Here is a 113,405-nt window from a genome sequence, read left to right as displayed (position 1 = left end):
CTTGATGTGGTAGCGCTGGTCGGGTTCGATGCCGACATCTTCCAGACCCAGATTTTCGACATTGGGGACGATGCCGATGGCGACGATGACATGGCTATATTCGACTGTCGTGTCTTTGCCTGCCTTGTCCTTGATGGTCGCGGTCACGCCCTTGTCGCCGGTCGCAATCTTTTCGATCTTCGCGCCGGTCAGCACGGTCATGCCCTGCTTCTTGACCGCCTTTTCAAGGAAGGCGGACACGTCTGCATCCTCGACGGGGACGATGCGGTCCATCATCTCGACCACGGTCACGTCAGCGCCCATATCATTATAGAAGCTGGCAAATTCGATGCCGATCGCGCCGGAGCCGATGACCAGCAGCTTGGTCGGCATTTCGGGTGGCGTCATGGCGTGGCGATAGGTCCACACCCGCTTGCCGTCGGCCTTGAGCTGCGGCAGGTCGCGGGCGCGCGCCCCGGTGGCGATGATGATATGCTTGGCGGTCAGTTCCTCGACCTTGCCATCCCTGGTGACGGTCAGCTTGCCTTTGCCGGTCAGCTTGCCATCGCCCATATGGACGCTGATCTTGTTCTTCTTCATCAGGTGGGTGACGCCCTGATTGAGCTGCTTGGCGACGCCGCGCGAGCGCTTCACCACCGCTTCGATGTCGGCGGTGATATTGTCGGCGGCCAGGCCATAATCCTTGGCGTGCTGCATATAGTGGAAAATCTCGGCCGAGCGCAGCAGCGCCTTGGTCGGGATGCAACCCCAGTTGAGGCATATGCCACCCAGATTTTCGCGCTCGACAATGGCGGTTTTCAGGCCAAGCTGCGCGGCGCGGATCGCGGCGACATAGCCGCCGGGGCCGGAGCCAAGGACGATGAGATCGTAGGTATCAGCCATGGGTCACACTCGCTTCTTATGATTAGGCTTCCGCAATCGGCGGAACGGAACGGGGCTGGCGATCCTCTCCGATCGCCACAAAGGTAAAGGTCGCCTGGGTCACGCGATAGGAACGGTCGTCATGGCGGGCGCGCCGCCAGGCTTCGACCGCGATCTTCATCGACGTGGAGCCGACCGACGCCAGACTGGCGAACACCGACACTTCATCGCCGACGATGACCGGGCGCAGGAAGGTCATCCCCTCGACCGCGATCGTCACCGCCCTGCCTTTTGAATGACGGGCGGCGACTGATCCAGCTGCCGAATCCATCAGGCTCATCAACCAGCCGCCGAAAATATCCCCATGGGGATTGGTATCGGCGGGCATGGCGATGACACGCACCGCCGGACTATATTCCGGCGGCTGCTCGTCGATCAGGGCCATCAGGCCAGCATACCGATCGGGTTTTCGATCAGTTCTTTGAACGCCTTCATCAGGCGTGCACCGTCAGCACCGTCGATGGCGCGATGGTCGAAGCTGCCGGTTGCCGACATGACGGTGGCGATCTGGAGGCTGTCGTCGATCACGTAGGGCCGCTTTTCGCCTGCGCCGATCGCCATGATCATGCCCTGGGGCGGGTTGATGACCGCCTCAAACTGCTTGATGCCGAACATGCCCATGTTGGAGAGCGACGCGGTGCCGCCCTGATATTCGTTGGGCGACAATTTGCCCGCCTTGGCGCGATCGGCCAGATCCTTCATCTCGGTCGAGATCGCGGCGACGCCCTTGGCATCTGCGCCGGTCACGATCGGGGTGATCAGGCCACCGGGGATCGACACGGCGACGCTGATGTCGGCACGCTTGAATTGCAGCATCTGGTCGCCCGCGAACTGGACGTTGCATTCGGGAACCTCGATCAGCGCGACACCCAGCGCCTTGATCAGCAGGTCGTTGACTGACAACTTGACCTTGCGGCTGGCGAGACCCGCATTCAATTCGCCACGCAGCTTGAGCAGCCTGTCGAGCTGAATGTCGACGGTCAGGTAGATGTGCGGCACCTGCTGCTTGGATTCGGTCAGGCGGCGCGCGATGGTCTTGCGCATACCGCTCAATTTGACGACGTCGTGCGGAATGCCGAAATCCTGCGCGCTGCTGGCGGCGGCGGGTGCCGGGGCTGCTGCGGGTGCCTTGGCTGCGGGCGCGGCGACAGGCGCGGGTGCAGCGGCTGGCGCGGAGACGCCTTCCTTTGCGCCGTCCAGGTCGCCCTTGACGATGCGCCCGTTGGGACCGGTGCCGGAAACAGCGGCCAGATCAATGCCCTTGGCCTGCGCCAGACGGCGAGCGAGCGGGCTGGCCTTGACGCGGGCGTCGGTGGAGGCTGGCGCAGCGGGGACCGCATCTGCCTTAGGCGCAGCGGCGGCGGGGGCTGCGGCCTCTGCCTTGGCGGGAACGGCGTCGGCCTTGGGTGCGGGCTTGCCGCCACTGGCAGCGGCGGTCGCGACATCCTCGCCCTCTTCGGCGATAATGGCGATGACGGTGCCGACCTTCACGCCTTCGGAGCCTTCGGACACCAGAATCTTGGCGACGATGCCTTCATCGACCGCTTCAAATTCCATCGTCGCCTTGTCGGTTTCGATTTCCGCCAGCAGATCGCCGGACGATACCGTATCCCCTTCCTTAACCAGCCATTTGGCCAGCGTCCCTTCCTCCATGGTCGGGGACAAAGCGGGCATCTGGATCGTCTTGCTCATGCGTTTGGGGCCTCTTCTTATCTGTACGGCACGCGCCAATGGCTGCTCGTTTTCACCCATTCGCCGGATCGGTCAAGCGAGCGCTTGCGGAAGGGGCAAATATGGCCCACATTTTACCGCACTGGTTCGTTGGGCAGGTAATGACCCCCGGCGGGGCCGTCAAAGTGACGCGGGGGCGATGGAACGTGCGGACATATCTGGTTGTCGTGGACGAATCGCCGGAAGCGGAAACCGCGCTGCGTTTTGCTGCTCGCCGGGCAGCGCAAACCGGCGGTGCTGTGCGCATCCTGGCCTTGATCCCGCCTGCCGAGTTCGTCCAGTGGGGTGGCGTGCAGGCGACGATGGAGGATGAGGCGCTGCAACGGGCCGAAGCGCTGGTGACGAGCGCTGCGGGCACGCTGACCGACGAGTCCGGCATCCGCCCCAGCATCACCGTGCGGCAGGGCGACGCAGTAACCGTCGTGCGCCGGACGCTCGACGAAATGGACGATGTTGCCGCCCTGGTGCTGGGCGCTGCGGCCAGCGGACCGCCCGGCGCGCTGGTGTCCCACTTTGCCGGGGCCGACGCTGGGCGAATGCCCTGCCCGATCATGATCATTCCCGGCGCGCTGGACGCTGAGGCGATCGATCGGCTGAGTTGATTCTACTGATTGATCCTCCCCTGCAAGGGGAGGTGGCGGGCGCAGCCCGACGGAGGGGGGTGGCGTATCAACGCCGTGCGGGTGGATGGCCCCCTCCACCACTTCGTGGTCCCCTCCCCGTGCCGGGGAGGATCGCGGTTACCGCTTATGCTTGCCCCTTTTGCTACCCGTGTGGCGGACATTGATCGGTCGGCCGCGATGACTGCCGGGGCGGGTCCGGTCGCGTTTGATCGGGCCACCGCGTGAGGGTGGCGTGTCAGGGAGTTCGAAGCGCAGCGCGCCGTTGATCGGGTCGGCTTCGGCCAGTCGCAATTCCAGCCGCTGGCCCACGGAGTAGCGATCGCCGCTTTCCACGCCTTCCAGCGCTCGGCCCGCTTCGTCATAGAAAAAGCGTTCGCGGCCCATGGTCGATACCGGGACCAGTCCGTCGCCGCCCAGTTCCTCGACCGTGGCGAAGAAGCCGAAATTCTGGACACCGGTGATCCGCGCCTTCACGATTTCGCCGACATGGGCGGCCAGGAATGCGGCGACGTAGCGGTCGACCGTGTCGCGCTCCGCTTCCATGGCGCGGCGCTCAAACTGGCTGATCATTTCGCCGACGCGGCCCATATTCTCATAATCCTCGACACTGAGCGAAGATTTGGCGGGGATGGTGCCGCCCTTGGGCGCGGGCAATTCCAGGCCATGGGCACCGACCAGCGCGCGATGGACCAGCAGGTCGGCATAGCGGCGGATGGGCGAGGTGAAATGGCCGTAGGAGCCGAGCGCCAGGCCGAAATGGCCCATATTGACCGGGCTGTAATAGGCCTGGGTCTGGCTGCGCAAGATTTGCTCCATGATCAGCGGTTTTTCCTCCGCCTCCCCGACCCGCTTGATCAGATGGTTGAAGGTCGCGGGGCGGATCACCTGTCCCAGCGCGAAGTCGATGTCGAAGGTCGCGAGATACTCCTTGAGCGCGACCAGCTTGTCGCGGCTGGGCGGTTCGTGGACGCGGTACATGACGGGCGCCTTCTTTTGCTCCAGCGCCTTGGCCGCTGCCACGTTGGCGGCGATCATATAATCTTCGATCAGCATATGGGCGTCGAGCCGTTCGCGCACCGCGACGCTGACGATCTTGCCCCATTCGTCCAGCACGACGCGCCGTTCGGGCAGGTCGAGCGCCAGCGGCTCACGCTTTTCCCGCGCCTTGTGGAGCAGCGCCCAGCAGTCCCAGAGTGGCCTCAGCGCAATGTCCAGCATCGGGTGATCGGCCTTGCCGTCGATCGCCGCCTGCGCATCTTCATAGGCCAGCACGGCCGCGACGCGGATGATCGCGCGGGAGAAGCGCCATGACGTCACCTTGCCAGCGGCGTTGATGACGAGGTGGCAGGCCATAGCAGCGCGGTCCTGCCCGGCGCGGAGCGAACACATGTCGGACGAGAGCTGGTGCGGCAGCATCGGCACGACGAGGTCGGGGAAATAGACGCTGTTGCCGCGCTTGCGGGCTTCGCGGTCGAGCGCACTGCCGGGGCGGACATAGTAGCTGACGTCGGCGATGGCGACGATGGCGCGGAAGCCACCGGGGTTGCCCTCATCCTCGTCCGGGGTCGCCCAGACCGCATCGTCATGATCGCGGGCGTCCACCGGGTCGATCGCGACGATCGGCAGATGACGCAGATCCTCGCGCTTTTCCGCGTGGAGCGGGAGGGCGGAGGCGGTGACGGCTTCCTCTTCCACCGCGTCGGGAAAGACGTGGGGGATGCCATGTTTGTGGATGGCGATCATGCTGAAGCTGCGCGGGGCGAAGGGGTCGCCGAGAATGTCGGTGACGCGGGCGGATATGCGCGGCGGGCGGCCGGTCGGTTCGGCCAGTACCAAGTCGCCCTTTTTGGCCGAGCCAAGATCGCTGATCGGCGTGTCCTTGCGGATGCGCTTGTCGACCGGGCGGAGCCATAGCTTGCCGTCGGCCATTTCCTCGACGACGCCCAGCAGCATTTCGGTCGCCTTGGGCAGCTTCTTCATCGGATGGGCGATCCAGCCCTTCCCGGCTTCCTCGGTGCGGGCGAGAATGCGGTCGCCAACGGTCAATGCGCCGCGTTTGCCACGCTCGACGATGCGCAGGCGCGGCGCGGGCTGGCCTTCGGCTTCCCACCGTTCGGGGGTGGCGATCAGAGTAGTGTCGTCCACGTCGATGATGCGCAGCACCGTGACCTTGGGTACGCCGCCCAGCTTGTGGAAAGCGCGGGCGGGGCCAAGGTCGATCAGGCCTTCGTCGGCCATGTCCTTCAGCAAAGCCTTGAGCGCGATCTTTTCCTGGCCCTTGAGGCCGAACGCCCTGGCGATTTCGCGCTTGCCCGCTGGCTGGTCGGACGTGGTGATGAAATCCATGATTTCGTTGCGGGTCGGGAAACCGGCGGGGCGCACCTTATCGCGGGCGGGGCGTTTGGGGGGCGAAACCTTCTTGTCGTTTGATGTCATGGGACAGCTATAGGGGGCGTGCCAGCGCTGCGCCAGAGGGATGGCGGCGCGCGGAACTTCGCAAAGTTCGCCCATGTCGCATATGAGGAATTTGGGTGAAGTTTGCCGGTCGATCGCGTGGTGTGCGGTCGTGGTCGGGTGCGGACGATAGGAAGGAGCCGGGTCGCGGTATAGCAGTTTGGTAGGGTGTAGGACAGAGAATGGCGCGCCGTTCCCCCTCTTCCAACTTCGCCTAAACTCACTGCGTTCGTTAAGGCTTCATATCCTTCTCCCCCGAGGGGAGAAGGGTTAAGGGACAAGCCTGCGGGCGCGGTCGCGCCAGGCTTCGGCCAGGACCGGGGTGTTGGCGAGGGTACGGACGGCGGACGGGTCGCTTTTATGGCCGCCGCCGATCAGCAAATGAAAGACGCGGGCGATGCTCCAGTCAGGGAGCGGGCGGTCGATCAGGGTCATGGCGGTGCCTGCCTGCGCTTCCCCCTGCTGCATCACGCGGAAATAGAGGCCGCTGCGCGCGGTTTTCACGATGGTCGCCATGACGTCGCGGGCGGCGAAGCGGTGGTCGAGTTTCCAACAAGGCTGGCGGCCATGGCTGACCTCCACGATCGCGCTGCCCAAAGTGAAGCGGTCGCCCAGGCAAATCTGGTCCTCGGTCATCCCGCGCGAGGCGATGTTTTCGCCAAAGGCGCCGGGCACGTCGAGCAAGGGCTGACCGGGTTTGCGGTCGCGCCACCAGTCATAATGATCCTGCGGGTAGAGGTGGATCGCCTTGTCCCAGCCGCCATGGTGGATGGGGTCGGCGACCTGATTGCCGACGAAGCCGTCCCATGTGATCTGCACCGGGCCGGTGACAGGCGTTTTGGCGATGGCGCTGTAGTCGCCGTCGCGAAACGGGACAGGCGTGCCGACGAGCAGCGCGTCGATGGTCATGAAGGGCGTGTCCATGCCCCGTCATGCCATGGCTCCGCCGATGATGCGAGAGGCCGGCTGCAAACCAGTGGCGTCAGGCGGTGTGGATTTCCGAACTGAGTTTCAGCACCTGTGCGCCATTATCGGCGTGGATCAGATAGGCGGGATTGGCGGGCGATCCGTTGCGGCGGACAGGCACGCCTTCAATATGGCGCTCCACGGGACGGTCGAACCGTTCCGCTATATGTCCCCGGCCGACGCCCTGCCCCCAATTCCATCTGACTCGCGCACCTTTACGGAATGTCTGCGGCATCGGGGCATCCTCTATCCCTTGGGCGCAACCGCGTCAGCCGGTGTCCCAATCCTAACTAAGGGCATAATTCCCAAGGGCTTACCCGGTTCCCTTGGGTTTTCACATTTCTTGGGCTAAGGGGGCTGCGATGGATGCTAGCGGCCTTCGCATTGCCCTGTTCAGCGGCAATTATAATTATGTGCGCGATGGGGCCAATCAGGCGCTCAATCGCTTTGTCGGCCATTTGCTGCGGCAGGGCGCAGCGGTGCGGGTCTATTCGCCCACCACCGATACGCCAGCCTTCGCGCCCGCAGGCGACCTGATCAGCACGCCGTCCGTACCGGTGCCGGGCCGCAAGGAGTATCGGATTCCCTACGCCATGTCGGCCAGGGTTCGCCGCGATCTCAAGGCGTTCGCACCCAATCTGATCCACCTGTCCAGCCCCGATCCGCTGGGCCATCGTGCGCTCAGCTGGGCGCGGCAGAATGATTTGCCGACGGTCGCATCGGTGCATACGCGGTTCGAGACTTACCCGCGTTACTATGGCCTCGCCTTTCTGGAGCCGGTGATCGAGGGGATATTGCGCCGTTTCTATCGCCGCTGCGACGCGATCGTCGCCCCGTCCGAATCGATGGCGCAGCTGCTGCGCGAACAGCGGATGAGCTATGATGTCGGCATCTGGACGCGCGGCATAGACCGGGAAATTTTCAATCCGGGCCGGCGCGATCTCGATTGGCGGCGGTCTATCGGCATCCATGATGACATGCCCGCCATCGGCTTTATCGGCCGGCTGGTAATGGAAAAGGGGCTGGACGTGTTTTCCGACACGATCGACCAGCTTGCGACGCGCCAGGTGGCGCACAAGGTGCTGGTGGTGGGCGAAGGCCCGGCGCGCGAATGGTTCCAGAACCGCCTGCCCGGCGCGATCTTCACCGGTTTCCAGCAGGGGCATGATCTGGGCCGCGCGGTCGCCAGCATGGACATGTTGTTCAACCCGTCGGTGACCGAAACGTTCGGCAATGTCACGCTGGAGGCGATGGCGTGCGGCGTGCCGACTGTCGCGGCGCGGGCGACAGGCAGCGAAAGCCTGTTGAGCGACCGGGTGACCGGGCGGCTGATCCGGCCCGGCGCGATCGGCGCCTTTGCCGATGCCTTGCAGGATTATTGCCTGGACTGCGATGCGCGCGGACAGGCGGGCGCGGCGGCGCAGACGCGGGCGGAGCGCAACGGGTGGGATCAGGTCAATCAGGCGTTGGTCGACACCTATTTGCGGATTATCCGCCAGCGTGCGCAGGGCATGATGCCGCGATCCAGCCCGGTTCCATAATCCCGACAACAACCTATATATTCCGTTCCGGCTGAGCTTGTCGAAGCCCAGTCCTTTGTCTCAGAGAAGAACGGCCCTTCGACAGGCTCAGGGCGAACGGTGAAAAATGGTCGACCTATTTGCCCAGCAGGATGTGGCGGGAGCCAGTGAAGCAGCACTGGAATCAGCGCCGCTGGCCGACCGCTTGCGTCCGCGCACGCTGGCGGAGGTGGTGGGTCAGGAGCATCTGACCGGGCCGGAGGGGGCGATCGGGCGGATGGTGGCGGCGGGGCGACTGTCCTCCATCATCCTGTGGGGTCCGCCGGGGACCGGCAAGACCACGACCGCGCGCCTTTTGGCCGATGCGGTGGGGATGCGGTTTGAGCCGATATCGGCGGTGTTTTCAGGTGTTGCGGACCTCAAGAAAGTCTTTGCTGCCGCCAAGGAGCATGGGCGGCGGGGCGACAAGACCCTGTTGTTCGTGGACGAAATCCATCGCTTCAACCGGGCGCAGCAGGACGGATTTCTGCCTTTCGTTGAAAATGGCACGGTGACGCTGGTGGGCGCGACCACCGAAAATCCGAGTTTCGAGCTGAATGCGGCGTTGCTGTCGCGGGCGCAGGTGCTGATCCTGCGACGGCTGGATGCGGCGGCGCTGGAGCAGTTGCTGGAGCGGGCCGAAGCCGTGACGGGGCGTCCCCTGCCGCTGGACGCGGACGCGCGCGAGGCGCTGGTGGCGAGTGCGGATGGGGACGGGCGCTTTTTGCTCAATCAGGTCGAGACGCTGTATGCGATCGACATAGCAGAGCCGCTCGATCCGGCTGGCCTGTCCGCCCTGCTCCACCGCCGCGTCGCGGTGTATGACAAGGATCGGGAGGGGCATTATAACCTCATCTCCGCGCTGCATAAGTCGCTGCGCGGGTCGGACCCGCAGGCGGCGCTTTATTATATGGCGCGGATGCTGGTGGCGGGCGAACAGCCGCTTTATGTGCTGCGGCGGCTGGTGCGCTTTGCCGCCGAGGATATCGGCTTGGCGGACCCGCAGGCGCTGGTCCAGTGTCTGGCGGCTAAGGAGGCTTACGACTTTCTGGGCAGTCCCGAAGGCGAAGTGGCGATCGTGCAGGCGTGTCTCTATTGCGCGACCGCGCCCAAATCCAACGCCGCCTATATGGCGATGAAGGCGTCGTTCAAATCGGCGCGCGACACCGGATCGCTGATGCCGCCGCAAAACATTCTGAACGCGCCGACCAAGCTGATGAAGGATGTCGGCTATGGCAAAGGCTATCAATATGATCATGACGCGGCGGACGGCTTTTCCGGCGCGAATTATTGGCCGGACGAGATGACGCCGCAAAGCTTCTATGCGCCGACCGACCGGGGCTATGAGGCCCGGATTGCCGAGCGGATCGCCTATTGGCAGCGGTTGCGGGCGGAGCGCGGCGCAGGGTGACGCCCTGCTTCACGCGCTTTGCCGCGATCGACTGGTCGGGCGCTAAGGGCGCGCGGCATAAGGGGATTGCGGTCGCGCTGTGCGAGGCGGGGCGCGCGGTGCCGCGGCTGGTGGAGGCACCGGACGGGGTGTGGTCGCGGACGGGCGTGGCGGACTGGCTGGTAGGCATAGCGGGCGAGGCCCCTACCCTGTTCGGTTTCGATTTCAGCTTTGCGCCGCCTTTTGTGGCGCGGGGCGGCTATTTGCCGGGTGACGCCGTGCCGGACAATGGGCCGGACTTCTGGACCTATGTCGATGCGATTTGCGAGGATGTGGACCTGGGTGCGGCGAGCCTGCTGGAGGTTGCGCACCGGCGGCATTTCTATTTCGGCAAGGCGGACGGGGTGAAGGCCGGTTATATGCATAATCGTGCGTGCGAGGCGCACTATCTGGCAGGTGGCGGGGGCAAGCCATCCACCGTCTATGACGCGATCGGCGCGGCGCAGGTGGCCAAGGCCAGCTTTGCCGGGATGCGATTGCTGCACCGGGTGCGGGGCGATGTGCCAGTATGGCCGTTCGATCCTTTGCCCGCGCACGGGTCGCTGATCGTGGAAATCTACACCAGCCTCGCCGCGTCTGCGGCCGGGCGGGCGAAGGGGCGAGCCAAGATGCGCGACGCTGTTGCGCTCAATGATGCGCTGGAGAGAATCGGGTCGGAGCGGCATGAGGGCGCGATGCCGGACGATCATGGTGCGGACGCGATTGTGACAGCGGCGTGGATGAGGGCGGTGGCGCGGCAGGATGCGCTGTGGACGCCAGCCCCGCTCGATCGACAAATTGCTGCAACGGAGGGCTGGACGTTCGGCGTCATCTGATAGTAAGGGCGTGTCGCCTGACTGGTGCGCCGGATTAGCACAGTGGTAGTGCAGCGGTTTTGTAAACCGAAGGTCGCGGGTTCAAATCCTGCATCCGGCACCAGTTGGCGCGATTCCCCCACGATGCGTTCAGCGCCAGGCTCCAAACGCAAAATGGGGGCCGACATTGCTGTCGGTCCCCACTGCCGTCGGGTCATGCGATCCGCTTCTCTGGCGAGAGGCGATCATCGGCCCGGCGTTGTCCTGGCGCCGGCCTGAAAGGCTGTTTGCCAAGGACTGCTCCGGATCGGGCCAAGGGCAGCCAATCCGGCTCTGGTCCTCCAATATCCGATGCCCGACGTTCACTTTCGCGCGTACCCGGCAGCGGTCTTTTTGGACCGATCCGTTGGTTGATGTCGTCCTTGCGAACGACGCCTTCCAGCGGACCTTCAGGACAGCATTAAATTCCTGTTTTAGCAGGGATTTGTTGGAAATGGATCGCTCCGTTTTCTGCTGTTCCGATAAAGGGATGCTCTCACCAAAAGCGAGTCGCGCAAAGCGGAATCGGCAGTGGCGCGTATCAGAATTGTCATAAAGCTGTGGATAACTTTCCTGCGGCTGTCAGGGGATGCATTCCAGCCCGGCGGCGCGAGGATGAACATCCCCACTCCGGCTTACACTGCCCGTTCGTCCCTGCCGGGCGTCCGTTCGCCTAAAAATTTAGTGATTTATAACCAACGACTTATCTCGTTGTGAGATGTTCATGCAACCTGGGTCAAAGTGCAGTGGTTCAAGCGTCAAACCAACGCAAATGGAGGAGATACTCATGCGTAAAGCCCTGCTCGCCCTGGCCGCTGTCTCGCTGGCCGTTCCGATGTCTATGGCCGTGCCGACTGACGGCGCACAGGCGCGCAAACATTATCGGTACAAGGAATGGCGCGGTCGCGATGGCCGGACCTATTGCCGCAAGTCCAATGGCACGACCGGCCTGATCGTAGGTGCCGCTGGCGGCGCATTGCTGGGCCGGGCGATCGATACGCGCGGCGAACGCACGACCGGTACGATCCTGGGTGCCGTTGGTGGCGGTCTGCTCGGCAAGGAAGTCGACAGCAAGCGTCGCTGCCGCTAAGCACCGAGCCAACAAAAAAGGCCGCTTCCCGTCGGAAGCGGCCTTTTTATTGGCTCAAAAGGCGTGACGCTCAGTTCGAGGCAGCGCCGCGCGCTTCGTCAACCTTGAACGTGACCTGCTGGCCGCCGGAAACGCCGGAAACCTTGCCGTCTTTGACCGAGAGGTTGAAGGCAACCGCATCGGGGAAACGACGGCCGGAAATGACCTTACCCGACTTGGTATCCTTGACGTTATAGACGTAGGTATAGCCTTCGTGGGTGAAGCGCTGCTTGGCGGCTTCTTCAGCCTGGGCAGGGGCAACGAGGGCGACAAAAGCGCTAAGGGCGCTGGCGGCAACAAACTTGGACAGCATTCGCATGGGTAAACTCCTTGTGAATGCCGATCAAACACCTCTGTAATATTCTTATTCTGTTGAGGCGCTTCTATGTCGCAGCGCAGCAAAGCGACAATCGCAAAAAGCGCCGGAACAGTTGCGCAGAACGCAACCGGAACGATTATGACGCCTTAAGCCTTTGATAGTGCGACGATATGATCAAACTCTGCCTTTGACACCGGTGACACGGACAGGCGTGATTGGCGCAGCATGACCATGCCAGCCAGGGCCGGATCGGCCTTCATCGTCTTGAGCGTGACCGGTTTGGCAAGCTTTTCGCGGGCGTGGACATGGATCGCGATCCATTTGCCGCTCTCGTCGGTGCTGTCGGGAGCCGCTTCCTCGACAATTTCCATGATGCCCACGGCCTCTACCCCGATATTGCTGTGGTAGAAGAGCGCCAGGTCGCCCCGGCGCATCGCCTTCATGTTGATCTGCGCGGTGTGATTGCGCACACCGTCCCATTCCGCCTTCCCCTTGGCGACCAGGTCGTCATAGGAAAAAACATCGGGTTCCGATTTCATCAGCCAATAGTTCATTTTGCCTCCTTGCATCACCGCTTCGCCGCGATCAAGGATGGGAATATCGGTGCGCGTTCCTTATGTTGCACGCCCTGCCCCAGAGTTTTCGGACCCAAATTTCGGAGAAGTATAAAGTGTCGCAATCGGTGCTGGATCAGGTGCCCGTCCTGTCGATGGCGGAGTTGAGCAAGGCGGATTTCGCGAAAGCGTTTGGCGAATCCTTCCAGCGATTCGGCTTCGCGATGGTGCGCGATCATGGCATGGACCCGGCGCTGATCGACGCGGGATGGACGCTGGCGCGCGACTTTTTCGTCCTGCCCGAAGCCGCCAAGCGCGCCTATGATGCCAAATATAATGGCGGCCAGCGCGGCTATACCGCGTTCGGCACCGAAATCGCCAAGGGCGCGAGCGAGAATGACCTGAAGGAATTCTGGCATGTCGGGCGCGATTTGCCGCCGGGCGATCCGCTGGCCGAGACGATGCCGCCCAATGTCTGGCCCGACGAACTGCCCGCATTCCACCCCGTCTTTTCCAAACTCTATGCCGAGTTCGACCGGGTCGGCGCGGAACTGCTGTCGGCGATCGCGCTCTATCTGGGGCTGGAAGAACGCTGGTTCGACGGGCCGATCGACCGGGGCAATTCAATCCTGCGATTGCTCCATTATCCGCCGGTGTCGCCACAAGCGCCGGGCATCCGCGCGGGCGCGCATGAGGACATCAACCTGATCACCCTGTTGCTGGGGGCCGAGGAAGGCGGGCTGGAGCTAAAGGACCGCAACGGCAACTGGCTGCCGGTGGTGCCGCCACCCGGCGCGCTGGCGATCAATGTCGGCGACATGCTCCAGCGGCTGACCAACCATATGCTGCCATCGACCAGCCACCGCGTGATCAATCCGCCGCCGGAGCGGCGCGGCCATTCGCGCTATTCGATGCCCTTCTTCCTGCACCTGCGGCCCGACGTGATGATCGACGCCCTGCCGCAATGTGTGAGTCAAACCAATCCGCGCCGCGACCCGCCGATCAGCGCGCATGATTATCTGACCGAGCGGCTGATCGAGATCGGGCTGATCAAGAAGGGGTGAGCGGCGTACTCCCGCGCAGGCGGGAGTCCAGTTGAAACCCCGGAACTGGACTCCCGCCTTCGCGGGAACACATTGTGTTTTTGGAAACCGTTATTTCCGGCTGCGGCCAAGCGTGATGCCAATCTCCTCGCCACGTTCGGACAAGGCCAGCTTGACGATCTTCACTTCGACATGGGTCACATTGTCGCCCTGAAGGAAGATGGTGTCGACGATATGGTCGGCCACCGCCTCTATCAGGGTGAAATGGACCCCATCGGGCAAGGCGGTCGAGGCCGCATGTTTAAGGTCCATATAATTTTTGGACTGCGTCAACGGCGTCGCAGGATCATAATGATCCGCGATCGTCAGCCGCGCGCGGATGGAGATGCGCAGCGGCTGGGGGAGATGGGTCTCCTCCGAATAAATGCCGGTCAGCACATCGACATGGAGGTTATTGACCTCCAGCGTCAAAAAATCGTCAAATCCAGTTTGCATGGCCCGCCATATCCGGCCCTTTCCTGCTGTCAGGCGGGGCCAGTTTAGTCTTTCATTTTGCGATGCGGGCGGTAAAGCCCGCCGCTCCCGGCGCGGTCCATGCGCCATTGATGGCGGATCGGCAAGACGTGTCTATGATTGTCCCTCTTGAAAGCCAGCGGCCAGACGCGATCGAGCGGCTGCTCGACGATGCGTTCGGCACGGACCGGCATGGACGGACGGCCTATCTGATTCGCGGGACGACCGCTTGGATTCCCGCGCTCTCCTTCGCTGTGGTGGATGATGACGGCGTATTGATCGGATCGCTGCAAAGCTGGCCGGTGGCGTTGACGCAGGATGACGGAACGCAGCGGCCCTATATCATGGTCGGCCCCGTGGCGGTCGATCCGGCGCATCAGGGTGGTGGCCATGGCCGGGCGATGATGGACGCCGTTGTCGCCGCTGCAAAGGCGCACGGGACCGCACCGCTGATGATGATCGGCGACCCGGAATATTATGGCCGTTTCTGGGGCTTTAGTGCCGATGATACTGGCGGATGGCGCGCGCCCGGCCCGGTCGGGCAGCGGCGGTTGCTGGCGCTGTCGGTCGACGGTCGCGCTGTGGGTGGCGCGGGGATGCTAGGTCCCGATATTCGCGTTACCGCCTGATTCCCCCTTTGCCATCGGGGCGCAGCGATCCTATCTGCTAAGCCATGCCGATGGACCCATTGCCCGACCTGGCCGACCTGTCGCTGAGCGACATTGCGCGCCTGCTTGCCGAAAAAAAACTGCCGCCGGTGGAGAAATGGAACCCGGCCCATTGCGGCGACAGCGAGATGCGGATCGCGCGCGACGGCACATGGTTTCATCAAGGATCGCCGATCGGGCGCGAGGCGATGGTGCGGCTGTTTTCCACCATATTGCGGCGCGAGGCGGACGGCAGCTATGTGCTGGTCACCCCGGTCGAGAAGCTGAGTATCGCGGTCGAGGATGCGCCGTTCGTGGCGGTCGAACTCAAGAGCGAGGGTGAAGGGCGCGAACGGGCGCTGGCGTTCCGGCTGAATACCGGCGATTTGATCGCGGCGGGACCGGACAATGCGCTGCTGATCCGTGAGACGGCGGACGGGCCGCATCCCTATCTGCATGTCCGCGCCGGACTGGAGGCGCTGGTCGTGCGCAGCGTCTATTATGAGCTGATGAATCTGGCGCTGGATGAAGGCGCCGAGCGGGTCGGCCTCTGGAGCAATGGTGCTTTTTTCCCGCTGGACGGCGCGGCATGACGCTGGCGGAGCGGCTGCGCGCCGCGCTGGCCGAGGGACATCGCCGGACAGGCGACTTCCTGCTGTCCGATACACGTGACCCGCGTATTGACGGAGACATAGCGCTGGCGCCCGCCGCCGTGCTGGTGGCGATCACCGACCGGGCAGAACCGGGGCTGATCCTGACCCAGCGGTCCGAACGGCTGCGCAAACATGCCGGGCAGATCGCCTTTCCCGGTGGGCGGGTCGATGCGAGCGACGCTGACGAAATTGCCGGGGCACTACGGGAGGCGGAGGAGGAGATCGGCCTGCCGCCGCATCTGGCGCAAGTGATCGGCACGTCCGACCGCTATCATACGTTTACCGGGTTCGACATCGTGCCGGTGCTGGCGGTGATCCCCCCCGACCTGCCGCTGCGACCGCAGGAAAGCGAGGTGGCGGACTGGTTCGAACTGCCGCTCGCCTATGCCCTCGACCCGGCCAACCGGGTCCAACATGCCGTCGAATTTGAAGGAGCGGTGCGCCATTATTACGAGATCATGTGGCAGGACCGGCGGATATGGGGCGTGACCGCCGCGATCCTGGCCAACCTGTCGCGCAGACTGGGGGCGGCATGAGCGTGCTGTTGCCCGATGCGCCATGGCGGCATCGTCCCGGGCTTGATGATTTGCTGGTGGCGCTGGATGCGGCAGGTGGCAAGGCGCGCTTCGTCGGCGGGGCGGTGCGCGATGGGTTGCTGGGCCTGCCGGTCAATGACCTCGACATTGCGACGACGCTGGACCCGCATGATGTTGTCGACAGGCTGAAGGCTGCGGGGATCAAGGCGGTGCCGACGGGCATCGAGCATGGCACGATCACCGCCGTGATTGCAGGCTGGCCGGTCGAGATCACGACGCTGCGCCGTGACGTCAGCACGGACGGGCGGCGCGCGATCATCGCCTATACCGACGATTGGCGCGAGGATGCGGCGCGACGGGACTTTACGATCAACGCTCTCTATGCCGATCCGCTCAGCGGAGAGATTACCGACTTTTTCGGCGGGATTGCTGATCTGGAAGCGCGGCGGTTGCGCTTCATCGGCGATGCTGACGCGCGGATTGCCGAGGATCATCTGCGCATATTGCGCTATTTCCGCTTTCTTGCGCGCTATGGCGACGATGAGCTGGACAATGTTGCCTATGCAGCCTGCGTTGCAGCGGCCAACAGCCTGATGGCGCTGTCGCGTGAGCGGATTGCCGATGAGTTGCTGAAATTGCTGGGCGTGGCGGCACCGATCCATGCTCTGCGCCTGATGGTCGATGGCGGGATATTGACGCCGGTCCTGCCCGAAGTGGATGGCGCGGGGATCGACCGGTTGGAGCGGTTGATAGCGCGGGAGGTGGCAGCGGGAGTCGCGCCGTCGGCGTTGCGGCGGCTGGCGGCCCTGTTACCGCCCGACGCGGCGCGGGCCGATCTGGTGGGGGCGCGGCTCAAATTGTCGAACAAGGCGCGCAAGCGGCTGACGATTGCGCTGGAGGCTGGATTGGGCGATGCGCCGATCCGGGCGCTGGCCTGGCATATCGGGGTTGAGGGGGCGATCGACCGGTTGCTGCTGAACGGTGATGCTGACCTGTCGGGCGTTGCTGCATTGGCTGACTGGACGCCGCCCAAATTGCCGATCAGCGGTGGCGCGCTGATCGCGCGTGGGCTGGCACCTGGCCCGGACGTCGCCAAGGCATTGAATATCGTGCAGGATATTTGGGTGGCCGAGGGTTTCCCTGATGCCGCGCGGGTTGGCGCGATCGCCGATCAGACGGTTTCGAAATTCCAGCGGGCGCGCCAATAGTCGAAGGCATCCTGTTCGGCCATCGGCTTGGCGAAATGATAGCCCTGCCCCTGCCAGCACCCCATTTGCTGGAGCGCATGGGCGAGCTCCTGCGTCTCTATCCCTTCGGCCGTGACCTTGAGATTGAGCGATTCGGCGAGCGAGAGGATGGTGCGAACGATGACCGTCTTGTCGCGATCCCCCAGCATGGACGACACGAAACTGCGGTCGATCTTCAATATGTCGATCGGCAGGCTGTGCAGGCTTGCGAGGTTGGAGAAGCCTGTGCCGAAATCGTCCATCGCGATCGACATATGCAAATCCTTGAGCGCGAACAGCAATTTGCGCGCCTTGTCGGGATCGGCGATGATCGCGCTTTCGGTGACTTCGGCGGTCAGGCGACGGCCCGCTATGCCCGAATAGCGCAGCGCTTCTTCAAACATGGACGCCACATCATCGCGCGCCATCTGGATCGGCGAGAGGTTGACGTTGACCCCGACGGGCATGGGCTGGCCGAATTTGGCGTCCCAGCGCGATAGCGCCTGCGCCGCTTCATAGGCGGCCCAGCGGCCCAGGGGGGTGATGAGGCCGCTTTCTTCAGCCACGGCGATAAACTCTACCGGAGACACATGGCCCAGTTCCTCGTCATCCCAACGGGCGAGCGCCTCGAACCCGGTAATCTCGCCAGTCTGGAGGTGGATGAGTGGTTGATAGGCGAGCGACAGGCCGCCCTGGGCCAGTGCGTCGCGCAGCCGGCTTTCGATCGAGAAGCGACGCTGCGCCTCCTTGAGGACGCCGTTGCGGTAGATTTCCACCTTGCCGCTGCGTTTGGCGATCTTGACCGCAGCCTGCGCCTTGCGAACGATATCGTCGGGATCATCGCTCAGGCTGGTCGACAGGGCGCAGCCGATCGCGCAGTCGACCCGGATTTGCAGATCGCTCAGCCGAATCGGCGAACTGAGCGCTTCCTTGATACGCTGAACGATATGCAGTGCGTCGGACAAGCCATTGTTAAGGCGCGCAAATATCGCAAAATCATTGCCGCCGATGCGGGCCAGCACATCGCCTTGCCGCAGGCTGGATTTCAGCCGCTTGGCAACCGTGATCAGCAATTCATCGCCCGCCATGGGGCCGAGCGATTCATTGACCCGGCTGAACCGGCTAAGGTCGATGGCGATGATGCCGAACTGGGCATTTTCAGGCCAGACCGTGTTGCTGATCCGATCGTCAATCTCTTCACCGAAACCGGTGCGGTTGGGTAGTGCGGTCAGGCCGTCGGACAGCAATTCGCGGCGCAGATTTTTTTCGATCGTGCGTTCGCTGGTGCGGTCGGTCGCGGTGAACAGATAGAGTTCGGGGTGATCCGCATCAGCCGGGAGGCGGCCGATTGTGCACATGAAATATTCCGGCCCCAGCTTGCCATCGCGGCGGATTTCGAAGCTGTCGGCGGTCTGATTCGACTGAATGAACTTCAGGATGCGTTCGCGCCATATCGTCGCAGCCTGCGAGACGGCACCGTCCCTTTCCTGATGCTGGCGAAAGGCTTGCAGAAAACGATCATTGCCTTCGACCAGCGATAACATGCTGTCATGATGCGATAAAATGGCTGCCGCCTGCGACAGGGCGGCCAGCCATTGGGTCGGTGCTACGACATAGGACGGATGCGCGCCCGCTATCCCTGAGACAGGGTCCTTGCTGGTCTTTCCGACTGGCCAGTTGCGCACAGAAATGGATTCCATGCGTTGGCCATATCGGGAAGCGGTAAATTTTCAGGAAACGATCCAGCAACCGTTGTAAAAAATGGTCATCAAAAGCGATTGTCGCGCGGAAAGCCGGTGGGCGGCATCCGTCCGGCTGCCCCGCGTGCCACTTTCCAGGGCGTCATGTCCGATTCGGTGCGGGTCCGTCCGGTTTCACCGCCCATGGTCCAGCTGAGGCCATCGGACAGGCGGAAGGCGATGGCGTCGGACAGGCCGCCGTCGCGATAGCGCTGCATCTGTACCCCCTGCCCGCGCGCCATGCGGGGCATTTCATCGAGTGCAAACACCAGCAGCTTGCGATTTTCGCCGATCACCGCGACGCTGTCCGCCCCCGGTGCCACCGGGCGGATGACGGCAAGCTTCGAGCCGGTCCGGATGTTGACGACCTGACGCCCTTTGCGAGTCTCGGCCATGATTTCCGCCACGGCCGCGATGAAGCCGCGCCCGTCGGAGGAGGCCAGCAAAAGGTCGGTGCCGGTCCGCGCGGGCATGAAGGCGACGATGGCGCCTTCATTGTCCATATCGACCAGTGAACGCACCGGATCGCCAAAGCCGCGTCCGCCCGGCAGCTTGTCCGACCCCAGCGTGTATATGCGACCAGTGGAGGTGGCGAGCAGCAGCTTGTCGGTGGTGTAGGCGTGGAAGGCAAATTGCGGACCATCGCCTTCCTTGAATTTCAACGTGTCGGCGGCGGCAAGATCGCGGTGACCGCTCATCGCCCTGATCCAGCCGCGTTCGGACAGGATGACGGTGATCGGTTCGCGCTCGATCATTGCCTCCAGCGGGATTTCCCGCGCGGGTCCGGCTTCCTCGACCAATGTGCGACGATGGCCAAGGACAGTGTCCGGCCCGTAGCGCTTGCGCAGCGCGGCGATGTCGCGCTTCAGCTTGGCACGCTGGCGCTGCGGGCTTTCGACCAGCTTTTGCAGGTCGTCCCGCTCCGCCACCAGATCGGCATGTTCGCGGCGCAGCTCCATCTCTTCCAGCTTGCGCAGCGAACGCAGCCGCATGTTGAGGATGGCTTCGGCCTGCCGGTCGGTCAGGGCAAATTCGTCCATCATTACCAGCTTCGGCTCATCCTCTGTACGGATGATCTCGATCACCCGGTCCAGGTTGAGATAGGCGATGATATAGCCGTCGAGCAGTTCAAGCCGGTCGGCAATCTTGGCGAGGCGATGCTGCGCGCGGCGGATCAGCACGTCGATCTGATGCTTGAGCCATTCGACCAGCACGGCGCGCAACCCCAGCACGCGCGGCGTATGGGTGGCGTCCAGCACATTGAGATTGAGCGGGAAGCGGTTTTCCAGATCGGTCAGCCGGTAGAGGCTGTCCTTGAGCACCTGCGGATCGACATTGCGCGTCTTAGGCGTGATGACGATGCGGATCGTCTCATCGCTTTCGTCGCGGACATCCTCCAGGATCGGCAGCTTCTTGTCGTTGATGATGGCGGCAATCTGCTCGATCAGCTTGCCCTTCTGCACCTGATAGGGGATTTCGCTGACGACCAACTGCCAGGTGCCGCCGCTCAACCTCTCGATGCCGGTCGGTTCCCAGACGCCCTGATCATCCTTGCCGGTCGAAAAGCGCGCGCGGGTGCGGAATGCGCCGCGCCCGGTGGCATAGGCTTCGGCGATGATCGCCGGGCTATCGACCAGCACGCCGCCGGTGGGGAAGTCCGGCCCCTTCACGACCGCCATCAGCGCGGCATGATCCGTATCGGGATTGTCGATCAGCAAAGCTGCGGCGTCGAGGATTTCGGTGACATTATGCGGCGGGATACTGGTCGCCATGCCGACCGCAATGCCGCTGGCGCCGTTGGCGAGGAGGTTGGGGAAGAGGCCGGGGAAAATCTCCGGCTCTTCATCTTCGCCATTATAGGTCGGGCGGAAATCGACCGTGCCTTCGTCCAGCCCCGCCATCAGATCCGCGGCTGGCTGGGTCAGGCGCGCTTCGGTGTAGCGCATGGCCGCGGCATTATCGCCGTCGATATTGCCGAAATTGCCCTGCCCGTCGACCAAAGGCGTGCGCAGGACGAAATCCTGCGCCAGTCGGACCATAGCATCATAGACGCTGCTGTCGCCATGGGGGTGATATTTGCCGATGACATCGCCCACGACGCGGGCGCATTTCTTGTAACTGGTGCCGTTGCGGGCCGGGTTGGCGACCAGCACGTCAGGCGACGCGCCGGACGGTTCCATCCTGAGCAGTCGCATCGCCCAGAGCAAACGGCGATGCACCGGTTTCAGCCCGTCACGCAGATCCGGCAGCGATCGCGCCGTGATGGTGGACAGCGCATAGACGAGATAGCGTTGCGACAGCGCAGCGTCGAACGGATGGTCCTTGATACTGTCGAGGGGATCGCGAAAATCGGTCATCAAAAACGGCCTAGCAGGCAGATGAGAGGAACGGAACGGGAATTTCGCAGGATCAGAAACCGGTCAAAAGTATGTCGAGTGCGCGCATAATGTCATCCTGACGGTGGTGCAGCATCGCAACGGGTTGTTTCAACAGTCGTGAATGGACGGCCCCGGCCAGATGCGTAGCCATCATTCGCCGCTCACCTTCTATATCGAAGCAGGGGTGCAGCGCCGGTAGGGCAGCGGGCATTTCATCGGGCGGCAAGAGCGGAACGACCAGACGGGTTCCCAGATGATCGACATGATCGCTCTGGCAATCGAGGACAAGGCCCCGATCCGGGAGCCGGTACACGCCAAAGCGCGCCATCAGAACTGCCGATATTTGTCGAGCGGCAGCTCGTTATTCTCGGCCCAGACGTTCCAGGCCGCGATCGCTTCCTTATTCTCCTCCTGCCAGCGTCGTCCGCGTTCGGCGGCGATTTCCTTACGCAGCGCATCCTCGCATGTGCGTGACAAATTGATCCCCAAATCCCGCGCATCCGCAACCAGCCCTGTGTCCAGCGACAGGTTGGTTGCCTTGCGCGTCCCGATCCGTTCATGCCTGGTCACAACCGACTCCTGCATATGATATGCGCATGAACATACGCATCATGCGTCGCGGGGCAAGTAGCGTCCTTCCGGGTCATCGGCGATGGCGGCGGCGAATTCGGCGCTGATCCAGTCGCGAAACGCCTTTACCTTGGCAGTGTTGCGGGCGTGAGGCGGATAGACAATCCAGTAGCTGGCAAATTCGCGGACATAGGAGGGCATGGCTTCGACCAGTAATCCCGCCTCCACCTCCGCCTTCCACAGGAACAGGTTGAGGATGGCGATCCCCTGCCCGCCAATCGCGGCGCGACCTTCCATCACCTGGCTGTCGAGCGCGATGCCGGGTGGCCCGTCGGCGGGGTCAGCCTCCACCCCCATGGCCGCGAACCATTCATGCCACCACATATCGTCGGGCGACAGGCGCGGCAGGGCGTGGAGCGCCTGCGCATCGGCGACAGGACCATTGCGCGCCAGCCATGCCGGGCTACACATCGGCGCGAGGCGATTATGCGTCAGCAACCGTGCCTCCAGCGCCGGCCAATTGCCCTTCCCGCCCCTTATCGCCAAGTCCACGCCAGCATGGGCGAGATCAACGACGGCATCGTCAGCCTGAATCCGCACCGCCAGCCCCGGATGGCGCATCTGGAACGCACCGATTCGAGAGGCGAGCCAGAGATGGGCGAAGCTGTTGGTGCAACTGATGGTGAGGACGGTCGAATGATCCTGAGCCAGCGCGGCGAAACCCTGCCGCATCTGATCGAAAGCGCGGATGATGACCGGCGCGATTTCCCGTCCCTTGTCGGTCAAAAGCACGCGGCGACCGGCGCGCTGGAACAGGCTCAGCCCCAGCCGTTCCTCCAGCAACTTCACCTGATAGCTGACGGCAGCCTGGGTCATGCCCAGTTCCTGCGCGGCGGCGGTGAAATTTTCGAGCCGGGCGGCAGCCTCGAACACGCGAACGGCGGAAAGCGGGGGCAGGACGGACATGGCCTTGCATAAGGCAGGCTTATAATCCCTGTCCATGCTTTTGTTGGTGATCGCTACGGAAACGGCGCATTGGCTGTCTCGCAAAGCTGCACTATTTCAATCGAAAGGATCGCGACCATGCGCGACCAGTATGACGCCCAATTGTGGACTGAGAACCATGTCGAAACCAGCGCCGGGATCGACCGACTGATCGCGCGGATCATGCAGGCATTCCGCGTGCTGCATTGCATAAACTGGTCAGCCCCCTGGTCCAGCGACAGCCGGTGCGGCGCGTAAAATCGAGAACGGGGCTTGTGTATCGCGGGCGAGACGCCACTTTGCGCCCGTGTTCGATCATCCCCTTCCCCCGCCCCCGCCCGCACTGTTGACCGGTGCCGCGCTGTTTCTCGACTTTGACGGGACGCTGACGCCCATTAGCGCGACCCCGGACGGGGTGATCGTGGACGACGGGCTGGTGCAGCTGCTCCTGACCTTGCGGGAGCGGCTGGACGGGCGGCTGGCGATCGTCAGCGGACGGTCGGTTGCGACATTGCGGGAGTTGGGCTTTGGCGATTTCCTGCTGGCGGGGACGCATGGGCTGGAATTTGCGCGGCCCGGCGGCGCGGTCGAGGCGCCACCGCGCCCGGCGGCGATCGATGATGCCGAAGCCGCCTTCCATGCCTTTGCCGCCGACAAGCCCGGCGTGCTGGTCGAACGCAAATCGATCAGCGTCGGGCTGCACTATCGCGGCGCGCCGGTCTGGCAGGATGCCGCCCATGCCTTGGCGCGCCAATGGGCGGATCATGATGGGCTGGCGCTCCAGCAGGGCAAGATGCTCTATGAATTGCGGCCCGATGGCGCGGACAAGGGCAGCGCGGTCCATGCGCTGATGGCGCAGGGGCCGATGGCGGGTGGCATGCCTGTGTTTATCGGCGACGATGTGACTGATGAGGAGGGCTTTGCCGCTGCCGCCGATCTGGGCGGGGCTGGCATATTGGTCGGGCCGAAGCGGGCGACACGCGCGGCATATAGTTTGGAACAGGTTGCGGCCGTCAGGCATTATCTGAATGAAGGGGTCGCGCGGCTCGGCTGATCCGCGTCCCCTCGACCAGCCAGATATGCATGAGGGGCAGACCGATAAACAGCATCCACCACCCGCTATTGGGCGGCGACGCCCGCACGTTGGACCTTTGGCCGATCGGCAATTGCCAGGCGTCGGCCTTGATCGACCGGGCCGGTCGCATGGTGTGGGCCTGCGTTCCGCGCGTCGATGGCGATCCGGTCTTTTCCGCACTGCTGGACGATGCGGAATGGGATGATGAGGCAGCGCGCGGCTTCTGGGCGATCGAACTGGAAAATTGCGTGGCGGTGGAGCAGCATTATCTGCGCAATACGCCGGTGCTGATCACGCGGCAGAGCGATGCGCAAGGCAATGCGATCGAGATTTTCGATTTCTGCCCGCGCCACAAGCATAAGGGCCGTATGTATCGGCCGGTCGCCTTTGCCCGGATCGTGCGCCCGGTGGCCGGTTCGCCGCGCATCAGGGTGCGGCTGCGCCCCACGACCGCGTGGAATGCGGAAAGCGTGCCGATCAGCTATGGCTCCAACCATATCCGCATGGTGCTGTCCTACATGGCAATGCGGGTGTCGACCGATGCACCGATTGGTCTGATCGCGCAGGAAAGCTGGTTCCGGCTGGAACAGGATGCGCATTTCTTCATGGGGCCGGACGAGGGCTTTTCCGATGCGCTGCGCCCGGCGATCGAGCGGATGCTGGACGATACGATCGAAGAGTGGCGGCTGTGGGTGCGGGGTCTTGCGATCCCGGCGGAGTGGCAGGAAGCGGTCATCCGTTCGGCCATCACGCTGAAATTATGCCAGCATGAAGAGACCGGCGCGATCGTCGCGGCGCTGACGACCAGCATCCCCGAACATGCCGATTCGGGGCGGAACTGGGACTATCGCTACTGCTGGGTACGCGACGCTTATTATACGGTGGAGGCGCTCAATCGGCTGGGCGCACTCGATGTGCTGGAGAGCTATCTCGTCTATCTGCGCAATATCGTGGATGGCGCGAAGGGCGGGCATATCCAGCCGCTCTATGATGTGCGCGGCAAGGCGACGCTGACCGAATGGGAGGCTGACAAGCTGCCCGGCTATCGCGGCATGGGTCCGGTCCGGGTGGGCAATGCCGCCTATAGCCAGATCCAGCATGACGCCTACGGCCAGATCGTGCTGTCGTCGGTGCAGGGCTTTATCGACCAGCGGCTGCTGCGCATGGCGGGCCATGCCGATTTCGAGGCGCTGGAGGCGGTGGGCGAGCGGGCCTGGACGGTTTACGACAAGCCGGACGCTGGCCTGTGGGAATTGCGCAACCGCACCCATGTCCACAGCTATAGCGCGGTCATGTGCTGGGCAGCGTGCGACCGGCTGGCCCATGCGGCGCAGGCGCTCGACCTACCGCTGCGCGCCGCGCACTGGCAGAACCGGGCCGATACGATGAAGGCGCGGATCGTCGAGGCGGCGTGGCGGGCGGACAGCAAGGCAATCTCGGCCAATTTCGAGGATGATTCGCGCGACGCTTCGCTGCTGCAACTGCTCGATCTGCGCTTCCTGACGGCGGATGATCCGATGTTCGTTGGCACGCTTGCGGCGCTGGAGGCGGACCTGCGGCGTGGCAATGACATGCTGCGTTACAGCACCCCGGACGATTTCGGCGAGCCGGTGACTGCTTTCAACGTCTGTACCTTCTGGCTGATCGAAGCGCTGCATCGCACCGGTCGCACGGAGGAAGCGCGCAGACTGTTCGAGGAGATGCTGAGCCGCCGCACCGCCGCAGGATTATTGTCCGAGGACATCGATCCGGCGACCGGCGAATTGTGGGGCAATTATCCGCAAACCTATTCGCTCGTCGGCATCATCAACTGCGCCGTCCTGTTGAGCAAACCGTGGAGCGTGATGCGATGAGCCGCCTGATAGTTATCTCCAACCGCGTGTCGCGGCCCAACAAGTCGGGTAATCAGGGTGGCCTGGCGGTCGCGCTGGCGCAGGCCTTGCGCGAAAGCCGGGGGACGTGGATCGGCTGGTCGGGCGAGGTCACCGACAATTTTACCGGCCATATCGGCTTTTCCGAGGATGACGGCGTCAAGACGGCGACGATCGATCTGGAAGAGCAGGATGTCGACGAATATTATAACGGATACGCCAACAAGACGCTGTGGCCGCTGTTCCATTTCCGCATTGATCTGGCCGAATATGCGCGCGATTTCGAGGGCGGCTATAACCGGGTCAACCAGCGCTTTGCCGATACCGCCGCGCCGCTGATCGAGCCGGAAGATGTCATCTGGGTCCATGATTATCACATGATCCCGTTGGGCCAGATGCTGCGCGACCGAGGCCATCGCAACAAGATGGGCTTTTTCCTGCACATCCCCTGGCCGCCCACCCGGTTGCTAGTGTCGCTGCCCCACCATAGCAAGCTGGTCAGCACGCTGTTCGCCTATGACGTCGTGGGTTTCCATACGGAGGAATGGCTCGAATCCTTCCGCCATTATGTCGAGCGCGAAATGGGCGGCAGCGTGAATGGCGATTTCGTCACCGTGGGCGACCGGACGATCCAGGCTGTCGCCTGCCCGATCGGCATCAACGCGAAGGAATTTGCCGACGCCGCCGTCAGTCAGCCCGCACAGGACATGCATGAACAGGTCCGCCGCTCCCTGCAGGACCGGGCGATGATCGTGGGGGTCGACCGGCTAGACTATAGCAAGGGGCTGGAGGAGCGCTTTACCGGCTATGCCCGCTTCCTGAAGGATCATCCCGACTATCATCGCAAGGTGGTGCTGACCCAGATCGCGCCGCCATCGCGTGGCGAGGTGGAAAGTTACCAGCAGATCCGCGCGACGCTGGATGCGTTGGCCGGGCGGATCAACGGGCAATATAGCGATGTCGACTGGAGCCCGATCCGTTACGTCAACCAGGGCTATCCGCGCGACAAGCTCGCGGGCATCTATCGCAGCGCCCGGATCGGGCTGGTGACGCCGCTGCGCGACGGGATGAACCTGGTCGCCAAGGAATATGTCGCGGCGCAGAACCCGGACGATCCGGGCATGCTGATCCTGTCACGCTTTGCCGGGGCCGCGATGCAGTTGAAAGATGCATTGCTCATCAACCCCTACAGCCCGGAAGAAATGTCCGACGCGATCCTGCGCGCGCTCTCCATGCCGCTGGAGGAGCGGCAGCGGCGTTGGCGCGCGATGATGGATAGTGTCGAGCAGCAGGATATCAGCTGGTGGCGGCAATGTTTCACTGGCCGGTTGATGGCAGTGGAGCGCGATACCGCGCGGGTTGAGCCGGAGGGTGCAGACGGCTAACAACAACAGATGATCGAGGAAGATGACGAACCGCGCGGGCTGGCCGCCACCCTGCGCGCCCGGTCGGGCGTCATCATTGGCGCCGTTGGCATGGTCGCCTGGTTGGCGCTGATTTGGGCGATGTTCGGGGACGTGCTGTAGGCGGATTTTGGTTGGCGCATCGTTGAACATTGAGCAAACTTGTCCATGGGCCGCACCGGCCCGGAAAGGCGCTCATGTTCGATCGACGTTCCTTCCTTGGCGGCGCGGCGGCAGCGGGACTGGCCCAGCCGGTCGCCGCGCAGGCGCTGGCTGCTATTCCCCTGCCCGCCGCCGATCTCCACGGCAGGAATGAGGACGCCTATTGGGCGGCGCTGCGCCAGCAATTCCTGATCCCGGCCGATGTCGTGAACCTGAATGTCGGCACCGTCGGTTCCTCCCCCCGCCCCGTGCTGAAGGCCATTTTCGACGGGTTCGAGACGACCGAGCAGATGACGCAGGCGGGATCGGAAGATTATCCGATCTGGGGATACGGGTCGTGGGAGGCCTATCGCAAGCCCTTTGCTGATTTCATGGGCGCGACCGTCGATCAGATGGCGATCCTGCGCAATTGCACCGAGGCCAATAGCTATGTCGCCAACGGGTTCGACATGAAGCCGGGCGACGAAGTGCTGATGTCGGACGAGGAACATGGGTCGGGCGAAATGCCCTGGATGCTGCGCCAGCGCCGCTATGGCGTGGTCGTCAGGAAATTCGCCATGCCCAAACCGCCCAGGGATGCAGCGGACATATTGAACCGCATCAATGATGCGATCACGCCCAAAACCCGGATCATCTTCGTCAGCCATATCAGCACGGCGACCGGCGTAGTCCTGCCCGCCAAGGAGATTGCCGCGCTTGCCCGATCAAAGGGCATCCTGTCCGCCTTTGACGGCGCTCATGCCCCCGGCATGATCAAGGTCGACCTCAATGACATCGGCTGCGACATCTATACCGGGTCGATGCACAAATGGCTGTTCGCGACCAAGGGGACCGGCTTCCTCTATCTGCGTGACGAGGATGTGATGGACCGGGTGTGGAGTACCGTCGTGACCGGCGGCTATGACGATCCGACGCGCAAGGCGGACCGTTATATGCAGATCGGATCATCCTGCATCCCGACGCTGATGGGCCTCAATGCCGCGATTGGCTTGGCCAACGCGATCGGGATGGATCGGATCGAGGCGCGCAACCGGATGCTGGCGGACTATATCCACGATGCGATGGTGAAGCGCGGGGCGCAAAGCTGGACATCGCCAGACCCGGCGCTGCGCGGGGCGATCGCGACGGTCAATGTGCCGCCGGTGCAGCGGATGGAGTTGCAGGACTGGCTGTGGACCAACCACAAGGTCCGCATCCGCGGCGGCGCACCCAGCAAGCTGCGGCTGGCGACGCCCTATTTCCTGAGCAAAGCGGATATCGATCGCTTCCTGGGGCTGTTCGACGAATTTCGCAGGATGAAGGGTCTGGCCTGATCTTCCCCATCCAATTGCACGTCCGCCCGCTTTGCTCTATGGGCGAGGCCCAAGCAGCCCCGGCACCCGCTGATCCTTCTCGATTCGCGATTGTCGGGGCGCAGTATTTTTGACCAGACAGGAACGCGCATGGCCCGTCGCCGCCAGATTTACGAAGGCAAGGCAAAGATCCTTTATGAGGGCCCGGAACCGGGCACGATCATCCAATATTTCAAGGATGACGCAACCGCCTTCAACGCGCAGAAGAAGGGTACGATTTCCGGCAAGGGGGTGCTGAACAACCGGATTTCCGAGCATATTTTCACGCTGCTCGGCCAGATTGGCGTGCCGACCCATTTCATCCGTCGCCTGAACATGCGCGAGCAGCTGGTGCGTCAGGTGGAGATCGTGCCGATCGAAGTCGTGGTGCGTAATGTCGCCGCAGGATCGCTCAGCAAGAAGCTGGGGATCGAGGAAGGCACGCAGTTGCCCCGCACGCTGATCGAATATTGCTACAAGGACGATGCGCTGGGCGACCCGCTGATCTCCGAAGAGCATATCGCTTGCTTCGGCTGGGCGACGCAGGAAGAGATGCACGACATTGCCGACATGGCGATCCGCATCAACGACTTCATGTGCGGCCTGTTCGCCGGGATCGGCATCCGCCTGATCGACTTCAAGCTGGAGTTCGGCCGCCTGTATGACGGCGATTACAGCCGCATCATCCTGGCCGACGAGATCAGCCCCGATGGCTGCCGCCTGTGGGACGCGGTGACCAACGAGAAGCTGGACAAGGACCGGTTCCGCCGCGATCTGGGCGGCGAAGTCGAAGCCTATCAGGAAGTCGCGCGCCGTTTGGGCCTGCTGCCCGAAGGGCTGGACACTACGGTGCTGGACCTCGACACCCATCGCAAGAAGCGCGAGAAGGAATAAGTCCTTCGATCCACCGTCATCCTGACGCAAGTCAGGATCCAGGGTCGGTCCAAAGCCGCCCTGGATGCCGGATCAAGTCCGGCATGACGGTATTGGATCAGGCCATCAGCGCGTCGGCGATCAGCTTGATGCCCAGCAGCACCATCAGCACATAGATGAGCGTGTAGAAGCGCGCGGCGTCGACCCGGCGCACCAGCGCCACGCCCGCCAGCGTCGCGACCACCGCGACCGGCACCAGCATGGCGGTGGCGGTCAGATTGGCGCGGGTGAATTGGCCCAGCGCAGCGTAAGCTGGCACCTTCATCCAGTTCATCGTGGCAAAGGCGACCGCCGTGGTCCCGACCAGCCTGTCGCGTGGCAATCGTTTGGGCAGCACCCACATCTGGAACGGGGGTGAGCCAGCATGGGCGATCTGGCTGGTAAATCCGCTGGCGACGCCGAACAGCATCCCCACCCAGTCGGGCGAGGTGGACGGCAGCACGATCGCCCCGCCCCGCTCGACCCACAGCCGTTGCAGCCCGAACAGCATCGAAATCGCGCCCAGAACGCCCAGCACCGTGGTTTCAGGCACCTGCGCGGCGAACGCATAGCCCAGCGCAACGCCAACCGCCATGCCGGGCAGCATGACGCGCAAGATATGCCCGTCCCAGCTTTTGCGGAACGCCCAGACGCTGACGGCGTCTTGCAGGATCAGGATCGGCAGCAGGATCGCCGCGCCGCGCACCGGATCGACGCCGAGCGCCATGATCGGCATGGCGAGCGCGCCAACACCGGCAAAGCCGCCCTTGGCCAAACCCGAAATGGCGACGGCGATGAAGGCGCAGGCGAGATAAACATAATCAGGCGTCATATCGGTCGCCTAGCGCAAGGGACAGGCGATTGGCATTGAAAAACGCTCAGCGATTGGCGCGATAGCCGATCATCAGGCCGAAACTGAAGGTCGCAAGCAGGGCAAGCTGCACCTTTCCATGCGGGTCGTCATAGCCGACGATCTGCTGTCCCCATGCGAACAGCCCGACAAACATCGCCAGCGCCAGCCCGGACATGCCCCAATGCTTCCCCCGAATTTCTACAGCATGACAGTATCGCAACAGTTGCTAACAAAAGCATAATGGCTTGCCTCCCCGCCGCGTGGGGACTAGGGGAGCCGCAAAGTCGATCCGCCCGATCCACGAGGATCGGTCCTGTCGTTATCAAGGAGTTCGCCCCTCATGAAAGCCCGCATCTTCGTCACCCTCAAGGGCGGTGTCCTCGATCCGCAGGGCCGGGCGATCCACCATGCGCTGGAAGGCCTGGGCTTTGATGGCGTCAATGATGTGCGCGCGGGCAAGCTCATCGAACTGGACCTGGCCGATGGCACCAGTGACGAGGATATCGATGCCATGTGCCGCAAGCTGCTGGCCAACACGGTGATCGAAAATTACCGCATCGAAAAGGTCGCCTAAGCCATGAAGAGCGCCGTCATCGTCTTTCCGGGCAGCAATTGCGACCGCGACCTGGCAGTGGCGTTCGAGGCCGCGACGGGCGCGAAGCCAACCATGGTGTGGCATCGTGATACGGCGCTGCCCGACGACATCGACCTGATCGGCGTGCCGGGCGGCTTTTCCTATGGCGACTATCTGCGTTCCGGCGCGATGGCCGCGCGGTCGCCGGTGATGCAGGCGGTGGCGCAGGCGGCGGATCGCGGCGTGTTCGTTCTGGGCATCTGCAACGGCTTTCAGGTGCTGACCGAAAGCGGCCTGCTGCCCGGCGCGCTGCTGCGCAATGCCGGCGGGCATTTCGTGTGCCGCGACGTCGCGCTGACGGTGGAAAATGCACAGAGCGCCTTTACCAGCCGCTATGCTGCTGGCGAGGCGATTTCCTATCCGGTCGCGCATCATGACGGCAATTATTTCGCCGACGACGCGACGCTCGACCGGCTGGAAGGCGAAGGCCGGATCGCGCTGCGCTATGCCGAAAACGTCAATGGTTCGGCGCGCAATATTGCAGGGATTTTGAACGACAAGGGCAATGTGCTGGGCATGATGCCGCACCCCGAACGGGTCATCGAAGCAGCGCATGGCGCGACCGATGGCAAGCGGCTGTTTGACGGGCTGGTAGAAGGACTCCTGGCGCGGGCTTGAGGGCGATTTGACACAGCCTCCGTTCGTTTCGAGCGAAGTCGAGAAACGTAGTGCGCTGGTTTCTCGACTTCGCTCGAAACGAACGGATGTTGGCGTTATACCTCACCCGCCCCGGTGATAATCATATTCCATTGCCCGGCCCTGCTGCTTGGTCAGGATGGCGCCGATGATGGTGCCGCCCGCGCGGCGCAGGCGGTCCACGGCTGCGCGCAGGCCGCCATGATGATTGCGGCCCCATTCAACCACGAGCAGGCTGGCCTGCACCTTCCCCGCCAGCAATAGCGCGTCGGTGCCGCCCAGGATCGGCGGCGCGTCGATCAGCACCGTGTCATACTCCTCCCGCACCGCCAGCAGCAGCGCTTCAAGCGCCGGAGTCGCCAGCAGTTCGGCCGGATTGGGCGGCACCGCGCCGCAGGGAAGCAGGGCGACGCCAGTCGTGCCGGTGTCCATAATGACCTGATCCGCGCTCGCCTGCCCGGTCAGCAATGCGCTGATGCCGCGACCGGCGGGCAGGCGGAATAGGCTGTGCTGGACCGGGCGGCGCATGTCGCCGTCGATCACCAGCACCCGCTTGCCCAGTCCCGCCAGCGCCAGCGCCAGCGCATGGAGGGTCAGCGACTTGCCCTCCCCCTCCTGCGCGCTGGTGACGAGGATGGAGCGTGGCAGGCCACCCGCCGACGCTAGCAGCAGCGATGAGGCGAGCGGCGAGAAGATGTCGACCGGCTGGGGCGCATCACCGGTCACCGGCACCGCGCCCAGCAGCGGCAGCCCTACCCGCTCCGCCAGCGTATCGGCGGACGTCACCGCATCGTCAAACATATGCCGCGCCGCGACCAGCAGCAGGCCCAGCGCGATCCCGCCAAGCGACGCCAGCAACAGCGTCACGCCGATACGGGGCGAGAAGGGCCGGGTCGGCACGGCGGCACGATCGAGCGGCTGGATCCGGCCTGCCTGAAACCCCGCCTGCGACGCCATGTCGCGATAGCGCTGGAGCAGGCTGTCATGCAGCATCCGGTAAGTATCGACTGAGCGCTCCAGGATGCCGGTCTGCACGTCGCGCCCGCGCTCGGCCTGCGCCTGCCGTTCTAGATCGGCGATTTCCGCGGCAATCTGGGTTTCGCCATGGACCGCGACCTCATATTGTTCGCGCAGCGATGCGCGAATGGTGTTGGCCATCACCTCCGCCTGATCGTCCAGCGCGGCGAGGCGCGCGCGGGCTTCGCGCATGTCGGGATGGGCGTCCTTGCGAAACTGGCGTTCCTCGACAATCGCGGCGCGGGCTTCGGCGCGGCTGGCCATCAGCGTCTGCATCGCGCCATTGCCCAGCACTTCGGGCAGGGTTTCGGCGCTGGCCCGGCGTGCGCCTTCCCAGCGCTTCTGCGCCGCGATCCGGTCCGCCAGCGCCTGCGCATGATAGGCGTTGAGTTGGGCGAGGCGCGCGGTGATGGTGCCTTCCGGTGGGCGCTGCGTGTCGCTCTCGTCGCCCGTCGCCGTGCTGGTGCGCGCCGCATAGACCGCCAGATCACGCTCCGCCCTTGCCAGATCGTTGCGCGCGCCGTCAAGTTCGCCAAGCAGGAAACGGCGGGCCTGCACGCCCGATTCAAAGCCGCGTTTCAGGTCCGCGCGGATCAGGCTGTCGGCATAGCTGTTGGCGACGCGCGCCGACAGAACCGGGTCGGCGCTGACGAAGCTGATGCGCAGCACGCGGGACTTGCCGGGCAGATCGACTTCCAGATTGTCGCGGAGCAGGCGGATGACCATATCCTGTTCGACCTGCCGCTGGGTCAGACTGCCCGCGCCTTCGGTGGGGCGCTGGCGATCCATACCGGCAAAGAAGGTGGGGGTGCCGACCAGCGCCAGATCCCGTGCGACCTCTTCGGCCAGTGCACGGCTGCGCAGCACTTCAAGTTCGGTCTGCATCAGCGATTCGATGTCGCCCGGCGCAACGCGCGGAGTGGCCTGCGCCCCTGCCCCGGCGGCGCCTGCGGGTATGTCCTGCACCTCGACCGAAGCCGTCGCGCGATAATCAGGGGTGGACATGAGGATGAACAGCGCACCCGCCAGCAGGCACAGCGCCATGGTGACGAACAGGATGACGCGGTGGCGGCGCAACACGGCCCAGCCGTGGCGCGTGGCGGCGGCGAAGCGGGCGGCGCGGCCTTCGTCCGATGCGATGGTCTCAGCCGCGCTCATCAATTCTTCCCATCAAGGGCGATGAACCCGGCGGCCAGCGCGGGCGCAGCCAGCAGGGAACCACCGAGAATCGCCTTGGCCCGCGACAGGCCGACAATGATAGTATCACCGGGCAGGATTTCGGGATCGGCCGCCTTGCCACGGCGGATCGCGGCAAGATCGAACATCGCCGCCTGCCGCTGCCCGTCAATCTGCCGCACAACGATGATCTGCGAGAGGCTGGCGAGGCGGGTTGGTCCCTTGGCCAGCGTGACCGCCTGACTGAGGGTCAGCCGCCCGTCGAGCGGGAACAGGCCCGGTTCGCGCACTTCGCCGTCCACGGTGATGCGGCGACCGACGGCTTTCTTGACGAAGATCGTGACTTGCGGCGACACCAGATAGCGCTGGCCGAGCCGCGCGGCGATCAGGTCGGCTGCGTCGCCCGATGACAGGCCAGCAACTGGCACGTCGCCGATCAGCGGCATCCGCACCATGCCCGCCGCGCTGACCTGCGCATCCTCCAGCGACAGGCCGGGTTCATGATAGACCTGGATGCGCAGCACATCGTCGGGGGAAAGGCGATAATCGGCACCGGTGGCGGGTGCTGGCGGGATGAGCGCATAGGCGGCGTCACCGCGCGATGCCTGCTCGACACTGGCGCAGGCCGACAGCAAGGCGCAGCCTGTCATCGCGGCACATATCTGCCTGATGGTCATCTGCACATCTGCCCCCTTATGGCCCACTTGAGGCCGGGGGGTAGCGGTGCGGCACGGCGATGGCAACCACAGGCGCGACGGGTCGCGCCCGATGGCCGATTGTCAGACGGCGATGCGCCCCGGTGCCGGTTCGGCGATGCGGCGCGGCTGGTCGGGCCAGATGCCGCGCGTGTCATAGACGGCCTTGTCGACACGTTCATCGACGGGGACAGATTTGAACATGTCATGATCGACAAGAATGACGAACACGCCACATTGTTCCAGAGCCGTATCGAGATCGATCAGTTCTGCGCCGGTCCCGGCAAATTCCATCGGCAATGCGTGGGCATAGGGTTCGACCAGCTTGATCCGGCGACCATAGCGGCGGGCGAGACGCGCGGCGACCTTGACCGCCGGGCTTTCGCGGAAATCATCAATATTCGCCTTGAAGGCGAGGCCGAGGCAGGCGACATTTTCGTTGGCGAAGGCGTCGATCATGTCGGAAGCCTTGGCCACGACATAGTCGGTCTTGCCGTCATTCACTTCGCGCGCGGTGCGGATGATGCGGGCATTGTCCGGGTCGCCATGGACGATGAACCAGGGGTCGACCGCGATACAATGGCCGCCGACACCGGGACCGGGCGACAGGATGTTGACGCGCGGGTGGCGGTTGGCCAGCCGGATCACTTCCCACACGTCGATATCCATATTCTCCGCGATCACGGAGAGTTCGTTGGCGAAGGCGATGTTGACGTCGCGGAAGCTGTTTTCCACCAGCTTGACCATCTCCGCCGCGCGGGCGGTGGTGGTGATGCAGGCACCGCGCACGAACTGGCGATAGAAGCCCAGCGCCTTGCGCGCGCAACGCGGCGTGATGCCGCCGATGCAGCGGTCATTGTCGATCAGCTCGACCAGGATACGACCGGGCAGAACCCGCTCCGGGCAATAGGCGATGGCAATGTCGCCCTGCACGCCCTTGCCGGGCATTTTGAGGTCGGGACGCATGGTGCCGATAACGTCGCGCATCGCTTCGGTCGTGCCGACCGGGGACGTGGATTCCAGGATCACCGTATCGCCTGCCTTCAGCACCGGCGCGATGGTGCGGGCGGCTTTCAGGACATAGCTGATGTCAGGCGCGCGATCCTCCGATACCGGGGTCGGCACGGCGATGATGAACACGTCGCTGTCCTCGACCGTCAGGCTGGCGCGCAGATTGCCGCGCGCGACGACGCCCTGCACCAGCCCGTCAAGATCGACCTCCTCGATATGCACTCGGCCCGAATTGACGGTTTCCACAACATGGGCGGACACGTCCACGCCCACCACCTGCGCGCCGCCACGGGCGATCAGGGCTGCGGTCGGCAGGCCGATATAGCCAAGGCCGATGACGGAAACCTTCTGCTTGGTGTCGACGGGCATGGAGGGGCAGTCCTTATGAGGCTAAGATTTGCCCCAGTTTCTGCCCGGAAATGCTGAAGATTTCGGTAACGGTGGTATGAAGATCGATCTTCTCCCCGGCACGGGGAGGTGGCAGGGCGTAGCCCTGACGGAGGGGGCGCGAGACGGCACACCCCCTCCACCACTTCGTGGTCCCCCTCCCCGTACCGGGGAGGAAATTTCTATCCCGCGATTACGCCCGCAATCCGCTCCGCCGCATGGCCATCGCCAAAAGGATTATGCGCCCGCGCCATCGCGTCATAGGCGTCCTCATCGTCCAGCAACGCCAGCACTTCACGCACGATCAGCGCGCGGTCGGTGCCGACCAGCTTGGCGGTGCCAGCCTCCACGCCTTCGGGCCGTTCGGTGGTTTCGCGCATCACCAGCACCGGCTTGCCGAGCGAGGGCGCTTCCTCCTGCACGCCGCCGCTGTCGGTCAGGACGATCGTGCAGAGATCGAGCAGACGGACGAAATGGGGGTAATCGAGCGGTTCGATCATGGCGACATTGGGCAGGTCGCCCAGCACGGCGTCCATGATCGGGCGGACATTGGGGTTGGGGTGGACCGGGAAGATCACCGCGACATCGGGACGGGCGGCAATGTCAGCGATAGAGCGGGCGATTGCCTCCATGCCGCCGCCGAAATTTTCGCGCCTATGGCTGGTCACGGCGATGATGCGCTTGCCCGCAAAGCGCGCGGCGAGATCGTCCAGGCCGCTGGCAAGCGTGGGATCGGCCAGCACCCGGTCGCGGGTGGCAAGCAGCGCGTCGATCACCGTATTTCCCGTGATGTGGATGCCCGCCGCATCGCGGCTTTCGCGCAGCAGCGCATCGGCAGCGGCTTGCGTGGGCGCGAAATTCATGTCGGCTATGCAGGCGACGACGCGGCGGTTGACCTCTTCAGGCCAGGGATGGTGGATGTCGCCGCTGCGCAGCCCCGCCTCGACATGGGCGACCGGGATCTTGCGATAATAGGCTGCAAGGCTGGCGACCATGGTGGTCAGCGTGTCGCCATGGACCACGATGCGATCGGGCTTTTCCGCGTCGAACGCCTTGCCCAGCTCGACGATCAGCTTGGCGGTCAGCCCGTCGAGCGTCTGGTTCGGGACCATGACGTCAAGGTCAACGTCCGGCACGATTCCGGCAATCTCCAGTACCTGATCGAGCAGCCCGCGATGCTGGGCCGTCACGATGACGCGGGTTTCCACGCCCGGCCGTGCGCGCAGGGCGTGGATCACGGGGAACATCTTGATCGCTTCGGGGCGGGTGCCGAACACTATGGCGACCTTCATCGGGCAACCTTCATCATCAATCTTTCATGCTGCAAAGCGGTATCGCAGCCCGATGTGGCAGAGAAATGTAACCATCGCCTGAACGCGGGCCGCCCGACGATAGTTTTGCAACTGCTCGATGCTATGCTGGCGCATCCACACTTGCGCGGGTAATGCTCACTTTATGAAATGTACGACGATCAAGGCGGGCTTTGCGTCCACGCGCTTTGGCGGTGTCGGCCATTGATGTGGCCGTGGGACGAAGAGGCGCACGACAGCGCCCTGCCCCGCTGGCGTCATTGGCTGATGGCGGCGGCGATAGTGATCGTCCTCAGCGCCATCATGCCGATCCTCGCCGCCTTTTCCTGAAGCCTACGCCTTGATCTTCCAGCCACGCTTCAACAGCGTGTAGCAAAGCGCGCCCAGCCCGATATTGAGCGCCAGAAGCACGCTGCTGCCCACGATGATATTGGTGTCGGCCGCCGCGACGAAGCCATAGCGGAAGCCCGAAATGATATAGAAGAAGGGATTGGCGTGGCTGATCGCCTGAAAGAAGGGCGGCAGCCGGTCGATCGAGTAGAAGGTGCCGGACAGCAGCGCCAGCGGGCCGATGAGGAAATTGGTGACCGCGGCGTTATGATCGAACTTGTCCGCCCAGATGGAGGTCAGCACGCCCAGAAAGGCGATGAAGCTGGTGCCGATCAGCGCGAACCACAGCACCGCCCACAGGTGCGCGGGTGTGACATGAACACCCGGCCACAGCGCCATCGCCGCCCATAGCGCCGAACCGACGAACAAGGCGCGCGTGACCGAGGAGGCGACCAGTGCGCCCAATAATTCGCCGACCGAAATGGGCGGCATCAGATAATCGACCAGTGTTCCCTGCACCTTACCCACCATCAGCGGGAAGCTGGCATTGGCGAAGCAGGCGTTGATCATGCCCATGATGATGAGGCCGGGGGCGACGAAATCGGCAAAGGGCACCGCCTGCCCGCGCAGCATCACGGTGCGGCCGCTGCCACCCAGGGCGACGATGAAGATGACCAGGAACAGCAGGGTCGTGATCGCCGGTCCCCACACCGTCTGAAGCTGCACCTTCATGAAGCGGCGCACTTCCTTCAGATAGAGCGCCCAGCTGCCCGCCCAGTTGATGTTGCGAATCACCGGCACCCCCGGTTCGGGGAATGGCGGGAGGACCGGGGCGGATGAGGCAATTTTGGGCTGGTCGTTCATGGTTGGATCGACTATCGGCTGAGAGGATTTGCTGCAAGGGGGCTGTTCATGGATTTGAACCTGCGCACCGGCTTCCCATATAGGGACGCAGCCAGATATTTTGAGGAGTGTTTCATTGTCCTGGACCGACGAGCGTATCGACCAGCTCAAAGGGATGTGGGAGCGCGGCCTGACCGCCAGCCAGATTGCCGAGGAACTGGGCGGCGTCAGCCGCAATGCGGTGATCGGCAAGGCCCATCGCCTTGGCCTGCAATCGCGTCCTTCGCCGGTCAAGGCCAATGACGCCCCCAAGAAAGCAGCCGTGCCACCGCGCAAGCCGGCCAGCTCCGCTCCGGCGGCCGAGGTAGAGGCAGCGCCGCGTCCGGCCACGCCCGCGCCAGCGGCTGAAACCCCGGCCCCAGTCCGCGCCTTCACGCCGGCCGCTGCGCCCGCCACGCCTGCGCCCGTCACTGACGAGGCACCGGTCGTCGCGCCCAAGCCGCAGCCGCGCATCGTGTCGGTCGGGCCGGGCGGTTTCCTGCGTCAGGGTCCGGGCGACCAGCAGGCACCGATCCCGCCCGCACCACCCCGCCGTCTGGTCCCCGCAAAGCCGAGCGCCGAGATTGCAGGCAAGACGTCGCTGCTCGATCTGACCGAGCGCATCTGCAAATGGCCGATGGGGCATCCGGGTGAGCCGGACTTCCATTTTTGTGGCGAGCAGGTGAATCCCGGCTTCCCCTATTGCGTCGAACATTGCGGTCGCGCCTATCAGGCGCAACTGCCGCGCGGCACCCGCCGCCCGCCCCCGCCGCTACCCTTTGGTGGGCCACGGGTTCGCTAAGCAGCATTTGGTACAGACGCAAAAAGGGGCCGGTTCCTGTGCAGGAACCGGCCCCTTTTTCAATGTCTGGGTCAGAAGCGGAAGCTGGTCGTGACCATTACGCTCTGCGTGTCGAACTTGTCGCCACGGTTCATGCTCGTGCCGCCCGATGGGGTGATCAAGAACGGGTTGGTTGCAGGCGCGCTACCTGCGCCGACATCGACGCGATAATCACCGACATTGTAGCGGGTCCACAGATAGCGGGCGCCGATCGAGAAATTGTCGGACACTTTCGCTTCGATGCCGCCGCCTGCGGTCCAGCCCCATGCATCTTCCTTGGCATCGACCTGCGTAAAGCTGTTCGCGCCATTGCTGGTGCCAAAGCTGTTCTTGACCTTCGCATAGGCCAGACCGCCGGTGATGTAGGGCATGATGCCGCTGGGCGTGGTGTAGCCCAAGCGCGCGCGCAGATTGCCGTTCCAGTCGATCCGGCGCGTCATGGTGTAGAAAGCCGGAGTGGTCGAATATTCGGTCACGCTGTCGCTGATATAGGCCTTGCCCGCTTCGGCGACGACACCGGCGACAATGCCGCCAAACTGCATGTCATAACCGACATGGCCCATCCAGCCGATCGCATCCTTGTCATCATCGCAACCCTGAACCGGGGTAGCGCCACGCGCTGCGCCGCCGCAGGTGCCGGGGGAAAAAGCATTAGCTCCGGTCGTTGTGGTCACAACATCATCATAGTCGCCATCGGCATCGGTGTCGAAGCGCAGATGTTCGCCCTGATCGCTCTTCTGCCAATTATAGCCAAACGACCCGCCGACATAGGGACCGGTCCAGTCGACCGTGCCGCTATCCTGCGCGAGGGCGGGCGTTGCCGCCAGAACGAGCGCCAGGGTGGCGCCAAGCGGCGCGATACGGTTGAAATGCATTGAAAAATCTCCTCGCCTGATCGGGTATAAAAACCCAACTGCGATCCGCTAACGGGTTGAACGGCGCTTTTGTTTCACATCGCAATGCAACATTTTGTTGCTGTTGCCATTTCAGCACAGCGCTTGCGCGGATCGTCCGCCTGCCTATAGCTTGCAATCATGTCCGATGACCTGTTCGCCGCCCAGCCCACATCCTCCCCCGGCTATGACGCCTCCGCCATTGAAGTGCTCGAAGGACTGGAACCGGTCCGTCGTCGTCCCGGCATGTATATTGGCGGCACGGACGAACGCGCGCTGCACCATCTGGCATCCGAAGTGCTGGACAACAGCATGGACGAGGCGGTCGCGGGCCATGCCACCCGGATCGAGGTGACGCTGGAGCCGGGCAACCGCCTGACCATCACGGATAATGGTCGCGGTATCCCCGTCGATCCGCACCCCAAATTCCCCGGCAAGTCCGCGCTGGAGGTCATCATGACCACGCTCCATTCGGGCGGCAAGTTCACCGACAAGGCCTATGCCACGTCGGGCGGTCTGCATGGCGTGGGGATCAGCGTGGTCAACGCGCTGTCGACCACCACCATGGTCGAGGTCGCCCGCAACAAGGAGCTGTTCCGTCAGAGCTTTTCGCAGGGTCACCCGACCAGCACGCTGGAAAAGGTCGGTGCGGCCCCCAACCGGCGCGGTACATCGGTCAGCTTCGTTCCCGATACGGAGATTTTCGGCGAGCAGAAATTCAAGCCCGCCCGCCTCCATCGTCTCGCCCGGTCCAAGGCCTATCTGTTCGCAGGCGTCGAGATCCGATGGAAATGCGCGCCGGAGCTGATCAGCGATGATACGCCGGCCGAGGCGGTGTTCCAGTTTCCCGGTGGCCTTGCCGATCATCTGAAGGAACAGGTCGGCGACCGCGAATGTGCGACCAGCGTCTTTTTTGCGGGCAATCAGGATTTTCCCGGCACCGCCGGGCGGGTCGAATGGGCGGTCGCCTGGCCGCTCTGGTCGGATGGGAGCTATAGCTGGTATTGCAACACCATCCCGACGCCAGATGGCGGCACGCATGAAGCGGGTCTGCGCACCGCCCTGGTCAAGGGCATCCGCGCCTTCGGCGACCTGATCGGCCAGAAAAAGGCCAAGGACATCACCGCCGACGACATCATGACGTCATCGGAAATCATGCTGTCCGTGTTCATCCGCGATCCGCAATTTCAGAGCCAGACCAAGGATCGCCTGACCAGCCCGGACGCGGCGCGGCTGGTCGAAAATGCGGTGCGCGATCATTTCGACCATTATCTGACCGACCATATGGATCGCGGCAAGGCGCTGCTTGCCTATGTCATCGACCGGATGGACGAACGGCTCAAGCGCAAGCAGGAAAAGGACGTCAAGCGCAAGACCGCTACCAGCGCGCGCAAGCTGCGCCTGCCCGGCAAGCTGACCGACTGTTCGACCGACAATCCCGAAGGCACCGAGATTTTCCTGGTCGAAGGCGATTCGGCGGGCGGCTCCGCCAAGCAGGCGCGCGATCGCAAGACCCAGGCGATCCTGCCCCTGCGCGGCAAGATTTTGAACGTCGCGTCGGCCAATAATGCCAAGATATTGGCCAATCAGGAAATTGCCGACATGATCCTGGCGCTGGGCTGCGGCACGCGCAAGGACTGCAACCCCGACAATCTGCGCTATGACCGCATCGTCATCATGACCGACGCCGACGTGGACGGCGCGCATATCGCGACCTTACTGATGACCTTCTTCTTTCAGGAAATGCCGGAACTGGTGCGGCGCGGGCATCTCTATCTGGCGCAGCCGCCGCTCTATCGGATCGTGGCTGGCGGCAAGAGTCTCTATGCCAAGGATGATGCGCATCGCGACGAGCTGATGCGCAAGGAGTTCAAGGGCAAGAAGGTCGAGGTCAGCCGCTTTAAGGGGCTGGGCGAGATGAACCCGATGCAACTGCGCGAAACCACGATGGACCCCAAGACCCGCAGCCTGATCCGCATCACGCTGCCCGCCGATGTCGAGGAACGCGCCAGCGTGCGCGATCTGGTCGATCGGCTGATGGGCACCAACCCGGCGCACCGCTTCGCCTTCATTCAGGAAAATGCGGCAGCGGTGGACGAAGAAGCGATCGACGCATGAGGGGCCGTTTGCCCCCGATACCCGTTCGCTTCGAGCGCAGTCGAGAAGCCGCTTGGTCCGCTTTTGCGTTTCTCGACTGCGCTCGAAACGAACGGATCTAGCGTGTGCGGCTCTGGTCGATCTTCTTCGCTCTGCTTTTGATTTTCCGGCCGATCGTCAGCCTTGCCCAACCTACTACCGCCTATCAGGCGCGGGCTGACCAGTTGTTGACGATCCTGTCGGCGCCCGGTGGCGAGGATGCCTATTTCTCCACCCTGTTTCTGGACGCCGTGCCGGTCGCGCAATGGCGCGCACTGACGGCCGATCTGCGCAGGCAGCATGGCAAGCCGGTGGCGCGTGGGGCGGTGCAGGCCGAAAGTCCGACGACGGGTGTGGTGGAAATTCGCTATGAGCGGGCAACGGTCGGCTTCACCCTCGTCGTAGCGCCGCAAGCGCCTCACCGCGTCATCGGCCTGCAACTGGTGGGCATACGGCAAAGCGGTGACAGTATGGACCGGGTATTGGCCGATATCGCAGCCCTGCCCGGTAGGGCGGCCCTTTCCATCGCCCGGCTGGACGAGGCTGGGCCGGTCTGGCTGCATGGCCATCGCGACGACGCGCTGATGGCCACCGGGTCATCGTTCAAACTCTATATAGTGGCGGAACTCGCCCGCGCCGTGGCAGCCGGGGAGCGGCGCTGGAGCGATGTGATCCCGCTGGCGCACAAAAGCTTTTCCGGGCGACTGCTGACAAGCCCGGATGGTGCGCCGATGACACTGCACAGTCTGGCGCTGGCGATGATCGCGGAGAGCGACAATAGCGCGGCAGACACGCTGTTGCTGGCTCTGGGACGTGCGCGGGTCGATGCGATGGTCGGGGCAAGCGGCCATGCCCGCCCGGACGCGACGCTGCCGCTGCTGACCACCGCGGAGGCCTTCGCGCTTAAAATGCCCGCCAATGCCGACCTTGCGCGCCGCTATGCCGCAGCAACGCGGGATGCGCGCCGCGCGCTGATCGCCGCCGATGCCGCGCGATTGACGGCGGGCGCGGTGGATATCGGAACGGTTGCAGAAGTGCCGACCGCGATCGACAGCATCGAATGGTTCGCCACGCCGCGCGATATGGTTCGCCTGCTCGACTGGCTGCGGCGTAATGGCGGCGACGCGCTGCCTATCATGGCGGTCAATCCCGGCATCGCGCCGGCCGACGCGAAACGCTGGCGCTATCTGGGCTATAAGGGCGGATCGGAGCCGGGCGTCATCGCCATGAATTTTCTGTCGCAGGCGCGCGATGGCCGCTGGTTCGCGATCGCGGCCAGCTGGAACGACAGCGCCGCCCGCGTCGATGAAGCCCGCTTCGTAGCGCTGCTGACCCGCGCGCTGAACCTGATCGCGCAATGAGACAGGGTTCAGCGCAAAGGATCAGTCATCATCATTCAATATGCGCAGGGCGGACCCGTCAGGATCGTCAAATTGCCCAGCGGTCAAGGCCCAGAAGAAGGCACCAAGGCCGACCAGTCCGAGCAGCAGGGCAATGGGAATGAGGAGGGCAAGGCCGATCATCGCGCAGCCCGCCGCAACCGCAGGGCATTGGCAATGACAATCAACGACGAACTGGACATGGCCAGAGCCGCGACCAGCGGCGTGACCAGCCCGGCGATCGCCAGCGGCACCGCCAGGACATTATAGCCCACGGCCAGCAGGAAATTCTGACGCACGATCGCCAGCGTCCGCCGGGCCGCACGCACGGCAACCGCGACGGAGGCCAGGCTGTCGCCCAGAAACACGACATCGGCGGCCAATTGACTGACGTCGCTGGCGGAGGATGGCGCCATGCTGACATGCCCCGCCGCGAGCGCCGGACCGTCATTCAGGCCATCCCCCACCATCAGCACGCGATGCCCCTGCGCCTTGAGCCGCTCGATCATCGCCAGCTTGGCCTGCGGGCTCATATGGCCGGTCGCCAACATGCCCGTCGCGGCGGCGACATCGTGCAGCGCCTGCGGCCGGTCGCCGCTTGCGATGATCGGATCAAGGCCAAGAGCGCGCAGATCGGATGCCGTCGCGGCGGCATCGGGACGCAGCATGTCGGCAAAGGTCAGGAGGCTATGTCGCTCACTGTCCCGATACTCCGTGGACAGGCTGGTCCAGTTGCCCGCCTGTTCCGGTCGGGCAAGCGACACGGTTCTCCCCTGCCAAAGCCCGCTCACGCCAACGCCAGCCTCCTCGCGCAGGTCGGACAGAGTTGCCGCAACGACGCCCTGTCGTTGCAGCGCCTCGGCCAGTGCCGCGCTGAGCGGATGGCGGCTGGCGCGGGCCAGAGCCAGCACGACGGGCCGGGCATCGGACGGCAGCGCATCCAGGTTCACCGGCATTGGCCGACCAAGCGTCAACGTGCCGGTCTTGTCAAAAATCGCGCGGTCGGCCTCTGCCAGCCGCTCCAGCGCGGAGCCATCCTTGACCAATATGCCGCGCCGCATCAGCGCGCCGCACGCCACCACCTGCGCGGCAGGCACAGCCAAACCAAGGGCGCAGGGACATGTGATGAGCAGCACGGCGGTGGCGATCAGCAGCGCCTGATGCAGGCCAGCGCCCGCGATCATCCAGCCCGCAAACGACAGGGCAGCCAGCAGATGCACGGCAGGCGCGTATAGCCGCGCCGCCCGGTCGGCAATGCGGACATAGCGGGACTTGCCCTGCCCGGCGGCGTCCATCATCCGCGCTATGTCGGCGATCAGCGTATCCGCACCCGCCGCCCGCACGACGACGCTGAGCGGCCCGTCCATGTTGAGCGCACCGGCATGAACGCCGTCACCGACCCCAACGGCCATCGGCTGGCTCTCGCCAGTCAGGAAGGCAAGATCGACACTGCTTTTGCCTTCGCGAATTTCGCCATCGGCGGCAAAGCGCTCGCCCGCAGCCACCTGCATCATCATGCCCGGCACCAGCGCCCGCGCGGCGACCCAGCGACGCTGACCCGCTTCGATCACATAGGCGCCCGGCGCGGTCTGGCGCAGCAGCGCGGCAACACCGTCGCGCGCCCGGCCCCGCATCATGGCGTCCAGGCATCGTCCGGCCAACAGGAAGGTCAGCAGCATCACCGCGCCGTCGAACCAGGCATGGGCGCCGCCGGTAATCGTCTCATACAGGCTCATGCCCGTGGCCAGCAGCACCCCGATGCTGATCGGCACGTCCATATTGGTCCGCCCGGCACGCAGCGCGGCGAAGGCGGAACGGAAGAAGGGCTGCCCGGCATAGGCGACGGTCGGCAGCGCGATCAGGGCGGACAGCCAGTGGAACAGTTCACGGGTCGCGCCCATCGCCCCGGACCAGATCGATACCGACAGCAGCATGATGTTCATCGATGCAAAGCCTGCGACGGCCAGCGCGCGCAACAGTCGCTTGTCCTGCGCGCTCTCCACCTCGATCGTCGGATCGGCCAGCGGCTCGGCAGCAAAGCCGATGCCTGCAATGGCTGCGCGCAGGTCCGGCACGGTCAGCGCCGGATCATGGGTGATGGCGACGCGCCGGGCCGAATAGTTGACACGCGCGGCATGGATGCCCGGCAGCATGGTCAGCCCGCGCTCGACCTTGGCGATGCAGCCGGCGCAATGCATGTCCGGCACCGCGAATATGCTATGGGCCGTCTCCAGCACGACCAGATCGGGCGACAAGGTGACAGGATCGCTCTGCATCATCCGTTCCTTTCCACAAAGCGCATGGCATGGCCGTCGGCCTGGACGGTCCAATGGATGATCCATCGCCCCGCGGGCAGCGGGGTTGCCGCGCGCCACTGGCCGTCCGCCCGCGCCTCAAAGCGCAAAGGAATGTCGGCTGCGCGCCCCAGCGGATGCTCGGCCGTCGCGGCAACCGACGTCGGGGTTGCGCTTGGCCCTTCCAAAGTCAGGACCAAATGGCGTCCGGCGTCCAACCGCGTTTCCTGCCGCCAGCCACGCGCATCCTGCCGCCGCGCCATGGCGAGCCATTCATTGAAGCGTTGGCTCGCGACATAGCTATTGTCGACCACCGTCCCGCCAAAGCCCCCGATGGCATAGCTCGCCATCAGCACATTCACCGCGATGACCACGGCAAAGAAGCCGACGAAAATCCCCGCGACATGGCGACCGTTAAGGCGAAAGCCGGACATTATTGCAGCCTTTCAAAATGAGCAGGTTCATGGTCAGCGCCACCTTCGCGATCAGTGGCGCGGACAGTGAAGGCGAAGTCCTGACGCTGCGGGCCGTGGGCTGGCGCGGCGAGGAAGAGGCGCAGTTTCGCCACGCTGTCGGGCGGGACGACCGTGTCGATCGCCGTGCGCGCATCGGCCCGGCCATCGCGGTCGGTCCACAGGCTGACCCCGGCCAGCCCCTCCACCGTGACCCGCATGGGCCGGGGTCGCGATTCCATGTTGCGCAGCTTGACGGTGAAGGCGTTGCGGATCGTGCCGTCGGACAGGCGCATGGCGACAGGGTTGCGATCCTGCTGCGCGCTGATGTCCATGCGCGTGCGGGTGCCGAGCGCAAACAGCATCGCCGCGCCGACCGCGCTCCACAGCGTCAGATAGACGAGCGTACGAACGTGGAGCAGCGACCGGATGACGGGGCGTGGGGCGCGCCCTGCCTTTTCGGCATTGGCGTCATCCTCTGTGCAATAGTCGATCAGGCCACGTGGCCGCCCGACCTGTCGCATCACCTTGTCGCAGGCATCGATGCACAGCGCGCAGGTGATGCAGCCGATCTGCGGCCCTTGCCGAATGTCGATGCCGGTCGGGCAGACTGCGACGCACTGGTCGCAATCGATGCAATCGCCGAACTCCGTCGGGGCCGCCTGCGCTTTCTTGAGGCTGCCACGCCGTTCGCCGCGCCAATGCTTGTAGGTGACGACCAGCGATTTTTCGTCGAGCATCGCGGTCTGGATGCGCGGCCAGGGGCACATATAGATGCACACCTGTTCGCGCATGAAGCCGCCCAGAATGAAGGTCGTCGCGGTCAGCACGGCGACGGTGGCATAGGCGACACTCGCCGCCGTCCCGCTCCAGAACTGGTGCTGGAGCGTCGGCGCATCGGCAAAATAGAATATCCACGCGCCGCCGGTGCCAAAGGCGATGACCAGCCAGACGCTCCATTTGGCAACCCGCCGGGCGATCTTGCCTGCGGTCCAGGGCGCCTTGTCGAGCCGGATCTGCGCGTTGCGGTCGCCATCTATGAGCCGTTCGACATGCTGGTAGAGGTCGGTCCAGACAGTCTGCGGACAGGCATAACCGCACCAGGCCCGCCCGACCGCGGATGTCACCAGGAACAGGCCGACCCCGGCCATGACCAGCAGCCCTGCGACATAGTAAAATTCATGCGGCCATATCTCGATCGCGAACATGTAGAAGCGACGATGGGCGAGATCGATCAGCACAGCCTGATCCGGCGCATAGGGACCGCGATCCCAGCGTAGCCAGGGCGTGATCCAGTAGATGGCGAGCGTGACCGCCATCACCGCCCATTTCAGGCGACGGTAGAAACCATCGACCGCCTTGGGATAAACGCCCTTGCGCTTTTCGTAGAGGGACAGGGAGGCGGTGGTCATGGGAGGCCAGCCTGACGCCCGCCATCCCAAACCGGAGAGGGGTTAAGGACGCGCATCGCTCGCCTCGCCCGCAACATTGTCCACCGCCATCACGGGCGCAGCCTCGCCCCCGCCCAGACTGTGAACATAGGCCGCCAGCATCCGCACCGTCGCTGCGTCCAGCCTGTCGCCCCAGCGCGGCATCACGCCTTGGCGGCTGTTCCAGACGGTCTGGTGGAGGGAGTCCCCATCGCCACCATAGAGCCAGATGCCATCGGTCAGATTGGGCGCACCCAACTGGCGATTGCCCTTGCCCGCCGGGCCATGGCAGACCGCGCAATTGTCCGCGAAAAGCTGCGCGCCGCGTTGTGAAGCGGCGTCGCCCTTTTGCTGGCCGCTGATCGTGCGGACATGGGCAACCACATCATTGACCTGCGCGGCCTGCAACAGCTGGTCGCGGCCAAAGGCCGGCATGATCGACAGACGGGTTTCGGCATGATCGGGATTGCGGATGCCATCGACGATCGTCTTTTCGATGGTGGCCAGATCGCCGCCCCACAGCCAGTCGTCGTCGTTCAGGTTGGGATAGCCCTTCGATCCCGCAGCACCCGACCCATGACACTGCACGCAATGAACCTTGAACGCGGCGCGACCACCATCGACCGCGGCCTGCATCAAGGCGGGTTTGGCCGGAAGCTGATCGATAGGGGTCGCCGCGATCGCCCGGTGGATCGGTGCCACCTTCGCCGCCTGCGTCGCCATCGCCTTGGCCAGATCGCCCCGGCTCGACCAGCCAAGCGCACCCTTGGTATAGCCCTCGATCAGCGGCCAGGCCGGATAGGCAATGACATAGCCCAGCGAAAACAGGATGCAGGCGTAGAAGGTCCACAGCCACCAGCGCGGCAACGGTGTATCCAGTTCCTCGATCCCGTCCCATTCATGCCCCATGGTAGGGGTGCCGGTCGGTTGGTCGATCTTGCTCTTGGTCGGGTCAGCCATGGTCGCCCCCCTTGGTGTCGCTGTCGGTGAAGATCATCGTGGCAGCATCGCCGCTGCGGCGGCGCGCGCCGGGACGGAAATGCCAGCCGATAAGGATCAGGTAGGAGAGGCCCATGAAAACCAGGCCCCAGCTGTCGGCGAAATGGCGCATCGCGTCATAGCTCATCGCACCGTCTCCTGCGCGGCGGCGGCCTTGGTATCGACCAGCGTGCCGATCATCTGGAGATAGGCGACCAGCGCATCCATTTCGGTCAACTTGTTCGGGTCGCCGTCAAAATCGCGCACCTGCGCCTTGGGATAGCGTTTCACCAGCGCGCTGCTGTCGGCAGTTGGATCGGCCTGCGCCTTCAAATCCTCATTGGCGGCAGCGATCGCGGCCTTGTCATATGGGACGCCGACACGCGACAGGGCGGTCAGGTCGCCGCTCATGTCGCCTGCCTTCAATTCCCGCTCCGCGAGGAAAGGATAGGTCGGCATGATCGATTCCGGCACGACCGCGCGGGGATCGACCAGATGCTGGACATGCCATTCATCCGAATAGCGCCCGCCCACACGGGCCAGGTCCGGCCCGGTGCGCTTGGACCCCCATTGGAAGGGATGATCATATATGCTTTCGGCGGCCAGGCTGTAATGGCCATAGCGCTCCACCTCATCGCGGAACGGGCGGATCATCTGGCTATGGCAGTTGTAGCAGCCTTCGCGGATGTAGATGTTGCGCCCGGCCAGTTCGAGGGGGGTGTAGGGACGCATCCCCTCCACCTTCTCGATCGTGCTATCGATCCAGAAGAGCGGCGCGATCTCCACGATGCCGCCAATGGCGACGACGATCAGCGACGCGATCCCCAGCAGGGAGACATTGCGTTCCAGTCTGCCATGATCGAAGAATTTGCGTTTTGTCTTGGTTTCCATGTCGGTTTCTCCGTCACGCGGCGTGCGGCTGGAGGGGACGATCCGCAGCAGGATCGAAGGCGGCGTCGCGCATCGGCTTTTCGTCCCGCTGGCGTCCGGCGATGGTCAGGCCGATATTGACCGCCATGATGATCGCGCCAGCCAGATAGAGCAGGCCGCCCGCCGCGCGGATGACATACATGGGGAACATGGCCTTCACGACTTCGGAGAAGGCATAGACAAGGTAGCCGTCGCTGCCATATTCGCGCCACATCAGCCCCTGCATGATGCCCGCCGTCCACATCGCCGCGGCGTAGAGAACGATGCCCACGGTCGCGAGCCAGAAGTGCCAGTTGATCATGCGCAGCGAATAAAGGCGTTCCCGGCCCCACAGACGCGGCGTCATATAATAGAGACAGGCAAAGGTGATCATGCCGTTCCAGCCCAAAGCGCCGCTATGGACATGGCCGATCGTCCAGTCGGTATAGTGGGACAGGCTGTTGACCGCCTTGATCGACATCATCGGGCCTTCAAAGGTCGACATGCCGTAGAAAGCGAGCGCCATCACCATCATGCGGATGATCGGATCGGTGCGGATCTTGTCCCATGCGCCGTTCAGCGTCATCAGGCCGTTGATCATCCCGCCCCAGCTCGGCATCCACAGCATGATCGAAAATACCATGCCCAGCGTCTGCGCCCAGTCAGGCAGCGCGGTGTAATGCAGATGGTGCGGACCCGCCCAGATGTAGAGGAAGATCAGCGACCAGAAGTGGATGATCGACAGGCGATAGCTATAGACCGGTCGCTCGGCCTGCTTGGGGACGAAATAATACATCATCGCCAGGAAACCGGCGGTCAGGAAGAAGCCGACCGCGTTATGGCCGTACCACCATTGGGTCAGCGCATCCTGCACCCCCGCAAAGGCGCTGTAGCTTTTGGACCCCAGCAGGCTGACCGGCATCGACAGATTATTGACGATGTGCAGCATGGCCACGGTGATGATGAAGGCGAGGTAAAACCAGTTGGCCACATAGATATGCGGTTCGGACCGCTTCAGGATCGTGCCGCCGAACACCAGCAGGTAACAGACCCACACGACCGTCAGCCACAGGTCGACATACCATTCCGGCTCGGCATATTCCTTGCCCTCGGTAATGCCCAGCAGATAGCCGGTGGCCGCCAGCACGATGAACATCTGGTATCCCCAGAACACGAACCGGGCCATCGTCGGGAAGGCGAGCCGCGCGCGGCAGGTGCGCTGCACGACATAGAAGCTGGTCGCGATCAGCGCATTGCCGCCAAAGGCAAAGATCACCGCCGACGTATGCAGCGGCCGCAACCGCCCGAAGCTGGTATATTCGATCCCCAGGTTCAGCCCCGGAAAGGCCAGCTGGAGCGCGATGTAGAGCCCGGCGAGAAATCCGGCCAATCCCCAGAAAACGGTAGCGATCACGCCCAAGCGGATCATGTCGTCATCATAGCGCCCCGGATCGGGCATTTTGAGCGCGCCCCGCGCGATCGCGCCATAATCGGCGCGATTGAGGGTGAGCGCCGCGAGCAGCAATCCCGTCGCTGCGACGATCGTCATATGGACGGCAAAGCCGGTGTCCGCCGCCATGACGGCAGCAGCAGCTGCAAGCAGGGCCAGCGCGAACCATCCGCCCGCCTTGATGACCAATTGTTCCATGCTTATCCCCCAGGAGATATGTTCGTCGAAATCGCCTGCACGGGCGGACATCGACTGTCCTTGTCCTCTGTCAAAAGGGGGGATCGGGGTCTGTAGGGGAATGTCCCTAGCCGGGCCGAAACAGGCGGATCAGGCCGCTTCGGCGCAGCAGGCCAACTGATCGCGATCCAGAATATCAACCGTGCGCCGATTGGGCAGCGCGATGATCCCGGCGCGCTTCATGTCGGTCATCTGGCGGCTCACCGTCTCGATCGTCAGGCCCAGCACATCAGCGACCTGCTGACGCGACAGGGGCAGGGCGAAGCTGTCGAGCGGCCCTGCGCCCTCCCCTGCCAGCCGGCGCGACATATCGAGCAGGAAGGTCGCAATCTTTTCCCGCGCATTTTTGCGGCCCAGCAGCAGCATCCAGGCCCGTGCCCGATCGAGATCGTCCAGCGTGCGTTGCAGCAGGCGATGACCCAATTCGGGATGGGTCCGGGCAAAGCCATCGAAAGCGCCCCGCGTGAACAGGCAAAGCCGGGCGTCGGTCAGCGCGGTGACGCTGTGCGGCGTGCTGCGGCCAAAGGGGCGGCCGATGAAATCGGATGGATAGACCACGCCGACAATCTGTTCGCGTCCGTCGCCGGTGGAGGCCGACAATTTGAGCGTGCCTTCGATGACATTGGCGACGATGGTGGCGTCGTCACCCTCCCACATCACTGTCTGTCCGGCCTGAACCATGACCCGCCGACCAAGGCGATTGAGCGCTGTGCGCTCGTCATCCTCCAGCGTGCCGCAAATGGCGCGCGCGCGCACGTCGCATTGCTGGCAGTAACTCGCATCCTGGCAAGGAACCGGGGCGGCGGCGGGCGCGGTTTGCGCCAGATCAAAATGCATCATCATGATCGCTGCCTGACGCAGCGACAGGCATGGGCCTATCCGTAATGTCCCTGATGGGGCGTCATTCCAGCCCGGCCTGAAACGCGATGCGCAGCGCTTCGGACAGGCTGCGCACGTCCAGTTTCTGCATCAGGTTGGCGCGGTGAATTTCCACCGTGCGCGGCGAAATGCCCAGGTCATAGGCGATCGACTTGTTGGGCAGCCCTTCGACCAGCCCCGCCAGCACCTCACGCTCACGATCGGTCAGGATATTGAGGCGCGCCTGCGCATCCTCGCGCCGTGCGCCGGCATCGCGGTGGGCGGCGACCTGCGCATTGGCGGCGGCGATGGCGTCCAGCAGCGCCGCTTTCTCGAACGGCTTTTCGATAAAATCGGTCGCGCCCGCCTTCATCGCGGCGACCGCCATGCCGACATCGCCATGACCGGTCATGATGACGACGGGCAACAGGATGCCCCGCGCGCGCAGTTCGCGCTGCACCTCCAGCCCGTCCATATCCGGCATCCGCACGTCCAGCAGCACGCAGCCCTGCTCCAGCCCGGCGGCATCCTTCAGGAAGGGGATGCCGCCCGAAAAACTCTGCACCGCAAAGCCGCTGGTCTTGAGCATGAAGCTGAGCGATCGGCGGATCGCCTCATCATCATCGACGACATAGATGAGGGGTTGGGTCATGGCGTCAATCCGCAGGATCAAGGGTGAAGTGAAAGGCGACACCGCCCCAGCGCGACCGGGTCGCCCAGATGCGACCGCCATGCCCTTCGACGATGGTGCGGCTGATCGACAGGCCAACTCCCATTCCCGTGGGCTTGGTCGTGCTGAACGGGGTGAAGAGCGATCGTTCCGCGGCGGGATCAAGGCCGGGACCGCTGTCGGCGATGATGATTTCCACCCGGCCTTCCTCATCCGGCGCAGCGGAGAGATGAAGGACGCGCATGGGCCGTCCCTCCATCGCTTCCACCGCATTGCGGACCAGGTTGATAATCACCTGCTGCACCTGCACCCTGTTGGCCATGATCCGCCCGACGCGCGGATCGACCGCAATGTCCATGTCGATGCCCCGGCTGTCGATGCCGATAAAGGCCAGCGCCACCCCTTCCGACAACAAAGTGGAGACTGTTTCGGGCTGGCGATCGGCCTCCCCCCGGCGGATGAATTCGCGCAGCGACCGGATGATCTCCCCCGCGCGCAGCGCCTGGGTCGCGGCCTCGTCCATCGCTTCGCCCAGCAACGCACGGTCGATCGCGCCGTCCTGCGCCAGCAGGTCGCGCCCCGCCTCCATATAGTTGGCGATCGCGGTCAAGGGCTGGTTGAGTTCATGCGCCAGCGCGGCGGCCAGCGTCCCCATGGCGGTCACGCGCGACGCATGGCTCAGTTCCGCCTGCAAATCCTGTACCCGCCGCTCGGTCCGCTGCCGCTCGGTCAGGTCGCGGATGAAGCCCGTAAACAACGGCTCCCCCTGATCATGCACCTCACCCACCGCCAGTTCGATCGGAAAGGTTGACCCGTCCCGCCGCCGGGCCGTGGTCAGGCGACCAATGCCGATGATCTTCTTTTCCCCAGTGTCGCGATAATGGGCCAGATAGCCGTCATGACGCTCCCGATCGGGTGATGGCATCAGCATCGCCACATTCTCGCCCAGCACATCGGCTTCGCTATAATGGAACATCCGCTGCGCCGCCGGGCTGAACGATATGATGCGCCCGCGCGCGTCGATGACGATCAAGGCGTCAGGCACCGTCGCCAGGATCGATCCAAGCAATGCCTGTTCCAGGCTGTGCGCATCATCGCGCGGATCGACATCGTTGATCGCCATCGCCCATCACTGACCGGAAATCAGTGCGCCAGCAAGAGCGGAACGCGCGCTTCGCCCAGCAGATAACGGGTGACGCCGCCAAAGATGGTTTCGCGCAGGCGGCTATGGCCAAAGGCACCCATGGCAATCCAGTCCGCGCGCAGTTCGTCCGCTGCGGCGGCCAGCGCCTCCTCGACCGTGCGGCCCTTGCGCGGCCATTCGTGGATTTCCGACGCAATACCATGGCGGGAGAGATATTCGCTGGCGTCGATCGGGGGGAAATCGCGCTTGGACTTTTCCTCGACCGTGACGACATGCACCTCGCTGGCCAGCGCCAGCAGCGGCCGGGCGGCACACAGCGCGACGGCGGCCTCATGCGATCCGTCCCACGCCACCATCGCCCGCCCCTGACAGGCAAAGCGCTGGCACCCCTGCGGCACCGCCAGGATCGGTGCGCGGCTGCTGACCGCAAGGTCGGGGACGATCGGCAGCGGATCGCCAATCGCCCGGCGGCCCTGCGCCGGCAGGGTCACGACGATCGCATCGGCCAGTCGCGACGCGGACAGCAGGCATTGCACGACATCGCCGTCACTGTGCCGCCAGTCCCATGTCACGCCCTCGCGCTGCATCCGCGCTTCGACCTTTTCCTTTTCTTGCGCCTCGGCGACGCGAATATTGTCGATGTCGCTGGGCAGCACATAGCTGCCGCCATACATATCCGCCGAAACATAATCGATCACCGGGGTGACCTGAAGACAGCGGATATGCGCGCCGGTCGCGCGGGCAATGTCCAGTGCGACCTCCATCCTGCTCGCCTGGGCGCTATCCTCATGAATGTGCAGCAGGATGGTTTTCATGGGGTGAACTCCGGGCATAAGGGCATCAGGCGATTGCATCCCTGAATATGCCGGACCTGCCGCACCCTCCATCCGCAAATATCCCTATGCGCGCCCGGCCTTGCCCTGATCCAGTCCGTCAGATCAGATAGCCGACCTCATACAGCCCCCAGCGCCGCCCGCCAAAGACCAGCGGCACGAACACGCTGCGCAGCGCGCGATAGCGGCCCTCGCCCAGATCCTGGCGATAGGTGAACAGGAAAAAATCCCCCTCCCCGTCCAGCGCTCGGCGGGTCTGGCTGTCCATGAACATCTGGCGATTGCGCGCATGTTCCATGTTCCAGCGCGGGTCGCCCGGCCGCTGGGGCTGGCTGCGCGTGCTGATATGGGTGGGCAGATAGCCGTTCATGTCGATCAGGCAGCAGCCCACGATCGCGCTGTCCTCGCTGGTACGCCGGTCCAGCGTCGGGCGCAGCAGCGCGTCGGCAAAGGCGGTGAAACGGGTCTGATATTGCGTAGGGTTGGAACCCTCGATCGCGCGATAGTCCGTGTCGAACAGATCGGCCAGGCTCAGCTGATTGTCGGCAATCCCCTGCTGGATAAGCGCCATGACTTCATCCGCGCCCTCTTCCGCCAGTGCGATATAGCGGCTGTTGCGGGTGCGCTGCGGGCCGTGCGCGGCGGTGTCGAGCATGGCATTGGCCATCCCCTCCAGCCCTTCCAGCTGCCCGCGCGCCACCTCCACGCGCGTCGCGCTTTCACTCGCCGACTGGCTGAACAGCGCCAGCCCCTGCCGCAGCGCCGCGACATCGCCATCCGCTTCATCGGTGCAGGTCACGATCGCGTCGGACCGCTCGGCAAATTGCGTTACCAGCGACGCGATCTCCGCCATGCTCATCCGCAGCCGGTCGATATGCGTGCCAACGTCGCGCCCCCGCACGATATTGGCCTCCACCCCGCCGATCAGCCGCCGCGCATCGCGATCCAGCTGGCCGAGCTTGTCGCCGACAGACGCCGCCGATTCGCCCGCCTGGCCCGCCAGCCGCCGGATTTCGTCCGCCACCACGGCAAAGCCCTGCGTCGCCGCCCCGCCACGCGCCGCCTCGATCGCGGCATTGATGCCCAGCAGCCGCGTCTGCCGCGCGATCGCACCCAGCTCGTCGGAAATGTCGCCCACCGCTTCGATCACCGACAGGAACTGGCGCAAATGTCCCTCCAGTCCCGTGACATGCTCCACCAGCCCCGCCACTTCGCCCAGCGACAGGGTGATGACCTCATGCCCGTCGGCGATGATCCGCCCGGCCCGGCGCGCGGTCAGGCTCAATTCCTGCGCGGCGGCGACGCTTTCATTCTGGCTGGTGGCCAGCGTATTCATATTCGCCTGCAAATCGGACAGGCGCGCCGAATCCTGCTGGATGCGCCGGTTCAGCTCGCTCAGAAAGCCCGCCGTTTCGCTGCATTGCAGCGCGATGTCACCTGACCGTTCACCAAGGTCAGCCAGCAAGTCCCTGTTTTCCAAGCGTGCGCCCCAAATTTCTGGAAGAACGAATAGTGACGCATTAACCATGCACTGCAACACTTAATATTCCGACAAGCCATCAATCCGGCCGCTTGCATCGCGCGCCGCGCTGCCCGACAAGGGCAGCCATGCTGCTCAATTTTCTCGATGCGCTCCGGGCCGCTGGCATCCCCGCCAGCATCAAGGAGCATCTGCTGCTGCTGGAAGCGCTGGACCGCGACGTCATCGAACGGCGGCCGGAGGATTTCTATTATCTAGCCCGCGCCACCTATGTGAAGGATGAAGGCCTGCTCGACCGCTTCGATCAGGTGTTCGGACAGGTGTTCAAGGGCGTTCTGGGCAGTTCAGGCGTAGAGGCGGAGATACCGGAGGAATGGCTGCGGCTGGTCGCCGAAAAATATCTCAGCCCCGAAGAGATGGAGAAGATCAAGTCGCTGGGCGACTGGGACGAAATTATGGAGACGCTCAAGAAGCGGCTGGAGGAGCAGCAGGGGCGGCATCAGGGCGGCAATAAATGGATCGGCACCGGCGGCACATCCCCTTTCGGCCATGGCGGCTATAATCCCGAAGGCGTCCGCATCGGTGGAACGAGCAAACATAAGCGCGCGATCAAGGTGTGGGAGAAGCGCGACTTCGCCAATCTCGACAACACGAAGGAACTGGGCACCCGCAATATCAAGGTCGCGCTGCGCCGCCTGCGCCGTTTCGCGCGCGAAGGATCGGCGGAAGAACTGGACCTGGACGAAACCATCCGTGGCACCGCGCGGCAGGGCTGGCTGGACATCCGAATGCGCCCGGAACGGCATAATGCGGTCAAGCTGCTGCTGTTTCTGGATGTTGGCGGATCGATGGACCCGTTCGTCAAGCTGTGCGAGGAACTCTTCTCCGCTGCCACCAGCGAATTCAAGAATATGGAATTTTTCTACTTCCATAACTGCCTCTATGATGGCGTGTGGAAGGATAATCGCCGCCGCTTTGCCGAACGTACCCCGACCTGGGACATCCTCCACAAATATGGCCATGATTACAAAGTGATCTTCGTCGGCGACGCGGCGATGAGCCCCTATGAGATCAGCCATCCGGGCGGGTCGGTCGAACATATGAACGAGGAAGCGGGCGGGGTGTGGCTGCAGCGGGTCGCCCATACCTATCCCGCAACCGTGTGGCTCAACCCGACGCCGGAAGCGCATTGGGGCTATAGCCAGTCGACCCGCCTGATCCGCGAGGCTATGAATGACCGCATGTATCCGCTGACGATCGAGGGCATCGACGCGGCCATGCGGGAGCTGACCCGCAAGCGCTGATGGCAGGTGTGGCGGCAGAGGCGCTGGCGCTGCTCCAGCGCGGTGACAGCGCGTCGGCGCGTGGGCTGGTTGATGCCGGTTGCGCACGGGGCGATGGCGACGCGCTGGCGCTGCGGGCGCTCTGGCGCGTCGAGGGGCGGCTGGTGCCGCGCGATCTGCCCGCCGCCCGCGCTGATCTGGCCGCTGCCAACACCATCGGCGCAGCACGGATTCTCGCCGGCTTTCTCGCATCCGGCGTCGGCGGCGCGCGCGACTGGGCCGGGGCGCTGGCGATGCTCGACGACTGGGCGGACCGCGATCCGATTGCCGCGCAACAGCGCGCCCTGATCGCGGCGATGGCGATCGACGCCACAGGTGATCCGCTTGACCTGCCTGCGCCTCAGCCATTGTCCGACAACCCAATGATTGTCGCGTTGCCCGGCCTGCTCACCGCGCCGGAATGTGAACTGCTCGCCACACTGTCCGACCGGCGGCTGCGCCCCGCCTTGATCTTTCACGAAGGGCAAAAGCGCTTCGTCGCCGATCCGGTCCGCGATTCCGATGCGGCGGGGTTTCCCATCGTGTCCGAATGGCCCGCCATCCACGCCATCAACCGCCGCCTCGCCGCCGTCAGCGGCACGGCGGTCGAACAGGGCGAAACCCTGCAAGTGTTGCGCTACCGCCCCGGCCAGCAATATCGCCCCCATCTGGATGCCGTACCGGGCCTCACCAACCAGCGCAGCCTGACCCTGCTGGTCTATCTCAACGATGATTATCAGGGCGGCGAAACCCATTTCACCCGCCTTCCCCTTACCCATCGCGGCCGCAAGGGTGACGGCCTGCTCTTTGCCAACACCCTACCCGACGGCCGCCCCGATCCGATGAGCGAACATGCCGGGCTACCGGTGCAATCGGGCATCAAGCTGATCGCCAGCCGCTGGATCAGGCAGCGACCGCCCGAAGGCCCAGATGGCTTTGGCCAGCATGAGGCGGCCTCCGCCTGACCCCCGCTGTCCTACAGCAAAGCCGGCTGCTATGATGCGCCACGCCGTTTGCGATAGGATCACAACCACGCAATAAAATGTCGCATTTACCAGGAAATATGCGAAGTTAAGCCCGAAACAGCACCCCGCCGGTCATTGGCTCCGGCGTGCCCGTCGTCCCCGGAAAGCTGATCGGCAGCCCCTCCAGATGGCGCACCGCCATATAGGCAAAGCCCTGCGCCTCCAGCGCGTCGCCATCCCAGCCCAGCGCATCGACTGGTCGGACATCGACCCCACACCGCTCGGCCAGCATCGCCATCAGCGTTTCATTATGCCGTCCGCCACCCGCGACATGCAGGCATAAAGGTCGCTCGGCCAGATGGGCAATCCCCCGTGCTACCGCCGCCGCTGAAAAGGCAGTCAGCGTCGCCGCGCCATCTTCAAGGCTCAGCCCCTGCACCGCCTGAATCGTGAACGCTTCCCGGTCGATGCTCTTGGGCGGTGGCACTGCGAACCAGGGATCAGCCAGCATTGCCGCCAGCCGCGCCTCATCCACCCGCCCTAGCGCCGCACAAGCCCCACCCGCATCATAGGCCGCATCCCCATGCGCCTGCATCCAATTGTCGATCAGGCCGCTCGCCATGCCGGTATCGAAAGCTGTCAGAGCCCCGTCCGATCCGATCGCGGTGATATTGGCGACCCCGCCCAGATTGAGGACCGCCACCGGCTTTTCCAGCCCGGCGGCCAGCGCGCGATGATAGACCGGCAATAGCGGCGCACCCTGCCCGCCCGCCGCGACATCCGCGCTGCGCAGGTCGCCGACCACCGCTATACCGAACGCCCCGGCCAGCGCCGCGCCATCGCCAATCTGCCAGGTCCAGCGCCGGTCGGGCCGGTGCGCTACGGTATGGCCATGAAAGCCGATGATGCCGATTTCCTCCGCCACATGCCCGCTGCGCCCCAGCAGGTCGGCCACTGCCTCGATATGCAATTCAGTGAGTTCCACCTCGACGGATGCGATCAGCGGCTCGAACCCCGGCGCGTCCATCGCCATCGCGCGGCCGCATGCTTCGGCCAGCCGCACCCGGAAGCCGTCATGATAGGCCTGCGCATGAAAAGCGACCGGCTTGACCAGCCCCTCGCCATCCGTCTCGATCAGCGCCGCATCAATCCCGTCGCGCGATGTTCCCGACATCAGGCCGATTGCCAGCATTTACGACTCTCCGCCTCTTTTACAGCCGCCCTCCCAATGCTACAGGCGCGCGCCATGAGCAACTATCAGTCCGACCTCCTGCGCCTGCTCGACACGCGCGGCTATATCCATGACGTCACCAATGCGGCGGGTCTCGACGCGCTGGCGCAGAAGGAGATCGTGCCCGGCTATATCGGTTTCGATCCGACCGCGCCCTCGCTCCATGTCGGCAGCCTGGTGCAGATCATGATGCTGCGCCGGATGCAGCAGGCGGGGCACAAGCCGATCGTCCTGATGGGCGGCGGCACCGGCAAGATCGGCGACCCCAGCTTCAAGGACGAAGCCCGCAAGCTGCTGACCGATGATCTGATCACGTCCAACGTCGCCAGCATCAAGCGGGTGTTCGAAAAGTTCCTGACCTTTGGCGATGGCCCGACCGATGCGATCATGGTCGACAATGCCGACTGGCTCGACAAACTGGAATATATCCCGTTCCTGCGCGACATCGGCCAGCATTTCTCGGTCAACCGGATGCTGAGCTTCGACAGCGTCAAGATGCGGCTGGAGCGCGAACAGTCGCTCAGCTTCCTCGAATTCAATTACATGATCCTGCAAGCCTATGACTTTCTGGAACTGTCGCGCCGGTCGGCCTGCCGGTTGCAGATGGGCGGATCGGACCAGTGGGGCAATATCGTCAACGGCATCGAACTGTCGCGCCGGGTCGATGGGACGCAGGTCTATGGCCTCACCAGCCCGCTGATCACCACGGCGGACGGCGGCAAGATGGGCAAGACCATGAATGGCGCGGTTTGGTTGAACGCCGACGCGCTGCCGCCCTATGATTATTGGCAATTCTGGCGCAACACGCAGGATGCCGATGTCGGTCGCTTCATGCGGCTGTTCACCGACCTGCCGCTGGACGAGATCGCCCGGTTGGAAGCCCTAGAGGGAGCGGAGATCAACGAGGCCAAGAAGATACTGGCCGATGCCGCCACCGCCATGGCGCATGGCGCGGAAGCGGCGGCTGCGTCTGCTGAAACAGCGCGCAAGACGTTCGAGGAGGGCGCGTCCGACGCCAACCTGCCAACGGTCAGCATCGGTGCGGACGGGCTGACAGTGGTGCAGGCCAATGTCGCGCTCGGCTTTGCCACGTCGAACAAGGAAGCGCGGCGAAAATTGTCGGAAAATGCGATCCGCGTGAACGGCAATGTGGTGAATGATCCCGCCCTGACGCTGAAACCGGGCGACAAGGTGAGTTTCGGCGCGAAAAAGCATGGGATCGTGGTCGCCTGACGCGGAAAGAATGTTAGGGGGAAATTAAGGTTTTCCCCTAGCAAAGCGTCCATCTTCACCGCCCTAGGCTGCGGCCATGTCGTCGCTGTTCGCCAACCTCAATCATGTCATGCGCTCCCGCGATCCGGCGGTGGATCAGCGCCGGGCCACCCGTGATCTGGTCGATATGGTCAGCCATGTCACCGCGCGCGGCCGAACTCATGGCGTACGGATCATCAACATCTCAGCGCTCGGTGCGATGTGCCGCACCGAAGGCGAATTGCTGATGGGCGAGCGGCTGACCATCTGGCTGCCGATCCTGAAGGACCATCCCGCCGAAGTGCGCTGGGTCGAGGACGGGCGGCTGGGCATCGAATTTCTGAAACCCATCGCCCCGCGCACCTATGACGCGCTGATGGCGCTCATCCCGCCGCGACGGACGGCTTGGTAAAGATAGCGTCCGGTTCGATCCGCTGACGGGTTCGAACCAGTGCTTCGGGCATGTCTGTCCGCAGGAAGGAGAGCATCGCTTCCCGCACCTCGCAGCGCAGGTCGAATGCAACACCTGCATTGCGTGCGCTAAGCAATCCACGCAGTTCCAGCGCATCAGCGCGATGATCGGTGACCTGCAAGATCGCGACGCGCTTGTCCCACCGGGCGTTGGCACCGGTCAATTCGATGAACTTGGCCCGAATACGCTCCACATCGGCGGTCGGGTCCACATAAAGAAAAATGGTGCCCAGCAGGTCGGACGTTTTGGTCGTCCAGTTCTGGAACGGCTTTTCCAGAAAATAGGACACTGGCACCACCATTCGCCGGTCATCCCAGATGTGGACGATCACATAGGTCAGTGTAATATCCTCGATCCGACCCCATTCACCCTCCACGATCACCACATCGTCCAGCCGTATCGGTTCGGAAAATGCCATCTGAATGCCCGCGATCAGATTTTTGAGCGCCGGCTGAGCCGCCGCGCCGACGGCCAGGCCAACCAGTCCCGCAGATGCCATCAAAGTCACACCGACAGTCCGTACGCCGGGGATGGCGATCAGCATCATGGCGATGACAAGCACTGCGACGATGCTCTGAGCGATGCGATAGAGGATACGAACGCGCGTATGACGGCGCCTGGCTTTCAGATTATCCTCCACGCTCATGTCGGCCCTTTGCTCGATCATGCTGCGCAGAGCGCGCAAGATACGCAGGATGAGCCAGCCGGCCAGCAGCGCAAAAAACATCTTGGATCCGATGGACCATAGCTGTTCGATGCGCGGCCCCATTCTGATGGAACTCAGTCCGCCAGCCAAAGCCATCAGGACGACAAGCCATCTGGTAGGCTGGAATATTTGAGGCAATAGCAGCGGGGTCATGCGAGCAGCGACGATCCGCAAGGCAACGGCATAGATCGCCCAGTGCAGAAGGAAAGCCACGCCAACTACAACGCCAATGGACAGCCCCGCCATGGGCGTGATGTGAGTCATGCTGATGTCGTTCATGACGAACGAACGTGAAGCATCCTCATTTGTTTCGCAAATGCAGCATTTTCTTATCCGCCCCGCAGCAACCCGACCGCCGCATCCCGCTCGAACAGATAGAGGCAGGTCCGCGCTGCCTGTCCGCGCGGGCTGTCGAGGCCGCCGTCGCGGTCGATCAGCAGATGGGCGTCATCGCGCGCCGCGTCCAGCAAGGATGCCAGATGCTCAGGCGTCGCGAGCTTCAACTGCTGCTCGCCCGACTGCCGCGTCCCCAGCACTTCGCCCGCGCCGCGCAGTTTCAGATCCTCCTCGGCAATGCGGAAGCCATCGTTCGTCTCGCGCATCAGCGCCAGCCGCGCCCGCGACGTTTCGCCCAGTGCGTTGCCGCGCAGCAACAGGCATACCGATGGCTTGTCACCGCGCCCCACCCGCCCGCGCAACTGGTGCAACTGCGCCAGCCCGAACCGGTCCGCCCCCTCGATGATGATCAGGCTGGAGTTTGGCACATCGACACCAACTTCAATCACCGTGGTAGCGACCAATATCTGGGTCCGGTTGGCGGCAAAGGCCTCCATGGCGGCATCCTTGTCCGGCCCCTTCATCCGGCCATGGACCAGCCCGACCCGATCGCCAAAGCGCAACTTCAATGATTCCGCGCGTGCCTCCGCAGCGGCCTGATCGCTCGTCTCGCTCTCCTCGACCAGCGGACAGACCCAATAGGCTTGTCCGCCGCCCTCGACATGGCGGGCCAGCGCATCGACCACTTCGTCCAATCGCGTGGCGGCCATCACCACGGTCTGGATCGGCTGGCGACCGGGCGGCATCTCGTCCAGCTTGGACACCTCCATCTCGCCATAATATGTCAGCGTCAGTGTCCGGGGTATCGGCGTTGCCGTCATCACCAGCAAATGCGGCGCACGCTCCGCCTTGTTCGCCAGCATCATCCGCTGGGCGACGCCAAAGCGATGCTGCTCGTCAATTACGGCAAGCCCCAGATGCTTGTACTGCACCGCCTCCTGAAAGATCGCATGGGTGCCGACGAGGATGTCGATGCTGCCATCGGCAAGCCCCATCAGCGTGGCTTCGCGCACCTTGCCCTTGTCGCGCCCGGTCAGGATGGCGATCTCGACGGGCAGGCCCGACGCCATCTTGCGCAGCGTCTCATAATGTTGCCGCGCCAATATCTCTGTCGGGGCCAGCATCGCGCCCTGCATCCCGGCCTCGACCGCGTTGAGCAACGCCATCAATGCCACCAGAGTCTTGCCCGACCCGACATCGCCCTGAAGCAGACGCAGCATCGGTGTGGCCTGCGCCATGTCGCCCTCAATTTCGCCGAACGCGCGGCGCTGCGCCCCGGTCGGCGCAAAGGGCAGCTTGAGCATGGCACGCAAGCGCCCATCGCCAGCGATCGGCACGCCTCGCCGCCGCCGCGACGATTGCCGCACCAGCATCAGCGCCAGTTGCCCGGCGAAAATCTCGTCATAGGCCAGCCGCTCGCGGGCCATCGCGTCAGACGGATCGGCATGGATGCGCGCAAGCGCCTCCCGCCAGCCGGGCCAGTCCTTGCGGGCCAGCAGGCTCGGTTCGATCCATTCGGGCAGGTCCGGCGCACGGGCCAGCGCCTGCCCCACCAGATCGCGCATCCGGTTGTTGGTCAGCCCTTCGGACAGGCCATAGACCGGTTCGCGCGCGGGGATGGTTGCGGCCTCGTCGGGCGGCAGCACATGGTCGGGGTGGACGATCTGGAGATTTTCGCCATAGGCCTCCAGCTTGCCCGACACGAATTTGGGCTCACCCAGCGGCAACAGCTTGCGCGGCCAGGCGCTGTTCCGGCCAAAATAGGTCAGCGACACATAATTGCCATGCCTGTCCGTCGCATGGACGCGGAACGGCGCGCGGGCGCTACCACTTGCACGATAATCCACCGGGGTTAGGACGATGCCGATCACCCGGCCTGCGTCGGCCATGTCCAGCTCATCTGTCAGGACGCGATCGACCCAGCTGACCGGCAGATGGAACGCCACATCGACCGCACGCGCCAGCCCCAGCCGCTCCAGCGGCCGGGCCAGCGCCGGTCCAATGCCCTTAAGGACAGAGATTTCGGCAAAGAGCGGATTGAGAATATCGGGTCGCATGTCTATCTGGCCAGCATCTACCCCAGCCGGGACGATGGCACAAACATCCGATCGGCTTTTTCGGCGTATCCGCAAAAGGAACAAATTGTGAACGATGATCCCCAGATGCGCCGCCTGAAATTCCGCGCCTGGCACCGTGGCACGCGCGAATCCGATTACGCGGTCGGCGGCTTTTTCGAGCGCTATCACAAGGAGTGGAATGCCGAGGAAATCGCCTGGTTCGAGCGGTTCATGGATGAACAGGATGCCGACATCATCGGCTGGGCGCTGGGCACCATCCCCGTGCCGGACGAATGGAAAGGGCCGATGATGGACAAATTCCTGAAACTCGATTTCGTGAAGATCGAAAACTGACCAGGTTCCCCCTCCCGCAGGCGGGAGGGGGTCAGGGGGTGGGCGTGCGCCACCTCTGTTCCGCTGGCCCACCCCTAGCCCCTCCCGCAAGCGGGAGGGGAACGAGTAGTGAATATGACCGATCTCCAGAAAATCCTCCGCGCCAAGGCGCCGCTGACCCTGTCGGGCGTCCCGGCCGGGTTCCAGCCCTGGCTGCTGGCCGACATCGCCCGCGCCGCGCCCAGTCGCGCCGTGTTCGTCGCTTCAGACGAGCAACTGATGCGCGCGGTGGCGGAGACGGCGCATTATTTCGCGCCGGAGATCGAGATTATCGAAATCCCCGCCTGGGACTGCCTGCCCTATGACCGGGCCAGCCCGTCGCTGCGCACCGCGTCGGCGCGGCTTGCGGGACTATACGCCTTGCAGGCCAAACCCAACGGCCCGCAACTGGTCCTGACCACGCTCAACGCCCTGACCCAGCGTACGCTGACCCCGTTCCGCGTTCGGCAACTGGTGGCAAAACTCGCGCCCAAGGAGCGGATCGCGATCACGCGGCTGGCCGAAATGCTCCAGGCCAATGGCTATGTCCGCACCGATACCGTCCATGACCGTGGCGAGTTTGCGATTCGCGGCGGCATTGTCGATCTGTTTCCGGGCGGCGAGGACCAGCCGCTCCGCCTCGATTTCTTCGGGGACGAGATAGAGACGGTCCGCCGTTTCGATCCCGGCGACCAGCGCACCACCGGCAGCGTCGATGGCTTCACCCTGCTCCCCGCCTCCGAAGCATTGCTGGACGAGGACACGATCAAGCGCTTCCGCGGCCGCTATCGCGAGATGTTCGGCGCGACCGCGACCGGCGATCCGCTCTATCAGGCGGTCAGCGACGGGCGGCGCCTGTCGGGCATGGAACATTGGCTGCCACTGTTCGAGGAAAAGCTGGTCCCCCTGTCAGACCATCTGGGCGAGGACGCCGTCATCATCCGCGATCATGGCGTCGTCGGCGCAGCCGATTCCCGGTTCGAGGCGATCCGCGATTATCACGCCAACCGGGTGCAGGCGAAATCGTCGGACCCCGGCGCCTATCGCCCGCTGAAACCCGATCTCCTCTATCTCGACGCCGCCGAATGGGACGCGATCGTTGCGCGTTGGCCGATGCATGTCGCCACCCCCTTTCACGAACCGGACAGCGCCACCGTGCTGGACTTTGCGGTCGATGGCCCGCGCGATTTTGCGCCCGAACGCGCCCAAAATGCCAATGTCTATGAAGCGGTCGGCAAACATATCGGCACGCTGCAACGGACCAAGAAAAAGGTCGTGATCGCCAGCTATTCCGCTGGCGCGCGCGAACGATTGTCGGGCCTGCTGGCCGATCATGGCGTCAAGCGGATGGCGGCGGCGGACAGCTGGCAGGTGGCGCTGGGGCTGGCCGCCAATGGCAGCGTGGTGCTGACCGTCCTGCCGCTCGACCATGGTTTCACCGCGCCCGACGTCGCGGTGCTGACCGAACAGGATATGCTGGGCGACCGGCTGGTCCGCCGGGCCAAGCGCAAGAAGAGCGCCGACGCTTTCCTCGCTGAGCTGGCGACGCTCTCGCCCGGCGATCTGGTCGTCCATATGGACCATGGCATTGGCCGCTATGAAGGGCTGACCCAAATCCCGGTCAGCAAGACGGCGCATGACTGCGTAGCGCTCAGCTATGCGGGCGGCGACAAATTGTTCGTGCCGGTCGAAAATCTCGAAGTCCTCTCCCGCTACGGCTCCGACAGCGATGGCGTGAGCCTCGACAAATTGAGCGGCGAAGCGTGGCAGCGGCGCAAGGCCAGGATGAAGGAGCGCATCCGCGAGATTGCGGGTGAATTGCTCAAGACCGCCGCCGAACGCGCGCTGCGCGCTGCCACTATCGCCGAACCCGACAGTGCGGGCTATCCCGCCTTTGTCGATCGCTTCCCCTATCAGGAGACAGAGGATCAGGAGCGCGCCATCCTCGACGTGATCGAGGATCTGGGCGCGGGCAAGCCGATGGACCGGCTCGTCTGCGGCGATGTGGGCTTTGGCAAGACCGAGGTGGCGCTGCGTGCCGCCTTTGTTGCAGCAATGGCGGGAATGCAGGTCGTGCTGATCTGCCCCACCACCCTGCTCGCGCGTCAGCATCATATGCAGTTTGAGGAGCGGTTTCGCGGCTTCCCGGTCAATATCGGTCGCCTCTCCCGCCTGGTTCCCGACAAGGAGGCTAAGGCCGTCAAGGCCGGGCTGGCCGATGGCACCATCGACATCGTCGTCGGCACCCATGCGCTGCTGGCAAAGGGCATCGAGTTCAAGCGCCTCGGCCTCGTCATCGTGGACGAGGAACAGCGTTTCGGCGTGACCCACAAGGAGCGGCTGAAATCGCTCAAGACCGACGTGCATGTCCTGACACTGACGGCGACACCGATCCCGCGCACGCTGCAAATGGCGATGTCGGGTTTGCGCGAACTGTCGGTGATCCAGACCCCGCCGGTCGATCGTCTGGCGGTGCGCAGCTACATCATGCCCTGGGATGGCGTGGTGATCCGCGAGGCGCTGCTGCGCGAACATTATCGCGGCGGACAGAGCTTCTTCGTCGTCCCGCGCATCGCCGACCTGACCGAGATTGAAGAGTATCTCCGCACCGAAGTCCCCGAAATCAAGGCGATCGTCGCCCATGGCCAGATGAGCGCCACGCAGGTCGAAGAACGCATGTCGGCCTTTTACGACAAGCGCTACGATGTGCTGCTGTCCACCACCATCGTCGAAAGTGGGCTGGACATTCCCAGCGCCAACACGCTGATCATCCACCGCGCCGACCGTTTCGGCCTCGCCCAACTCTATCAGCTGCGCGGTCGCGTCGGCCGGTCCAAGACGCGCGCCTATGCCTATATGACGACACCCGCCAACCGCATCATCACCGAAACGGCGGAAAAGCGCCTGAAGGTGCTGTCCGATCTCGACACGCTGGGCGCAGGCTTTCAGCTTGCCAGCCACGATCTCGACATTCGCGGTGCGGGTAATCTGGTCGGTGACGAACAGTCGGGCCATATCCGCGAAGTCGGGTTCGAGCTTTACCAGTCGATGCTGGAGGAGGCGATCCTCGATGCCAAGGCGGGCGGCGCTGGCCTTGAACCGCGCAGCGACAGCTTCTCGCCCCAGATCAGCGTCGATGCGCCGATCATGATCCCCGACGATTATGTCCCCGATCTCGACCTGCGCATGGGTCTCTATCGCCGCCTGAACGAGGTGGAGGACAGGCAGGGTCTGGAATCCTTCGCCGCCGAACTGATCGACCGTTTCGGCAAGCTGCCTGCGCCCACGCAAAACCTGCTCAAGATCATCGAGATCAAGCAGAATTGCGTGAAGGCCAATATCGCCAAGATCGACGTCGGGCAAAAGGGCGCGCTGGTCAGCTTCTTCGAGGATCGCTTTCCCAATCCGGCGGGACTGGTCGCCTATATCCAGCGGCTCGACAGCGTGGCGCGGCTGCGCCCCGACAGCAAGGTTGTCGTCAACCGCAACTGGGCCGACTCCGCCGCCCGCCTCAACGGCGCGCTCCAATTGTCGAAAGGGCTGGCCAAGGCAGCGGGGTGATGCCTTGTCGTCCGCCGGGCGATGGCTTAGGCTGAGCCATCAACGGGGTCGGAGACGAAGATCATGGCTGTCGAACTGTTCGTGCTGGCCTGGAGCATGGTGCTGCTCCTGATCCACATCTTCGCCGCCGCCCATGTCAAGACGAAGCAATATGGCACCAATTGGAACATGGGGGCGCGCGATGAAACATTGCCGCCGCTCAACCCGGTGGCCGGTCGTCTGGCCCGCGCCCAGGCGAATTTTCAGGAAACCCTGCCCATCGCCATCGTCGCGCTGATCGGCGTCGTGGTGGCTGGCCGATCGAGCGACATGACGATGCTCGGCGCCCATATCTGGCTGGGCGCTCGCATCCTCTATCTGCCGGTCTATGCCCTGGGCATCCCCAAAATCCGCACGCTGATCTTCCTCGTCAGCCTGGTCGGACTGGGCATGGTCTTGTGGCCGTTGCTGAGTCTCTAAGAAGGAAGCACTTAAGCCCCGTTCGTTTCGAGCGACGTCGAGAAACGGTAGCGCGCTGTTTCTCGACGTCGCTCGAAACGAACGGATCAAGGTGAAATCAGCGCGCTTCAGCGCGCTTCAGCCCGCCAGCACCAGCGCTACCAGATCAGCGGACGACACGCCCGCCGATCGCAGGAAACCCTGATAATAATCGCATCCCTCACGCGCCAGCAAATCAAGCTGCTGCTGCGTCTCCACCCCTTCCGCCACGACCTTCAGACCCAGCGACTTGGCCATGTGGATGACCCCGCGCACGACGATGCGGTCGCGCGCAGTCCCGGCAATATCCTGCGCCAGCCCGCTGTCGATCTTGAGATAATCGAGCGGCAGGCTCTTGAGATAGGCGAGGCTGGAATAGCCCGTACCGAAATCATCAATCGCGACCGCCAGCCCCTCCGACCGGAGCGCAGTCAGCAGCGCAGCGGCGGCATCGACATCCTCGATCAGCCCGCTTTCGGTGATCTCCACCGTCAGGCGCGATCGGGGAAATCCGCTGCTGTCCACGATCGCCAGCAGCTCGCTCATGAAACCGGGCTGGGCGATGTCCGCCGCCGTCACATTGATCGACAGCCGCAGCGCAGACAGCGCGCGCGGCCATGCCGCTGCCTGCCGCAACGCCTCCACCTGGATATGCGCCGACAACGGCAGCATATAGTCGGACCGTTCGGCGGTAGCGAACAATATACCCGCGCCCAGCGGGCCATATTGCGGATGGTTCCAGCGCGCCAGCGCCTCCACCCCGCTGATGACCTGCGAATCCACCGGATATTGCGGCTGGAACACGATGCCGATCTCGCCCCGGTCGAGTGCGAGACGCAGGTCGGTTTCCAGCTGGTCGGGATCGACCTGACGGCTGTGGCGATCGGTCGACAGGATGCGAATACCCTCCCCGCCCGCCTGCCGCGCATCGGCCAGCGCAGTGCCGGCACGACGCAGCAAATGGGTCGCGTCATCTTCAGGCCGCGCCTGGGCTATGCCGCAACGGGCAATCAGGCGGATGAGATGATCGCCCGCGCTGAACGGACGACCGATCGCCGCGATCAACTGCCTCGCCAGGAAGGTCGCGCGGTCGCTGCCCGCCACTTCGCCGGTCAGGCCGACCAGAAATTCGGTGCCGGTAATCCGCGCGACCATAGCGCCGGGCGCGACATCGTCCACCATCCGCTCGATCCGTCGGGCGATGCGCCCCAGCAGCGCGTCGCCGACGACCTGACCATAGGCCGCGTTCATCCGCTCAAACTGGCTGATCGACAGCAATATGGCGGTGGTCGCCAGCCCGGTGCGCCGGTCGAGCCAGTCCAACGCCGCCTGCCGCGATCGCAGCCCGGTCAGATAGTCGCGGCTCGCCAGATCACGCTCCTGCGCGTCGGACAGCCATTCGACATCGGCCGCGACCACGCCATCCTCGATCCGCAGATGATGGACCAGCCGGTTGCCGGGCCGGTCGGGCAGGTCATGCGCGAGCGCGGCGGGACGCCCCGCCCGCATCATCGCCCTTAGCGCCGTCAGCACCGCGCGCCGTTCCGCCCGTGGCAGGCGGCGGATCAGCGCCGCAGGATGAACCCGCGCCATCGGCAGATCGAGATGACGGGCGAGACTTTCGCTCAGCCGCAGCAGCGAATCGCTGCGCCCCAATTCCCAGTATAGCGCGTCGCCGCGTCGAATCCGCTGGGCGCGCTGGCTATGCGATGCGCCGCCGCCCAATCGTTCCACCAGCCGCTGCGCGGACGCCAGCGCCGCGCGCAGCGACGCATCGCTATAAGGGGCGGTCAGAAAATGAGTCGCCCCGGCATCCAGCAGGTCGGGGATCATCGCTTCGTCCGCCTGATCGACCAGCACGATCAGCGCGCCGCCGCCTGCCTCCATCGCTGGGACCAGCGGGGCCAGCAGCTTCGCTTCCCCGCCACCGGCGCGCATATCGACCAGCGCAACCTGCGCCTCGCTGCGCAGATAGCGCTGCGGCGCCTCCCGCGCGCGTCGCGCACCAATCGCGCGCCAGCCAGCCGCTTGCGCGGCATGGCACAGCCCGTCCCGGTCGCCGGGCGACAGGATGAAGAGGCTGCGCTGTCCGTCTGCGGCCTGATCCGCGATCACTTATATGGTCCCCTGGGCGTGCGCATCCTGCCGCCTTAGCAGCAACGGGTTACCGACGTCTTGCCTATCCCGCAACCGGGGTGCTTGCGCGGGGCAGGTCCATCCCCTAGCTAAGGGGGCATGGCCATGGCGGAACCCTCACGCACGCAGATGACCGACGGCCTTGGCCGCCGGATCAGCTATTTGCGCATATCCGTCACGGACCGCTGTGACCTGCGCTGCCGCTATTGCATGGCGGAAAAGATGCAGTTCCTGCCCAAAAATCAGGTGCTGACGCTGGAGGAGATCGCGCTGCTGGGCGACCTGTTCGTGGCGCGCGGCATCAACAAGATCCGCCTGACCGGCGGCGAACCGCTAGTGCGCCGCGACATTGGCGATCTGGTGCGCCGGATCGGGCGGCATCTGGGCAATGGTCTGGACGAGCTGACGCTGACGACCAATGGTACCCGTTTGATCAATCATGCCGAGATGCTGGCCGATGCGGGCGTGCGGCGGATCAACGTGAGCCTCGACAGCCTGGACCCGGTACGTTTTGCCCATATCACCCGTGGCGGCGACATACAGGCGGTGTTCGGCGGGCTGAAAGCCGCGCAGGCGGCGGGGCTGGCGATCAAGATCAACATGGTGGCGCTGAAAGGTGTCAATGACGGTGAAATCCTGCCGATGCTGCGCTGGTGCGACGCGGAAGGCCTGGACCTGACGCTGATCGAGACGATGCCCTTGGGCGAAACAGGCGAGGACCGGACCGATCATTATCTGCCGCTGAGCCAGGTGGCTGACGATATTCGCGCGCATTATGCACTTACGCCTGTGTCCGACCGCACCGGTGGCCCCGCACGCTATCACAGCGTTGCGGGAATGACGGCGCGGCTTGGCCTCATTACCCCGCTCACCAATAATTTCTGCGCCGATTGCAACCGCATCCGCATGACGTGCGAGGGCAAGATTTTCATGTGCCTGGGCCATGAGGATCATGTCGATTTCAAGGCCGCACTGCGCGAAGGCGGGCTGGCTGCCGTCGAGCCGCTGATCGACCGCGCCCTGCGTTTGAAGCCTGCACGGCATGACTTCCGCATCGGGGCCGGTGAAACCGCGCCCGCAACCCGTCGTCATATGAGCGTCACAGGCGGATGAACGGCGAGGTTCGGCGCGCGCTGGTCGTGTCCCCTACCCAGGCAGCCAAGGCCGCCGAGGAACGGTTGCGCGCCACCTACGACTTCGTGCCGGTCGATCAGGCCGAAATGATCATCGCGCTGGGTGGCGACGGCTATATGCTCCAGACGCTCCATTCGATGCTGGAAGCGCGGCGGATCGTCCCGGTGTTCGGCATGAACCTGGGCACGGTCGGCTTCCTGATGAACGAATGGCGGCTGGAGCGGCTGGAGCAGCGGCTGGAAGCGGCCAAGATGTTCAAGGTCAATCCGCTGCGCATGATCGTCGATACGGTCGATGGCGAGCGTTTCTCCATCCCCGCCATCAACGAAGTGTCGCTGCTGCGCGAAACCCGCCAGACCGCCAAGCTGGAGGTGCAGGTCAATGGCCGCGTCGTCCTGCCCGAACTGGTGTGTGACGGCGTGCTGGTGGCAACGCCGGCGGGATCCACCGCCTATAATCTGTCGGCCCATGGGCCGATCCTGCCGCTAGGATCGGCGTTGGTCGCACTGACCCCGATCAGCCCGTTTCGTCCGCGTCGCTGGCGCGGAGCCATCCTGCCGGAAAACACAGTCATCCGCTTCACGGTGCTTGATCCGGTCAAGCGCCCGGTCAGCGCCGTGGCCGACCAGCGCGAAGTCCGCGACGTCGCCCAGGTGGAGATCAAGATTGACCGCGCAAGCCCACTGACCCTGTTGTTCGACCCCGAACATACACTGGACGACCGCATCGCGGCCGAACAATTCATCGCCTGAACGGGGGCTTTAACGGAGCCAAAGCCCGGCCTGACGGGGAGCCAAAAAAATGATCAGATTAGCGCTTGCCAATTCTTAAAAGCCGCTGCTATAGGCGCGGCCTGCCCGGCGGAAGTCGGGCTGCTCCCCGATAGCTCAGCGGTAGAGCATTCGACTGTTAATCGAATGGCCGTAGGTTCGAATCCTACTCGGGGAGCCAGATTTTCCTGCCAGCGCGGCGATACTGCCGCTCGCAGGAAAGGGCTCCAGACTTATCCGATAATATCCTTCAGTCGCCCTCGTCCGGCGGGCTGAACACCGACCAGCCGGTACGGCGGGCGAGCTCCTCCAGCGCCAGCGTGCCAAGGCAGCTATTGCCGCTGGCGTTCAGGCCCGGCGACCAGACCGCGATGGCAGCGCGGCCCGGCACGATCGCCAATATGCCCCCGCCCACGCCCGACTTGCCGGGGATGCCGACGCGGAAGGCGAAGTCGCCCGATGCGTCATAATGTCCGCAGGTGAGCATTAGCGCGTTGATGCGGCGCGCCCGGCGCGGAGAGATCACGCGCCCCCCGCCCGGATGCCGCCCGTCGAGCATCAGATAGCGTCCGGCCAGCGCCAGTTGCCGACAGCTCATCTCGATTGCGCATTGATGGAAGTAGCTGCCCAGCACCAGTTCGGCGGGGTGCCGCACATTGTTGAAGGCGCGCATATAGTTGGCGAGCGCCATGTTGCGAAAGCCCGTCGCGGTTTCCGACACGGCGACCGCTTCGTTGATGGTGATGCTGTCATCGCCAGCCAGATAGCGTACGAAGCGCAGCATCTCGCCAATGGCGACGCGCGGCTCATGCCCGCCCAGATTGACGTCGGCCACGACGATCGCGCCCGCATTGATGAAGGGATTGCGCGGGATGCCCTGCTCATGTTCAAGCTGGGTGATCGAATTGAACGCATTGCCCGACGGCTCGCGCCCCACCCGGTCCCACAACTGGTCGCCGACCTTGCCCAGCGCCAGGGTGAGCGCAAACACCTTGGACACCGACTGGATCGAAAAGCCGGTATCAGCGTCGCCCCCGGTCAGCACCCGGCCATCGGCGGTGACGATGGCGATGCCGAATTGCGCCGGGTCGACGGTCGCGAGTTCGGGGATATAGGTCGCGACCTGCCCGCGATCCTCCATCGACGCCATGGTGGCGGTAATGTCGGCTATGACAGCTGGAAGATCGAGACTCATGCCTTTGCCCTAACCCTGTTGCGCAAAGCCGAAAGGCCGCATCGAACGATCATACAAACTGCATGACGCCTCGATACGGCCTTTCCAAACGCTCAATTCAAAGGAGGCGGAAATAGGCTCCGGGCAGGATCAGTCGTCCTGTTCATTCTCGCCCGACAGGTCGAGCGAATGGAGCGGCTGGACCGTGGAAATGGCGTGCTTATAGACCAGCTGGACCATACCATCGCGTTCCAGCAACATGCAGAACAGGTCGAAGGCGGCGATTTCGCCCTGAAGCATCACGCCATTGACCAGGAACATCGTCACCGGGCTGCCCGATTTGCGGACGGCGGTCAGGAAGATTTCCTGCAACAGCTTGGCCTTGCCATTGCCGTCGCTCGCCTTGCGCAGGTCGGTCAGGTCCATCGACTGGGCGGGCATCACGGTGGAGATGGCGTGCTTATACACCAGCTGGGACTGGCCATCGCGGCGCAGCAGCACGGAAAAATTGTCGAACCAGGTGATGATGCCTTGCAGCTTCACGCCCTTGACCAGAAACATGGTCACCGGGGTCTTGCTCTTGCGCAGGCTGTTCAGGAAAATATCCTGAAGATTGTTCACTTTATCGGCCATGGTCTCTGCCGGTCCTTTATTCTTGGCGGGACGTTACCCGCTCTTGCACCCCTGGGCAGGGTGTCTTGCCTGCCCCCGCTTGTCGGGGGCAGAGATAATCGTATCGCAATTGCTAAGGGGCGTCCATGGGGAATGGAACGCCTCTGATCGCCTTCCTATTCCTTGCCGTCGGTGATCCCCAGCAGCTTGAGTTTGCGGTGCAATGCGGACCGTTCCATGCCGATGAAGGTCGCCGTGCGCGAAATATTGCCGGAAAACCGACGGATCTGGATGCGCAGATATTCCCGCTCGAAACTCTCCCGCGCCTCCCGTAGCGGCGCGCCCATGATGGCCGACTGGCCCATGCCTTCGCCGCCGCCGCTGCTGGTCAGTTCAGCGGGCAGCATGTCCAGTTCGATCCGGCCGATGCGATCACCCGGTGCCAAAATCATCGTGCGTTCGATGACATTGCGCAGTTGCCGGACATTACCGGGCCACTCATTGGCTTGCAGCGCCGCCATGGCGTCGCTCGCCATATCTGGCGGGGGCACACGGCGTTCAGCCGCGAAACGGGCGAGATAATGTTCGACCAGCGGCGGAATATCGTCGCGCCGTTCGGACAAGGGCGGAATGACCAGCGGCACGACGTTGAGGCGATAGAAAAGATCCTCGCGGAAGCGCCGTTCCTCAATCTCGGTCGACAGGTCGCGCGCGGTCGAGGAGATGACCCGGACATCGACCTTGACCTGGCGCTGGCCGCCGACGCGGGTGAAGCTCTGGTCGGTCAGGACGCGCAATATCTTGCCCTGCGTCGTGATCGGCATGTCGGCGACTTCGTCGATATAGAGGGTGCCGCCATGCGCCTGTTCCAGATAGCCGGGACGCACCAGACCGCTCTGATCCTCCAGACCGAACAGTTCCTCCTCGACCCGGTCCGGGTCCATGCGGGCGGCGGCGACGATGATGAAGGGAGAATCAGCGCGGCCGCTCCAGCTGTGGAGCATCCGCGCGGCGACTTCCTTGCCCACGCCCGCCGGGCCGGAAATAAGGACACGGCTGCCAGTCCCCGCAACCTTCTTGATCGTGGCGCGCACGCCATTGACCGCCGCCGATGTGCCGGTCAGCTCATCATCCTGCCCGAACCGGGCACGCAGCACCTGATTTTCGCGCCGCAACCGCTCCGTCTCGGTCGCGCGCGACACGAGGTGGATGAGCCGGTCGGCCTCGAACGGCTTTTCGATGAAGTCGGCGGCTCCCTTGCGGATCGCGGCGACGGCTGTGTCGATATTGCCATGGCCGGATATCATCAGCACGGGAATGGTCGGATCGCGCCGCTTGATCTCGTCCAGCAGCTCCAGGCCATCCATGCGCGATCCCTGCAACCACACGTCGAGCAGGACGAGCGAGGGACGGCGCGAATCCAGCGCCTCGATCGCGCTGTCGCTGTTGGCGGCGGTGCGGGTGGTGAAGCCCTCATCTTCCAGCACACCCGCGACCAGATCGCGAATATCCTCTTCATCGTCGACTATCAGAATATCAAGCGCCATTGGCCGTCACTTTTCCTTTGGGCATGGCAATAACCTGCCCTTCTTCCAATTTTTCCAGCGCCGCCGCAGCAAAACGCAATGTTACCGATGCGCCGCCACCCTGCGCGTCATCGAAGCGAATTTCCCCCAGATGCTCCTCGACAATCTTCTTGACGATGGCGAGGCCCAGACCCGTCCCCTTGGTCCGCGTCGTCATATAAGGTTCCAATATCCGGTCCCGTTCCGGGGGCAGGCCGATGCCGTCATCGCGCACGGTGATAACCAGATCGTCGCCCATCTGGGCAACCCGCATGGACACATGACCGCGCGCTTCGCCCTCTGCCGGTTCCGGCTTGGGTTCAATGGCTTCGACCGCATTTTTAACGATATTCGTCAAAGCCTGCCCCAATTGCCGCCGGTCACAGACCAGTTCCAGATCGGGGATGTCGGCGTGATAATCGAAGCGGATATCGGGATGCGCGACCTCATGCAGGAACAGCGCATGGCGGGCAATGTCGCCCACCGTCTCGCGCCTGAACACGGGCTTCGGCATCCGCGCGAAGGAGGAGAATTCATCGACGATGCGGCGCAGGTCGCCTACCTGCCGGACGATCGTGCCGGTCAGCCGGGTGAAGGTCGGCCGGTCGCTGGTGATTTCGTCGGCATAGCGGCGCTGGAGCCGTTCGGCGGCCAGTTGGATCGGGGTCAGCGGGTTCTTGATCTCATGCGCGATCCGGCGGGCGACATCGGACCAGGCGGCGCGGCGCTGATCCGACAGTTGCTGGGTGATATCATCGAAGGTCAGGATATGCCCCGACGCATCGTCCGACACCTTGACCGCCAACGTGCGCAGGTCGCCATGGGCGCGGACCTGCACGATGCCCGCGCTCTCATCCGATGCGATCAGATCCGCCAGTTCTGCGGATACGTCGGTCAGCAGGCGGCCGACCGGATCGTCGCCCTCCTCCACCAAAATGGCGGCGGCGGAGCGGTTGAGCAACTGGATCACGCCCTTGCGATCCACAGACAGGACGCCAGCCGTCACGCCCGACAGGATCGCCTCGATAAAGGCGCGGCGCTCGTCCAGCTGGCTGTTGGCGGCGACCAGCGCGCCGGTCTGCGCCTCCAGCCTTTGGGTCATGCGGTTGAAGGCGGAGGCGAGCGTGCCGATCTCGTCACGGGCGAGCGGACTGGTCACCCGCGCCGACAGGTCGCCCGCGGTGATCCGCCGCGCCGCCGTCACCAGTTCATTGACCGGGCGCACCATCCAGTCGGCCACGGCCAGCGCGATATAGACGGCGATGCCGACCAGCAGCAGCGATCCCACAAACAGGGCGATGTTGAAGCGGAGTTGCAACGCCCGCGATTGCGCCGAAAACACATCATAATCGGCGATCACCTTCTGCGCGCGCTCGACATTGCTGAACGCCCATGACCCCGAATCGCGTGTGGCGTAGAGATAGATTTTCGACCCCGGATACAGCAAAGTCACCGCCTCGATCTGCTGCGGCTTGGCCTGAACGACGACATTTTCGCCCGCGTTCAGCCGCTTGACCACAGCGGCGGTCAGCATTTGCGCGGCGGGGCGGTTTTCCGGGTCGACCGTGGCGGCAGTGCGGGCGACGCCATCCTTGCCGACTTCGATGATGGCAGATCGGTTAAGCTTGCGGGTCACGACCTGATAGATGAAGCCTTCGGCAAAGCGCGGGCTGTTGACCTTCGACTGGGCCAGATAGTCGCGCAGATCGCTGGCCATGGTGACGGTTTCGTCGCCAACCTCGCGCAGATTCTGCTCATAATAGCCGCGCGCCAGATCGCTGGCATTCTGGAGCATCCCGCGCGCGCTGTCGGAAAACCAGAACTGCACACCATATTGAAACAGCAGGGACGCGAAGATAACGACCAGCAGCATCGGCACGCTGGCGACGATCGAGAAGATCGCGACCAGCCGGACGTGCAACTGGCCATCGCTGCCAATGGCCGACGCCGCCGCACGGCGCTTGGCCACCCGCCGCCCCAAAAGCACCAGCAAGGCGATAGCAGGAACAAGGTTTGCAACCAGCAGGAGCGCGACGATCGGCGGGGTCAGCAGCGCGTAGGACTGGCCACTACTGGATACGAGCCGATAGGTCAGCACCGCCATGCCCACAAACAGCCCCAGCGTCAACGCTTCGACAAGGGCAGCCAGACGCCGTCGGCGCAGGAAAGGCGGCAGGTGCTTCCGCCATGCCGGCACTCGCCGGGAAATAGTAGTCGCGCCGCTCATAGTGGCTTTGTTACAACAACCCCGTGCCCGATCAAACACAGTATTTGTCGCATCTGCTGTTACTGGTCGATCCAGACCGTCGGTTCGTCCCGCGTAGCGCGGATCTCAATCAATCGGTCAGACGCAATTGCAGGGGGTCCAGGCCATAATCGGTCAGTTTCTTGCGCAACGTATTGCGGTTGATGCCGAGCAGCCCGGCGGCGCGGATCTGGTTGCCATCGACGGTGGCCAGCACCTCCTGCAACAGGATCGGCTCGATCACCGCCAGCAGATCGTCATGCAGGTTGCGGTTGGGCTGGCCGATGCCGATGCCCAATTGCCGCTTCGCCCAGTCACGTACGGCATGGGCTAATTGATCAGCGGGCGCGGCATAGTCCGCCGGGACCGCATCCATCGGCAGCATGTTACGCAGGATTTCGCCGGTGATGACATTTTCGCGGCTCAGCACGGCCAAGCGCTGCATCATATTCTGCAATTCACGGACATTGCCGGGCCAGTGATAGACCATCAGCAACTGGGTCGCGTCGTCCGCCAGCGTCTTGCGCGGCAGTCCTTCCTGTGCGGCGCGTTCCAGAAAATGACGGGCGAGCAGGATCACATCCTCCCGCCGTTCGCGCAGTGCGGGCAGGGCAATCGGCACGACATTCAGGCGATAATAGAGATCCTGCCGGAACCGGTTTTCCTCGATCAACTGGGGCAGATGCTTGTTGGTGGCGGCGATAATCCTGACATTGACCCGGACGGGTTTGGAGCCGCCCACGGTGGTGACTTCCCCCGATTGCAGCACCCGCAGCAGCCGGGTCTGCGCCTCCATCGGCATGTCGCCAATTTCGTCCAGGAACAGCGTGCCGCCCTGCGCCTGCTCGAATTTACCAGCAGTCCGAGCATGGGCTCCAGTGAAGGCGCCCTTTTCATAACCAAATAGTTCTGCTTCGATCAGTTCGCGCGGAATCGCCGCCATGTTAATCGCAACGAAGGGCTTGGTACGGCGCTGGCCCAGGCTGTGGATCGCTTCGGCCACCAGTTCCTTGCCCGTGCCGGATTCGCCCAGCACCAGGATCGACAGGTCGTTCGACAGCACGCGGGCGATGGTGCGATAGACTTCCTGCATCGCGGGCGATCGCCCAACGAGCGGCAGCCCGTCATGGGGCAGAGCACCCTCCTCCACCTCTCCATTCGCCGCAAGCCGGGTGCCCATCGCGTCGGATACGGCGCGGGTCAATTCGTTGAGGTCGAATGGCTTGGGCAGATATTCAAACGCGCCCTTTTCGGTCGCGCGGATCGCGGTGTTCAGCGTGTTCTGCGCCGACAATATGATGACGCTGAGCGCCGGGCGGGCGGCGATGATGTCGGCCACCCCCTCCAGCCCATCGCCGTCAGGCAGCATGACGTCGGTGATCAGCACATCGGGGGTAAAACTGTCCATCAGCGCGGCGCGCTCCCGGATCGACCCGGCGGTCTTGACCTTATGCCCCTGCCGCCGCAGCGCTTCGCCCACCACCACGCAGATGGCGGGATCATCATCAACCACCAGCACGGTCCCTGTCGCGGCCATCAACCCATCCCCATCGGCAGCAATATGCGGAAGGTGGATTCGCCCGCCTCCGCATCGCGCGCATATTGTACAAATCCGTTCATGTCGCGGACCAGCTTGTCCACCAGCGCCAGCCCCAGCCCCTGCCCGTCGCGCTTGCCGGTGATGAAGGGGTTGAAGAGATGGTCCAGAATATGCTCCGGCACGCCCGGCCCATTGTCGACCACGACGATTTCGATTGGCAGCACCGCGCTGCCCTTGCCACCGCCGACCATGACCGACACACCATGGCGGAAAGCGGTTTCGACGCGGATGCGGGGCTTGGCGACATGCTCCAGCGCCTCCGCCGCATTTTTGAGCAGGTTGATCATCACCTGCACCAGCGCATCTTCATTGATGATGGCAAATGGCAAGGATGGATCATAACGCTTTATAATACGGATATGTTTGGCAAAACCCGCCGCAGCAATGTCGGCCGCCCGGTCGATCAGCGGATAGATATTGCCGGGGTGGCATTCCAGCGTCCGGTCGGTGGTAAAATCCTGCATCCGGTCGATCAGCGCGGCGATGCGATCGACTTCGTTACAGATCAACTGGGTCAGCGCGGCGTCGCGCCCGCCCTGCCCGCCTTCCAGCAGTTGCGCCGCGCCGCGTATGCCCGACAACGGATTCTTGATCTCATGCGCCAATATCGCCGCCGCGCCCATCGCGGAGCGCGCGCCGCCCGACGTGCCGCGATGACCAATCTTGCGCGCCTGGCTCTGCGCATGGAGCGACACGACGCGCCAGCCATCATGATCGACGATCGGCGCGATCATCAGGTCGACCTCCATTTCGGCGGTGCGCCCGGCATGGACCTTGATATCATAGGCGGCGATCGGCTTCTGGCTGTGCCAGATGTCGAAGCGCGCGCCCGCCTCTGCGATACGGATGGTGCGCGCGACATCGCTGCCGACGATGGCGGACCGGGCCATGTTCAGCAGGGTTTCGGCCTTAACATTGGCTTCGGCAATGCTGTTGTCGGGCCGAACCACCAAAGTCGCCACCGGCAGCGCGGTCATCTGTTCGGCCAGCGATGGTCCGTCCTGCTGCATCCGTAGCGGCGGCACCAGCGGCAGCGTGCCGCTCATGCCGCCTGGCGCGCGTCCACCGGCTCCGCCTCGCCCGCAATCAGCGGTTCGTAGAAGCGCGCCAGCATATCCAGCACCTTGTCAGCATCCGGCTCCTGATTGACCGCATGGCGGAACTCGGCCGATCCGGTCAGGCCCTTGGTGTACCAGCCGATATGCTTGCGGGCCATATTGACCCCTGTATAATTATCATAATGATCGAGCATTGCGTTATAATGCTCTATGATCACGTTATATTGTTCTTCCAGCGACGGGTCCGGCACGCGCTCGCCCCGGTCCAGCCAGGCCATGACCTGACTGATCAGCCAAGGACGGCCATAAGCACCACGCCCGATCATCACCCCGTCCGCACCGCTCTGTTCCAGCGCCATATCAGCGTCCTCGATCGAGCAGATGTCGCCATTGGCGATGACCGGCAGCTTGACCGCATCCTTGACCGAGCGGATGAAGCCCCAGTCCGCCGACCCCTTATACATCTGGCATCGGGTGCGGCCATGAACGGTGATCAGCTTCGCGCCCAGATCCTCGGCAATATGCGCCAGTTCCGGCGCATTGAGGCTACTATGGTCCCAGCCCATCCGCATCTTGACGGTGACAGGCACATCCACCGCCTCGACCGTCGCCTTGATCAGCGCAGCGGCCAGCGGCAGGTCACGCATCAGCGCGCTGCCCGCGTCACCATTGACCACCTTCTTGACCGGGCAGCCCATATTGATGTCGATGATCGCCGCGCCGCGATCAGCATTCAGCTTAGCCGCATCGGCCATTTCGGCGGGCGAACAACCTGCCAGCTGCATCGACACCGGTTCTTCCAGCGGATGCCAAGCGGCCTTTTGCAGCGACTGGCGCGTTTCGCGGATCATCGCGGCGGTCGCGATCATCTCTGTCACGTTGAGGCCGCAGCCATAGCGGCGCACCAGCGTACGGAACGGCATGTCAGTGACGCCGGTCATCGGCGCCAGCACGACGGGCATGTCGATCGTCAGCGGACCGATGGAAATGGGGGAAAGCCTGCGCATGATACTCGAACGATACTGCCTAAAAAACAGGCAGCCCATAGCGGTTATTGGCCTGCGGGGCAAGCGAAGGGGTCTGGCGGGGGTCCGCTCAAGCGTCTATGCCCCGCGCCATGACTGATAACAGGCACAGGACCGTAGCCCTGCTGGTCGCCGCTGGCACCGGCAGCCGCGCGGGCGGCGACATTCCCAAGCAGTTCCGCACCGTTGGCGGCACGGCGGTGATTGCCCATGCGGTGGACGCTCTGGCGGCGCATGAGGGCATTGACGCAATCCATCTGGTCATCGGTGTCGGGCAGGAGGCGCAGGTGCGCGCGCTGTTGGGTGATCGCGCGATTGCCGGGGTGACGCGGGGCGCGGACAGTCGGCGCAGATCGGTGCGCGCGGGGCTGGAGGCGATTGCGGCGGCGGGTGGCGCCGACCGGGTGCTGATCCATGATGCGGCGCGGCCCTTCCTGCCGGGTGCGGTGGTGGACCGGTTGCTGGCAGCGTTGGACGGTGCGCAGGGCGCGATCCCGGTGGTGCCGGTCGCCGACACGCTAGTGCGCGGTGCGGACGGAGCGATGGGCGAAGGCGTGGCGCGCGACGGGCTGTTCCGGGTGCAGACGCCGCAGGCCTTCCGCTTCGATACGATCCTGGCGGCGCATCGTGGCTGGGACGAGGGCCGCGAAGCGACGGACGATGCGCAGATTTTGAAAGGCTGGGGCCATGACGTCATCTTGGTTGCAGGCGACGAGGGACTGGAAAAATTGACCTATCCACAGGATTTTGCCCGCGCCGAGGCTAGGCTGGCGAGCGCCCGCACGGTGCGCGTCGGCATGGGCTATGACGTCCATCGCCTCGCCCCGGATGAGGAATTATGGCTGGGCGGCGTGCTGGTCCCTCATGATCGTGGCCTCGCAGGGCATAGCGATGCCGACGTGGCGCTCCACGCGATCGTCGATGCGCTGCTGGGGGCACTGGCGGAGGGCGACATTGGCAGCCATTTCCCACCATCCGACCCGCAATGGCGTGGCGCTTCGTCCGACCGGTTCCTGGCCTATGCCGGTGACCGGGTTGCGGCGCGCGGCGGCACGATCGACCATATTGACCTGACCATCATCTGCGAAGCGCCCAAGATCGGCCCGCATCGTGACGCCATGCGGGCGCGCATCGCAGAGATACTGAACATGCCGATCGACCGGGTCAGCGTGAAGGCAACCACCACCGAGCGACTGGGCTTTGCCGGGCGGCGCGAAGGTATTGCGGCACAAGCGGTTGCCACCCTCTCCCTTCCCGCGCTATCCTGATCCCATGCCAGACAGCATCCTCCCCACCATCCTGGTCGAACTTGCCGACCGGGTCATCATCGCCAATCGCCGCGCCGGGCGGACCATCGCCGTCGCCGAAAGCTGCACCGGGGGGCTGGTGTCCGCCGCGCTCACCGAAATCGCGGGCTCATCCGACGTGTTCGAGGCCGGATTCGTTACCTATTCCAATGATATGAAAGCGGAACTTCTGAAGGTTTCGCATGATGTGCTGGAAACCTTCGGCGCAGTATCCATCGCCACGGCCTGGGCCATGGCGCAGGGTGCGCTGCTCAAAAGCCATGCCCATGTCGCTGTCGCCATCACCGGGATCGCCGGGCCAGGTGGCGGCACCGAGCAGAAGCCGGTCGGCACCGTCGTGTTCGCCCGCGCCGAACGCGGAGCCAGCCCCGACAAGATCGTCGCGGACATGCGGCATTTCGACAATGACGGCCGGGGCGGCGTGCGGCTTCAGGCGGCGCTCTGCGCGCTCGAACTGCTGCTGCCCGACTCGCCCGGCGCATAAAGCTGCCCAGCGCGGGTTTCGAACGCGCCGATCATCTTGCGCAGCGCCTTGTCGAACATCTGGCCCGCCAGCATCTCGAACAGGCGATTTTTGAAGGCGAATTCGACCTCGAAATCCACCAGCACCCCCCCCTGCCCGTCATCGCGGAAGCGCCATTCATTGTGCAGATGCTTCAAAGGGCCGTCGAGATAATCGACCCGGACATGGTCGGGTCGATGCTTGTGGACGCGGGACGTGAAGCTTTCCTTGATCCCCTTGAACCCCACGATCATGTCGGCGACCATTTCCGTGTCGCTGTTCGACCGCACCCGGATCGCGCTGATCCAGGGCAAAAATTCGGGGTAGCGCGCGACATCCGCCACCAGATCGAACATCTGGGTCGGGCTGTAGGGCAGATGCCGGGTCTCTTCATGCCGGTGCATGGATTTACCGGGCAGCCTTGGCCAGCTTCGCCTCACGCGCGGCGCGCATTTCGGCGAAATCCGCGCCCGCATGATAGCTCGACCGAGTGAGCGGACTGGACGCCACTTGCAGGAAGCCCTTGGCCCGCGCAATCGCGGCATAGGCGTTGAACGCGGCAGGCGTGACGAACTCGATCACCTTGGCGTGCTTGGGCGTGGGCTGGAGATATTGGCCCATGGTGAGAAAATCGATGTCGGCCGACCGCATGTCATCCATCACCTGATGCACTTCCAGCCGCTCCTCACCCAGCCCCAGCATGATGCCGGATTTGGTGAAGATGGATGGGTCGAGCCGCTTGACCGACTCCAGCAACCGTAGCGAGGCATAGTAGCGCGCGCCGGGGCGGATGGTGGGGTAGAGACGGGGCACAGTCTCCAGATTATGATTATAGACGTCGGGGCGCGCGGTGACGATCATCTCGACCGCGCGTTCATGCTTGTTGCGGAAGTCCGGCGTCAGAATTTCGATCGTCGTATTGGGTGTGGTGCGGCGCAGCGCCTCGATCACCTTGACGAATTGCGACGCACCGCCATCGGGCAGATCGTCACGATCGACCGAGGTGATGACGATATGTTCAAGCCCCATTTCAGCGCAGGCATCGGCCAGATTCTGCGGCTCGTTGACATCGACCTTGCGCGGCATCCCGGTCTTGACGTTGCAAAAGGCACAGGCCCGCGTGCAGACATCGCCCAGGATCATCACCGTGGCGTGCTTCTTGGTCCAGCATTCGCCGATATTCGGGCAGGCCGCTTCCTCGCACACCGTGTTCAGCCCCTTGTCGCGCATCAGCTTGCGCGTCTCATGATAGGCAGGGCTGGTCGGTGCCTTGACGCGAATCCAGTCGGGTTTGCGCGCGCGCTCCGGCTTGACAGGGTCACCGGGCAGGGGGATCGGGGCGATTGCGTTCATCCGCCCCAGATAGCGATCCAGCGCACCAGTTGCCAGTCCCCATATCGCCATACTTGCCAGCATCCTTATTGTGCGGCACAGACCGGCGCATGGCTGATTTTTCCAATATGATCGAAGGCTATCGCCGCTTCCGCCAAACCGGCTGGACCCAGCAGCGGGCGCGATGGGACGAACTGAACGAAGGGCAAAGCCCCAGGGTTATGATCATCGCCTGTTCCGACAGCCGGGTCGATCCCGCGCAGATCTTCGACACCAACCCCGGCGAGATTTTCGTCGTCCGCAATGTCGCTGCATTGGTGCCGCCATTCGAGACAACGCCGGGTCATCATGGCGTATCGGCGGCGCTGGAATTTGCCGTGCAGGTGCTACAGGTCAGCGAAATCATCGTCATGGGCCATGGCAAATGCGGAGGTTGCAAGGCGGCGCTCAGTCATGATCTGAAGGATGCCGAACCGGGCGAAGGCGGTTTCATCCATAGTTGGATCGAACTGCTGGACCCCGCGCGCGACACGGTGATTGCCCGCTATGGCGACGATCGCAGCCGGGACGTCGAACGGGCGATGGAGCAGGAAAGCGTCAAGGTGAGCCTGGCCAACCTGCGTACCTTCCCCTGTGTCCGGTCGAAGGAACGCAAGGGCGAGTTGAAACTGATCGGCGCATTCTTTGCCATTTCCGACGGCCAACTGCATGTCATGGATGAGCAGAGCGGCATTTTCACGCCTGCCTGAAAGGACATAGCATGACGTCACTGGACGCGCCGAGCGGCAATATCGCCCTGCTGATCGATGCCGACAATGCGTCGGCCGCCCATTTCGACCCGGTGATGACCGTGCTGGCGGAGCTGGGTACGGTCAATATCCGCCGCGCCTATGGCAATTGGAGCAAGACGTCGCTCAAGACCTGGGCTGCGCTGTCGATCGCGCAGGCGATCGAACCGCAGCAGCAGTTCGACCTGACCAAGGGCAAGAACGCGACCGACATGAAGATGACGATCGACGCCATGGACCTGATGGCGAGCGGGCGGGTCAGCGGCTTTGGACTGATGTCGAGCGACAGCGATTTCACCCCGCTCGTCACCCGCATCCGGCAGCAGGGCATCCCGGTCTATGGCTTTGGCCGAATGAATTCGCCGGAGGGTTTCCGCCGCGCCTGTACCCGCTTCATCGACGTGGTGGCGCTGGCAGCGGCCGAAGAGCCGATCGCCAGCAAGGCGCCAGCCCCGGCGCGCGCGCCCAAAGCTGACGAAGCAAAAACCGCGCCCGCAAAAGCCGCGCCTCCTGCGGCTGCGTCTGCTCCAGCACCCGCCTCCGTCGTCAAGAAAGCCGTGGATGCCGAAGTCATCAAGCTGCTGATCGACGCCTATGATTCGGTCAAACGCGACGAGCGCGGCTTTGTCCGGCTGGGGTCGGTGGGCCAATTGGCGGGCAACCGCTCCAGCTTCGACGTGCGCAACTATGGCTATAAGCGGCTGTCCGACCTGGTGCAGGCCATCCCCAACTTCATCACCGAATCGCGCGAAGGCGGTCAGGTGTGGATCAAGCGGGTGAATTAATGTTGGGGGTAGTGCGACCGCGCGCGCCTCTGATCACCGTTCCGACTGAGCTTGTCGAAGCCTTGTCCTTCTTCAAGAAATGCGCCCCTTCGACAAGCTCAGGGCGAACGGAAGAATGAGATGCGGAGATATTATGCTCCTGCGATCCACGCCTCTCTGCGCAACTTGCATAAAAAAAGGGCCGATCCTGTGAAGGACCGGCCTGTAAAGTCTAGGAGAGGATGCCTGAAAGGCACCGCCCTTTTCAAATATTAGCGCTAATATCGCAAGTGCGAAATGCTGCCGGGCAGTTGCAACTTTTGCAACCGCCCGGCTGTGGCGTCAGATTAGCGGGTCAGCTTCTTGTAGGCCAGTCGCGTCGGGCGATCGGCTGCATCGCCCAGGCGGCGGCGCTTATCTTCCTCATAAGCCTCGAAATTCCCCTCGAACCATTCGACATGGCTGTCGCCTTCGAAGGCAAGGATATGGGTGGCGAGGCGATCGAGGAAGAAGCGGTCATGGCTGATGACCACGGCGCAGCCCGCGAAATTTTCGATCGCTTCTTCCAGCGCGCCCAGCGTTTCGACGTCCAGATCGTTGGTCGGTTCGTCGAGCAGCAGCACGTTGCCGCCCTTTTTCAGCATCTTGGCGATATGGACGCGGTTGCGTTCGCCGCCCGACAGCTTGCCGACATTCTTCTGCTGGTCCTGCCCCTTGAAGTTGAAGGCGCCAACATAGGCCCGCGTCGACATGTCATGGCCGTTGACCTTCACATAATCGAGGCCATCGGACACTTCTTCCCAGACATTCTTGCTATCGTCCAGATGATCGCGGCTCTGGTCGACAAAGCCCAGGCGCACGGTCGTGCCGATGTCGATCTCGCCCGAATCGGGCTTTTCCTGGCCGGTGATCAGCTTGAACAGGGTCGATTTACCCGCACCGTTCGGGCCGATGACGCCGACGATGCCGCCCGGTGGCAGCAGGAAGGACAGATCCTCGAACAGCAGCTTGTCGCCAAAGGCCTTGCTGATGTTCTTGAACTCGATGACCTTGCCACCCAACCGCTCCGGCACCTGGATGACGATCTGCGCCTTGCCGGGTGAGCGATTGTTCTGGCCAGCGACCAGTTCCTCAAACTTCTTGATACGCGCCTTGGACTTGGTCTGGCGGCCCTTGGTCCCGGCCCGGATCCATTCCAGCTCGTCATTGATCGCCTTCTGGCGGCCGGACGCCTCCCGGTCCTCCTGCTCCAGACGCTTGGCCTTCTTCTCCAGATAGGTGGAGTAATTGCCTTCGTAAGGGAAATATTTGCCGCGATCGAGTTCGAGGATCCAGCCCACGACATTGTCGAGGAAATAGCGGTCATGGGTGATCATCAGGACCGACCCGGCATATTCCTTGAGATGATTTTCCAGCCAGGTGACGCTTTCGGCATCCAGATGGTTGGTCGGTTCGTCGAGCAGCAATATGTCGGGCTTCTGGATCAGCAACCGGGTCAGCGCGATGCGGCGCTTTTCACCACCCGACAGATTTTCCACCGACCAGTCGGACGGCGGGCAACGCAGTGCCTCCATCGCGATTTCCAGCTGATTGTCGAGCGTCCAGCCATCGACCGCGTCGATCTGCTCCTGCAACGTGCCCATTTCCTCCATCAGCGCGTCGAAATCGACGTCCTCCGGCGGATCGGCCATGATCATGCTGATTTCGTTGAAGCGATCCATCTTGTCCGCGGTCTCGCGCGCGCCGTCCTTGACATTTTCCAGCACGGTCTTGGTCGGGTCGAGCTGCGGCTCCTGCGCCAGATAGCCGACCGTGATATTCTCGCCCGGCCAGGCTTCGCCGGTGAAATCGGTGTCGATACCGGCCATGATCTTGATCAGGGTCGATTTACCCGCACCGTTCGGGCCGACGATGCCGATCTTGGACCCGCGATAAAATTGCAGGTTGATGTTGCTCAGCACCGGCTTGGCAGCGCCGGGGAAGCTCTTGGTCATGTTCTTCATGACATAGGCATATTGCGAGGAGGCGGACATGTTCGGGCAGCTCCAACGGTAGGATAAGAGGATTTGGCGCGGAGTTAGCGGAGGCGGGACGCATTGGCAAATGGGCGATGGCTCGCTACGCTCTCACCCATGCAGAAAATCCGATCGGGCACGCTTGCCGCCCTCCTCCTTGGCAGCCTCCTCACCCCCGCCCTCTCCCATGCCGCCCTGGTAGACAGCGCCTCGATTCGCGACGCCGCGCTCAAGGATGATGTCGCATGGGACTTCACCGAAGGGTTGACCACCGAAGTCGGCCCGCGTCCGGCCGGCACGCCGCAGGAAGCGCGCGCGCGCGACTGGGCGGTGGCAAAGCTCAAGGCGCTGGGGTTCAGCAATGTGCGCGCCGAACCCTATACAATGCCGGTATGGGTGCGCGGTCGGGATGAGGCGAAAATCCTCTCCCCCTTCCCGCAAAATCTGGTGCTGGCGGCGCTGGGTAATAGCGGATCGACCCCGGACAAGGGGATAGAGGGCGAAGTCGTCTATTTCCCGACCATCGCCGATCTGGAAGCCGCGCCAGCCGCCAGCGTGAAGGGCAAGATCGCCTTCGTCAGCCACGATATGGCAGCGACGCAGGACGGCTCTTCCTACGGCTATTTCGGCGCGGCGCGGCGGCAGGGACCGAGCATCGCATCGAAAAAGGGCGCGATCGCCATATTGATCCGCTCGATCGGCACGGACCATCACCGCCTGCCACATACCGGGGTGCAGATGTGGGCCGATGGCGTGACCCCGATTCCCGCTGCCGCGCTTTCGGTCCCCGATGCCGAGCAACTGGCGCGGGTGATCACGCGCGGACAGCCGGTAAAGCTGCACCTGACGCTGACGTCCAAAATGCTCAAGGACCAGCCATCGGGCAATGTCATCGCGGAGATTCCGGGCACTGATCCTGGCGCTGGCATTGTCGTGGCGGCCTGCCATCTCGACAGCTGGGACCAGGGCACCGGCGCGATTGACGACGCGACTGGCTGCGGCATCGCGGCGGCAGCGGCGTTGCAGGTCGCCAAGGCGGGCCAGCCCCGCCGCACCATCCGCGTGCTGATGGCGGGCGCAGAAGAAGTCGGCGGCGACGGCGCGCGCGCCTATTATAAGGCGCATGGCGCGGAGAAACATGCGCTCGCGATCGAGTCGGATTTTGGTGCCGACCGCGTCTGGCGTGTCGATTTCAAGTTGCCGCAGGGGCATGAGGCGCTTGCCTCGCGCATCGCAGCGGCCCTTGCGCCGCTGGGCATCGGGGCCAGCAAGCAGGAAGCGGGCGGTGGGGCCGACATCGCGCCGCTGGTCAAAGCCGGCGTGCCGGTGATCGACCTGCAACAGGATGGCACCCGCTATTTTGACCTGCATCACACGCCCGACGATACGCTGGACAAGGTCGATCCGACGCAGTTGCGACAGAATGTTGCCGCCTGGGCCGTAACGCTGAACCTGATCGCCCATGCATCAGAAACATTGGGCGTTAACTGAACTTTTATAGTAGACAACGCCCTGTCGCGTGATTCCTTCGTTTCACCGGCGCAGAAAAGCATTGATTTGTGCAACGCACACGTTAATGCGGGTCGCTCGCGTAGGGTCACATCGTAACGTGCCTGACGCGGCATAATGCTATGGGAGCCGTACACAATGAAGAAGATCGCTGCTGTTTTCGCTTCGGCCAGCCTGATGGCCCTCGCCGCTTGCGGTGAGAAGCCGGCCAACGAAACCGCGAACGCTTCGAACGCCGTCGTGGAAAACGTTGTTGAAAACGCCGTGAACGCTGCTGAAAATGCAACGAACGCTGCTGACAACGCCGCGAACGCTGCGAACAACGCTGCGAACGCGATGTAATCTTCGCATTAGCGAGATTTCCGAAGGGCGGGCCGTATCCACGGCCCGCCCTTTTTGTTTGTGCCCACACATTGCCCCCGCCCGGAACATCCGCGCCGCTCCATCAGTTGATTCTGAACCGCAGCAGGAGAAAATATCATGGGCAAGGGACTGTTATTATGGCTGATCGGCGTGCCGATCCCCATCATTCTGCTACTTTGGCTCTTCTTTCACTGATCGCCGATTGACGGGACGCGCGATAGGCCGCTAAGGCGCGAGGCGTCGGGGAGTAGCGCAGTCTGGTAGCGCGCCTGCTTTGGGAGCAGGATGTCGCAGGTTCGAATCCTGTCTCCCCGACCACTTCACAAAAACCGCTAATGAAAATCGCGTGATCCGGGTAATATCCGCACATTGCGCGGATGACCGTGGGTGCGCAACCGCGACATGACGGGGTGAACAGCCTTGTCGCCAGGGCCCGCCTCGATCACGGTAGCATGATCCTCCGACAGGCGGTCGAGTTCAGCGGTGCGATCTACGATGCGGTCGGCCATCAGGTGCAGCACATCGACCGGCCCCTCCCGCACCCGCTGCACCACGCCATGCGCCTCCATCAGCCGCGCAGCCATGATCGGCAGGCGATAGCGGTCCAGCATCCTGGCCCAGAGCAGGATATTGACGATGCCGGTCTCATCCTCCAGCGTCGCGAAGATCGCATTGCCCTTGCCGGGGCGCTGCCGCACCAGCACCACACCCGCCACTTTGGCCCGTGTGCCATTTTTCACGCCGTTCATCTGCTCGCTGGTCAACAGCCCTTCGGCCGCGAAAACCGGGCGCAGGAAGGTCATGGGATGCTGTTTGAGCGACAGGCGGGTCAATTGATAATCCGCCGCCACCGCTTCGGACAAGGGCATGGGCGGCAGCGCGGCGTCGGCTTCTTCCTCCAATTCACGCGCACGGGCGGCGGCGAATAGCGGCAGTTCGCCTGCTGGCATCCGCCGCACATCCCACGCCGCGTCGCGCCGTTCGCGCCCGGTCGAGCGGCAGGCATCGGCATCGGCCAGCAGATGCAGCGCGCGGGCAGGCAGCCGAACGCGCCGCCCCAGTTCCTCGATCGTGGCGAAGGGACCGGACGCCGCGCGTTCCGCCGCAATCGCTTCCCCCCATGCCTCGCGAAACCCGTCAATCTGGCGAAAGCCCAGCCGCATCGCGAACGCGCCGTCCTGCCGGTGGTGTGGGACGATGTCACCCCAGCGGCGATTGGCCGGGGTCCAGTGCTTGCCTGCATCGGGATCGTCCGCCGTAATCGGCTCCAGCCCATTGTCCCAGCCGCTGGCATTGACGTCGATGCCGCGCACCATGACGCCATGCTCGATCGCGTCGCGCACGATCTGCGCCGGGGCGTAGAAGCCCATCGGCTGTGCATTGAGCAAGGCAGCGGCGAACACGGCGGGCTGATAGCATTTCAGCCAGGCCGAAACATAGACCAGTCGAGCAAAGGAGATAGCGTGGCTTTCGGGGAAGCCATAGCTGCCAAAGCCCTTGATCTGGTCATAGCAGCGCTGGGCAAAGGCTCGCTCATAGCCGCGCCGCACCATGCCGCCGACCATCTGCTCCTCAAACTCGCCGATCGTGCCGACATTGCGGAACGTCGCCATCGCCCGGCGCAACTGATTGGCACGCGCAGGCGAAAATTCGGCCGCCGTAATCGCCAGATTCATCGCCTGTTCCTGAAACAGGGGGACGCCATAAGTGTGGCCCAGCACGCCAAGCAATTCGTCGGCGGGATAGGGCGGTGAAGGCGAAGGAAAGGACCAGCTTTTGGGCTTGCCGTCGCGCGCCTCGGCCCGGCGAGCGAGATAGGGGTGGACCATATCCCCCTCGATCGGGCCGGGCCGCACGATCGCCACCTGCACCGCCAGATCATAAAATTTGCGCGGGCGCAGGCGGGGCAGCATGTTGATCTGGGCGCGGCTTTCCACCTGAAACACGCCCACACTGTCGCCCCGGCACAGCATGTCATAGACCGGCGCTTCCTCCCCCGGCACCGACGCCAGCGTCATGTCGCCCAGGCCATGATCGCGCATCAGCGCAAACCCCTTGCGGATGCAGCTGAGCATCCCCAGCGCCAGTATATCGACCTTCATCAGGCCCAACGCGTCGATATCATCCTTGTCCCATTCCAGAAATGTGCGGTCCGCCATCGCCGCATGGTGGATCGGCACCGTCTCATCCAGCCGGTCCTGCGTCAGCACGAATCCGCCGACATGCTGCGATAGATGGCGCGGAAAAGTCAGCAGCCGATCGACCAGTTCCTTCAACTGCATGACCAGCGGATTGCCCACGTCCAGCCCGGCATCGCGAAAGCGCCTTTCCTCCATCCCGCTGGCATGGCTGCCCCATACGGTGCTGCCGATCCGCGCGGTCACATCCTCCGACAGGCCCAGCACCTTGCCGACCTCCCGCACTGTGCTGCGCGGGCGATAATGGATCACGGTCGCGGCGATGGCGGCGCGCTCGCGACCATAGCGCGCATAGATATGCTGGATCACCTCCTCGCGCCGCTCATGCTCGAAATCGACATCGATATCGGGCGGCTCGTCGCGATCCTCCGAAATGAAGCGGGAGAAGAGCAGATTATGCTTGGTCGGGTCGACCGAGGTGATGCCCAGATAATAGCAGACTGCCGAGTTGGCCGCCGACCCCCGCCCCTGACACAGGATCGGCGGATCGAGGCTGCGGGCGAACTGCACCGCTTCATAGACGGTCAGGAAATAATAGGCATAGTTGCGGCTGCGGATCAGCGCGAACTCCGTCGCCAGCATCGCATGGACCTTATCCGGCACGCCACCGGGATAGGCCTCGCCCGCCAGCCGCAGCACTTCATGCTCCAGCCAGTCCTGCGCCGCCCACCCCTCCGGCACCGGTTCATGGGGATATTCATATTTGAGGTCCGACAGATCGAACGCGATCCGGTCCAGCACATCGTGCCATGCGCCCACTGCCTGCGGCCAGTCGCGGAACAATCGCGCCATTTCGCGCGCAGGTTTCAGGTGCCGCTCGGCATTGGCCTCCAGCCGTCGTCCCGCCTCACGCAGGGTCACGCCATGGCGGATGCAGGTGACGACATCGTGCAGCGGCCGATCTTCCGGCATCGCATAGAGCGCGTCACAGGTGGCGAGCAAAGGCAGCCCCAGCCGCCCGGCCATCGCCGCCAGCCGGGCGAGGCGGCGGCGGTCCGGCCCGGCGCGCGGCATGGTAACCCCGATCCACATCCCGCCCGGCATCAGCTGCGCCAATGTCGCCAGCAACGCTTCGTCCGCCTCCCCCGCCATGACGATCAGGACCATGTCCTGCGCATGGTCGATCAGGTCGGACAGGCGCAGGTCGCAATCGCCCTTTTGCACCGTCTCCTTGAGATTGCCGACGCTCAGCAGCCGGGTCAGCCGTCCCCAGCCATGGCGGTTGATGGGGTAGGCAATAATGTCCGGCGTCCCATCGGCAAAGCAGAGCCGCGCGCCAGTGACGAGACGGAAAGCCTGCGCCAGCGACAGTGCCTGCGCCGCAAGATGGCGGCGTTCAGCAGCCGACTGCGCGGTTTCACCAGTGCGGATGCCCTGATCCTCGGCATCCTCGGCCAGCATCTTGCGCACCGATTTAAGCGCACTCCACGCCCGCACCACCCCGGCGACCGTATTGCGATCGGCAATGCCGATGCCCGCATGGCCCAGCGCCAGCGCCTGCCCCACCATATCGGCCGGGTGGGACGCGCCGCGCAGGAAACTATAATTGGTCGCCGCCACCAGTTCGGCAAAATCCGGCGCAGGTGATGGCGCTGCCGGTCGCCGCGCCCGCAGCGCCGCATCCAGGGCGACGGGCCGCCGCCCCTCCCCCTCCGGTCCCGGATCACGCCCCCGGCTCATGCGAACAGGCCGTGCATGTACCAGCGCGGCATGGGCTTGTCCGGCTCGAAGAAGCCCAGCCGGAAGATCCAGAAACGGCGGCCGCGCCGATCCTCCACCCGGTAATAGTCGCGAATATGGTCCGGCGCGTCACCCAGCAGATAGCGGATGTCGATCTCGCCCGAATCGCTGCCGGGCCGGGGCAGTTCGATCGAGACGGGTCGCCTGCGCCACCATTCCCCGGCGATCCGCTCCGGCCCCTCGAACCGGGCGACTTCGTGCAGCGCCCGCCGCCAGCGGAAGCGACGGGGCGGGCCGTCGGGGACTTCGGCACCCAGCACCTCGATCGGCTGGGGCGGATCGAACAGATGGATGGGGCGCAGCGGCGGCTCGCCCGTCTGCGGCGTCGCCCACAGGTCGGACGGCGGCGCATCGAGCGCGGGCAGCGCAAATTCGGCCTGTTCGGGCATATGGCTGTCGCGCGCGCCAAAGCGGCGGACGCGGTTGCGCCCCAGCCGGGTGCTCAATCGCTCGACCAGCGCAGTCACCGCCGCCTCGCCCGTAGCCCCGCCCTCCAGCCGCAATTGCGATGCGCCCAGCGGCTCGGTCAGCGGCACGTTCAGGCGCAGCAGGTCGAAACCGAAACCGGGGTCGATCGGATCGTTGAGGCTGTCGATCCGTTCCCGGATCAACCGCATCAGCGCCGGGACATCGCGCATCGGCGCACCGGTTTCCACGGTCAGCCGACGCACCAGCCCGTCGCTGCGGAAAAACAGCGCCTCGAACCGGCGACCGCCATGGCCCCTCTGTTCCAATATCTCTGCCGCCTCGCCCGCCAGTTCGGCCAGGATCGTCATCATGGTTTCGGTGCGGGCGACCGGTTCGGCAAAGCGCCGCTCGACGCCCAGCGGCGGGACGACCCGGCGCGGGGTCAGCGCACTGTCCGCCTCCCCCACGATCCGGCGGATCGCCATCACCGCGCCCGCGCCGAAACGGGCGGCGATGGACGACATTGGCCGACGCGCGACATCGCCGACGGTTTTCAGCCCCGCGCGGCGCAGCGCCAGCGTCGCCTCTTCATCCAGTTCCAGCGCGGCGACAGGCAGGCGGCGGATCGCGCTATCTTCATCGCACGCCGCCCCCGCCACATAGCGCGCCAGCGCCCGCGCCCCCTCCGGCGTCCCGGCAAAGGCCAGCCGCACCGCCACGCCCAGCCGCGCCAGCCGCCGTTCCAGATCAGCCGCCAACCCCGCCTCGCCACCAAAGAGATGGTCGCAACCGCTGGTGTCGAGGATCAGCCCGTCGGGCGGATCGAGCGCCACGGTCGGCGTGTAACGGGTGCAGCCATCGGCCAGCCGCTCCAGCCAGTCCTGATCCTCATGCGGCACATGGTCGAACAGGTCGAGGTCCGGCACGCGGGCGCGGGCGTCCGCCATCGACAGGCCGGGCGACAGGCCCAGCGCCGCCGCGGCCTCATCCACCGCCGCCAGTCGCAGCGCGCCGCGGACCTTCTCGACAAAAACGCGGGGCCGTTCATCCTGCCCGGCGCACAAATGGGGCCGGGTCAGGCGCAACCGCTCCGCCGGGAGCCAGGGGAAGAACAGGGCGAGATAGCGGCGATGCCGGGGTGCCGGCGTCGCGATCGTCATGCTCTCCGCCTCCCCCAACTCTTCCATCAGCGCCTCGTCCATCTGTGGCAGGACGTCTGAAACATAGTCGGTCACGGTCCCACTCCATGCGCCATGGCCCGGCCGGGGGACCGGCGCGCCGGCGCAGCAATTCGATTTGAAACAAGGATGCGCCCGGCGCGTCCGCCTCCAGCGCGATCGAGGGCGAAGCGCTGACCCGCCAGCGTGTATCGGCGGCGCTCGGCGCAGTATCGGCGGCGATCCGCAGCAGGAACAGGGTGACGCCCGATGCTTCGGCGGCCAGCATCAGGCGGCGGCTGGCGGTCAGGTCCAGCCCGCGCATCGCGCCCCATCCTTCGACCAGCACCGCCCCCAGCCCGGCGCAGCGCGCTGCCTCTGCCGCTGCATGGAGCAAAGCCGCATCATCGGGGGCCAGTACCAGCAGCATATTGGCTGGGTCGATGCCCAGTTCGACGAGGCCGGTGGCGTGCAGCTGCCCGACCCGCTTCTGCATCGCTTCGGTGCGCAACCACAGGAAAGGCCGCCCCTCCCCCGCCCGCAGGCTAAACAGAGCAGCAACGCCCGCGCCGCTGCTGGCATCCTCCGCATCGGCGAAGAGTTCATGCAGCCGCCCGCGCGCCAGCCCGCCACCCAACGCCGCGTCCACCCCGTCATGCCCCAGCGCGAACAGCGCCGCAGGCGCGGTCGCGCGGCGCGGCTCCAGCTGTTGCAGGCTCTCCCTCAACCGGGCAAGAACAGGGGACGAATCGTGCATATGTTCACTATATGTTCTATCGTTCCTTTGCGCCAGTCGTCAGTATAGGAAGCGAACGCAATACCAACCCGGCACCGCCGCCAGCGCCAGAAATGTGCCGAGCGGCACCCGCGCCGTCGCCTCTTTTGCCCGGCCCGTCACCAACATGACGCCCAGCCCCGCCATCGCCGCGATCAGCAGGATGAAGGGCAAGGCCTGCCACCCAAACCAGGCGCCGAGCGCGCCCAGCAGCTTCGCGTCGCCCAGTCCCAGCCCCTCACGCCCCCGCACCGCGCGATAGGCCAGCGCAATCGCCAGCAGACTGCCATAGCCCAGCGCCGCGCCGATGATCCGGTCGATCAGCACCACATCGGTCGCCCACAGGCCCAGCGTCAGACCCAGAAAGGCAAGCGGCAGGGTCAGCGCATCGGGCAGCCAATAATGCCGCCAGTCCAGCACCGCCAGCGTCAGCAGCAGCCAGCCGAGCAAGGCCCAGCCAATCCCGCCCAGATCCGGCATCGCGCCGATCGCCAGCGCGCCGATGATCGCGCAGCTGAGTTCCACCCGCCCATGCAGCGGATCGATAGCCGCGCCGCACGTCCGGCAACGGCCATGCTGCAACAGGGCGCTGAGCAAGGGGATCAGATCAAGCGGCGTCAGCATCCGGCCGCAGCCATCGCAGGCCGACCGGCCCCGCGTCACCACCCGCCCTTGCGGCCAGCGCAGGATCAACGTGGCGAGGAAACTGCCGAAAATTGCGCCGACCACCCCACCTAGCAGCGTCGCCAAGATCACAATGTGCCTTCGACCTTCAGCACCTGCGCATTCCCGACGGTTGCAAAGCCCGCCTGCCCCAGCGATGATGCCAGCGTGGGATCGGCGGTTTCGACCCGCATCGTCGCGCTATAACGGCCCGACCGCCAGATACGCAGCGCGATCGTCTCCATGCCCGACTGGCTGGCGAGCGGCAGCGACAGCGCGTCGCCATCGCAGGCGATAGCGCCCGAAAAACCCTGCGACAGGTTCAGCCCCGGAAACTGCCCGGCCATCCGCGCCCGCACCCGTCCCTCGGCATGACCGCAACGGTCGCCGGTAAAATAGGCGGACACATCCTCCATCTGGAGACTGGTGATCGGCAGCGGCGCGAAGGTGCGGCCCAGCGGCACCGCGCCGCTCACATCATCCACCCCGATCCGCCCGAACCCGACGGTCAGCGCGCCGGATATGTCGTCGGCCAGCCCCTTGGTCCGGGCAATGTCAAACCGCGCCCGGCCGGTCAGCAAGGCCAGCGGCGAAAGGCCCGCGCGGACGCTGCCCATCGGCATGTCACCCAGCATCAGCTGGTCGATCCGCCCGCTCCACACCGTCCCGCGCACGTCCCGCGCGGCCACGCCCAGCCGCTCCAGCCCGGCCAGCCCCAGCGCGACCCGCATAGGCAAGAATAGCAGCAGCCCCAGCAGCACGATAACCAACAACGTGATCCGCATCCGGCGCGAGAGGGTGAGGCCCATCATTGCCCCGCTCCCCGCACCAGCACCGCCTGCACCGACAGGCTGCCAGCGGTCGGCGCAGGCCGCGCACTCATCGTATCGACCCGCACCCCCTGCGCCTCCAGCGTGGCGATCCAGGAGAAAAGCGCGACCGGCCGGATCGATGCGATGGCAATCTCCATCCGGTCCGGTCCCTGCGCCTGCGCCCGTTCCAGCGTCAGCCCCGCTTCACCTGCGCCCTGCCCGACCAGCTGATCAAGCGGCGCGGACGGGCCGCCTTCGACCGCGCGGGGCAACGCCTTCAACTGCCGCACCGCCGCGCGCACCGCCGCGTTGCGATCCGTCGCTTCCAGCAGCGTATCGCGTGCCGACCGCTGCGCCCGGTCGAGCGGCATCGCCACCCCGAACCAGAGGATTACGCCTGCCAGCAGGGCGAACATCACGCCCAGCATCACTTGTTCGCGGGGCGATCGTTCCGCCCAGAGTGCCTGCATCCGTTCCATCATGACCGCACCGTAATCTCTGCCAGCGTCCGCCCGCCCGGCTCCTGCGCGGGGGTCGCCGTAATGGTGAAGCCCGCCGCCTGAAGCGCGAGCAGCACGATGTTGATGTCATCCGCCTTCGCCGCCGCCAGCGTCGCGCGCAGCATTCCGTCCGGGTCGCGCGACAGGCTGGTCAGCGCGACGCCGGGCGCATCCTGCATCGCTGCCATCAGCGCCGCGACCGGTGCAGTAAACGCCCGTCCGCCAGCCCCTCGCGCGGCCAGCTGCTGCTCCATCGCGCCAAGCGCTTGGCGCGCATCGCTTGCGCCGGGAACGACCTGCTGCGCCAGCGCCAGGCTCTCCGCGTCCAGCCGACTGGCCTCGCGATGGCTTTTGACGATGCCGACCAGTGCGATCAGCAGCGCCGCGAGCAGGATCAGCCCGCTCCACAACGCCACCCGTTTCAGCGCACGCTGATCGACCTGCCGCCGCACCCGCTTGGCGAAGTCACCTTGCCGCAGGTCCATGGGTGGTGTGTCCAGCGCGGCAATCGCTCGCCCCTCGATCACGCGCTGCGGCACATCGACAACGGGCGCGTCGCCGATCAGCGCGGGCAAGGCCATGTCCCCGGTCAGCGCCATGTCCGCGCCCCGCAATACCGTCACGCCGCCCATCACGCCGCGCGCAAAGCCAGTCTCCGGCTCCGGCAGCAAAAGGGGCGCAGGCACGATTATGTCGGGGTCCAGCCCATGATGCTGCGCCCAAAGCAGCCAATGCTGCATGTCGCCCCGCGCCGCCAATGCGACGATATGGGGTTGCGCGGGATCATCCTGCGCATCGGTCACCGCAAACAGCTGATCGGCAGGCAGGATTCCCTCCGCCAGCGCCGCCAGCCGCGCCGCCGCCCGCGCCTGCCGCACCGGCAAATCGGGATGCAGCGTCCAGTGCAGCGCCACCAATGCCGCAGGCGGCACCAGCATCACCCGCGCCGCGTCGGGCAAGGCCGCTATACCGCACGCCGCCAGCCAGTTCGCGCCCTCGCCCGACTGCACCAGTGTGCCATCGACCACCCGCATCCAGTGCGGCGGCGCGTCCTGCGCTTCGGGCAGAAAGACGATCAGAGCGTCGCGCGCACTCATGCCCCCGCGCCCCAGCTGCGCCGCACCACCGTCGCGGGGCTTTCCCGCGCGTCGATCAGCGACCGCTCCACCAGTTGCGTTCCCCCGACAGTCACTGCCACGTCCACTCCGAAAAACCCCGTCGTCAATTTGACCTGCTCGGCCACCTCGGTCATCGGCGACAGGCCGGCGAGCGAGGGCAAGGCCCAGAATTGCACCGTGCTGCCGTAGCCGTCCACGGGCCGCTGCGCCAGCAATTGCCGCGCCTGCGCGACGCTCAATTGCCCCGGCAGCAGCATCGCGAAAAGCGGTGCCTGTTCCGGCAGCAGCGTATTGATGTTGATCGGCGACAGATCCGTGACCGGCAGCGCACAGACCCAGGGCCGCACCGTCGCATAGATGGCGGGCGTGACCCCGTTCACCGCGCGCAATTCGCTGGCGTCGATCATCAGCCGGTTGGCAGCGCGATAGGGCCGCTGCATTTGCGCATAGACGGCATCCTCCGCCCCGCCCGGTTGCGGATCGCCGTCGCTGTCGATCCAGTCGGCCAACCCCGCCGCCGCGCTTTGCGCCTGCCGCGCATCGACGCCCAGCGCCACCAGCAGCGCCTGAAATTGCGACACGCCGATGGACCGGACCTTCAGGCTGGCCTCGCTCTCGCCACTCACCACGCTGTTGAGGTTGAAGCAATTGCCGCCATCGGTGACCCGCGCCGTCGCGGTGCCGCCCGGCACCGGAATGCTCTGCGGCGCGCCCAGCCAGCCGCCCGCCAGCGTGATCTTCGCCGGATTGGCCGCGACCAGATCGCCGATCCGCAAGCGCGCGACCGCCGTGGCGGCATCGGCATAGGCGCGCGCCTGATCGATCGCGCCACCATTGCCGGTCATCCGCGTGGCCAACGCCACCCGCTCCAGCGCGGTCGCGGCGACTACAGCCATCACCGCCACCAGCAGCAGCACGGTCAGCAGTGCCGCGCCGCGCTCGTTGGGTTTGCGCGGATCAGGCACCGGGTGCGCCTTCGATGATCGGCTTTTCGACCGGGCCGGGCGCGACGAGAAAGCGCAAGGTGACGGGCGGTTCGCCAGTGCGGGTGAGCGTCATCTCCACCGCGCGGGGCAGCAGGTCGGGCTGGGTCGGGGTCCAGTCATCGCGCCATTTGCCCGCCGCATCACGGAATTTCAGCGCGACCGCCTCGACATCGTCCAGCAACGCCGCAGGCTCATCCCCCGCCGCGCCATCCAGCTGCGCATAGGTCCGCCGCTCCAGCCGCCCCTGCCGCACCCAATATTCCACCTTTTGCAGCGATGGCCGGGGCAGGTCGCCCAGATTGTCCCAGCCGCCGCGCACAAATTGCATCACCGGCTGATCCTCGCTTTCGTGATGCGCCCAGAAGGCCGGGGCCAGCGTGCCGCTCTCCGTCCGGGTGATGCGCGGCACCGCCTGCCCCAGATCCCCCGCCAGCGCCCCGCCCGCCCGCTGCACCGCTGCCATATCGTCCAGCCGCGCCTTGACCTGTGCCTGCGCCGACACGCTGTTGCCCAGCAGGAGAACACCGGCGCTGGCCAGCATCGCAAAGATCATCAGGGCGACGAGCAGTTCGATCAGCGTGAATCCATCGTCACCCCGGACTTGATCCGGGGTCCAGGGCGCAACCCGCTGTGCCTTGCCGCACTGGATGCCGGGTCCAGCCCGGCATGACGGGGAAGTAAATATCGCCATCACTCCACCACCCGGACGAAACTCAACACCACGGGCGACGCACCCGGCTGGCCATCGACGGTCAGATCGACCTGCAACAGGCGTTGATCGTCAGTGGGTTTGACAGTCCGGCTCCAATGCCAGCTCCGCCCGCCATTCTCGACCTCGCCCGCTTCCTCTCCGACCGAAGGCGGCACCGGATCGCTCTGCGCATCGACCATCAGGTTGCGCGCGACGATCTGGCCCAGCGCCTTGCTGTCCAGATCAGCCGCCGTGCGCAGCGTCACCCCCTGCAACCGCACCAGCGCCAGCGCCGCCAGACTGAACACAGCCAGCGCGACGAGCATTTCCAAGAGGGTGAAGCCCTGTTGGGCAGAACGCATCAAAGGCGTAAAGCCGCGCTCATTGGCACTTGAGCGTGTCCCCGCGCAGGCGGGGACCCAGTTCAGATCGCGGGACTGGGTCCCCGCCTGCGCGGGGACACGTTGGAGACGGCCTCTACCCACCGACCATGACCTTCCCCGCCATGTCGACCGTTACCGACACCCGCTCGCCCTCGCGCGCCAGCGTCACGGTCAGCGGGTCAGTCGGCAGGCCGGTGCCGTCGAACGCAATCTGCTGCCGCCCATCTTTGCCGACCAGCGCGCGGGTGCCGCCTTTCCAGTTGGCGGTGACGAAGGGCTTGTCCTCCAGCGCCACCCATTGCCCGCCATCGCGGCGCTGAAAGCCATAGCCGGAGGCCGACACCCACAGTCCCATCGGCGCGGCGGTCACGACCGCTTCGTCGCGCGCGGCGGCAACGCGCGCGGCGAAGCGGTCGGCATCCTCGATCACGCGCCCGCGCGGATCGGGGATGGCCAGCACCACGGCAGCCGAAATGAAGCCGATGATCGTCAGGACGACCATCAGCTCAACCAGAGTAAATCCTGCATCGGATGCAGGATTAGAGTTCGCTGGAATAGATATCCGCATTTTCACTCTCGCCGCCCGGCTGGCCATCCGCGCCCAGCGAACTGATGTCGAACGCGCCCTTGCGCCCCGGCACGGTATAGACATAGGCGCGGCCCCACGGATCGTCGGGCAGCTTCTTGATATAGCCGCCACGCCGGTAACGCTGCGGCTGCGCCAGTGATGCGGGTGGATTGAGCAGCGCCTGCAACCCGTCCGACCCCGCCGGATAGGTCAGATTGTCGAGCCGATATTGCTCCAGCGCCTGTTCGATGGTCGCGATGTCCGCCTTCGCCTTCTCTACCCGCGCGGTGTCGGTTGCGGGGATCACGTTGATCGCCACGATCGTCGCCAACAGGCCGATGATGACGATGACGACCATCAGTTCCACGAGGGTGAAGCCATGTTCGGCGGAACGTCTGACGGACCCAAATCCCTCTTCCCCGTTCGTCCTGAGCCTGTCGAAGGACTGTTCTTTTCTTCTGAAGAAAGGCAGGGCTTCGACAAGCTCAGCCCGAACGGATTTTAGTGTAACCATATTCAACTCCTAAGCCCCGGTCAGGCTTTGCAGCTGCAAGATCGGCAGCAGGATGGACAGGATGATGACGGCGACGATCGCGCCCATCATAATGATGATGATCGGTTCGAGCATGGCGAGCGCGGTGGAGGTGAAGGCGTCGAATTCGCGCTCCAGATATTCCGCTGCCCGCTCCAGCATCGTGTCGAGCCGCCCGGCGCTTTCGCCGCTTGCCGCCAGATAGACCAGCAAGGGCGGAAAAACTCCGGACCGCCGGAGCGCCGCCGACAGGCTGCCGCCGCCACGAATAGCCTCGACAATGTCATCCGACGCGCGCCGCAGCACCCGGTTGTGCACCGTGTTGGCGGTCAAAGTCAGCCCCTCCAGCAACGGCAGGCGGCTCGCCACCATGGTCGAGAGCGTCCGCGCCATCCGCGCTGCGTGCAGATCGCGGATCAGCTTGCCCAGCACCGGCAGGCCCAGCAGCATGGCGTCGAAGCGATAGTGAAAGCGCTCATTCTTCATCGCCCGCCAGAAGCCGACGCCAGCCAGCCCGATCAGGATCAGCAGCAGCCACCACCAGCCCGCCAGAAAGGCCGACAGCCCCATCACCATCCGGGTCAGCAGCGGCAGTTCCTGCCCGACCGTATCGAATTGCTCGACCACCTTTGGGACGACGAAGATCATCAGCGCCGCGACCACCAGCACCGCAAAACTGGCCAGCACCGACGGATAGGCAATCGCGGTCAGCACTTTCGACCGCATCAGCGCCTGCCGCTCCATCAGGTCGGAAAGCCGCTCCATGATCGCGGGCAGGCTGCCCGAACTTTCGCCAGCGGAGATCATCGCGCGATAGAGCGGGGGAAAACTTTTCGGCTCCACGCCCAGGGCATCGGCCAGTCGCCGCCCTTCCATCACGCCGCCATGTACCTTGCCGACAATGAGCCGGACATGGTCCTGCTCACTCTGCCGCCCGATGGTGCGCAGCGATTCCTCCAGCGGGCTGACCTGCGTCAGCGTCGCCAGCTGGCGGGTGAACAGGGTCAGTTCCTTGGGGCTGAGGCGCAGCGTGCGCAGCGACAGGCCTGTCCGCTTGCGCGCCATCTCGACCGCGCCGGCGCTGAGTTCGACAATGAACAGCTTGCGCGCGTCGAGCTTCGCCCGCGCATCCTCCAGCGTTTCGGCCTTCAGCGCGCCTTTCCGTTCCTTGCCCGCCGGGTCGATCGCGACATAGTCAAACTCAGCCATCGACGATGGTTTCCGCCTCGACGCTGTCGCGCCGCGACACGCGGATGGCTTCCTCCGCCGTGGTCTGCCCGTCGCGCACCAGCGCCCGCGCCGCCGATCCCAGATTGGGGGCGTTGAGGAAAGCGTGGCGCGCGATCAACGATTCATCACCGCCATCGTTGATCAGGCGGCGGATCGTGTCGTCCACCCGGATCGCCTCGAACACGCCGATCCGGCCCTTGTAGCCGGTGCCGCCACATTCGCTACAGCCCTTGGCGCGGTAGATGATCGTGCCGGGGTCGAACCCCAGCAGCGCGCTGGCCGACTTGTCCGCCTGCACCGGTTCGCGGCAATGCTGGCACAGCCGCCGCACCAGCCGCTGGGCGATGACCGCGCGCAGGGTGGAGGCGAGCAGGAAGGGTTCGACCCGCATGTCGCGCATCCGGGTGATCGCGCCGACCGCGTCATTGGTGTGGACCGTGGACAGCACCAGATGCCCGGTCAGCGATGCCTGCACCGCAATCTCCGCCGTCTCGCGATCGCGGATTTCGCCGACCATCACCACATCGGGATCCTGCCGCAGGATTGCGCGCAGCCCCGCCGCGAAGGTCAGGCCGACCTTGGCATTCACCTGCGTCTGGCCAACGCCCTCCATCGCATATTCGACCGGATCCTCGACGGTCAGGATATTGCGGCTGCCATCATTGAGCTGCCGCAAACCGGCATAAAGCGTCGTCGTCTTGCCCGACCCTGTCGGCCCGGTGACCAGAATGATGCCATTGGGTTCGCTCAACCCCTCGCGGAAAATCCGGTCTGGCACGCCGTTCATGCCCAACAGGTCCAGCGTGATCCCGGCATTTTCCTTGTCGAGAATACGCAGCACCACCCGCTCGCCCGCCCGGCTCGGCAGGGTCGATACGCGCACGTCGAGCAATTTGCCGCCCAGCGTCAGGCCGATCCGCCCGTCCTGCGGCACGCGCCGTTCGGCAATGTCGAGCCGTGCCATCACCTTGACGCGGCTGACCACGACCGGCGCGACATGGGGCGGCATACGCAGCGTTTCGCGCAGCACCCCGTCGATCCGCATCCGCACGACCAGGCCGGTTTCATAGGGTTCTATATGAATGTCCGACACGCCCTGCCGCGCGGCTTCGGCGATGATGCCGTTGATCAGCCGGATCGCAGGCGCGTCATCGGCGCTGTCGAGCAGATCGTCGGCGGTCGGGATGTCGGCCGCCAGCATGTCCAGCTCGTCCGCGCCCATGTCGATCGACCCGGCCATGGCCGCTGCGCTGCCATCCATCGCATAATGGTTGGACAGGTGCCGGTCGAACTCCGCCGGATCGACAAAGCTGACATCGAAACTGCGCGCCAGATGGCGTCTGACTTCGAGCAGGATGCGCGGATCGCTCCCCTCGCGCACCGCGATGGCCAGGCGCTCGCCCTCCTGCGGGAGCAGCACGACGCCATGCTTGCGCGCGAAACCATAGGGTATGTCGATGGCGCGTGGAGATGGAGCCGCTGAAACATCTGCGGACGCGGATGTGTGTTCGCTCATACAAAACTCCGTTCGGGCTGAGCGAAGTCGAAGCCTCCTGCTGAACGAAGTGAAGCAATGCCTTCGCTCCGCTCAGGCGAGGGCTTCGACAAGCTAAGCCCGAACGGGAGGAAAGGAGGGTGCATCACTTGCGTTCTCCGCTCGGCGCTATCTCGACCGGGCGCACCACGCCGCTCGACTGGCGCACGGTTGGTTCGATCACCTGTGGCGCGTTGGGCGGCACATCAGGCTGCACCACCGCGTCGCCCGGCTGCGGGGCGACCGGCGGGGTTGCGCCCATATAGTCGCGGACCAGCTCATCGATCGTCGGCTCCATGTCGGGATTGCGCTGCAACTGCATGTTGCGGACATAGCCGTAGCGCTGCTGGGTCAGCTTCTGCGCATCTTCTTTCGAGCGGAGGATGGTCGGCCGGATGAACACCATCAAATTGGTCTTGGTCCGGCTGCGGCTGCGCGACTTGAACAGTTCGCCAAGGCCCGGAATGTCGCTGAGCAATGGAATCCGTTCGATCGTCTTGCGCTCATTATCGTCCAGCAATCCGCCCAGCGCCAATATCTCGCCATCATCGACCGTGACCGTCGTTTCGATCTCGCGCTTGTTGATGATCAGGTCGCTGCTGGAGTTGCTGACCGGCCCGGCCACGCTCGACACCTCCTGCCGCAGGAACAGCTTGATCGCGCCGCCGGTATTGATCTGGGGCTTCACCTCCAGCTTGATGCCGACATCCTGCCGTTGGACGGTGCGGAACTGATTGTCGAAATTCTGGGAGAGCGCCTCACCCGTGGTCACCGGCACCTGCTGCCCGACCAGGATCGACGCCTTCTGATTGTCCAGCGTCATCACCGACGGGGTAGAGAGCAGATTGCTTTCCGTGTCGGACTTCACCGCATTGATGATCGCGCCGAAAATCCCGTTCTTGCCGATGCTGCCGCCAAGGCCTGCAATCGCCCCGGTCGCGCTGGTCAGGCTGTTGATCGCCGATTGCTGGAGCGTGCTGGCGAGATCGCCATTAGTCTGTGTCTCGGTCGTCGTCGTGCTGCCGTCCGCTGCCACCACCGTGGTCTTGGTCGTGCCCAGCTGCGTCGCGCCATAGGCACCCGCCAGCGTCAGCAGATTGGGCGATGCGTTGCTGTAATTGGTCGCGGCAAAGCCAGTGGATGTGCTGCCGATCAGAAATTGCACGCCCAGCTTCTTGGCCGCGGCATCGCTGATCTCGACGATGATCGCCTCGACCAGCACCTGTTCGCGCCGCGTGTCGATCTGGCGGATGGTTTCGCCCAGCATCCGCTGCACGTCGCTATTGGCGGCGACGATGATGGCGTTCGCGCCCTCATAACGGGTCACGATCGCCGGGCCGCGCGTCGAAATGCCGCTGCCACTGGACGAGGAGGATGCGGCCGCAACTGGTGCCGCCGCCGCGCTCGCCGGTGCCGCACCGCCCGCCGCCGGGGTGGAGGCGGTCACTGGCTGGCTGGTCGATTGGCCGACCAGTTGCTGCAACACCGGCAGCAATTTTTCAGCGTCTGCATGTTCCAGCCAATAGACCCGGATTTCCGTGCCACTGGCGGCCTGCTGGTCCAGTTGCCGCGCCATGGCGACAAGACGCGCGACAGTGTTGGCGTCGCCCCGGATCGCGACGGCATTGCTGCTGTCGATCGGCACCACGGTCGCTGCCGATGGCGAAACATTCTCGCCGCCGCCGCTGCTCGCCACCAATGCCTGGAGCGATGTCGCAATCTCCCGCGCACCGGCATTTTTCAGCATCACCATCTGCGTCGATGACACATCGCGATCGACCCGTGCGATCACCTGCCGGATGCGGGCGATATTGTCGGCATAGTCGGCCACCACCACGCTATTGCCCGCGCGATTGGCGGTCACCGACCCGTCCTTGCTGACCAGCGGGCGCAGCGTTTCGAGCGCGCTTGCGGCGTCAATGGAGCGCAAACGGAATACTTCGGTCACGAAACTGTTGCGATTGGCCGCGCGGCCCACGCTGCTGGGTTGCCCCGCCGCGCCATCGGCGGGCTGTATGCGATAGGCGCCGCCGGGCGCTGGCACGGCAACCAGCCCATTGGCGCGCAGCGTGGACAAAACGATCTCGAAATATTCAGAGCGCGACAAGGGCCGGTCGGTGACGACAGACACTTTCCCCTGCACCCGATTGTCGATGATGAAGGTGCGCCCCGTCACCCGCGCGGCATCCTGAATGAAGGCGCGAATATCGGCATCGCGGACGTTCAGCGTCTGCTGCGCCATGCCCGGTGCGGCCAGAACCAGCGCAAGCGCGGCGGAAAGGGGGAGGAAATATCTGGTCATTGGCCTTGCACTATAAGGTTCACCGAGGCGACGGCCGCGCCGCGCTCCACGGTCAGGGACAGGCGCGCGCCGGGCGCGATCTGATTTTGCAGGGACTGGAGGTCGCCCACCGGCTGGCCGTTGATCTGGCTGATAATGTCGCCGGGCCGGAAACCGGCACTGGCAAAGCCCGGTCCCTTCGCGCTGACCGCCAGCCCGGTCACACGACCATTCTGCATCCGGGGCGCAAAACCAATGTCGCGTTTCAGGCTGTCGGCGGTCGGGCCAGCCGATGGCGGCGGCGACGCAGGGAGCGACGCCTGTGTTTCGCCCCCTTCCGGGGCAGCCGTCGGCGCTGGCGTCGACTGGTCGAGGAATATCTGCTCTTCCGCCCCGCCCCGGTCGATCGTCACATGATCGAACGCCACCGATTTCAGCACCACGCCGGGCAGGATTTCATCGCCCACGGCAAAACTGCTCTGCACCCCGTCGGGCGCAGCAATGATCGCCGATCCCAGCCCGGAACCTTCGTTCAACCGGATGCCATACAGCGTCAGCGCCAGCGATGTGACGACGCCATTGCCCGCCGTCTGTGGCGCGCCGGTGCGAAAGAAGGGATCGAAGCTGGCGAACAAAGCCTGCCGCGCGGCCGGGGTCAGCAATTGCGCCTGCCGCCCTTCCCATGGGCCAAAACTGCCCACCGGCGTCACGACCACCCAGGCCAGCCGCACCAGTTGCAGCGCCAGCAGGGCGATCAGCCCCTTTTCCAGCAGCGCCAGCCCGTCAATCGACCGACCCCGCAACCTGTTGGCGATCGCCACCCGCATCTGCCTTGCTTGCCCCTTTGTGATGGGCCGCTGCTAAGCACTTCCTCTTACGGCTGGATGACAGTGATGTGACTGATTTATGACAGGCGAAATTCCGCCGTCATGGCGCTTGCATTTCCAGGCCTGGCCAGTAGCAGAATCGCCCTCTCAGGCCTTGTTTATGAGTGTCATGCCCGATCATCCCGCCGCCGCAGATGCCGACCCGGTCTGGATCGCCAGCCATCCCCGCGTCCAGCGTGTCCCCAGCCGTGACCTCACCCTGTTCATCCGGCGCGATTTCCTTGTCGCGGACGAATGTGCCGCGCTGATCGAGCGGATCGAGGCCGACCGCCGCCCCTCCACCATCGCGGATGCCAATGGCGATGGTTATTTCCGCACCAGCGAAACCTGCGACCTCGATCATGCCGACCCGTTCGTCGCCATGATCGACGCCAAGCTTGCCGCCTTTGCCGGGATCGACCCCGCTTATGGCGAACCGATCCAGGGCCAGCGCTATGATGTGGGGCAGGAGTTCAAGGCCCATACCGACTATTTCGACCCCAAGGGCGCGGACTATGCGAAATATTGCGCGGTAGCGGGCAACCGCACCTGGACGCTGATGGTCTATCTGGACGAACCAAAGGCAGGCGGCGCAACCCGCTTTCCCCAGATCGGCAAGACCGTCCAGCCGGAAACCGGCAAGCTGCTCGCCTGGAACAACCGGATCGCGCCGGGGCAGCCCAATCCCGCCAGCCTCCACCACGGCATGAAGGTCCGCGCCGGGGTGAAGCATGTCATCACCAAATGGTATCGCGAAAGGCCATGGGGCTGATCCAAACGCAAAACGACCGGCCCGCCTGAAACGGACCGGTCGCCTGCATCGTATGGGGCCGCGCGAACGCGGCCCCGTTCATATCAGAAGGCGACCGTCATCGACGCGGCGATGGTCGTGCCGACCTTGTAGCGGTTATAATAGACGCGGTTGCCGTCCTGTTCCTGAAACTCCTGGAACTTGCGGCCCAATATGTTGCGCGCCTCGAACTTGACTTCGCTGTTGATGCCGCCGGGCAACTTGACCCCCTGCCGCGCCACAAAGTCGAGCTGTACGCCCGGCCGTTCCTTGATGTCGGGTTGCAGGTTCGGGCCACGGCTGGTGACGCGGTCGCTGGCATAGGTCAGCAACAATGTCTGCTGTGACAGCGTGTCGGTATCTTCCAGCCCCAGTTGCAGGTTGACCAGATGGTCAGACTGCCCCGTCAGCGGCACGCCATTGAGGAAGAAGTCGGACGCCGCCGGCGGCTCGCCAGTGGTGTAGGTATAGGGGATGGTGGTGTCATCCGCCCCGACCTTCAGCTTCGATTGGGTATAGGTATAGTTGCCGATCAGCGCGATCCGGCGGCTGACGAAAAAGCTTGAGTCCGAAAACCCGTCCAGCGGCACATATTTCTGCACTTCCAGTTCCGCGCCGTAAAGCGTCGCTTCGGGCGCATTGGCGAAGCTGGTCGTGACATTATAGGTGTCGGTGATGGTCGTGTAGGTCTCGATCGGATTTTCGATCTTTTTGTAGAAGGCCGCTGCCGTGATCCGTTCGTCCTTGCCCATATACCATTCGGCCCGGATGTCCGCATTCCACAACTGGCTGTCCTGAAGGAACGGGTTGCCGCGGAAGAAACGGTTGGATTCGGTGTCGAGATAGGGCTGGGCGATCAGCTCGCGGAATTGCGGGCGGGCAATCGTCTTGGACCCGCTGGCGCGCAGTTGCAGACCCTTGGCCGCTTCGAGCGTGAAGGTCACGGCGGGCAGCCAGTAATGCTTGCGGATTTCGTTGAACGGGGTCAGCCCGGTGCTGTACACATCGACACCCGTCACCGACATTTCGCCCTTTTCGTAGCGAACGCCTGCGTTGACCGAGAGACCCGCAAACAGGTCCGCCTGCACCTGGGCATAGCCCGCATGGGTGCGCAGCGCCGCGTCATAGACCGGATAGTTGCCCGAAAATTCGAGCAGGCCGATATCGTATAGCTGGATCGTCGCATCCGACAGCAGATAGTCGGGGCGCAGTTGCTGCACCGGCACCGGCAGGTTGACGGCATCGAAATGCAGCTCATAGCGCGACGAACGGCGCTTGGTGTCGTTGAAGGCGTAACCCGCCGTCAGCGAGAAGCCCGGCGCAATCTTGTAGCTCCAGTCGGCGCCGGCAAACCACAAATCTTCGTTGAGGTCGCTGAACGTGGCCGACGCATCGCCGCGCTGGCGATTGAGCGCATTGACGAAACGGTCGCCAACCGGATCGGTCGCCAGGTCGCGATTGGTCCGCACATAGACAAATTCGCGCTCATAGGGGGCTTCGCGCTGCGAATTGGCAAAACCGCCACGCACGTCGAGGCTCAGCGCGTCGGAAAATTTGAATTCGCCGACCAGCTGGGTGTCGATCAACTGCCGCTCATACCAGGCGGTATTTTGTTGCAGGAAATCGGCATCCTGAATGGTGCCGTCATTGCGGCCCACCGCCAGCGCGCTGCGCTTGGTGGTGTCGCGGATATAGAGGTTGGTCCAGCGCAGCTTCTGGTCGCCCAGTTCCAGCCCGACGCCCAGCAATCCGTTGACCGTGATCTCGTTATCGGTGCTGACCTGCTGGTAGCTTTTGCCAGCCCCTGCCCCGACATCGAGCGATGCCTGTTGCAGATTGTCGCGGGTGCGCCACTTGTTGCTGTAGGATGCCGTGGCGATCACGCCCAGCCGTCCATCGCTGCCGACATCGACCGCCGTACCCGCGTTGATCGAGCCGGAGAAGTTGAACGGCAGGCTGTTGGTCCGCTGCACGACCGAAGTGGCAGAGTTCAGGAACTGCATTGCAATCGCCTGCTGGTCGGTCCGGCCGATATTGGCGAACGGAACACCGCTGCCGATCGCCTGCTTGAGCAGCGGCGGCACGTCGCGCGAACTGTCGTCAAAACCGGTCCAGTCGGACTTGGACCCATAATGGGTATAGCCCAATTGCCCCGACGTTTCGGTATTGGCCGAACTGCCAAAGCCGATTTCCAGATAGCTTTCGGCGGGAATCGCCTTGGTCGTCAGATTGATGACGCCGCCGCCAAATTCACCGGGGAAGTTGGCCGAGAAGGTCTTTTGCACCAGCGTCGATGCGATCACGCTGGTCGGGAACAGATCAAGCGGAACGACGCGCTTCAAAGGTTCGGGGCTTGGCAGCGGCGACCCGTTGAGCAGCGCGAGGGAATAGCGATCGCCCAGGCCGCGGACGTAAACATAGCCGCCGGACACGACCGACAGGCCGGTGACGCGCTGGAGCGACCCGGCGATATCGCCTTCGCCCGTGCGCTTGATGTCGGCGGCCGACAGGACGTTCACGACCTGCGGGGCGGCCTGCGACACGTTGGTGGTGCGGCGACCGGTGACGACGATGTCCGCGCCGGGGATCGACACGTCGACGTTGCCGGCATCGGAATCGGCCTGTTCGGCGGCGGTTGGCGTGCCGGATGTAACGGCACCGCCAGCGTCCGCGCCGGTCGTGGCGGCCGGATCGGTTTGCGCCATGGCACCAGGTGCGACCAGGGCGGATGAAATCAGGAGCAGGCGCGCCAGGCTGAGCGGCTTCGACATGCTAGGGGTCCCCCTTTGGGAATTGCAGTGCAAAGAAGGCGGGGAAGCGCGACAGCACGCTCCCCCGCCCCTGTTGAGGTCGTGGGTCCGATCAGGTCGTCGGGATCGCCGTGCAGTCCTTGCTGGTGGTGCCGAAGTTGGCGGTCACCGAATTGCAGGTCCAGCCGGCATACCAGGTGTCGCTGCTGTCCTTGACCGCACCGATATAGTTGGTGGTGGTGAAGGCAGCATCAATCGTCTTGGGGTCAACCGCGGT

106 protein-coding genes and 3 tRNA genes (2 of these 109 only partly in view) are annotated in these 113,405 nt (G+C 64.2%); 42 read left to right on the top strand and 67 right to left on the bottom strand.

The features are described from left to right. The 3 genes in view from lpdA to KRZ98_RS03600 are tightly spaced (at most 22 nt apart) and all read right to left on the bottom strand, a layout consistent with a single transcriptional unit that may run on beyond the window. Nucleotides 1–882 carry the 5' portion of a dihydrolipoyl dehydrogenase gene (gene lpdA / locus KRZ98_RS03610; RefSeq protein ID WP_217672258.1) on the bottom strand. Its footprint begins 534 nt before the window's first position, so 882 of the gene's 1,416 nt are visible here — the first part of the coding sequence; its start codon is at nt 880–882; its stop codon lies beyond the left edge, outside the window. 22 nt (nt 883–904) lie between these two features. Then, nucleotides 905–1,306 (bottom strand): acyl-CoA thioesterase, encoded by a 402-nt coding sequence (locus tag KRZ98_RS03605; protein WP_217672257.1) that lies wholly within the window; start codon nt 1,304–1,306, stop codon nt 905–907. Further along, complete coding sequence (locus KRZ98_RS03600) at nt 1,306–2,613, bottom strand: pyruvate dehydrogenase complex dihydrolipoamide acetyltransferase (RefSeq protein WP_217672256.1); 1,308 nt, start codon at nt 2,611–2,613, stop codon at nt 1,306–1,308. Before KRZ98_RS03600 ends, KRZ98_RS03605 begins: the two co-directional genes overlap by 1 nt. Nucleotides 2,614–2,798: 185 nt before the next feature. On the opposite strand from KRZ98_RS03600, the gene KRZ98_RS03595 reads away from it, so the two are divergent. Next, nucleotides 2,799–3,254: a universal stress protein gene (locus KRZ98_RS03595; RefSeq protein WP_217672427.1), complete on the top strand. Its 456-nt coding sequence runs from the start codon at nt 2,799–2,801 to the stop codon at nt 3,252–3,254. 138 nt (nt 3,255–3,392) lie between these two features. On the opposite strand, the gene rnr is transcribed toward KRZ98_RS03595, so the two are convergent. From rnr to KRZ98_RS03580, 3 genes are all read right to left on the bottom strand, one after another. Further along, complete coding sequence (rnr, locus tag KRZ98_RS03590; RefSeq protein WP_217672255.1) at nt 3,393–5,711, bottom strand: ribonuclease R; 2,319 nt, start codon at nt 5,709–5,711, stop codon at nt 3,393–3,395. A 288-nt stretch (nt 5,712–5,999) separates the two neighbouring features. Further along, nucleotides 6,000–6,653 carry an MOSC domain-containing protein gene (locus tag KRZ98_RS03585; protein ID WP_217672254.1) on the bottom strand — a complete coding sequence of 218 codons (654 nt, stop codon included), beginning with the start codon at nt 6,651–6,653 and terminating at the stop codon, nt 6,000–6,002. A gap of 58 nt (nt 6,654–6,711) precedes the next feature. Then, nucleotides 6,712–6,930, bottom strand: coding sequence for a DUF2945 domain-containing protein (locus KRZ98_RS03580; RefSeq protein WP_217672253.1), 219 nt, complete (start codon nt 6,928–6,930; stop codon nt 6,712–6,714). A gap of 127 nt (nt 6,931–7,057) precedes the next feature. Here KRZ98_RS03580 and KRZ98_RS03575 point away from each other — a divergent pair, with 127 nt between their 5' ends. The 5 genes from KRZ98_RS03575 to KRZ98_RS03555 all read left to right on the top strand — a co-directional run bounded on the left by KRZ98_RS03575 (nt 7,058) and on the right by KRZ98_RS03555 (nt 11,627). Next, on the top strand, nt 7,058–8,236 hold the full coding sequence (locus KRZ98_RS03575; RefSeq protein ID WP_217672252.1) for a glycosyltransferase family 1 protein: 1,179 nt from the start codon (nt 7,058–7,060) through the stop codon (nt 8,234–8,236). Between the two features lie 106 nt (nt 8,237–8,342). Next, entirely contained in the window at nt 8,343–9,665 is a 1,323-nt protein-coding gene (locus KRZ98_RS03570) for a replication-associated recombination protein A (RefSeq protein WP_217672251.1), read from the top strand. After that, on the top strand, nt 9,662–10,519 hold the full coding sequence (locus tag KRZ98_RS03565; RefSeq protein WP_368389781.1) for a hypothetical protein: 858 nt from the start codon (nt 9,662–9,664) through the stop codon (nt 10,517–10,519). Before KRZ98_RS03570 ends, KRZ98_RS03565 begins: the two co-directional genes overlap by 4 nt. Nucleotides 10,520–10,547: 28 nt before the next feature. Next, nucleotides 10,548–10,622 (top strand) — tRNA-Thr (locus tag KRZ98_RS03560). 702 nt (nt 10,623–11,324) lie between these two features. Further along, on the top strand, nt 11,325–11,627 hold the full coding sequence (locus KRZ98_RS03555) for a glycine zipper 2TM domain-containing protein (protein WP_217672249.1): 303 nt from the start codon (nt 11,325–11,327) through the stop codon (nt 11,625–11,627). Nucleotides 11,628–11,697: 70 nt separating this feature from the next. Here the strand turns inward: KRZ98_RS03555 and KRZ98_RS03550 are convergent, their stop codons facing one another. Together KRZ98_RS03550 and KRZ98_RS03545 are read right to left on the bottom strand one after the other, a co-directional pair. Next, a complete protein-coding gene (locus tag KRZ98_RS03550; protein ID WP_217672426.1) occupies nt 11,698–11,979 on the bottom strand; it encodes a hypothetical protein in 282 nt (93 codons plus the stop codon). Between the two features lie 152 nt (nt 11,980–12,131). Next, nucleotides 12,132–12,539, bottom strand: coding sequence for an EVE domain-containing protein (locus KRZ98_RS03545; protein WP_217672248.1), 408 nt, complete (start codon nt 12,537–12,539; stop codon nt 12,132–12,134). A gap of 116 nt (nt 12,540–12,655) precedes the next feature. On the opposite strand from KRZ98_RS03545, the gene KRZ98_RS03540 reads away from it, so the two are divergent. Then, nucleotides 12,656–13,603 carry a 2-oxoglutarate and iron-dependent oxygenase domain-containing protein gene (locus tag KRZ98_RS03540; protein ID WP_217672247.1) on the top strand — a complete coding sequence of 316 codons (948 nt, stop codon included), beginning with the start codon at nt 12,656–12,658 and terminating at the stop codon, nt 13,601–13,603. A gap of 90 nt (nt 13,604–13,693) precedes the next feature. On the opposite strand, the gene KRZ98_RS03535 is transcribed toward KRZ98_RS03540, so the two are convergent. Continuing rightward, entirely contained in the window at nt 13,694–14,077 is a 384-nt protein-coding gene (locus tag KRZ98_RS03535; RefSeq protein WP_217672246.1) for a dihydroneopterin aldolase, read from the bottom strand. A 134-nt stretch (nt 14,078–14,211) separates the two neighbouring features. Here KRZ98_RS03535 and KRZ98_RS03530 point away from each other — a divergent pair, with 134 nt between their 5' ends. Genes KRZ98_RS03530 through KRZ98_RS03515 form a run of 4 tightly spaced genes read left to right on the top strand, consistent with a single transcriptional unit; the run spans nt 14,212 to nt 17,139 of the window. Continuing rightward, the gene (locus tag KRZ98_RS03530; protein WP_217672245.1) at nt 14,212–14,724 is read left to right on the top strand and encodes a GNAT family N-acetyltransferase; all 513 of its coding nucleotides are present in this window, start codon (nt 14,212–14,214) and stop codon (nt 14,722–14,724) included. Between the two features lie 44 nt (nt 14,725–14,768). Next, nucleotides 14,769–15,335 (top strand): DUF1285 domain-containing protein, encoded by a 567-nt coding sequence (locus KRZ98_RS03525; protein WP_217672244.1) that lies wholly within the window; start codon nt 14,769–14,771, stop codon nt 15,333–15,335. Continuing rightward, nucleotides 15,332–15,931 (top strand): CoA pyrophosphatase, encoded by a 600-nt coding sequence (locus KRZ98_RS03520; RefSeq protein WP_217672243.1) that lies wholly within the window; start codon nt 15,332–15,334, stop codon nt 15,929–15,931. Before KRZ98_RS03525 ends, KRZ98_RS03520 begins: the two co-directional genes overlap by 4 nt. Continuing rightward, nucleotides 15,928–17,139, top strand: a complete 1,212-nt coding sequence (locus tag KRZ98_RS03515) for a CCA tRNA nucleotidyltransferase (RefSeq protein ID WP_217672242.1) — start codon at nt 15,928–15,930, stop codon at nt 17,137–17,139. Before KRZ98_RS03520 ends, KRZ98_RS03515 begins: the two co-directional genes overlap by 4 nt. Here KRZ98_RS03515 and KRZ98_RS03510 read toward each other — a convergent pair. The 5 genes from KRZ98_RS03510 to KRZ98_RS03490 form a co-directional block, all read right to left on the bottom strand. Next, nucleotides 17,103–18,857 (bottom strand): bifunctional diguanylate cyclase/phosphodiesterase, encoded by a 1,755-nt coding sequence (locus KRZ98_RS03510; RefSeq protein ID WP_217672241.1) that lies wholly within the window; start codon nt 18,855–18,857, stop codon nt 17,103–17,105. The genes KRZ98_RS03515 and KRZ98_RS03510 overlap by 37 nt on opposite strands. 68 nt (nt 18,858–18,925) lie before the next feature. Then, a complete protein-coding gene (parC, locus tag KRZ98_RS03505; protein WP_217672240.1) occupies nt 18,926–21,253 on the bottom strand; it encodes a DNA topoisomerase IV subunit A in 2,328 nt (775 codons plus the stop codon). 52 nt (nt 21,254–21,305) lie between these two features. Next, on the bottom strand, nt 21,306–21,602 hold the full coding sequence (locus KRZ98_RS03500; protein WP_217672239.1) for a CcdB family protein: 297 nt from the start codon (nt 21,600–21,602) through the stop codon (nt 21,306–21,308). Next, on the bottom strand, nt 21,602–21,859 hold the full coding sequence (locus KRZ98_RS03495; RefSeq protein ID WP_217672238.1) for a type II toxin-antitoxin system CcdA family antitoxin: 258 nt from the start codon (nt 21,857–21,859) through the stop codon (nt 21,602–21,604). Before KRZ98_RS03495 ends, KRZ98_RS03500 begins: the two co-directional genes overlap by 1 nt. Before the next feature lie 24 nt (nt 21,860–21,883). Next, nucleotides 21,884–22,810: a LysR substrate-binding domain-containing protein gene (locus KRZ98_RS03490; RefSeq protein ID WP_217672237.1), complete on the bottom strand. Its 927-nt coding sequence runs from the start codon at nt 22,808–22,810 to the stop codon at nt 21,884–21,886. A gap of 117 nt (nt 22,811–22,927) precedes the next feature. On the opposite strand from KRZ98_RS03490, the gene KRZ98_RS03485 reads away from it, so the two are divergent. From KRZ98_RS03485 to purC, 7 genes are all read left to right on the top strand, one after another. Next, nucleotides 22,928–23,086: a hypothetical protein gene (locus tag KRZ98_RS03485; protein WP_217672236.1), complete on the top strand. Its 159-nt coding sequence runs from the start codon at nt 22,928–22,930 to the stop codon at nt 23,084–23,086. 49 nt (nt 23,087–23,135) lie between these two features. Beyond that, a complete protein-coding gene (otsB, locus tag KRZ98_RS03480) occupies nt 23,136–23,882 on the top strand; it encodes a trehalose-phosphatase (RefSeq protein WP_368389775.1) in 747 nt (248 codons plus the stop codon). 29 nt (nt 23,883–23,911) lie between these two features. Next, nucleotides 23,912–25,756 (top strand): glycoside hydrolase family 15 protein, encoded by a 1,845-nt coding sequence (locus KRZ98_RS03475; protein ID WP_302849063.1) that lies wholly within the window; start codon nt 23,912–23,914, stop codon nt 25,754–25,756. Then, nucleotides 25,753–27,159, top strand: coding sequence for an alpha,alpha-trehalose-phosphate synthase (UDP-forming) (otsA, locus tag KRZ98_RS03470; RefSeq protein ID WP_217672235.1), 1,407 nt, complete (start codon nt 25,753–25,755; stop codon nt 27,157–27,159). The genes KRZ98_RS03475 and otsA overlap by 4 nt, the downstream gene beginning before the upstream one ends. 9 nt (nt 27,160–27,168) lie before the next feature. Continuing rightward, nucleotides 27,169–27,300 carry a hypothetical protein gene (locus KRZ98_RS24355; RefSeq protein WP_302849062.1) on the top strand — a complete coding sequence of 44 codons (132 nt, stop codon included), beginning with the start codon at nt 27,169–27,171 and terminating at the stop codon, nt 27,298–27,300. Nucleotides 27,301–27,374: 74 nt separating this feature from the next. Then, nucleotides 27,375–28,652, top strand: coding sequence for an aminotransferase class V-fold PLP-dependent enzyme (locus KRZ98_RS03465; protein ID WP_217672234.1), 1,278 nt, complete (start codon nt 27,375–27,377; stop codon nt 28,650–28,652). 129 nt (nt 28,653–28,781) lie between these two features. Then, the gene (gene purC, locus KRZ98_RS03460; RefSeq protein ID WP_006959912.1) at nt 28,782–29,564 is read left to right on the top strand and encodes a phosphoribosylaminoimidazolesuccinocarboxamide synthase; all 783 of its coding nucleotides are present in this window, start codon (nt 28,782–28,784) and stop codon (nt 29,562–29,564) included. A gap of 97 nt (nt 29,565–29,661) precedes the next feature. Here the strand turns inward: purC and KRZ98_RS03455 are convergent, their stop codons facing one another. Further along, nucleotides 29,662–30,414: a sulfite exporter TauE/SafE family protein gene (locus KRZ98_RS03455; RefSeq protein ID WP_217672233.1), complete on the bottom strand. Its 753-nt coding sequence runs from the start codon at nt 30,412–30,414 to the stop codon at nt 29,662–29,664. 46 nt (nt 30,415–30,460) lie between these two features. After that, a complete protein-coding gene (locus KRZ98_RS03450; protein ID WP_182913972.1) occupies nt 30,461–30,610 on the bottom strand; it encodes a hypothetical protein in 150 nt (49 codons plus the stop codon). 165 nt (nt 30,611–30,775) lie between these two features. Here KRZ98_RS03450 and purS point away from each other — a divergent pair, with 165 nt between their 5' ends. Both purS and purQ read left to right on the top strand, forming a co-directional pair. Further along, a complete protein-coding gene (purS, locus tag KRZ98_RS03445) occupies nt 30,776–31,009 on the top strand; it encodes a phosphoribosylformylglycinamidine synthase subunit PurS (RefSeq protein WP_006959918.1) in 234 nt (77 codons plus the stop codon). Nucleotides 31,010–31,012: 3 nt separating this feature from the next. Then, nucleotides 31,013–31,687 carry a phosphoribosylformylglycinamidine synthase subunit PurQ gene (gene purQ, locus KRZ98_RS03440; protein WP_217672232.1) on the top strand — a complete coding sequence of 225 codons (675 nt, stop codon included), beginning with the start codon at nt 31,013–31,015 and terminating at the stop codon, nt 31,685–31,687. 102 nt (nt 31,688–31,789) lie between these two features. On the opposite strand, the gene KRZ98_RS03435 is transcribed toward purQ, so the two are convergent. From KRZ98_RS03435 to wecB, 4 genes are all read right to left on the bottom strand, one after another. Further along, nucleotides 31,790–33,880 (bottom strand): polysaccharide biosynthesis tyrosine autokinase, encoded by a 2,091-nt coding sequence (locus KRZ98_RS03435; RefSeq protein ID WP_217672231.1) that lies wholly within the window; start codon nt 33,878–33,880, stop codon nt 31,790–31,792. Continuing rightward, nucleotides 33,880–34,575: a polysaccharide biosynthesis/export family protein gene (locus KRZ98_RS03430; protein ID WP_217672423.1), complete on the bottom strand. Its 696-nt coding sequence runs from the start codon at nt 34,573–34,575 to the stop codon at nt 33,880–33,882. Before KRZ98_RS03430 ends, KRZ98_RS03435 begins: the two co-directional genes overlap by 1 nt. 102 nt (nt 34,576–34,677) lie before the next feature. Then, nucleotides 34,678–35,973, bottom strand: coding sequence for a UDP-N-acetyl-D-mannosamine dehydrogenase (wecC, locus tag KRZ98_RS03425; protein WP_217672230.1), 1,296 nt, complete (start codon nt 35,971–35,973; stop codon nt 34,678–34,680). Nucleotides 35,974–36,173: 200 nt separating this feature from the next. Further along, nucleotides 36,174–37,283 carry a non-hydrolyzing UDP-N-acetylglucosamine 2-epimerase gene (gene wecB, locus KRZ98_RS03420; protein ID WP_217672229.1) on the bottom strand — a complete coding sequence of 370 codons (1,110 nt, stop codon included), beginning with the start codon at nt 37,281–37,283 and terminating at the stop codon, nt 36,174–36,176. Between the two features lie 225 nt (nt 37,284–37,508). On the opposite strand from wecB, the gene KRZ98_RS24350 reads away from it, so the two are divergent. Then, nucleotides 37,509–37,631, top strand: a complete 123-nt coding sequence (locus tag KRZ98_RS24350; RefSeq protein WP_302849061.1) for a hypothetical protein — start codon at nt 37,509–37,511, stop codon at nt 37,629–37,631. A 3-nt stretch (nt 37,632–37,634) separates the two neighbouring features. Here KRZ98_RS24350 and KRZ98_RS03415 read toward each other — a convergent pair whose 3' ends face one another. Further along, entirely contained in the window at nt 37,635–38,495 is an 861-nt protein-coding gene (locus KRZ98_RS03415) for an ABC transporter permease (protein ID WP_217672228.1), read from the bottom strand. A gap of 115 nt (nt 38,496–38,610) precedes the next feature. Between KRZ98_RS03415 and KRZ98_RS03410 the strand changes: the two genes are divergently transcribed. Further along, nucleotides 38,611–39,315 carry a GcrA family cell cycle regulator gene (locus KRZ98_RS03410; protein WP_217672227.1) on the top strand — a complete coding sequence of 235 codons (705 nt, stop codon included), beginning with the start codon at nt 38,611–38,613 and terminating at the stop codon, nt 39,313–39,315. A gap of 71 nt (nt 39,316–39,386) precedes the next feature. Here the strand turns inward: KRZ98_RS03410 and KRZ98_RS03405 are convergent, their stop codons facing one another. Beyond that, nucleotides 39,387–40,229, bottom strand: coding sequence for an outer membrane protein (locus KRZ98_RS03405; RefSeq protein WP_217672226.1), 843 nt, complete (start codon nt 40,227–40,229; stop codon nt 39,387–39,389). Between the two features lie 159 nt (nt 40,230–40,388). Between KRZ98_RS03405 and parE the strand changes: the two genes are divergently transcribed. Continuing rightward, the gene (gene parE / locus KRZ98_RS03400; protein WP_217672225.1) at nt 40,389–42,365 is read left to right on the top strand and encodes a DNA topoisomerase IV subunit B; all 1,977 of its coding nucleotides are present in this window, start codon (nt 40,389–40,391) and stop codon (nt 42,363–42,365) included. A gap of 131 nt (nt 42,366–42,496) precedes the next feature. Then, entirely contained in the window at nt 42,497–43,744 is a 1,248-nt protein-coding gene (locus tag KRZ98_RS03395; protein WP_368389780.1) for a serine hydrolase, read from the top strand. A 21-nt stretch (nt 43,745–43,765) separates the two neighbouring features. Here the strand turns inward: KRZ98_RS03395 and ccoS are convergent, their stop codons facing one another. The 13 genes from ccoS to KRZ98_RS03330 all read right to left on the bottom strand — a co-directional run bounded on the left by ccoS (nt 43,766) and on the right by KRZ98_RS03330 (nt 56,482). Further along, entirely contained in the window at nt 43,766–43,906 is a 141-nt protein-coding gene (gene ccoS / locus KRZ98_RS03390; RefSeq protein WP_006959946.1) for a cbb3-type cytochrome oxidase assembly protein CcoS, read from the bottom strand. Continuing rightward, nucleotides 43,903–46,038, bottom strand: a complete 2,136-nt coding sequence (locus tag KRZ98_RS03385) for a heavy metal translocating P-type ATPase (protein WP_217672422.1) — start codon at nt 46,036–46,038, stop codon at nt 43,903–43,905. Before KRZ98_RS03385 ends, ccoS begins: the two co-directional genes overlap by 4 nt. Further along, nucleotides 46,038–46,490, bottom strand: a complete 453-nt coding sequence (locus KRZ98_RS03380) for a FixH family protein (protein WP_217672223.1) — start codon at nt 46,488–46,490, stop codon at nt 46,038–46,040. The genes KRZ98_RS03385 and KRZ98_RS03380 overlap by 1 nt, the downstream gene beginning before the upstream one ends. Then, nucleotides 46,490–47,920 carry a cytochrome c oxidase accessory protein CcoG gene (gene ccoG, locus KRZ98_RS03375; RefSeq protein ID WP_217672222.1) on the bottom strand — a complete coding sequence of 477 codons (1,431 nt, stop codon included), beginning with the start codon at nt 47,918–47,920 and terminating at the stop codon, nt 46,490–46,492. The genes KRZ98_RS03380 and ccoG overlap by 1 nt, the downstream gene beginning before the upstream one ends. Before the next feature lie 42 nt (nt 47,921–47,962). Further along, the gene (gene ccoP / locus KRZ98_RS03370) at nt 47,963–48,898 is read right to left on the bottom strand and encodes a cytochrome-c oxidase, cbb3-type subunit III (protein WP_217672221.1); all 936 of its coding nucleotides are present in this window, start codon (nt 48,896–48,898) and stop codon (nt 47,963–47,965) included. Further along, nucleotides 48,891–49,064: a cbb3-type cytochrome c oxidase subunit 3 gene (locus KRZ98_RS03365; RefSeq protein ID WP_017182345.1), complete on the bottom strand. Its 174-nt coding sequence runs from the start codon at nt 49,062–49,064 to the stop codon at nt 48,891–48,893. The genes ccoP and KRZ98_RS03365 overlap by 8 nt, the downstream gene beginning before the upstream one ends. After that, complete coding sequence (gene ccoO, locus KRZ98_RS03360; RefSeq protein WP_217672220.1) at nt 49,061–49,807, bottom strand: cytochrome-c oxidase, cbb3-type subunit II; 747 nt, start codon at nt 49,805–49,807, stop codon at nt 49,061–49,063. The genes KRZ98_RS03365 and ccoO overlap by 4 nt, the downstream gene beginning before the upstream one ends. A gap of 13 nt (nt 49,808–49,820) precedes the next feature. Next, nucleotides 49,821–51,473, bottom strand: a complete 1,653-nt coding sequence (gene ccoN, locus KRZ98_RS03355) for a cytochrome-c oxidase, cbb3-type subunit I (protein WP_217672421.1) — start codon at nt 51,471–51,473, stop codon at nt 49,821–49,823. A gap of 129 nt (nt 51,474–51,602) precedes the next feature. After that, complete coding sequence (locus tag KRZ98_RS03350) at nt 51,603–52,355, bottom strand: Crp/Fnr family transcriptional regulator (protein ID WP_217672219.1); 753 nt, start codon at nt 52,353–52,355, stop codon at nt 51,603–51,605. 58 nt (nt 52,356–52,413) lie between these two features. Continuing rightward, nucleotides 52,414–53,022: a response regulator FixJ gene (gene fixJ, locus KRZ98_RS03345; RefSeq protein ID WP_217672218.1), complete on the bottom strand. Its 609-nt coding sequence runs from the start codon at nt 53,020–53,022 to the stop codon at nt 52,414–52,416. Nucleotides 53,023–53,026: 4 nt separating this feature from the next. Further along, nucleotides 53,027–54,163, bottom strand: coding sequence for a sensor histidine kinase (locus KRZ98_RS03340; RefSeq protein ID WP_217672217.1), 1,137 nt, complete (start codon nt 54,161–54,163; stop codon nt 53,027–53,029). A 20-nt stretch (nt 54,164–54,183) separates the two neighbouring features. Continuing rightward, the gene (locus KRZ98_RS03335; protein ID WP_217672216.1) at nt 54,184–54,999 is read right to left on the bottom strand and encodes a universal stress protein; all 816 of its coding nucleotides are present in this window, start codon (nt 54,997–54,999) and stop codon (nt 54,184–54,186) included. 118 nt (nt 55,000–55,117) lie between these two features. Further along, a complete protein-coding gene (locus tag KRZ98_RS03330) occupies nt 55,118–56,482 on the bottom strand; it encodes a methyl-accepting chemotaxis protein (protein WP_254798041.1) in 1,365 nt (454 codons plus the stop codon). Nucleotides 56,483–56,625: 143 nt separating this feature from the next. On the opposite strand from KRZ98_RS03330, the gene KRZ98_RS03325 reads away from it, so the two are divergent. Together KRZ98_RS03325 and KRZ98_RS03320 are read left to right on the top strand one after the other, a co-directional pair. Beyond that, nucleotides 56,626–57,801: a VWA domain-containing protein gene (locus tag KRZ98_RS03325; RefSeq protein WP_217672214.1), complete on the top strand. Its 1,176-nt coding sequence runs from the start codon at nt 56,626–56,628 to the stop codon at nt 57,799–57,801. Further along, nucleotides 57,801–58,784 carry a 2OG-Fe(II) oxygenase gene (locus KRZ98_RS03320; protein WP_217672213.1) on the top strand — a complete coding sequence of 328 codons (984 nt, stop codon included), beginning with the start codon at nt 57,801–57,803 and terminating at the stop codon, nt 58,782–58,784. Before KRZ98_RS03325 ends, KRZ98_RS03320 begins: the two co-directional genes overlap by 1 nt. A 106-nt stretch (nt 58,785–58,890) precedes the next feature. Here KRZ98_RS03320 and KRZ98_RS03315 read toward each other — a convergent pair whose 3' ends face one another. Beyond that, the gene (locus KRZ98_RS03315; protein WP_217672212.1) at nt 58,891–59,976 is read right to left on the bottom strand and encodes an anhydro-N-acetylmuramic acid kinase; all 1,086 of its coding nucleotides are present in this window, start codon (nt 59,974–59,976) and stop codon (nt 58,891–58,893) included. Between the two features lie 54 nt (nt 59,977–60,030). Here KRZ98_RS03315 and tyrS point away from each other — a divergent pair, with 54 nt between their 5' ends. Further along, a complete protein-coding gene (gene tyrS, locus KRZ98_RS03310; protein WP_217672211.1) occupies nt 60,031–61,248 on the top strand; it encodes a tyrosine--tRNA ligase in 1,218 nt (405 codons plus the stop codon). A 76-nt stretch (nt 61,249–61,324) separates the two neighbouring features. Further along, nucleotides 61,325–61,678: a PilZ domain-containing protein gene (locus tag KRZ98_RS03305; protein ID WP_217672210.1), complete on the top strand. Its 354-nt coding sequence runs from the start codon at nt 61,325–61,327 to the stop codon at nt 61,676–61,678. Here the strand turns inward: KRZ98_RS03305 and KRZ98_RS03300 are convergent. Continuing rightward, nucleotides 61,650–62,723 carry a mechanosensitive ion channel family protein gene (locus KRZ98_RS03300; protein WP_217672209.1) on the bottom strand — a complete coding sequence of 358 codons (1,074 nt, stop codon included), beginning with the start codon at nt 62,721–62,723 and terminating at the stop codon, nt 61,650–61,652. The two genes, KRZ98_RS03305 and KRZ98_RS03300, sit on opposite strands and share 29 nt — an antisense overlap. A 50-nt stretch (nt 62,724–62,773) precedes the next feature. Continuing rightward, nucleotides 62,774–64,837 carry an ATP-dependent DNA helicase RecG gene (gene recG / locus KRZ98_RS03295; RefSeq protein WP_217672208.1) on the bottom strand — a complete coding sequence of 688 codons (2,064 nt, stop codon included), beginning with the start codon at nt 64,835–64,837 and terminating at the stop codon, nt 62,774–62,776. A gap of 87 nt (nt 64,838–64,924) precedes the next feature. Here recG and KRZ98_RS03290 point away from each other — a divergent pair, with 87 nt between their 5' ends. From KRZ98_RS03290 to KRZ98_RS03280, 3 genes are all read left to right on the top strand, one after another. Next, the gene (locus KRZ98_RS03290; RefSeq protein ID WP_017182360.1) at nt 64,925–65,191 is read left to right on the top strand and encodes a succinate dehydrogenase assembly factor 2; all 267 of its coding nucleotides are present in this window, start codon (nt 64,925–64,927) and stop codon (nt 65,189–65,191) included. Between the two features lie 114 nt (nt 65,192–65,305). Next, nucleotides 65,306–68,770 (top strand): transcription-repair coupling factor, encoded by a 3,465-nt coding sequence (gene mfd / locus KRZ98_RS03285; RefSeq protein ID WP_217672420.1) that lies wholly within the window; start codon nt 65,306–65,308, stop codon nt 68,768–68,770. 63 nt (nt 68,771–68,833) lie between these two features. Continuing rightward, nucleotides 68,834–69,229: an MAPEG family protein gene (locus tag KRZ98_RS03280; RefSeq protein ID WP_217672207.1), complete on the top strand. Its 396-nt coding sequence runs from the start codon at nt 68,834–68,836 to the stop codon at nt 69,227–69,229. 117 nt (nt 69,230–69,346) lie between these two features. Here the strand turns inward: KRZ98_RS03280 and KRZ98_RS03275 are convergent, their stop codons facing one another. After that, the gene (locus tag KRZ98_RS03275) at nt 69,347–71,362 is read right to left on the bottom strand and encodes a bifunctional diguanylate cyclase/phosphodiesterase (protein WP_217672206.1); all 2,016 of its coding nucleotides are present in this window, start codon (nt 71,360–71,362) and stop codon (nt 69,347–69,349) included. Nucleotides 71,363–71,482: 120 nt separating this feature from the next. On the opposite strand from KRZ98_RS03275, the gene moaA reads away from it, so the two are divergent. From moaA to KRZ98_RS03260, 3 genes are all read left to right on the top strand, one after another. Beyond that, a complete protein-coding gene (moaA, locus tag KRZ98_RS03270) occupies nt 71,483–72,496 on the top strand; it encodes a GTP 3',8-cyclase MoaA (RefSeq protein WP_217672205.1) in 1,014 nt (337 codons plus the stop codon). Then, nucleotides 72,493–73,269, top strand: a complete 777-nt coding sequence (locus KRZ98_RS03265; protein ID WP_217672204.1) for an NAD kinase — start codon at nt 72,493–72,495, stop codon at nt 73,267–73,269. The genes moaA and KRZ98_RS03265 overlap by 4 nt, the downstream gene beginning before the upstream one ends. Nucleotides 73,270–73,393: 124 nt before the next feature. Further along, nucleotides 73,394–73,468: transfer RNA gene (locus KRZ98_RS03260), tRNA-Asn, on the top strand. Nucleotides 73,469–73,537: 69 nt separating this feature from the next. Here KRZ98_RS03260 and KRZ98_RS03255 read toward each other — a convergent pair. From KRZ98_RS03255 to dusB, 7 genes are all read right to left on the bottom strand, one after another. Continuing rightward, nucleotides 73,538–74,482, bottom strand: coding sequence for a glutaminase (locus KRZ98_RS03255; protein ID WP_217672203.1), 945 nt, complete (start codon nt 74,480–74,482; stop codon nt 73,538–73,540). Nucleotides 74,483–74,611: 129 nt separating this feature from the next. Further along, on the bottom strand, nt 74,612–75,094 hold the full coding sequence (gene hfq / locus KRZ98_RS03250) for an RNA chaperone Hfq (protein WP_006960545.1): 483 nt from the start codon (nt 75,092–75,094) through the stop codon (nt 74,612–74,614). 155 nt (nt 75,095–75,249) lie between these two features. Continuing rightward, nucleotides 75,250–76,620 carry a sigma-54 dependent transcriptional regulator gene (locus tag KRZ98_RS03245; RefSeq protein ID WP_006960543.1) on the bottom strand — a complete coding sequence of 457 codons (1,371 nt, stop codon included), beginning with the start codon at nt 76,618–76,620 and terminating at the stop codon, nt 75,250–75,252. Further along, the gene (locus KRZ98_RS03240; RefSeq protein ID WP_217672202.1) at nt 76,610–78,865 is read right to left on the bottom strand and encodes an ATP-binding protein; all 2,256 of its coding nucleotides are present in this window, start codon (nt 78,863–78,865) and stop codon (nt 76,610–76,612) included. Before KRZ98_RS03240 ends, KRZ98_RS03245 begins: the two co-directional genes overlap by 11 nt. A gap of 109 nt (nt 78,866–78,974) precedes the next feature. Continuing rightward, on the bottom strand, nt 78,975–80,420 hold the full coding sequence (gene ntrC / locus KRZ98_RS03235; protein WP_217672201.1) for a nitrogen regulation protein NR(I): 1,446 nt from the start codon (nt 80,418–80,420) through the stop codon (nt 78,975–78,977). Then, a complete protein-coding gene (locus KRZ98_RS03230; RefSeq protein WP_217672200.1) occupies nt 80,420–81,529 on the bottom strand; it encodes a nitrogen regulation protein NR(II) in 1,110 nt (369 codons plus the stop codon). The genes ntrC and KRZ98_RS03230 overlap by 1 nt, the downstream gene beginning before the upstream one ends. Next, complete coding sequence (gene dusB, locus KRZ98_RS03225; RefSeq protein WP_217672199.1) at nt 81,526–82,548, bottom strand: tRNA dihydrouridine synthase DusB; 1,023 nt, start codon at nt 82,546–82,548, stop codon at nt 81,526–81,528. Before dusB ends, KRZ98_RS03230 begins: the two co-directional genes overlap by 4 nt. A 98-nt stretch (nt 82,549–82,646) precedes the next feature. On the opposite strand from dusB, the gene KRZ98_RS03220 reads away from it, so the two are divergent. Both KRZ98_RS03220 and KRZ98_RS03215 read left to right on the top strand, forming a co-directional pair. Next, nucleotides 82,647–83,834, top strand: a complete 1,188-nt coding sequence (locus KRZ98_RS03220) for a bifunctional 2-C-methyl-D-erythritol 4-phosphate cytidylyltransferase/2-C-methyl-D-erythritol 2,4-cyclodiphosphate synthase (protein WP_217672198.1) — start codon at nt 82,647–82,649, stop codon at nt 83,832–83,834. A 4-nt stretch (nt 83,835–83,838) separates the two neighbouring features. Next, nucleotides 83,839–84,357, top strand: a complete 519-nt coding sequence (locus KRZ98_RS03215) for a CinA family protein (protein ID WP_217672197.1) — start codon at nt 83,839–83,841, stop codon at nt 84,355–84,357. Here the strand turns inward: KRZ98_RS03215 and KRZ98_RS03210 are convergent. Both KRZ98_RS03210 and lipA read right to left on the bottom strand, forming a co-directional pair. Further along, the gene (locus KRZ98_RS03210; RefSeq protein ID WP_217672196.1) at nt 84,303–84,779 is read right to left on the bottom strand and encodes a type II toxin-antitoxin system RatA family toxin; all 477 of its coding nucleotides are present in this window, start codon (nt 84,777–84,779) and stop codon (nt 84,303–84,305) included. The genes KRZ98_RS03215 and KRZ98_RS03210 overlap by 55 nt on opposite strands. 4 nt (nt 84,780–84,783) lie before the next feature. After that, a complete protein-coding gene (gene lipA, locus KRZ98_RS03205) occupies nt 84,784–85,779 on the bottom strand; it encodes a lipoyl synthase (protein ID WP_217672195.1) in 996 nt (331 codons plus the stop codon). 38 nt (nt 85,780–85,817) lie between these two features. On the opposite strand from lipA, the gene KRZ98_RS03200 reads away from it, so the two are divergent. Continuing rightward, the gene (locus KRZ98_RS03200) at nt 85,818–86,456 is read left to right on the top strand and encodes a carbonic anhydrase (protein WP_217672194.1); all 639 of its coding nucleotides are present in this window, start codon (nt 85,818–85,820) and stop codon (nt 86,454–86,456) included. Between the two features lie 11 nt (nt 86,457–86,467). Further along, nucleotides 86,468–87,280 (top strand): NYN domain-containing protein, encoded by an 813-nt coding sequence (locus KRZ98_RS03195; protein ID WP_217672193.1) that lies wholly within the window; start codon nt 86,468–86,470, stop codon nt 87,278–87,280. A gap of 326 nt (nt 87,281–87,606) precedes the next feature. Here the strand turns inward: KRZ98_RS03195 and ettA are convergent, their stop codons facing one another. Next, nucleotides 87,607–89,292, bottom strand: a complete 1,686-nt coding sequence (gene ettA, locus KRZ98_RS03190) for an energy-dependent translational throttle protein EttA (RefSeq protein WP_217672192.1) — start codon at nt 89,290–89,292, stop codon at nt 87,607–87,609. A gap of 99 nt (nt 89,293–89,391) precedes the next feature. Between ettA and KRZ98_RS03185 the strand changes: the two genes are divergently transcribed. From KRZ98_RS03185 to KRZ98_RS03175, 3 genes are all read left to right on the top strand, one after another. Beyond that, a complete protein-coding gene (locus tag KRZ98_RS03185; protein WP_217672191.1) occupies nt 89,392–90,765 on the top strand; it encodes a M20/M25/M40 family metallo-hydrolase in 1,374 nt (457 codons plus the stop codon). 156 nt (nt 90,766–90,921) lie between these two features. Further along, on the top strand, nt 90,922–91,125 hold the full coding sequence (locus KRZ98_RS03180) for a hypothetical protein (RefSeq protein ID WP_119743806.1): 204 nt from the start codon (nt 90,922–90,924) through the stop codon (nt 91,123–91,125). Nucleotides 91,126–91,387: 262 nt separating this feature from the next. Beyond that, a tRNA-Pro gene (locus KRZ98_RS03175) sits at nt 91,388–91,464 on the top strand. Nucleotides 91,465–91,478: 14 nt separating this feature from the next. Here KRZ98_RS03175 and KRZ98_RS03170 read toward each other — a convergent pair. The 16 genes from KRZ98_RS03170 to KRZ98_RS03095 all read right to left on the bottom strand — a co-directional run bounded on the left by KRZ98_RS03170 (nt 91,479) and on the right by KRZ98_RS03095 (nt 109,549). Continuing rightward, nucleotides 91,479–95,024 (bottom strand): error-prone DNA polymerase, encoded by a 3,546-nt coding sequence (locus KRZ98_RS03170; protein WP_217672190.1) that lies wholly within the window; start codon nt 95,022–95,024, stop codon nt 91,479–91,481. Continuing rightward, nucleotides 95,021–96,652, bottom strand: a complete 1,632-nt coding sequence (locus KRZ98_RS03165) for a DNA polymerase Y family protein (RefSeq protein WP_254798079.1) — start codon at nt 96,650–96,652, stop codon at nt 95,021–95,023. The genes KRZ98_RS03170 and KRZ98_RS03165 overlap by 4 nt, the downstream gene beginning before the upstream one ends. After that, nucleotides 96,537–97,406 carry an ImuA family protein gene (locus KRZ98_RS03160; RefSeq protein WP_217672189.1) on the bottom strand — a complete coding sequence of 290 codons (870 nt, stop codon included), beginning with the start codon at nt 97,404–97,406 and terminating at the stop codon, nt 96,537–96,539. Before KRZ98_RS03160 ends, KRZ98_RS03165 begins: the two co-directional genes overlap by 116 nt. A gap of 39 nt (nt 97,407–97,445) precedes the next feature. Beyond that, a complete protein-coding gene (locus KRZ98_RS03155; RefSeq protein ID WP_217672418.1) occupies nt 97,446–98,183 on the bottom strand; it encodes an A24 family peptidase in 738 nt (245 codons plus the stop codon). Then, the gene (locus KRZ98_RS03150; protein ID WP_217672188.1) at nt 98,177–98,899 is read right to left on the bottom strand and encodes a type II secretion system protein N; all 723 of its coding nucleotides are present in this window, start codon (nt 98,897–98,899) and stop codon (nt 98,177–98,179) included. Before KRZ98_RS03150 ends, KRZ98_RS03155 begins: the two co-directional genes overlap by 7 nt. Beyond that, nucleotides 98,896–99,381, bottom strand: coding sequence for a type II secretion system protein GspM (gene gspM / locus KRZ98_RS03145; protein WP_217672187.1), 486 nt, complete (start codon nt 99,379–99,381; stop codon nt 98,896–98,898). Before gspM ends, KRZ98_RS03150 begins: the two co-directional genes overlap by 4 nt. Further along, complete coding sequence (gspL, locus tag KRZ98_RS03140; protein WP_217672186.1) at nt 99,378–100,496, bottom strand: type II secretion system protein GspL; 1,119 nt, start codon at nt 100,494–100,496, stop codon at nt 99,378–99,380. Before gspL ends, gspM begins: the two co-directional genes overlap by 4 nt. Beyond that, complete coding sequence (gene gspK, locus KRZ98_RS03135) at nt 100,493–101,482, bottom strand: type II secretion system minor pseudopilin GspK (protein WP_217672185.1); 990 nt, start codon at nt 101,480–101,482, stop codon at nt 100,493–100,495. The genes gspL and gspK overlap by 4 nt, the downstream gene beginning before the upstream one ends. Next, entirely contained in the window at nt 101,475–102,194 is a 720-nt protein-coding gene (gspJ, locus tag KRZ98_RS03130; protein ID WP_254798039.1) for a type II secretion system minor pseudopilin GspJ, read from the bottom strand. The genes gspK and gspJ overlap by 8 nt, the downstream gene beginning before the upstream one ends. Further along, nucleotides 102,194–102,556: a type II secretion system minor pseudopilin GspI gene (gene gspI / locus KRZ98_RS03125; RefSeq protein WP_217672184.1), complete on the bottom strand. Its 363-nt coding sequence runs from the start codon at nt 102,554–102,556 to the stop codon at nt 102,194–102,196. The genes gspJ and gspI overlap by 1 nt, the downstream gene beginning before the upstream one ends. A gap of 115 nt (nt 102,557–102,671) precedes the next feature. Continuing rightward, a complete protein-coding gene (locus KRZ98_RS03120; protein WP_217672183.1) occupies nt 102,672–103,145 on the bottom strand; it encodes a GspH/FimT family pseudopilin in 474 nt (157 codons plus the stop codon). Beyond that, a complete protein-coding gene (gene gspG, locus KRZ98_RS03115; protein ID WP_217672182.1) occupies nt 103,117–103,659 on the bottom strand; it encodes a type II secretion system major pseudopilin GspG in 543 nt (180 codons plus the stop codon). The genes KRZ98_RS03120 and gspG overlap by 29 nt, the downstream gene beginning before the upstream one ends. Before the next feature lie 9 nt (nt 103,660–103,668). Next, nucleotides 103,669–104,886: a type II secretion system inner membrane protein GspF gene (gene gspF / locus KRZ98_RS03110; protein WP_217672181.1), complete on the bottom strand. Its 1,218-nt coding sequence runs from the start codon at nt 104,884–104,886 to the stop codon at nt 103,669–103,671. Continuing rightward, entirely contained in the window at nt 104,879–106,423 is a 1,545-nt protein-coding gene (gene gspE / locus KRZ98_RS03105; RefSeq protein WP_217672180.1) for a type II secretion system ATPase GspE, read from the bottom strand. The genes gspF and gspE overlap by 8 nt, the downstream gene beginning before the upstream one ends. Before the next feature lie 124 nt (nt 106,424–106,547). Further along, the gene (gspD, locus tag KRZ98_RS03100; protein ID WP_217672179.1) at nt 106,548–108,743 is read right to left on the bottom strand and encodes a type II secretion system secretin GspD; all 2,196 of its coding nucleotides are present in this window, start codon (nt 108,741–108,743) and stop codon (nt 106,548–106,550) included. Further along, the gene (locus KRZ98_RS03095; protein WP_217672178.1) at nt 108,740–109,549 is read right to left on the bottom strand and encodes a type II secretion system protein N; all 810 of its coding nucleotides are present in this window, start codon (nt 109,547–109,549) and stop codon (nt 108,740–108,742) included. The genes gspD and KRZ98_RS03095 overlap by 4 nt, the downstream gene beginning before the upstream one ends. 169 nt (nt 109,550–109,718) lie before the next feature. On the opposite strand from KRZ98_RS03095, the gene KRZ98_RS03090 reads away from it, so the two are divergent. Beyond that, nucleotides 109,719–110,360, top strand: coding sequence for a 2OG-Fe(II) oxygenase (locus KRZ98_RS03090; RefSeq protein WP_217672416.1), 642 nt, complete (start codon nt 109,719–109,721; stop codon nt 110,358–110,360). 83 nt (nt 110,361–110,443) lie between these two features. On the opposite strand, the gene KRZ98_RS03085 is transcribed toward KRZ98_RS03090, so the two are convergent. Beyond that, nucleotides 110,444–113,149, bottom strand: coding sequence for a TonB-dependent receptor (locus tag KRZ98_RS03085; protein WP_217672177.1), 2,706 nt, complete (start codon nt 113,147–113,149; stop codon nt 110,444–110,446). A gap of 91 nt (nt 113,150–113,240) precedes the next feature. Further along, nucleotides 113,241–113,405: the 3' portion of a hypothetical protein gene (locus KRZ98_RS03080; protein ID WP_217672176.1), read on the bottom strand. Its footprint extends 1,422 nt past the window's final position; the window shows 165 of its 1,587 coding nt (coding positions 1,423–1,587); its start codon lies off the right edge, out of view — the gene reads right to left on this strand; the stop codon is at nt 113,241–113,243.

This window comes from Sphingobium sp. AS12 (genome assembly GCF_019097845.1).
Lineage (GTDB): Bacteria > Pseudomonadota > Alphaproteobacteria > Sphingomonadales > Sphingomonadaceae > Sphingobium.
The sequence above is the reverse complement of the archived record's forward strand: the minus strand, read 5'-3'. Positions and strand labels throughout refer to the sequence as shown.

Bases quoted from the DNA above. Each gene is read 5' to 3' on its own strand.
- KRZ98_RS03605 (WP_217672257.1), bottom strand. From the start codon at position 1,306: ATGGCCCTGATCGACGAGCAGCCGCCGGAATATAGTCCGGCGGTGCGT.
- KRZ98_RS03600 (WP_217672256.1), bottom strand. From the start codon at position 2,613: ATGAGCAAGACGATCCAGATGCCCGCTTTGTCCCCGACCATGGAGGAA.
- rnr (WP_217672255.1), bottom strand. From the start codon at position 5,711: ATGACATCAAACGACAAGAAGGTTTCGCCCCCCAAACGCCCCGCCCGC.
- KRZ98_RS03585 (WP_217672254.1), bottom strand. From the start codon at position 6,653: ATGGACACGCCCTTCATGACCATCGACGCGCTGCTCGTCGGCACGCCT.
- KRZ98_RS03580 (WP_217672253.1), bottom strand. From the start codon at position 6,930: ATGCCGCAGACATTCCGTAAAGGTGCGCGAGTCAGATGGAATTGGGGG.
- KRZ98_RS03575 (WP_217672252.1), top strand. From the start codon at position 7,058: ATGGATGCTAGCGGCCTTCGCATTGCCCTGTTCAGCGGCAATTATAAT.
- KRZ98_RS03570 (WP_217672251.1), top strand. From the start codon at position 8,343: ATGGTCGACCTATTTGCCCAGCAGGATGTGGCGGGAGCCAGTGAAGCA.
- KRZ98_RS03555 (WP_217672249.1), top strand. From the start codon at position 11,325: ATGCGTAAAGCCCTGCTCGCCCTGGCCGCTGTCTCGCTGGCCGTTCCG.
- KRZ98_RS03550 (WP_217672426.1), bottom strand. From the start codon at position 11,979: ATGCTGTCCAAGTTTGTTGCCGCCAGCGCCCTTAGCGCTTTTGTCGCC.
- KRZ98_RS03545 (WP_217672248.1), bottom strand. From the start codon at position 12,539: ATGAACTATTGGCTGATGAAATCGGAACCCGATGTTTTTTCCTATGAC.
- KRZ98_RS03535 (WP_217672246.1), bottom strand. From the start codon at position 14,077: ATGCAAACTGGATTTGACGATTTTTTGACGCTGGAGGTCAATAACCTC.
- KRZ98_RS03530 (WP_217672245.1), top strand. From the start codon at position 14,212: ATGATTGTCCCTCTTGAAAGCCAGCGGCCAGACGCGATCGAGCGGCTG.
- KRZ98_RS03525 (WP_217672244.1), top strand. From the start codon at position 14,769: ATGCCGATGGACCCATTGCCCGACCTGGCCGACCTGTCGCTGAGCGAC.
- KRZ98_RS03520 (WP_217672243.1), top strand. From the start codon at position 15,332: ATGACGCTGGCGGAGCGGCTGCGCGCCGCGCTGGCCGAGGGACATCGC.
- KRZ98_RS03515 (WP_217672242.1), top strand. From the start codon at position 15,928: ATGAGCGTGCTGTTGCCCGATGCGCCATGGCGGCATCGTCCCGGGCTT.
- KRZ98_RS03510 (WP_217672241.1), bottom strand. From the start codon at position 18,857: ATGGAATCCATTTCTGTGCGCAACTGGCCAGTCGGAAAGACCAGCAAG.
- parC (WP_217672240.1), bottom strand. From the start codon at position 21,253: ATGACCGATTTTCGCGATCCCCTCGACAGTATCAAGGACCATCCGTTC.
- KRZ98_RS03500 (WP_217672239.1), bottom strand. From the start codon at position 21,602: ATGGCGCGCTTTGGCGTGTACCGGCTCCCGGATCGGGGCCTTGTCCTC.
- KRZ98_RS03495 (WP_217672238.1), bottom strand. From the start codon at position 21,859: ATGCAGGAGTCGGTTGTGACCAGGCATGAACGGATCGGGACGCGCAAG.
- KRZ98_RS03490 (WP_217672237.1), bottom strand. From the start codon at position 22,810: ATGTCCGTCCTGCCCCCGCTTTCCGCCGTTCGCGTGTTCGAGGCTGCC.
- KRZ98_RS03485 (WP_217672236.1), top strand. From the start codon at position 22,928: ATGCGCGACCAGTATGACGCCCAATTGTGGACTGAGAACCATGTCGAA.
- KRZ98_RS03475 (WP_302849063.1), top strand. From the start codon at position 23,912: ATGAGGGGCAGACCGATAAACAGCATCCACCACCCGCTATTGGGCGGC.
- otsA (WP_217672235.1), top strand. From the start codon at position 25,753: ATGAGCCGCCTGATAGTTATCTCCAACCGCGTGTCGCGGCCCAACAAG.
- KRZ98_RS24355 (WP_302849062.1), top strand. From the start codon at position 27,169: ATGATCGAGGAAGATGACGAACCGCGCGGGCTGGCCGCCACCCTGCGC.
- KRZ98_RS03465 (WP_217672234.1), top strand. From the start codon at position 27,375: ATGTTCGATCGACGTTCCTTCCTTGGCGGCGCGGCGGCAGCGGGACTG.
- purC (WP_006959912.1), top strand. From the start codon at position 28,782: ATGGCCCGTCGCCGCCAGATTTACGAAGGCAAGGCAAAGATCCTTTAT.
- KRZ98_RS03455 (WP_217672233.1), bottom strand. From the start codon at position 30,414: ATGACGCCTGATTATGTTTATCTCGCCTGCGCCTTCATCGCCGTCGCC.
- KRZ98_RS03450 (WP_182913972.1), bottom strand. From the start codon at position 30,610: ATGTCCGGGCTGGCGCTGGCGATGTTTGTCGGGCTGTTCGCATGGGGA.
- purS (WP_006959918.1), top strand. From the start codon at position 30,776: ATGAAAGCCCGCATCTTCGTCACCCTCAAGGGCGGTGTCCTCGATCCG.
- purQ (WP_217672232.1), top strand. From the start codon at position 31,013: ATGAAGAGCGCCGTCATCGTCTTTCCGGGCAGCAATTGCGACCGCGAC.
- KRZ98_RS03435 (WP_217672231.1), bottom strand. From the start codon at position 33,880: ATGAGCGCGGCTGAGACCATCGCATCGGACGAAGGCCGCGCCGCCCGC.
- KRZ98_RS03430 (WP_217672423.1), bottom strand. From the start codon at position 34,575: ATGACCATCAGGCAGATATGTGCCGCGATGACAGGCTGCGCCTTGCTG.
- wecC (WP_217672230.1), bottom strand. From the start codon at position 35,973: ATGCCCGTCGACACCAAGCAGAAGGTTTCCGTCATCGGCCTTGGCTAT.
- wecB (WP_217672229.1), bottom strand. From the start codon at position 37,283: ATGAAGGTCGCCATAGTGTTCGGCACCCGCCCCGAAGCGATCAAGATG.
- KRZ98_RS24350 (WP_302849061.1), top strand. From the start codon at position 37,509: ATGTGGCCGTGGGACGAAGAGGCGCACGACAGCGCCCTGCCCCGCTGG.
- KRZ98_RS03415 (WP_217672228.1), bottom strand. From the start codon at position 38,495: ATGAACGACCAGCCCAAAATTGCCTCATCCGCCCCGGTCCTCCCGCCA.
- KRZ98_RS03405 (WP_217672226.1), bottom strand. From the start codon at position 40,229: ATGCATTTCAACCGTATCGCGCCGCTTGGCGCCACCCTGGCGCTCGTT.
- parE (WP_217672225.1), top strand. From the start codon at position 40,389: ATGTCCGATGACCTGTTCGCCGCCCAGCCCACATCCTCCCCCGGCTAT.
- ccoS (WP_006959946.1), bottom strand. From the start codon at position 43,906: ATGATCGGCCTTGCCCTCCTCATTCCCATTGCCCTGCTGCTCGGACTG.
- KRZ98_RS03385 (WP_217672422.1), bottom strand. From the start codon at position 46,038: ATGCAGAGCGATCCTGTCACCTTGTCGCCCGATCTGGTCGTGCTGGAG.
- KRZ98_RS03380 (WP_217672223.1), bottom strand. From the start codon at position 46,490: ATGTCCGGCTTTCGCCTTAACGGTCGCCATGTCGCGGGGATTTTCGTC.
- ccoG (WP_217672222.1), bottom strand. From the start codon at position 47,920: ATGACCACCGCCTCCCTGTCCCTCTACGAAAAGCGCAAGGGCGTTTAT.
- ccoP (WP_217672221.1), bottom strand. From the start codon at position 48,898: ATGGCTGACCCGACCAAGAGCAAGATCGACCAACCGACCGGCACCCCT.
- KRZ98_RS03365 (WP_017182345.1), bottom strand. From the start codon at position 49,064: ATGAGCTATGACGCGATGCGCCATTTCGCCGACAGCTGGGGCCTGGTT.
- ccoO (WP_217672220.1), bottom strand. From the start codon at position 49,807: ATGGAAACCAAGACAAAACGCAAATTCTTCGATCATGGCAGACTGGAA.
- ccoN (WP_217672421.1), bottom strand. From the start codon at position 51,473: ATGGAACAATTGGTCATCAAGGCGGGCGGATGGTTCGCGCTGGCCCTG.
- KRZ98_RS03350 (WP_217672219.1), bottom strand. From the start codon at position 52,355: ATGATGATGCATTTTGATCTGGCGCAAACCGCGCCCGCCGCCGCCCCG.
- fixJ (WP_217672218.1), bottom strand. From the start codon at position 53,022: ATGACCCAACCCCTCATCTATGTCGTCGATGATGATGAGGCGATCCGC.
- KRZ98_RS03340 (WP_217672217.1), bottom strand. From the start codon at position 54,163: ATGGCGATCAACGATGTCGATCCGCGCGATGATGCGCACAGCCTGGAA.
- KRZ98_RS03335 (WP_217672216.1), bottom strand. From the start codon at position 54,999: ATGAAAACCATCCTGCTGCACATTCATGAGGATAGCGCCCAGGCGAGC.
- KRZ98_RS03325 (WP_217672214.1), top strand. From the start codon at position 56,626: ATGCTGCTCAATTTTCTCGATGCGCTCCGGGCCGCTGGCATCCCCGCC.
- KRZ98_RS03320 (WP_217672213.1), top strand. From the start codon at position 57,801: ATGGCAGGTGTGGCGGCAGAGGCGCTGGCGCTGCTCCAGCGCGGTGAC.
- KRZ98_RS03315 (WP_217672212.1), bottom strand. From the start codon at position 59,976: ATGCTGGCAATCGGCCTGATGTCGGGAACATCGCGCGACGGGATTGAT.
- tyrS (WP_217672211.1), top strand. From the start codon at position 60,031: ATGAGCAACTATCAGTCCGACCTCCTGCGCCTGCTCGACACGCGCGGC.
- KRZ98_RS03305 (WP_217672210.1), top strand. From the start codon at position 61,325: ATGTCGTCGCTGTTCGCCAACCTCAATCATGTCATGCGCTCCCGCGAT.
- KRZ98_RS03300 (WP_217672209.1), bottom strand. From the start codon at position 62,723: ATGAACGACATCAGCATGACTCACATCACGCCCATGGCGGGGCTGTCC.
- recG (WP_217672208.1), bottom strand. From the start codon at position 64,837: ATGCGACCCGATATTCTCAATCCGCTCTTTGCCGAAATCTCTGTCCTT.
- mfd (WP_217672420.1), top strand. From the start codon at position 65,306: ATGACCGATCTCCAGAAAATCCTCCGCGCCAAGGCGCCGCTGACCCTG.
- KRZ98_RS03280 (WP_217672207.1), top strand. From the start codon at position 68,834: ATGGCTGTCGAACTGTTCGTGCTGGCCTGGAGCATGGTGCTGCTCCTG.
- moaA (WP_217672205.1), top strand. From the start codon at position 71,483: ATGGCCATGGCGGAACCCTCACGCACGCAGATGACCGACGGCCTTGGC.
- KRZ98_RS03265 (WP_217672204.1), top strand. From the start codon at position 72,493: ATGAACGGCGAGGTTCGGCGCGCGCTGGTCGTGTCCCCTACCCAGGCA.
- KRZ98_RS03255 (WP_217672203.1), bottom strand. From the start codon at position 74,482: ATGAGTCTCGATCTTCCAGCTGTCATAGCCGACATTACCGCCACCATG.
- hfq (WP_006960545.1), bottom strand. From the start codon at position 75,094: ATGGCCGATAAAGTGAACAATCTTCAGGATATTTTCCTGAACAGCCTG.
- KRZ98_RS03245 (WP_006960543.1), bottom strand. From the start codon at position 76,620: ATGGCGCTTGATATTCTGATAGTCGACGATGAAGAGGATATTCGCGAT.
- KRZ98_RS03240 (WP_217672202.1), bottom strand. From the start codon at position 78,865: ATGAGCGGCGCGACTACTATTTCCCGGCGAGTGCCGGCATGGCGGAAG.
- ntrC (WP_217672201.1), bottom strand. From the start codon at position 80,420: ATGGCCGCGACAGGGACCGTGCTGGTGGTTGATGATGATCCCGCCATC.
- KRZ98_RS03230 (WP_217672200.1), bottom strand. From the start codon at position 81,529: ATGAGCGGCACGCTGCCGCTGGTGCCGCCGCTACGGATGCAGCAGGAC.
- dusB (WP_217672199.1), bottom strand. From the start codon at position 82,548: ATGCGCAGGCTTTCCCCCATTTCCATCGGTCCGCTGACGATCGACATG.
- KRZ98_RS03220 (WP_217672198.1), top strand. From the start codon at position 82,647: ATGCCCCGCGCCATGACTGATAACAGGCACAGGACCGTAGCCCTGCTG.
- KRZ98_RS03215 (WP_217672197.1), top strand. From the start codon at position 83,839: ATGCCAGACAGCATCCTCCCCACCATCCTGGTCGAACTTGCCGACCGG.
- KRZ98_RS03210 (WP_217672196.1), bottom strand. From the start codon at position 84,779: ATGCACCGGCATGAAGAGACCCGGCATCTGCCCTACAGCCCGACCCAG.
- lipA (WP_217672195.1), bottom strand. From the start codon at position 85,779: ATGGCGATATGGGGACTGGCAACTGGTGCGCTGGATCGCTATCTGGGG.
- KRZ98_RS03200 (WP_217672194.1), top strand. From the start codon at position 85,818: ATGGCTGATTTTTCCAATATGATCGAAGGCTATCGCCGCTTCCGCCAA.
- KRZ98_RS03195 (WP_217672193.1), top strand. From the start codon at position 86,468: ATGACGTCACTGGACGCGCCGAGCGGCAATATCGCCCTGCTGATCGAT.
- ettA (WP_217672192.1), bottom strand. From the start codon at position 89,292: ATGTCCGCCTCCTCGCAATATGCCTATGTCATGAAGAACATGACCAAG.
- KRZ98_RS03185 (WP_217672191.1), top strand. From the start codon at position 89,392: ATGCAGAAAATCCGATCGGGCACGCTTGCCGCCCTCCTCCTTGGCAGC.
- KRZ98_RS03180 (WP_119743806.1), top strand. From the start codon at position 90,922: ATGAAGAAGATCGCTGCTGTTTTCGCTTCGGCCAGCCTGATGGCCCTC.
- KRZ98_RS03170 (WP_217672190.1), bottom strand. From the start codon at position 95,024: ATGAGCCGGGGGCGTGATCCGGGACCGGAGGGGGAGGGGCGGCGGCCC.
- KRZ98_RS03165 (WP_254798079.1), bottom strand. From the start codon at position 96,652: ATGACGATCGCGACGCCGGCACCCCGGCATCGCCGCTATCTCGCCCTG.
- KRZ98_RS03160 (WP_217672189.1), bottom strand. From the start codon at position 97,406: ATGCACGATTCGTCCCCTGTTCTTGCCCGGTTGAGGGAGAGCCTGCAA.
- KRZ98_RS03150 (WP_217672188.1), bottom strand. From the start codon at position 98,899: ATGATGGGCCTCACCCTCTCGCGCCGGATGCGGATCACGTTGTTGGTT.
- gspM (WP_217672187.1), bottom strand. From the start codon at position 99,381: ATGATGGAACGGATGCAGGCACTCTGGGCGGAACGATCGCCCCGCGAA.
- gspL (WP_217672186.1), bottom strand. From the start codon at position 100,496: ATGAGTGCGCGCGACGCTCTGATCGTCTTTCTGCCCGAAGCGCAGGAC.
- gspJ (WP_254798039.1), bottom strand. From the start codon at position 102,194: ATGGCGATATTTACTTCCCCGTCATGCCGGGCTGGACCCGGCATCCAG.
- gspI (WP_217672184.1), bottom strand. From the start codon at position 102,556: ATGCGTTCTGCCCAACAGGGCTTCACCCTCTTGGAAATGCTCGTCGCG.
- KRZ98_RS03120 (WP_217672183.1), bottom strand. From the start codon at position 103,145: ATGCGGATATCTATTCCAGCGAACTCTAATCCTGCATCCGATGCAGGA.
- gspG (WP_217672182.1), bottom strand. From the start codon at position 103,659: ATGGTTACACTAAAATCCGTTCGGGCTGAGCTTGTCGAAGCCCTGCCT.
- gspF (WP_217672181.1), bottom strand. From the start codon at position 104,886: ATGGCTGAGTTTGACTATGTCGCGATCGACCCGGCGGGCAAGGAACGG.
- gspE (WP_217672180.1), bottom strand. From the start codon at position 106,423: ATGAGCGAACACACATCCGCGTCCGCAGATGTTTCAGCGGCTCCATCT.
- gspD (WP_217672179.1), bottom strand. From the start codon at position 108,743: ATGACCAGATATTTCCTCCCCCTTTCCGCCGCGCTTGCGCTGGTTCTG.
- KRZ98_RS03095 (WP_217672178.1), bottom strand. From the start codon at position 109,549: ATGCGGGTGGCGATCGCCAACAGGTTGCGGGGTCGGTCGATTGACGGG.
- KRZ98_RS03090 (WP_217672416.1), top strand. From the start codon at position 109,719: ATGCCCGATCATCCCGCCGCCGCAGATGCCGACCCGGTCTGGATCGCC.
- KRZ98_RS03085 (WP_217672177.1), bottom strand. From the start codon at position 113,149: ATGTCGAAGCCGCTCAGCCTGGCGCGCCTGCTCCTGATTTCATCCGCC.